Source organism: Microbacterium sp. A8/3-1 (assembly GCF_040267695.1).
Taxonomy (GTDB): domain Bacteria; phylum Actinomycetota; class Actinomycetes; order Actinomycetales; family Microbacteriaceae; genus Microbacterium; species Microbacterium luteolum.
In genome coordinates this window covers 4,224,130-4,336,229 of record NZ_CP158357.1, presented here as the reverse complement: position 1 = coordinate 4,336,229, position 112,100 = coordinate 4,224,130, and the positions used below count along the sequence as shown (strand labels likewise).

Below are 112,100 nucleotides of genomic sequence, written 5' to 3'. Positions count from 1 at the left end.
GTACCGATCACGACCGCGAGTTCACCTTCCCAGTCCACCTGATCCGAGACCGCCGGCACGACGACCGGAGCTCCGTCCGCGACTTGAGTCGCAGCGAATCGCGCAAACAGGATGGGGATCTCGGATATCGCAAGCCCCGCCTCGACGGCATGCTTTCCGAAGTTCCTCGCCACGCAGATGATCTTCGGCGGATTGGGGATGGGTACGAGCGTGGTGGTCTCGGACACGGACACGAGCAGACCTGCGCGCCTCGCCGCTTCGTCGTCCACAGCGTCGACGTACGCGACCGCCTCGGCAAGGGCATCGAGTGTCGTCTCGCCACCCCGGAAGAACGCGAGAGCATCCACCGGCAGGATCGCGTCGGCGAGTGCAGCCGAGTTCGGCTTTCCTGCAGCGGCGTAGGACGCCGCCAGTGCTCGATTCGCATCGATGTAGTCCTCTCCACGAAGAACTCCGAGTCGTTCGAGCCCGGCGTGGGAGTATCGCGCGATCTTGGTCATGTCGAAAATCCTGTTCGTCGAGGGTCAGAGCGCAGCGCGGCGACGCTGCTCGTCGATCGCCATCCGCTCGCGCTCAGCGGCGTACGCGGCGAAGTCGAAGTCAGCGAGTTCGATCTCCTGGATCGGCGCGTAAGGTCGCGGGATCCCGTCCCAACCGATTTGATCGATGTTCCAATAGAACTCCAGAAGGTTGCCGTCCGGATCGATCCCATAGAACCGCGGCTGATTGCCGGGCCCGCCGATGCGCGCGTTGACGATCGGAGCGCCCACTTCGACGAAGCGGTTGTAGAGCGCGACGAGATCGTCACTGGAATCCATCTCGAACGCGATGTGATGCAACCCCAGCGTGCGAGCGCCGGGAGCCTCTGCCGCATCGCGCAGCGTGAAGATCGACAGGCGGTGGTGAATGGTGTCCGCGTCGCCGCGCACGAATGCCCCGGCGAGCACAGCAGTGCCGTGACCGACCTCATCCGCGCCGTAGCGGAACATCTCTGTGAGTCGCATACCGAGGACCTCGGTGTAGAACGCGACAGACCGATCGATGTCCTCGACCGCGATTCCCACGTGCCCGAGGCGGGCTACCTTTCCACTCATCTGAACTCCGTTTGATCGAGGTAGTTGCCAATTATCGGACGCGCAACCACGTTATTTGATCAGCATAGATCGTTCACGTCTCATGGTCAAGAATCGGACTCCAGATGTCGATAATCGATCTAGACGAAAAAGCGGGGCCGCACCCGAAGGTACGGCCCCGCTGACATGGATACGGAGAGAAGATCAGACCATGAGGGATTCAATCCTCTTCGCCTGCCGCTTCAGGTCTGGGAGATAGCGAGTGAGGTCCCCTTCCCGGGGCGCAGGCACGAGGACCGCGATACTCGCCTCCACGCCCTCCGGCCCGAAGACGGGAACAGCGATGCCGCTCACGCCGTCCTGCAATTCGCTCGAGCTGATGGCGAACTTCACCCGCTCGATCTCCGACACCCGGTCGTGAATCCCCGGCCCTGCTCCATCCAGGATGCGCGCCTTCATCGATGCGGGCAGGAACGGGAGAATCGCCAGCCCACTCGCCGAGCGCAACATGGAGCTTCGGGAACCGACACCATGGCGCACCTGCAAGGCGATCTCGCTCGTCGGCACCGCCTCCACGAGCACGACGATGTCATCGCCGTCGACGATCTGAAGGACGACGGTCTCGGACACCTTGCGGCCCAGCGCGAGAAGAGACCGCTGAGATGCAGCCCTCAGTCGCGGCGCCACAGCATCGGCGAGTCGGCTCATCCGCGGCGCGAGGGCATACTCTCCACCCGTCTTGACGACGAAGCCCCGGGCCAGCAGCGTCATCAGGAGTCGCTGGACAACCGTGCGGTTGGCGGAGATCCGGCGCGAGAGCTGCTGCGGTGTCGCCGGCTCGCCGTCCCGCAGCTCCACGAGGATGTCGAGAGCTCTATCTGCAGTCTTCGAGATCTCCTTCATGCGCGACTCACCTGCGCCTCGGCACGCCGGGAGAAACTTCGCTCCGCCTCATAGTCTGCGCTGGTCGCCGTCGCGGCCTCTCGAAGCGCCACGACGTGATCATCGAGGTCGCTTGACCGAACAGTTGGTGCAACCACGGCGATCGACCCGACGACACCCTCGCGTTCGCTCATGATCGGTACCGCCAGACCCTCCATGTGCTCGCGCAGCTGACCGGATGTACGAGCGAAGCCCTGCGCGCGAATCGCCTCGACATCGATCTGACCGGCTGGGGATCCGAGTTTCCTCCGTCGGACCGTGTCCAGGTTCGCGAGGATGGACACTCCGCTCGCCCCCTGCCAGAGAGGGTGCCGGAACCCGACTTCATATTCGACCCGAACCGGACTGCTGTTTCCGCTCCGGCGCGCGATGACGACTGCCTCGTCGCCTTCCGGCACCGCGAGCACGATCATCTCTCCGGTCGATTGGGCGAGGTCCTTGAGATAAGGGCGAGCAGCGATCGCAAGCTGGTGCGGCAGCGACGCGGAGATCTCGATCAACGCGGGCCCCAGCGAGTATCTCGCGTCGCGCCCTCGAATCACGAACGCGCGATTGTGCAACGTCACGACGATCCTTTGAGCGACGCTGCGGCTCAGGTCGAGACTCACCGCGAGCTCTGAGATCGTCTGATCAGGTCTCTCTTCCAGCGCCAGCAATATCGACAACGCGTAGTCCGCTGTCTGGGCGGTTTCCATTGGTGCCCCTTCCGAACCGGGAATCTGCGGCTTACATCCATGGCTCGAACTGGCCGATTGAGGTTTACCTGAACCCGATTATCGGTCAGGATAGCAGGGGCCGCGAGGTACACGAGCGAGCCGCTCGGGTCGAAAATCCAAACCCTTCACTCATGTTCATTTAACGGTTTCTTGGGTACGATTATCGGACGATACGGGCTATGGCTCGAGGCAGGAGCAGCAATGTCATCCGAAGAAAATTCACCGGCAGGGGTCAGCAACAGCGTCGTCGACAACACCGATCGGGCCGACTGGTGGCGCACCGTGCTCGGGGAGTATCCCACCGGCGTCACCCTCGTCACCTCATTGGATGAAAGCGGCGCACCCGTCGCTATGGTGGTCGGAACGTTCTCGGCCGTCTCCCAGGACCCGCCCCTCGTGGGATTCATGCCCAATGGTGATTCGACGACCTTCCCGGCCATTCGAGCGCGCGGTCGGTTCGTCGCGAATGTCCTCGGCGCCAATCACGAGGCCGTGTGCCGAGCGTTCGCCAAGAAATCGCCCGATCGCTTCTCGAGCGCAGAGTGGGTCGAGACCGAGACAGGGATCCCGCGTCTCGAGAATGCTGTGGCGTGGTTCGACGCGTCGATCACGGACGTGCACGTCGCAGGAGACCACGACATCGTCGTTGCCTCCGTCAACGACTTCGGCGTCGGCGACGCTGACGCCGGTCTCCCACTGCTGTTCCTCCGGGGAGGCTACGGGTCGTTCACCGTCCCGTCGCTCACATTCGACGCCCACGGTTACGCACGCCAGCTGAAACTCGCCGACGCCGTTCGCGACGCCATCCGCGACGCTGCTGAGGAGCTCGACGCTGAACTGGTCGTCTGCGGTCTGTCGGGCGACAGTGTGGTCGTACTGCATGCGATGAACATCAAGTCCGGGGTCGCTGCACACGAACGGCCTGTCGGAGCATCCTTTCCGTTCGCCGCTCCGCTGGCACCTTCGTTCGCGGCGTGGGGCACGGAAGAGAGTGTCAAGACATGGATCGAGAACGCTCGGCACCTGACCGGCACTGTCGATCGGGCCGCACTCACCGAACTGCTCGAGCAGACGCGAGCCCGCGGGTTCGCCGTCACCCGTGGCGACGCGGTCATCGACGACTTCAACAGGGTGGTCTCTGATCCAGAGGCTCCTCGGTCCGAGCTCGCACGGGTATGGCAGCTCATCACGCAGCAGAACGACGGCGGTCCGGACGCGGGCATCCCCGCCGACGCCACCGCCATCCAGTTCCCGATCTTCGACGAATCGGGAACAGCCGCCCTCGTCGTTGCCGTCACGTCTTTCCGCTCTGCGATCGACGTACGCGGAGGCGAAGAATTCGCTGAACGTGTCCGCTCGCTCTCGCGCGACCTCACTGCGGCAGTCGGCGGGCGCAGCGCCCGGTGAAGAAGGGGTGGGAAGTGCGGTCGGCACTTCCCACCCCTCATACGAGGTGGATGCGAGAGCGGTCAGCGATGGACCGCGAGAGATTCCTCGACCCACCGCGAAGTCGCTTCGATGTCGCCGAACGTGTAAAAGTGAACGCGCAGGTCACCGTGGACCTCACGCGAGTACCCCTCGGTGATGTCGGCGAGGAAACGATCCGGTCCTGCGGTACCGAGCAGGTTGGTCAGGGAGAACCCGTACTTCTTGACGATCCCGGCACTGGAGGCGATCCCGAAACGAGATGCGAAGCGCACCAACCGTCTCACTCCCGCAGGCCCGGGGACACCGATGCGGATCGGTAGGTCGAAACCGCGTCGTCGCACCTCGGCGATCCAGTCCAGGACCCGATCCGCGTCGAAGCTGAACTGCGTGGTGATGCTGGTCGGTATTCCCTGTCGCTCGAGCGAGCGGATCTTATCTTCGAGGGCGTCCCACAGTTTCGCCGCCGAGATCGACGGGTGCCCCTCCGGGTAGCCGCTGATGCTGACATCCTCCACACCGTGGCCCGCGAACAAACCGGTATCGATGACCGCCAGCGCATCGGAGTACGGGCCGTGCGGTGCAGGAGGGTCTCCGGCGATCACGAAGACGCTGTGGGCTGCGTCGGCCTCCCCGAGGTCGCTCAGGAAATCTCGCAGCTCTGTCTCACTGTCGACGAGGCGCGCTGAGATGTGCGGAACGGGCGTGAAGCCGAGCCGGCGGGCGCTCGCGGCAGTCCCCACTCTCGAGGCTCGATCCTCGTTTCCCAGGTACGTGACGTTCACACGCGTTCCCTGCGGGATGTGATCGGCAGCGTCAGCCAGCTTCTCCTGCTCTTTGCCCGTTACTTCGAGGGAGAAGTCCTTGAGCAGCTCTGCCAACGTGAGCTGCGCCTCGGAGTGAGTGTCGGTCATGGTATGCGGTCCTCTCGTCCGACGATGTGCGAAGGTTCAGTGGTCCCAGGTCACGGGGAGCTCGCTGGCTCCTCGGAACACCCAGCCGACGAACGACGATGGTCGTCGCATATCGACCTTGAGCCCCGGCAGCTCCCGGAACAGAGTGGGCACCGCCGTTTCACCGATCGACAGCCGAGCCGCCCAGTGCCCCGCGCAGAGGTGCACTCCGCTACCGAAGGCGAGGTGCGGGGTTCTTCCGCGCGCGAGGTCGAAGAGCTCGGGGTTTTCCAGGTGCGCGGGGTCCCGGTTCGCCGCCCCGACGACGACGCCGATCGAGGCTCCGGCCGGCAGATCCACTCCCCCGAGATTCGTCGCACGTGTCGTCTCTCGTGGGTACATTCCGATCGGCGAGATCCAGCGGATGGCTTCATCGAAGACGGCCGGCCACAGCGTCGGATCATCGAGCACCGCTGAGCGCTGAGACGGGAAGATGCTCAGAGCGTGGACCGAAGTGGTGATCGCGTGCTGCGGCTCGTTCATTCCCCCTGAGATCGCCAGCTTCACGTTGGCGGCGATGTCTTCGCGGCTCAGGTCACTGTTCGCGAGGGCGCTGAGGATCGAGGCGTTCGGCTGCGCTCGGTAGCGCGGGATGAGATCCGCGAGCGCGATCTCGACCTCGGCCTGAGATGCCTCCGCCTCCTGCCAGAGACCCGGATCATCGAGCAAGTTCCCCGTAGCGGCGACGAAAGAACTCGACCAGCGGCGCATGTCCTCGACGGATGCACTCGGAATCCCGATCAGGTCGATCAGGTTCTGCGAGGCTACGGGAGCCGCGAAGTCCCGGTCGAGATTGGCCGCATCGGGTCCGATCTCCTTCAACACGTCGACGTACTTCAGAGCGGTCGCCGCGAACCGCGGCTGCCATGCCTGCTTCAGAGAGCGGGGCCTCAGTACGGGGTTCAGGGGTGCTCGATCTGCGGCATGCTCCGGATCGTCCTTCCGCAACATGGGTGTGCCTCCGAGAGCACGCACCATGGTGGCACCGGCGCCGGTCACCGATGCACTGAACAGCTCCTGATCCTCCTCGACGGCGCGGCAGAGATCGTAGCTTGTGACGAGGTAGCGGCTGAGGGCGGGAACCCATGCCACCGGGACCTCGGTGGTCAAACGCCGATAGATCGGATAGGGATCTCGCAGCAGCTCCTGAACATCCACCCAGTCTGCCACCGGTGCCTCGACGACGGTCATGAGAGATCTTTCCCCGGCTCGTCGCGCAGAACCAGAACGGCAATGAGGGACACCACGATCATCGCCACGAGATAGACGCCCACGGACGTGATCGTCCCCGTGCCCTGCAGGAGCGCGGTCGAGATGAGCGACGCGAACGCACCGCCGACAATCGCACCGAGCGCGTAGGAGATGGCAACGCCGGAGTACCGCACCTCGGTGGGGAACGATTCCGCGTACCACGCCGCCTGGGGTCCGTAGGCGACGCCCAATCCGACCGAGAAGAGCACCACGCCGAGAACCAGAGGCCCGAATTCCCCGGTCTCGGTGAGCCAGAACAGGGGGAAGACCGCGAGTCCGAGCAGGACGTAGCCCACCACGTAGACCGCCTTCCTGCCCACCAGGTCAGAGAGGAATCCCCCGAGAAGCGTGGTCACGAACATGGTCGCCCCGCCGATCGTGATCGCGATCAGCACGAGTGTCGGCGCGAGCGCGATGTCGCCGTCCGGATTCGTGGCGTACGCCGAGAGGAATCCGCCGCTCGTCATCTGCCCTGCGGCGTTGTTCCCGGCGAAGATGAGCGCGGCGAGCACGACCAGGCGCCAATGCCGTCGGAAGAGGATGGCGATGGGCATGCGCTCCCTCGACTTCGTGCTGCGAAGTTCGACGAACGCGGGACTCTCGTCGACCGAACGACGAATGATGAAGGCGATCGCCACGAGCACTGTGCTGAACAAGAACGGGACTCTCCATCCCCATTCGAGGAACGCGTCTCCGGGCGCGATGACGCCCGTCATGAGCGCGTTGATTCCCGTGGCGAGGAGCAACCCCAGGGGCACACCCAGCTGAGGCATCGATCCCGCCAGCCCACGACGCGTGGGCCGGGCATGCTCGACGGCCATGAGGGCGGCACCGCCCCACTCGCCTCCGGCAGCGAGTCCCTGGAGGATTCGCAACAACACCAGGAGAACGGGGGCCGCGAGGCCGATGCTCGCGTATGTCGGAAGGAGCCCGATCGCTGTTGTCGCCACACCCATGCAGAGGAGAGTGGCGACCATGACCCGCTTGCGACCGAGTCGGTCTCCGAAATGCCCGGCGAGCGCCGCTCCAAGAGGCCGGAAGAGGAAAGACAGGCCGATGGTCGCGAAGGAGAGGAGGAGCCCCGCGCTGGGCCCCGCGGGCTGGAAGAACTCCGGTGCGAAGATCAACGACGCGGCGAGCGCGTAGATGAAGAAGTCGTACCACTCGAAGGCGGTTCCGACCAGAGTCGCGACGAGCACTCTGCGCCGGGAGGACCCTTTATGCGAGCGAGTGGCCGAGTTCACACTGTTCGTGTTGAGGACATCGTTGTCCATGGTTACCCCTCTGCGAAAGCGAGAAAGAGATGGATGTCAGAGCACGGAAGCGGCTCTGATCATGTGGCTACGGGCGGCCGACCGAAGCGTGAGCCGCCCGAGACGATCACACGGAGACCGCGGCCGTCCGCCATCCGGTCTGGTACTCCTCGCGTGCCACGACCGAGTAGGGAACCGGGCTGACGATGGCACGAACGGCCAGCTGCTGGTGCCGCTCCACCGTCGCCTTGCGGCTGCCTCCGTCCGGCTCGCCCCAGATCACGCGCACCTCGCTGCCGATCGGAACATCGGGGTTGATCGTGCCGAGCGAAAGCGCTCTGCGCTCGTTCGCGCTGAATCCGGTCCACATCGAGAAGCCGACATTACGGTCGTCCCCGTCGAGCACGGAGTCGAAGTTGAAGTAGCCGTAGTTCGCTAGGGGCAGATCGAAGTACTTGTAACCCGTCCCCTCATCGCTCAGCATCGACGTGAAGATCTTGCCCAGGTCCTCTGTGTTCCACGCGAGCGTCACCTTCTTCCGCTGAGCCTCGACGTCCACTCGCTCGAGCGCGCTGCGGCCGATGAAGTCATGGTCGAACTTCACGAACGACCCGTATCCGAGTTCCCAGGGCGTGAGGTAGTAGTCCTCGATGTTCGAGGACACGAAACTGCCGGCGATCGCGTTTCGCGCCTCAGCGCTCGTCGCAGGCAGCCACTCGCGGTAGGCACGGAGATCCGGGTCGGTATAGATGCCAGGAAGCGGGTCCGGGATCCAGCCGGACTCGAGCGTGTTGGTCGGGTACGTGCGTCCCCCGGATGCGCGCAGGCCGAACTCCTCACCGGCAGCCATGATCGCCTCCCGCACCTTGACGTAATCCTTGTACGGACCCCACAGCTCGAGCCCGGGGACGCCGGACATGCCATGACGCAGCGTTCGCGCCTTCGCTCCGGCGATCGTCAGGCTGCTCATGTGGAAGAACTTGAGCTTCTCGACGGGGCCACCGTTGAGCTTCTCGATGATGTCCCAGGCGCGCGGTCCTTGGATCTGGAGGCGCCAGTGGACGCGATCCACGGGCTGTCCCATCGGATTGGTGGGCGACCGGCGATCCAGTTCGATGTCGACGTCGTAGCGGCCGACCTCGGCCTGGTACCGCAGCCAATTCTGCGCTGGCGGTCGGCCAATGTAGACGAACTCATCGTCCTCTTCTCGGAAGAGGATCCCATCGCCGATCACCCATCCCTGTTCGGTCACCGAGACGTACTGCTTCGCGCGGTTCACCTCGAAGTTCGCGACGCTGTTCACCGCGGTGTCGGAGATCAGCTTGAGCGCATCCTTCCCCCGGATGAGCAGGGTGTCCATGTGATGTGTCTGGTCGAACAGGATGGCGCTCTCGCGCCAGGCCTGCTGCTCCAGACGCCAGTTCGAGAACTCCGAGGAGACGACCGGCACGATGTAGGCGTCATTCTGTACGTTGCGGAGATGGTCGACGGGGTTGACGGCCGCATCGAGGATCTGCTGGAGGTTTGCGGGCATCGTTGCACCTGTTCCTGAATTCCGAGGACTGTATGAGGTCGCTTGCAGCGACTCCTGTCAGTCTTCGTCTCAATCAAGATAGATGTCCAATACCGGATGACTCTCATAGATATACATCTCTTGAATGGCTACTGCCCCAATCCACCGTCGCGAAGAAGGGACTGTACGCGAGCGACGGCGGGGCTCGGCACGAGGTCCCGCCGCCATATCGCCGCGATCTGGAGTGCCGGCAGAGGAGGGTCTATCGCGCGAACGGTGAGCCCGCGGGCACCGAACACATTCTCGCCGAGATCGGGAAGAACGGCCGCGCCCAGACCGGCGGCGATCAGAGGGATGGCGCTCGGGATGGAGTCGACCGCCCTTCTGCCGGCGGGTACCACCGCCCGCGCCGACATGACGTCCTCCACGATCTCAGACAGGCTGGGCACCGCGAATGCTCGTCGCGGCATGAACAGGGTTCGCCCGGACATCTCGTTCAGCGCGACGGGATCGGGCAGGCCTGAGTCCGACGTGGGGAAGACGGCGACGAGAGGGAAATCCCCGCAGGGCACCACTTCCAGCTGCCCTGGCTGATTCTCCGCGAGACGACGATTGTCGGCGGAGATCACGAGCGCGATGTCCACCGTTCGATGGAGGATCATATCCAACGCGGCGAGCGGCTCGGGATCCGTCAGGCGAAGATCGATCTCAGGGAACTGCTCCTCCAGCTCGCGGGCGAATGCAGGCACGCGACTCCACATGAGCGACGGTACTGCCGCGAGCGTGACGCGCCCGCGGGTTCCGGCTGCGTGGCGAGCGACGCTGTCGCTCATCTCTTCGACATCGCCGAGGATGCGTTGCGCGAACTCCAGGACGTTGCTACCCGCGCTGGTGACTCGTACGCCGCGCGCGGAACGGATGAGGAGTTCGACGCCGAGCTCCCTCTCCAGTTGCCCGACGGCGAGGCTAAGGGGCGGCTGGGTCATGTGCAGGACTCCTGCAGCGGCGGTGAAGGATCCCGACTCGACCACCGTCACGAAATACCTGAGCTGCCGTAGCTCCATGATCGACCTCCAACTACACATCTCGTGTATGCCAACGATACTGAATGGGTTCTTGTTGTATGACGTGATCCCGGTCATCCTTGACCTGACGGGGCTGTCGAGACGACGGCCCCCGCCGTCGAACGGAGGCAATGATGCTGCCAGTGTGGAACAGGAATCCGCCATTCACCATCACCCGAGCCAGTCATGTGGTGCTCACGGTGAGAGACCTCGACCAGAGCGTCGCGTTCTACACCGATGTCATCGGGCTCATCGTCAGTCGTCGAAGCGACGACACGGTGTGGCTTCGGGGGATCGAAGAGGCTTCGCACCACAGCCTCGTGCTTCGCGCGACGGATGGAGCGGCATTCTGCGAGCAGATCGGTTTCCGAGTGCTCGAGGACTCGGACATCGACAAGGCGGAGGCATACCTCGGCGGACTCGGATTGAGCGTCGAGCGGCCGACGGTCGCTCATCAAGGCCCAACCCTGCAGTTCATCGACCCCCTCGGCCACCACATCGAGTTGACATCGAGCATGGATGTGGTCGAACGCAAGTACCAGGACTTCCACGAGCACCGTTCGGGGCAGCCCCAGCGGCTCGATCATTTCCAGGTCGTCACGCATGATGTGCAGGGGGCAACGGACTTCTACGCCGACCTCGGATTCCGGCTCGCGGAGTACACCGCCAAGGACGGGACCGATGAGCTGTGGGGCAGCTGGACGGAAGTGAAGGGGAACACGCACGACTTCGTCTTCACGAACGGACGCGGCCCCCGTATGCACCACTTCGCTTACTGCGTGCCCGATGTCTCGACGCTCATGCATGCAGCCGACGTCGCGGGGAGCCTCGGCCACGGCGAGCAGATCGATCGCGGACCCGGGCGGCACGGAATCAGCAACGCTGTCTTCCTCTACCTGCGCGATCCCGACGGACATCGAATCGAACTGTTCACGAGTCACTACCAGGTCATCGACCTCGAGACGCCCCCTCTCCGATGGGATGTCTCGGATCCTCGACGGTCGCAGCTGTGGGGGATGCCCGCGTCCAACCGCTGGTTCTTCGAGGCGAGCGAGTATCCGGATCAGCCGGTCCTCGAGCCGCTCCTCAGCGCGACTCCTGCAACGCTCGAGAACTATCTCGCCATTCACTGACGTCGACCGTCGACAGGGAGACACCGCCGTGAACCCGAAGGACCTGCGACCGGGCAAGATCATCGCCGTGCACATGAACTACCGCAGCCGCGCGGCCGAGCGGGGCAGAAGTCCGGAGAACCCCTCGTACTTCCTGAAGTCGCCGACCACTCTCTCGATCTCGGGGATTCCTGTGGTCCGGCCGGAAGGATGCGAGTTGCTGGCGTTCGAGGGGGAGATCGCGCTCGTCCTGCGCGATGTGCCCCGCAATGTGCCTCGCGACCAAGCATGGGCATATGTCGATTACGTCACCGCGGCGAACGATCTCGGTCTGTACGATCTGCGCTACGCGGATCCCGGCTCGAACGTTCATTCAAAGGGCTTCGACGGGTACACACCGGTCGGACCGGACCTGCTTATCGGGGCCTCGATCGACCCGCGACTCCTTCGTGTGCGGACCTGGGTGGATGGGCGCCTCGTCCAGGACGCCGACGACAGTGATCTGCTCTTCGACGCATCGTTCGTGATCGCCGACCTCTCGCGCGTGACCTCGCTCATCGCAGGCGACATCATCCTGCTCGGAACTCCGACAGGCTCGAGCGTGATCGAACCCGGTTCGGTCGTCGAAGTCGAGGTCAGTGCGGGTGCCGCATCCACCGGTCGGCTGCGTTCCCCCATCACGCAGGGAAGTGGCCCGTTGCCCGTCGTGGGAGCTGCTCCGCGAGCTGATGACAGCGCGCGAGAAGCGGCCTTCGGCAATTCTCAGTTGTGAGCGGAGCGGGGACGGCGTCGTCCGCCCCCGCTCCGCTGGCCGTCATGAGTGTGACGAGACGACGTTCACCGTCTTCACGCGTGTGTTGGCCTTGAGCCCCTCGAGCCCGAGCTCTTCCCCGATCCCGCTCGACTTCACACCGAGCCACGGCACTGCAGGATGCGGCGGCCCCCACGCGTTGACCCAGACCACTCCGGCATGGATCTCGCGGGTGAAGCGACCGATTCGAGAAGCGTTGTTGGTCCACAGCACGGCAGTGAGACCGTAGGCGTTGTCGTTCGCGAGGGCCAGCACCTCGTCGTCGTCATCGAAGGGGATGACCGTGCCCACGGGGCCGAAGATCTCCTCCCGTGCCACTGTCAGTTCGTTGCCACCGACGAAGATCGTCGGCTCGACGAAGAGACCTGGTCCCTCGACGCACCCTCCGCCGGTGATGAGCTGTGCGCCTTCCTCTCGAGCGCTCGCGATATAGCCCAGGACGCGCTCGAGTTGCGCGGGATTGATCAGAGACCCCATGGTGGTCTCGGCGTCGAGCGGGTCGCCGAGCACGCGGCTCTCCGCCTCGATCTTCAGGAGGTTCACGAAATCATCGAGCACACTCCGATGCACGTAGATGCGTGATGCTGATGCGCAGGTCTGCCCCTGGTTGGCGAAGATCGACAGCGCCGCCACAGGCGCCGCCTTCTCGAGGTCAGCGTCCGGCCAGATGATCTGGGGAGACTTGCCCCCGAGTTCGAGTGTCACCTTCTTGAGCGATGCGGCCGCCGTCGCCGCGATCTGCCGCCCGACCGAGGTAGAGCCCGTGAAGGAGATCTTGTCCACTCCCGGATGCTGCGTGAGCGCAGCGCCGGCGTCGGTCCCTGAACCGGTGACGATGTTGACGACGCCCGCGGGGAAGCCGGCCTCGATGATGAGTTCACCCAGCCTCAGAGTGGTCAAGGATGCATCCGGGGCCGGCTTGATCACGATCGTGTTTCCCGCTGCGAGTGCGGGTGCGAGCTTCCAGGACGTGATCATCGTCGGCGCGTTCCAGGGGGTGATCGCTGCCACGACGCCGAGTGGTTGCCGCACTGTGTAGCTGAAGCGGTCCTCCCCGCCGAACGGTGGAAGCGTGAACGTGCTCCCCGTCAGTTTGTCGGCCCAGCCGGCGAAGTGACGCAGAACATCGACCACCAGGGGAATCTCCGCGTAGAACGCCTCACCGAACGGTCGACCGACGTCCACCGCCTCGAGCGTCGACAATCGCTCCAAATCTGCTTCGACCAGATCGGCGAGACGCCAGAGCAGCTTTCCCCTATCGGCACCCGAGGTCTTCGACCACTCGCCGTGGTCGAACTGGGCTCGTGCCGCTCGGACTGCGGCATCCACGTCTCCCACTGTGGCCGCCGCGATCCGACCGAGGGATTCTCCTGTCGCAGGAGCAACGACTTCGATCGTCGCGCCGTCGGACGAGCCGATCCATTCGCCATCGATCAGCAGCTGTGACGGCGGCATCGGCACTGACACCATGATCAGTCGGCTTCATTCTCGCGGAGGACCTCACCGGCGATACGGAATGCCTCGACACCGGCCGGGATTCCCGCATAGACCGAGAGGTGGATCAGCGCATCCTTGATCTCCTCTGCGGTGACGCCGTTCTTCAGCGCTCCGCGTACGTGCAGCCGGAACTCGGCCGTTCTGCCGAGGGTCCCGATGATCGCGAGGTTGAGAAGGCTTCGGTCACGGCGACTGAGCGTCTCGCGCCCCCAGGAGGCACCCCAGCAGAACTCGGTGACGAGTCTTTGGAAGTCCGCTCCGAACTCGCCGGCATTCTCGAACGAGCGCGTCACGTACTCCTCACCCACGACCTCGTTGCGGATTCTCAATCCCTTGTCGAAGGTCGTCTCTCCGGTGTTGTCAGACATGGTCTCCCTTTCAGTTGGTGCGGTGGCCGGTGGTTTCCAGGTCGCCCAGGTGGTGTGCGAAGAACGCCGCGATCGCGCCGATGATCCGCGGTGATTCGAACGCGTCGTCCTCGTGCCCTGCGCCCCCGAGGATCCAGAGCTGAGAGTCCGCCCCGGCGGCAGTCAGCGAGTTGTGCAGGCGCTCGCTCTGTGCGACGTCGACGATGCGGTCCCGGTCCCCGGTCATCACCAGAAGAGGTGATGCCGAGATCGACACCTGACTCAGCGGGTCCGCCTGCCGGTGGATCGGATCGTGAATATCGAACATCCCGCCGAGCAGGGCATCGAGCTCCCCGGAATCCAGGATCTCCCTCTCCAATGCGGTTCCCCTCGACATCGCGTCCAGGTCGACGGCAGCGAACCAAAGCACGGCGGCATCGACGGAGGGCCGCTCGTTCGACTCAGGGACCCCCAGAGCGAGCAGCGCGGCGAGATGCCCCCCTGCGGAAGCCCCCCACGCGCCGATCCTCGAAGCGTTGACACCGAGTTCTCCCGCGTTCTCGCGCAGCCATTCGATGGCTGCCCTCGCGTCGTCCCGCTGCGCAGGAAAGCTTGCAGCATCGCTGAATCGATACTCGACCGTTGCTACGGCGAACCCGTGGGCGGCGAGGGCAGCAGCGCGCTCTCGCTCTCGGTCCGTCCTCTCACCCGATTGGAACCCGCCTCCGTGAAGATAGACGAGCACCGGCGGGTGGCCCTCTGCAGGATCGGGAAGATGGATGTCGAGCCGCAACCGACGGTCATCGACCGTTCGATAGACCAGGTCACGAACGACCCTGGAGGCGGAGGCGCGCATCGTCTTCCCCGCTTCAGACCACGGGCTCGAGGCGACCAGGCAGGTAGGACTCCGTGACGTCTACTCGACGCCCGTCGACGATGGCCGTGGGACGCGGGGCATCAGTCGGGCGCCTCGCACCGTACTCGGCGGCAGAGCTGTATCCGATGCGATCCTCCTCGGTCACGACCGGCTTACCGTCGGCGGCACGGAACTTCGGCATCACCTCTTGAGCGAACAGGGCCATCGACTTCTGGACGAGCCATTTCGGCTTGACACCGGTCGTGAACGCGATGAGGGCGCGCCCGATACCGAGCTCGTCGATGGATTCCTGAAGCATGCGTGTCACGGTCTCAGGCGACCCCGCGATCAACCAGTGATTCTCGAGGAGCTCGTCGTACTGGAGCAGCTCTGTGGGCGTGGAGCGGTAGCCTCCGCCTCGCATGGCTCGGATCGAGGCGGCCGAGACGTATCCGGGCGGGAAGTTGTCATGTCCCACAGAGCGGAAGAAGTTCTGGAAGTTCCACAGCTCGAAGGCTTCGACTTCCTGACGCGCCTGCTCGTCCGTCTCAGCCACGTGCACGTTGAACAGGGCCGCGCTCTGACGCGGATCCGGCTCATATCCCTCCGCGCGACACAGATCACGGAAGCGCTCCATCGTCTTGATCATCGCCGGACGGGGAGAGAGGGCATTCTGGTAGCAATGCCGATACTTCGCGGCCCGCTGAAGTGTCTCGATCGAGCCACCACCCGGCAAGATGCACTCGATTCGGTGCATCGGTTTCGGCCAGAGGTTGACGTAGGGGACGTTGAAGAAATCGCCCTTCCACTCGAACGGCCCCGCCGTGTACAGAGCCTCGAAGAGCAGGTCATGCGCCTCGGCCATTCGCGCACGGGCGGTGGCGGGGTTGATGCCTACGGAATGGTGTTGCATGCCGTGGCCCATGGGCAGACCGAAGATGAGGCGCCCGCGAGACATCGTGTCAAGCATCGCCAGTTCCTCGGCAAGGCGAATCGGATTCTTGTAGGCGTTGATGATGGGACCGTTGACGACGATCTTCATTCGGCTCGTCCGCCCGGCGAGCCAGGCTCCGAAGAGCATCGGATTGCCGCCGAGGCCGATCGGACCGTTGTGCTGCTCGCTGAACACAGCACCGTCGAAGCCGGCGGACTCCAACGATTCGAGCAGCTCGAGCTGCGTCTCCATCACGTGTTGACCCTCGATGGGGTCGTAGTAGTCGTTGGGGAGGTCGATGTAGTTCGACTTCCGATCTCCTGCGTATGGGACGTTCTTGTACGCCCCGTCGATGAAGCCGAAGAGCTCGATTCCTTTGTACTCGGACATGTTTCTCCTCGGTTCAGTCGTGCTCGATGATGTGGCGGGCGATGACATCGGCCACGTCGGCCGGCTGTTCGAGCGCCACGCGGTGCGATGACGACTCACCGTCGGCGCCCTCGACCACCGTGAGTCGCGCGTCCGGGATGAGCTCGGCGTAGCGCTCAGCCATGCGGTTGCTCGCGAACCTGTCCTCCTCGACCCCGAGCACGAGCGTGGGGGCGATCACGCGCTGCAATCGGGTGTCCAGCTTGCGGTCGTATCGCGGGTTCCAGGTGAGCAGAGCCAGCGCAGTCGACTCCCCCAGCGCCTGGATCGCGTCCTCGAGTTCGTTCTCCTGACTCAGAAGGTCGGCGTACCGCTCTTGTCGGCCGTTGAAGTAGATGTGATCCTTCTCCGCATCGTCCAGACGGAAGGCATCGACGCTCTCGACTTCACGGAGCCTCAAGCCCAGTGGGGCGATGAGAGAGACGCTCCCGAATCTGTCGGGGTAATAGGCCGCGAGGTTCGCAGCGATCCACGCACCGACAGAATCGCCTATCAGATGCACGCGCCCCAAGCCGAGCGCCCGGAAGAAGCCCTCGTAATGCAGCACCCAGTCCGTCCACTCGTCGAAACCTGCACCGAGTGGGGTGTCACCGAATCCAGGATGCTCCGGAGCGATCAGATCGACGGATTTCGCCAGTTCCTGATGCAGCGGGAACCAGCCTCTCGTGCCCACCTCCGCGTGAAGGAACACCGTCGTCGGCCCATCGCCTTCACGGCGATACGCGGTCGGAACTCCGTCGACCTCGATGACCTCGGGTTCCGTCCAGGTCGACCACGATCGACCCACGAACGCTGATACCGGCTCTGTCACGATGGCCTTCCCTCTTTCTGTCTCCGAATAACGGAGTGTAGGACTCGATATTTGAAGTTTAGGCCAAGGTGTGGGCCCCGGTCAATGAGAGCCGCTCGCCGACTCAACTTGTCCTGCGGCGCGTCCACGCATCGACCGCGACCGCGACCAGGATGATGATCCCGCTGACCATCTGCTGGTAGTTCGGATCGACTCCGAGCAGGTTGAACCCGTTCGAGATGAGAGCGAGAGTCAGGACGCCCACGATGGTTCGCCAGATCGCTCCTCGTCCGCCGAGGATACTGTTCCCTCCGATGAGGATGGCCGCAAGCGCGTCGAAGATCAGCCCTGAACCGCTCGTCGCACTGACCGAGAGACTGGTGCCGGCGGTGAGAACCGCCGCGAGGGCGGCTGCACCACCGGAGAGGACATAGGCGACGATCAGGGTGCGATTCACCGAGACGCCGGACAATCGGGCTGCCGACGCATTGCCGCCTGTGGCGTACGCGTGGCGACCGAAGACGGTGAGGTTGAGGAGCACGGCGCAGACCACGGCGAAGATGATCAGCACCCAGCTGGCGGAACGGAGGCCGAGGATCGTCGTGTTCGCGGATGACGCGAAAGCGGGATCAGCGATGATGATCAGGCCCGACCCGCTCAGCGCCGTGGCCAGCCCGGCGTATGCGATCATCGTTCCCAACGTTCCGACGAACTGATTGACGCGCCCGACGCTGACCAGCACCCCGTTGATCAATCCGAGCCCGCAGCCGACGACGAGGCCGACCAGGATTCCCACCGGAGCAGACGTCTCATTGCTGACGAGGGCCGCCGACACGCCCGCGACCGCAAAGATGGCCGCCGCCGACAGGTCGAATCCGCCGGCGATGATCACCACGGTTCCGGCGCAGGCGATGAGACCGAGAGCAACGGCCCCGTTCAGCACGTTCCGGAGGTTGTCGGCAGTGAAAAAGCTGTCCGTCGTGAATGTGAGCACCAGGAAGAGGATCACGGGAAGGATCCCGATTCCGACATCCCTCAGCAGTGCGACCCGGCGCTGGCGCGTTGCCGCGGCCGACGGAGCACCGGACAGGACCGCTGCAGTGTCAGTTGTGATGGTCATGATGTCCCTCGGATCGATGACGTGAAATGGCAGGGCACTGATGACTGATCAAGCGTTCGACGTGGTGCCGAAGGCTGCGGCGAGCACTCGCTCCTCGCTGGCTTCCTCTGCAGCGAACTCGGCCACAAGGCGACCGCGCCGCATGACGATCACGCGATGCGCGAGGCCGAGCACTTCCTCGACCTCGCTGGAGATGACGATCACCGCCATCCCGTTCGCCGCCAAGGACACCAGAAGTTCATAGATCGCGCGTTTGGCACCGACATCGACACCGCGCGTGGGCTCGTCCACAATGAGGACCTCGGGCCCCGCCATGAGGCACTTGGCGAACACGACCTTCTGCTGATTGCCGCCCGACAGGCTGTCCACGACCGCCTGATCACTGCTTGTCTTGATCGCGAGGTCGGCGATCAGCGCGGCGACTGCGTCGCGCTGGCGGCGCCGGCGCATGAACCCGAGAGTGCTGAATCTCTGCAAACAGGCGAGCGCCGCGTTCTCGGCGACGGATCGCATCATGATCAGGCCGTCGTGCTGACGACTCTCGGGCAGCATGACGAGACCGTGGCGGATGGATGCTGCTGGTGATCCACGCAGCGCACGACCGCGCATCGTGACGCGACCGCTCTCGTAACGATCAGCTCCGAAGATCGCGCGGACCACCTCCGTGCGCCCGCTTCCGATGAGACCGGCGAGACCGACGATCTCGCCCGGCCGCACATCGAACGACACACCCTTGAAAGACCCTGTCAAGCTGAGGTCTCGTACCTCGAGGAGCGGCTCCGAGTCGGGCGCGCACTGCACGCGCTCCGGAAACGCCAGATCGAGCGAACGACCGAGCATGCCTTGAACGAGACTGTCCTGCGTCTCCTCAGACGATGGCCCCGTGCGGATATGGCGGCCGTCACGCATGACTGTGACGACATCAGAGATCTCGAGGACCTCTTCAAGGAAGTGCGAGATGTAGATGATGGTGGTCCCGCGGTCTCGCAGCGAACGGATGATGTCGAAGAGCTGCTCGGACTCCACCATGCTGAGCGGCGCGGTCGGTTCATCCATGATGATGAGTTCGGCGTTCCTGGCCAGGGCTCGGAGGATCTCGACCTTCTGCTGGTCGGCCAGACGAAGCGAGCTGACGAGCGCTCGCCCGTCGAGATCGAATCCGCTGCGCTCGAGGAGCTCGGCGAAGCGCCGTCGCTGCTCACCCCTCCGGACGAACCCGGCTTGTCGCGATTCGGAACCAAGGAATACGTTCTCCATCACCGAGCGGTGAGGAACCATCGCGAGTTCCTGATCCATCATCGCGATTCCGTCAGCGAGCGCCTGGCGAGGGGATCCGTAGGAGACTTCCCGCCCACTCACCATCAGTCGACCGCCGGTAGGACTGATCGCCCCCGCGATCAGCTTGCTGACCGTCGACTTCCCGGCGCCATTCTCGCCGACGATCGCGTGCACAGTGCCTCGGCGGACCGCGAGGCTCACCTCGCGCACAGCATGGATTCCGCCGTAGCTCTTCGAGACGACATCAAGTTCGACGTGCGCGTCTTCAACCGCTGCTGTCACCGTCTATCTCCTTCAGAGGTCGGGTACGAAGCAGGTACGAACGAGAGGCGGAGCCAGTGGAGAGGAGATTCTCGTGCACCATGTGATCGCTTTTCGGAACGATAGCATCGAATATCGGTCACGGCAACGGTGCTGCATCGAATGTGGGGAGCTCGTTACGAGCAGATCTTGACCGCCTGACCTTTCGGATGGGAGGCTGGCTAGATGGTAGCCGATAAGCGCGCGGACGTGGTGCAGAAAGCGCTGGACGTTCTGCGGCGCGGGGAGCCGATATCTCTCGATTCAGCAGCGCGAAGGGCAGGGATGACCAAGCCTGGCCTCATGCACTACTTCCCGTCCAAGGAGGCTCTGATGCTCGGCCTCCTTGATCATGTCGCTGAACGGTGGGCAGCCGGGCTCGCGTCTTTCGTACCGGCAGAGGAGGTGGACTCCCCGAGTGCGACGGCTCGCGCGCTGGCCTATATAGACTTCGCCTTCCTCGGAGAGTTCGACCAGGCTGACACCGTCGTGTTGAGCGACCCGAAGCTCAGGGAACGCCTCGTGGCGCGCTGGATCGAACTGATGAGCCCGTGGATCGAGCTTGCGGACGAGGTTCCCGAATCCGAGCGTGATCAGCTCACCGCTGCTCGTCTGATGGCGGACGGAATGTGGATGGAGAGCGCATCCAATGAGCTCGCACCGGGTAGCGATGCCCGCGAGCGCCTGCACGCTCTCGCTCGGTCACTGGTACTTTCCTCGACATGACCGCACGTGATCGTATCCTCGAGGCAGCGCGTTCACTCCTGATCGCCGGTGACACAGTCACCTTGGAATCCGCGGCGCGCGCGTGCTCGCTGACGAAGCAGGGAGTGATGTATCACTTCCGAAGCAAGCAGGCGCTGATGCTCGCGCTCGTCGATCACGTTTTCGAGAGATGGCAGGTCGGCCTGCTGGACACCCTGAGCGTGCCATTCGAGGAGTCCACGACCCGCGAGCGACTGAGCGCCTATGTCGACTACGTGTTCACATCCGAGTTGGACGAAAGCGATCTCGTGTTGATGAGCGATCCGCGACTCCGCGGATCGCTCGGAGACCGCTGGAACGAGCGGCTCGGACCGTGGTTGGCGATCGACGCAGACGTCTCAGAGGAGCAAGCCGCCCGATTCGGCGCGGCTCGGCTGATCGCTGGCGGGATGTGGTTCGCCGGGGCGTCCGGAATCTTCGCACCCGAGCCCGCAGAACGGGCCCGGGTGCATCGCATCGCGCGCGGCTATCTCGACCTGTCCTGATCGTTTCAATCTCTACGAGCGGCAGCGCGCAGAGCGGACGCCGTCGGATAGGCCCACCGCAGATATCCCTCGGGAAGTCCCGTCTGATCCGCCACCTTGCTGTGCGTGATGTCGTCGCCCCCTTCTTCCAGAAGCGCGCTGACCGCATCGGTGATGACGAGTTCGCGACGGGATCGACGACCCGAGAGCTCCGTCATCTTGTCGAGCACCGTCCTTCGAGACTTACGCCGCTCCGCCGTTGATCGGGCTCCGCTTGACCTTTCGCGCGACCTTGTCGCGCCGGCCGCGCCGATATGAACGAGCTCGCCGTGCGCCACGCCCCACGCTCGCGCGCTCTGCACGTCAGCCTCGAGTTGTTTCACGAGGTCCGACGGCCCCCTGAATCTTCGCTGCGGTCTCAGACGCTGATGGAGTTCGACCTCCAGCCGCATGCCGTAGAGCTCGGCGGCGAAATCCAAGAGAAATGCCTCAAGCAACCGAACACCCGTCGGCCCGTAGTACGTGGGCCTGCGACCGATGCTCACGGCCGCGAGATGCCGGCTTCCGTCGTCGAGCCGTACGATCGCGACCCAGACGCCGTCACTGACGGCCGTCGACGGGGGCAGCTCGATGTTCGCCGTCGGAAATCCCAGTGTCCGGCCGCGTTGATCGCCGTGCACGACCACCCCTGTGGCCACGAACACGCCACGGCCGCGCTCAGAGCGCGTTCGGACGACTCGAGTCGGGCTGTCACCTCGATGGTTCGAAGCAGTCATCAGCTTTCCCTTTCGTACGTCAATTTCGACGTGCGGGATAGCCTCTGCCCGAACTCGGAGACATCGCGCACCGCCGCGGGCGAGAGACTTTGACGTCCCACACAAGCCACCCGAGTTCTCCTCGAGGCGGGCCCGCAGCACCATGCGCTGCACTGTCATTATTGCGCCTGAACGTCGCCCACTGCAACGATCCTGTCGCGCGCAACCAGTGGCGGCGATGCTGGTGTTGCTCGCGACGCGTCCGCCCCAAACGGTTCCCCGTTCAGTTACCGCTTCGTTACCGCCACCGTCGTCCGGGACAAAACGAAGGCCCCGCATCCCAGTTTTTCCAAGGGATTCGGGGCCTTCGTGGTGGCGGTGACGGTGGGATTTGAACCCATCGTCGCCGCGCATGTGATGCGCAAACCTGGAGCACGGCTTCTGGACGTTATGCCGACGGCCCGACCCGCTGCGCTCTGGTGCGGCGGGCTCCCTGCTGCTCTGGCGGGTCAGCCTGGGCGAGGTTCTGTGCACGGTGGAGGGCGGCACCGGCGCGGGCGGCATCGATTTTCTGCGTCTCGGCCTCGGCCGGCGTCCCAAGAGGTGACGATTCGGTGATGCCGTAGCGGTCGCGGTAGGCGGCGATGGTGCGGGCACAGTAGCGCCATGCCCGGGCCGCTCGAAACTGCTTCGGTTGCATGCCGAGCTTCGTGATCCACTCGTGCTTGTCTGTGAGCGCGGTGTCGAGGAGGGCATCGGCGCGGTTTTCGATGAGGTCGCGCCGCTGGGTCAGCGCCTGCCGCATCTCGGACGGCATGAAGCCTGTGGCTTCCGGGATGAGACCGGCGATTAGGCGCGGTGCCTTGCGGGCATGGCCGGCGCCCGGTGGGCGGGAGGTCGCTTTCGTGACGCGGTCGTGCAGGACGGTGGCGATGTCGTCGGCGTCGCCGAACCCGCGCGCTCTGACTAGGCGTGGCAGCAGGGTTTCGATGTCGTGCTTGTATGCCTCGGCCCGCCGTAGCTCGGCGGTCAGCGCCCCGAATGCGGGTGACGTGATCGCGTTCTCGGCATCAATGTGCCTGAGTCCTGAGGATCGGATGAGTGCGGCCCAGCGGTCGTGCTGTGCGGCGGCGGCCAGGGTTTCGTATTCGGCGGCGAGCTGGCCGATCGAGGACCAGGTGTCCTGCTCGGCGGCGATGGTCTCGTGCGCGGAGAGCTCGGCGCCGACGTGCTGCACCACCCCGAACAGCACGGACCGGGCGGTGGCCTCGGTGTTGTCGCCGGGGTGCGGTCCGTCGTGGGCGGGGTCGGGCTTGTCGACGGCGACGTAGGCGATGTTCTCTTCGCGGCCGCGGGTCATGGCGACGTAGAACGTCTCCCTGGTCATGGACGCATCCGTCAGGACGTGAGAGGAGTCCACGGTGATGCCCTGCGCCCGGTAGGAGGTGATGGCGTATCCGAGGTCAAGGTGTTCTGCCACGTACTCCGCCGGGACTACCACCGTCCCGCCCCATCTGCGTCCGGCCCGTCGGAGGGTGAGGGCGCCGTCGTCACGCACCTCGGCGACTGTCCATCTGTCGCCGTTGCGGACCCAGAACCGTCCGGCACGGATGCGGCGGTCGTTGCGGCGGGTGATGACGGTATCCCCGACCGCGGCGCGGGTGCCGTCGTGCAGTTCGACCTCGCGGCGTGCGTTCACGGTGCCGTCGAGGATGTGATCCGTCCGCGCCCTGTTGTTGAGGGCCTGGACGGATTCGTTGGAGTCGGTGACGAGGACACTGGACCGACCGGCGAGGGAGTCTGCCCGCCAGGCGGTGTAGGCGGCGGCGATCATGTCCTCGGATTCCCCGCCGATTACGCGGCCGTGCTCGGCGTAAGTGTCGATGGCTTCGGTGCGGCCGTGTCGCAGGCCGAGTGAGGCGGTCTTCTCCCATGGGTTGACGAACCTGTGCACATCGACCAGCTCGGGGGCGTCGTCGCGGTCGTGGACAAGGAGGGAGAACGCACCACTGGCAGTGACGGACTGGAGTTGGGCGTGGTCCCCGACCAGCAGCACCTTCGCCCCCGCTTCCGCGGCGAGGTTCGTGATGCGGTCGAGGGAGAGCGTGCCCGCCAGCGATGCCTCGTCGACGATGACGAGCTGCCCCTTGCGGAAGGTCTCGCCGGTGCGGTCGCGGGTGTCGAGCCACTTCGCCGTGTTCTCGGTCTGGATGCAGAGGTCATCGGCCAGGACCTGCGCGGCGACCGCAGATGGCGCGAGTCCCACCACGCTGCCGCGCCCGTGTTCGTGCTCCCACGCCCGCCGCAACGCCGACATCGCGGTCGTCTTCCCAGCCCCTGCCGGGCCGACCAGCACATCGACCACCCGACCGGAGACCGCGATCTTCGTCAACGCGACCGCCTGGTCGCCACCGAGCAGGCGACCCTTATCGTCGGGGCGCTTCGCGATGCGTTCGACGGTCGTCGGCAGCACGGTGGGTGCCGTGGTGGCGCGGGCGCGCGCGAGAAGGCGGTCCTCGGCGACCAGCAACGCCTGGGAAGAGAACAGCGCCGAATGCTTCGGTCGGAACACGCTCGTGCCATCCGGCCGGCGGAACGACGCCGGGCTCGATGCGAGCTCCGGTGGAGTCAGTCGCAGCGACGCGGCCTCGGCGGCATCGACGACCAGGCCAACGACGGCTTCGCGATCCTCGGTCGATGCGAACCGGTAGCTCATCGTCCGCCGCGCGGTCTCGGCGGTGAGGTTCCAATGGTGCCAGGTGGAGCGCTTCTCACCGACGGCCGCCACCACGTCCTGCCCGAGCGAGGCGATCACATCCAACGGTAGGTCGTCGGCGCGCAGCAGGAGCGGCTTCTCGTTCGCCGTCACGGTGCGCGCCCACGCGCTCGCGTCGGACCCGAGCACTTGTCCGGCGCGTTCCCGCCAGGATGCGGTGAGGTCGGCCAGCGACCGCACCTCCTTCTTCGGCCGCGTCGAGAGCGTGGCCTGTGCGCGGAGCTTCATAATCGTCGTCGGTGACGGCCGCCGCCCGCGCGCCAGGGCGTACTGGCCGATGAGGAGATCGGTCTCGGCGTCGATGTGCCGGGCACGGGTGGAGAACTCCGTGACCAGGACCTCCGGCACCGCAGTGATCGCCCACGCGGGGTTCCGGTCGCGGCCCCTGTCGCGCGCCTCCCACAAGGCACCAAGCATCCGGGTCAGCTGGTCAGCGAAGACCGCCTCGTGCAGCTCGGAGAGCGCGACCACCGCGGCATGCATCGGCCGGCCGTCCACCGACCGCCACTTGTTGTCGAGGACGGTCTGCACCTTGTTACTGATAATGACGTGCGTGTGCAGGTGCGGATCACCCGCTCGGGAGTCGTAGTGATCGAACGCCGTGGCGATCAGACCGCGGACGTCGACCTGCGCAACCGCACTGTCGCGGCCGGTTGCACCCGTGCGGGTGGCTGCAACCTCCCGCTCCATGAAAGCAACCACCTCCGCAACCGCCGCATGATGCGCGTCCGCGATCAACGCCTGCGTCCCCGCATCCGCGACCGCCCACAACACGCTCGCCGACTTCGGGATCGAGAACGTGAAATCGAACCCCGCCACCGCCCGCCGCGTCCCCCTCTCGGACTCCTCCGCCTCTATGGCAGCGGCGGCCTCGGCGACTGATGCCGGCCCGAGAGTTGGATCGAGTGCCACGGTGCGCGCCTCGACCCGCTCGGCCATGCTCCGGTATTCGGGATACGCACGGCCGAGCGGTTCACTGGTAACGGGGTCGCGACCCATGCCGACCAGCAGTTGGAGCTGAGCTTCGGAGACCTGATCGCCTACGCCGATCCTCCCGCTACCGAGCGCTGTCACCCCGCCCCCTAGCCAGCGGCCCGGCGGGGTGCCCTCAGCGTTGTAATAGCGCGTCAACGGGGTAGAGAGCGACCTGTCGCCGTCGCCGGCCGCGACGGTGCGCAGCAGGTACTTGTATCCGTCGCCGGCGCTCATCACGCGCATCGACACCGTCATGCGACCGCCCTTCTCCTCCTGCTCACCAGGTGAGCAGCAGCCCGCTGAAAGCGGGCTCCCCCTCGATCTGCAAGAGGCGTGGCAGCTGGTCAGCGCGGGGGCGCTAGCTCGAAGCCTCCAAGATCCGCGCGGGAACACCTCGCATGTAGCGCGTTGAGCGTGTGGTGCCTCGAACTAGCAGGCACAGAGATCGCTGCGCTTCAGTCGACGACCACTGTCGATAGCCAGGCGCTGACACTCGAACGCCAGCGCTCAGGGTCAGAATTCCATGCCAGCGAATGGCCCGCCTCGAACACAACGAGTTCGACGACGCCAGGACGTAAATCGCGGAGGGCTTCGGACACCGCAGGGGGGACCGAATCGTCCCGACTGCCGTGCAGGATCAAAGTCGGCACGGTGAGTTCTCGGGCTCGCTCGATCCAGTCCATCTCCCGAAGCGAGATGGCCCCGGGCAGCCCGGCTGTGCGAGCGAGCGGATCAAGCGTCAACCAGGGCAACGAGAGGCGGCCCGCCACAGCAGGCAGTCCGCTTCGTACACAATTGGCCTCGATCACTCTGATCCAACTGAGCACTGGAGAGTCCAGTACCAGCGCGGTAATCACCCCCGCAGAGCGCATCCGATCGGCAACGCGTAACGCAATGGCAGCGCCCAACGACCAGCCAAAAAGAACGATCCGCTCAGCACCCTTCTTGACCGCGTACTCGACAGCAGCCTCGACATCTTCGGCCTCCGAGTAGCCCAGCGTTGAGCGACCCTTTTCGGCCCTCGGCCCCTCGCCGTCGTTGTGCAAGCTGACGACGAGCGACGTGTAACCAAGCTCCGCAGTCACCTGCACGCCACGCAGCGTTCCGCGTCGGTTACCCCCCATGCCATGGACGTGAATCGCCCATGTCGCCGCGCGGTGCTCGCCGCCGGCGAGCCATGCCGGGGCCGGACCCGCGGGCGTACTGATGAAGACCTCCCGCACGCTGAGGCCCGCTGCCGCGGGGCCATCGAAGTAGATCCCGCTCCACGAAAAGGATGCCCCCAGAGATGGGAGTCGACCGGATGCGGCATGCGTCACGACCCGAGCGATCTGGCCAGGCCCTCGATCGATCACCTCGTCGGAGACTCGCACCCACTCCCCCGTTTCGAACCACAGGCTGAATATGCCTGGCGCGGCCGTGGAGCGAGTGCGGTCGAGAATCAGCAAACGCCGATCCCCGTCAGCCTCGATATCTCGAAGTCTCAAGTCGAAGGTTCGAGACCCGACCGCCGACGTTAACTTCCGAGCGAGGACCCAGCCGAGGCTCATCGCACCCGCACCGAGGAGCACAACGCTCGCTGCGACGATGCGCCTCATGTTCGGTCTCGTTCGTCAGGAGAGCGCGGCGCAACGACCGCGTGTTCTCCGTTGGCACCTGCGCCGCTGCTTCCAAGGAGGTGACGTTCCGCCTGCTCGAGTATCGTCTCTTCCGCTTTTGTGACCTCGAACGCAGTACGCGGGTCGATCATCGCGTCTCTGATCTCGACGATCTCACGGTGGAGGCGGCTTTCTTGGTCTTCGATGATTTGCGATGTCGAAGACTGCGCCATGCTGAGACCTGGCCGCGCTCGCACAGCCTGATGCCACAGCGAGTCCAGTCGCTGCAACATCTCGCCCGTTCGCGCGCGACGAGCCCGCTCCTGCAAGTTGCGGACCATCGGCTGCACCGCGAAGCCCGCACACAGGAAAAGAAAGGCGAGGAGAGACAGCGGCCCGTACGAAGCACCGACGGAGCGCATGAATTGAAGATTGCCGGTGACGTGAGCCAGATCCATGGTGATCACGGCGACGCTGAGCGCGATACCTGAACTCGAGCCGATGAGGAGTAGCAAAGCGGGAACCAGGTCCGCCCCTTGGCCGATGCGGAACTGCCTAATCGCCAGTGTGAGCATCGCACCCAAGATGATCCCGCAGTAGGTGAACACAATGATCGAGTAGGCCGCGACCCATGGCTGCGCACCGAGGTCGCGCATGAAGGTCACCGTCGTCCCCCCGCGATCGATAAGGAAAAACGCCATTGTTGTGCCGACGAGTGCGGTGAACAATGCGGGGCGACCGACCGCTGCGCGCACCAGCCGCGGACGGTACTCACCAGCCTTCATCGCCGCTCGCCCGAGGAAGAAGAGCCCGATGATCAGAAGGCCATCCGAAAGCAGCATTGCGTAATTCGTCGATCCCAGCAAACCATCGACGGCGACGTAGACAGCGTCGACGTTGAGAGTCATGGCGACAGCGATTGTGAGGGCAGCGTGGGTAATACTGCGGTCCGTCCGTCGGCATCGAAAAATGAGCAGGCTCGCCACGAGCACCCACAAGAGCGTCGCGATGAGCGCCTGGATCATCCGAAGACTTCCGAATAACGAGACTCCGCGAAAACAGACCCCCGAATACCCGCCGCGAGCCGGTCTGCCAGTGACTCCGCGGCAATCTCGGTCTCGGTGTCGAAATCTTGGCGTCTGAGTAGACGCGCCCTGGTGTGCGATGGGATGTCCGGCAGGAGAGCGTCCGCGACGGGACATTCGTCGCCGTCGCAATGTCCGAGCAGTATGTGCGCGAACTCATGCAGCACGAACTGTTGTTGATGCAGGACCGAGTCGCTGTGCGCATGAAGGATCACGTCCTCTGCTCCGGTCGTCAGCCATATTGCGCAGACGCCATCATTGTCGCCCAACGCACTCAGCTCGACGACGCGGAGGCGTCGTCGACGACGCTGCCTCACGGCGCCCAGCAACTCCTCGAACGTGAAGACGCTACCCAAGGCGAGGTTCGTCACGGCCGTCGTGACGGCCTGATCAAGGTTCACGGTGTGCTCACTCTCTTCGAGGGCATCTACCGGCGTCTACTCCGCTTCGGGGGACGTCGTCACTGCTCGACTGTGTGTGCCATTTCCTCATCAAGGAACTTGCTGATGGCTTGGAGCGCTCTCGGCGAGATGTCTCCAAGAGTGCGGGCTGCGTAGGTCTTGACCTTCGCAGCGCGCATGGAGCGCACAAGGTCAAGCTGCGCGCTAACTCTTGCCGGGACCACGGACCCATCCGCACCCAAGAGGAACTCGGCGTCGACGTCGAAGAATGCCGCTAGCCCCTCGAACACCTCCGGGTCTTGCACGTACCGGTGGCCGTTCACCATGTAGGTCCAGCGCGATCTCGACAGATTGGTGCCGCGGTCCCCCAAGTAGGCGGCAATCTGCGAGTACGTCGGTTCAGCACCGGACTCGGCGATCGCGACGTCAAGCAGCAGCCGCAGGCGTTTCGCGAGATCCGCTGCCGCATGCTTGCTCTCGTCTTCGGTCATGCTCGCTGACCTCCTTTGTGCATGCTCAATCTACCCGTTGAGCATGACCAAATCAACTGTTGCGCATGCTCAACGTCGATGTTACAACTGAAACCCCAGACCATTTGAGCATGCTCAACACTCGTGACGTGGCGCGACTGCACTCCTGCTCGAAGGGAGGCGAACCATGCTCAGAATCACGACGATGACGATTGTATGCTCTGCCATGCTCACGCGAGATGAGCATGCGCGAGCCGGGCGGTCGCACGCCTCATTGTTCTCTCGCGGACGCCCGCGCCCACCTCTCTGGTGTGTCGCCGCGCGTCTCCCGGTCGTGGCGTCCCGGAAAGGAGGCCATCCGATGGTCGCTACCGAAGATCGCCGCGCAGGGCGCGAAGCCAAGCTTGACGAGGTCCATGAGAAGCTGGCGGATGCCGTCGATCGGCTTGTGTCTGGGGACGATTGGGCGAAAGCGCTCACCTTCGCGGCCCGTTTCCGCAGCCGCTCCTTCAACAACACCTTGCTGATCCGGATACAGCATTCCATGGCTTACGAGGCCGGGCTCGTATCGGAGCCGATGCCGTCATACGTCGCCGGGTACAAGCAGTGGCAGCAACTGGGCCACCAGGTGGAGAAGGGCCAGCCCGGCTATCAGATCCTCGCCCCGGTCACGGGGCGTTTCGCGTCACCCGATCCATCTGATCCGGCATCGTGGCGACGACTCAATCGCTTCGAGAAACCGCGTCCCGGTGAGATTATGCGCTCGAAGATGATCGGCGTTCGCCCCGCGTACGTGTGGGATGCCTCCCAGACTTCCGGCGACGCGCTTCCGACCCCACCAACGCCGACTCTACTGAAAGGCGAGGCTCCGTCTGGGCTCTGGAATGGCATCGCAGGGCAGATCGAAGCGGCCGGCTTCACTGTACTCGACGTCGCACACGAGGACATGATCTACGGCGCGAACGGCGTCACCGACTACACCGAGAAGTCCGTGACCGTCCGAGAGAACATGGATCCCGCGGCCCGCGTGAAGACTCTCGCTCACGAACTCGCTCATGTGCTCATGCACGGCCCTGATCAGGATGTGGCGAGACAGCATCGTGGTATCGGCGAGGTGGAGGCCGAGTCGGTCGCGCTCATGATCGGTGCAGCCCACGGCATGGACACAAGTGGCTACACGATTCCGTACGTGTCGACCTGGGCAGCGCAGGTGGACGGGCAGGAGCCAGCCGAGATCGTCCGCGCTACGGGCGAACGGGTCCGCGCCGCTGCCATGAAAATTCTGGATCAGCTCGACACCGAGATGCTCGGCGACGGTACCCCGCCAGGATTTGAACGATCGTCGACACGGACCGGTGCGCCTATCTCGAACCGCGCGAGCCATGCAACGGTGGCCTCGACGGACGTGCAGCGTGCGGCTCTGACCGAATCGCGGACGCTGCGATGAACGCCGCCGCGTTCGCTCAGACACTCGATGGCTCGAGCCGCGGGCTCTCGACAGCTGAGAGCGCGCTCGCTTACGCGGCTCACGGCATCCCCGTGTTCCCGTGCGCTGCGCGCGGGAAGCGCCCCGCGGTGGCTGGAGGATTTCACGCCGCCAGCACGAACCCTGTGCTGGTGCGGCGATGGTGGACGGCGGTACCCAGCGCGAACATCGGCATCCCGACCGGCGCCGCATCGGGCCTCGTCGTGGTTGACGTTGATGTGCACGGCTCCGTCGATGGCTACGAGGCGTTGGATCTCGCGCGAGCCGAAGGTCTCGTGGACGGCTGGACTGCTGCGGTGAGAACCCCGTCTGACGGTTTGCATCTGTACTTTCCCGCGGCGAGCGGGTCGGAGCAGCGGTCCTGGCAGTGCGCACGAGCGGGCATCGACTTCCGCGGCGACGGCGGTTACATCATCGTTCCGCCGTCAAGTCGAGTGATCAACGGACGTCCGCGGTCGTATGAGGTCCTTCGGCTCGCCAGTAAAAGCGTGCATGAGTTCAACGCGGAGCGACTTCGCGACTTCCTCGATCCTCCCCACAGGCTGAATCAGGCCCGTAGCGGCGAGTCGGCGATCCGATCGGGCGATGTGCAGCGTCTCGCCGAGTGGGTCGCTCGGAGGCAGGAAGGCGAACGTAACCACGGGGTCTTCTGGGCCGCTTGCCGGATGGCGGAGCAGAGTGTTCCTCCGTTCGAAGCGCTCGATGTGCTGACGGCGGCCGGTGCGCAGGCCGGGCTCACTGAGCGCGAGGTGACGACGACCATCCGCTCTGCCTACCGAAGTGTCCAGGGCGCACCGGCCAGGCAGTTAGCTCCTGCGTCGTCGGCAACACCACACAGGCCATCAAGTGGCGCAGAGTCACGGGCACTGGCATGAGGAATATCGGGGGGCGACGGGTGGCCGTCATGACAGCCGTCGCGGGCACGGTATTCATCGCCGCCGGAGCGTTCTGGCTGTCATTCACCTCGCTTGCGGACCTAGCCGCGCGATCAGGAATCGGCGACGGGCAGGCGTGGGCATGGCCGCTCATCGTCGACGGGGTCATCGTCGTCTCGACTGTCGCCGTCGTCGCCCTCCCCGATGCACGAGCCGCCTGGTATCCATGGACGCTCCTCGCGGGCGCTGCGGCAGTATCCGTGACCGCGAACTCGCTTCATGCCGTCGTCGCCGCCGATTCAGACGTGCCCGGCTTCCTCGCCGCGGCCGTCGCAGCCGTGCCACCGGTGGTCTTGCTTGCGATCACTCATCTGACGGTGCTCCTGATCCGCGCGCCAGAAACCGTAGGTCCGAGCGAGTCGGTGACGTCGGTCTCGCCGCAGGAGCGCGCAACGGCATTTCGGGCGGAGGGATGGTCGAACAAGCGGATCGCCCGTGAGCTTGACGTTCACCCTTCGACGGTGGGCCGGTGGTTCGCCAGCGCACCTATTGAGCAGGAATGGATGGACGCCGCATCCGCCACATCCGAGGGGGCACCGTCATGAGCGAGATCGAGAATGAAACGCCGCGCAACGTTGATCGAGACGACGACGGCGTCGCTTCCGCCCCGAAGGCCGTCGAAACGACAAGCGTGCGCAGTCGCCGTCGGTGGGCGGTGGTGGATCCGGCGTCGCACCTCGGCCGTGGCGTCGATTGGGTGCGCCCAACGGATCTGATGGTGCGCAGCGGTTCCCGCGTGGCCGGAGCAGGAATCAGCTTCCAAGCCGAGCTTCATCGACGCACTCGCGATGCCGCGACGACCAGCATCCGCGGCATCGCAGAGCGAGCCCGACGACTCCCTCCCGCCTCCGCCTTCGGACACGGCTCCTCTCGACGCGGGACAGAGCGCGGCGCGGTCGGCGCCGCCTGAACCACACACTTGAGACAACCTGATGGGAACCTCACCGGCATCCAGGACCCCCGCTGGGAGCGGGCGCGCACCTGCATGTCAGGAGGTGTCTTCGTCATGACCCATCACAGTTTCCCGTCGCAATCGCGCGAGGACTACAGAACGAGCGAAGGGCTTCGCGCCTTGCTCAATCGCCTGCATCACGCGGGTGCTCGTGCCTGGGCGCACGACCGCGTTGCCGCTGATCTCGCCGTATTCTCGGCAGAGAAGTACGGCGCCTTGGCACGTAAGCACGGCCTCGACCCCTGGGAGGCGGCGTCGGCAGCATTCGATGTCATGCGAACCCGCTCCGCAAGGGAAGCAGACGATCCGTGGGCCGTCGTCACTCGCGGCGTTCAAATCACCTGCATCGCCGAGGAGCGCGGGCAAGGGTTGTTATGCGCAACGCACCAGGCTCGCCGCCCGCACGTCTCCGCTTTCCATGATCCCGAACGGTTCGCCGACCGTGAGACCCCGCTCGCCGACTACCATCCGGCATTCCACGTCCAAGACGACTATCCGTGTGCCCAAGACGACGCCTCCGATGCACCTGATGACGTCGACACCGCCAAACGTGCGGTCGAACTGTCGATCGTCGTGTTCACGACGTTGGGATGGCCGGAGAGTACGTCCCGTGCCGCGATCGAGTACGTCTGCGCTGCGGTCGCGCGCGCCGGATCTCGGCAGAGCGCGTGCGAACTGCTACGCCGCGACAAGCATGCCCGAGCGCTGCTCGATCTGCCTGCTGACTCCTGGGCAGCGCTGCTGCACGCATTGCTCGGGCACCCACACCCCGCATACCGATCGACCAGCACCGGGCGCGGCATCCTGCTCCGTCTGCTCGTCGGCGACACGCTTCCCGTATTGCTCGCTGACGACGACCTGGTGATGACGATCGCGATGTCCACGCCCACGCACGGGGGCAGGCGATGAGCGCTGACAACGGGCACATCGAGCTGGAACGGGCGGTCGACTCCATTCACGTTGGGCGTCGCCACCGCACGGATCTCGGCGACCTCGCTTCGCTTGCCGCATCGATCGATCGGGATGGCCTGCTGCAACCGATAACCGTCACGCCAGAAGGGATCCTCGTCTGCGGTGCACGGCGACTGGCTGCGATCAAGCAACTCGGGTGGCTGCACGTCAAAGTGTGGGTGCGTTCGGGCATCTCGGGAGACCTTGGGTACCTGCTTGCCGAGCAAGACGACAATGTGCTCCACAAGCCGCTCACTCAACTGGAGAACGCCGCTCTCTACCGAGAGATCAAGACGCTGATGGCAGAAGATGCCGCTCGCCGCCAGGAAGCGTCGCGCTTCAGCAGGGAGAACCAGCCCGGAGATGACGGTGCCGCAAATTTTGCGGCACCGTCAGAGGCTGTGGGCGACGCACGCGAGCAGGCCGCTGCGATGATCTCAGACGGCCCCTCCCACACCACGCTCGAGAAGATCAACTACCTCCAGCACCTCGTCGACGATGAGACCCAGCCCGAGTCCGTGCGCGCGGGCGTCGCAGCCGAGCTGGAGCTCCTCGGATCCGGGTCAGCCGTGCACCCGAGCTACGAGCGGGCACGCCAACTCGTCGCTGCGGCGCAACCCGGCGCGAGTGAGGAGAACCTGACGAAACTCGCCGAGGAAGCCCTGGCTCGCATCAAGGGCAGGCGCATGCGCAAGCGACGCCCGTCGCCAAGCCCCGCTGTCCGTACGGGCGGCGATGACCCGTGGCCCGTGCGCGCGTTCGTCGTGACGTGGACGGAGCTCGACGGCTGGTGGCGGCACTTCACCGTCGACGACCTGGCTCATCAGCTCAGCGACGCCGAGGTCGACCTTTTCCTCCACGTCGTTGATGCCACGGTCGACGTCGCCGAGCATCTCCGAGCATTTCGAAACGACGCCAACTCAGACACCGAGACGACAGCGCGGAGCCTTCGCGCGGTCTGAGCAGGGGTCAGGGCTGCGCACCTGCCCGGCATGAAGCACCTGATAGCTCCCCGTTCACGCCGCATCCTGGTCGCCCTGATCGCCGTCGCGGTGATGGCCGTCCTCGTCGTCGCTGTCGGCACCTACGGACTCATCACCGGAGCAACGGAGCCGGATGATTCGCCGGATCAGACCTCGTCGAGCGCCGTGCAGACCACCGAGCAGTCTCGTCGACCTGCCACGACGGCACCGCGACTTTCGAAGATTCTGCCCACTCGAGATGCAGAGACGTTCGCAGGCAGCGTCGCGACAGCGTTGTTCATGTGGGACACCGCAATCGGTTTCGTTCCGCTCGACTACACCGACGTCATCCTCGACGTCGCCGATCCCACCGGTGCCGAGCAGCCGGGGCTCGCGGCCGACATGGCCACCTACCTGCCGACGCAGAACGCATGGGTGCAGCTGCGTCAGTACGCGACGACGCAACGTCTGGAGATCACGTCGATGTACGTGCCGGATGCCTGGTCAGAGGCACTCTCGCAGGTACGGCCCGGACAACTCCCCAAAGGCGCGACGGCGTACACGATCGAGGGCATCCGTCACCGCGCTGGCACGTGGAACGGCGATCCGATCGCTGCTCAGCAAGAGGTGGCGTTCACGGTGTTCATCGCTTGCCCGCCCGGTGACAGTTGCTACGTTCTGCGGCTGTCCGAGCTGAACAATCCGCTCCGATAGGACGGCCGACTCATGCGGAAGAAGCTCGCGATCGCACTCATCGGGCTCGTGTTCCTCGCGCCGACGCTCGGACTGGTCGCGGTCGGTCTGGTTGCCAACCCCGCCGTCATTGCGTGTCTCGCCTCGACTGGTCTCACCGTCGGCCCCATTCCGGATTCGCTTGTGGTGACGACGGCGAATGGAGAGACTTTCACACTCAATCGGCAGCAACTCACTCACGCGGCCACGATCATCTCTGTTGGGTCGCGGATCGATGGCGTCACCCGCGATGGCGTCCAGATCGCGCTCATGGCCGCGCTCACCGAATCAACGCTGCGGCAGCTCGCAAACACGAGCACCTACCCAGAGTCCGGCGACTATCCGCACGATGGAAACGGATCCGATCACGACTCGCTCGGTCTGTTCCAAATGCGCCCGCAATCCGGATGGGGATCGGTCGCCGAGTTGATGGATCCGGAGTATCAGGCTGCGGCGTTCTTCGGCGGACCGACGGGACCGAACTATCCCTCGCCGCGTGGCCTGCTCGATATCCCCGACTGGCAGAACTTGAGCAAGGGCGAAGCCGCGCAAGCGGTCGAAGTTTCCGGATTCCCCGACCGGTACAACAATTACGAGCCGGTCGCCGAAAAGATCCTCACCACTCTCACTAGGGGCACCTCGCAACTTGCCGGGAGCACTCCTGCGCCGACCGCGAGCGCTGCAGAGTCGGCCCATGTGGTGTTTCCATTGCCGGAGGGCACCTGGGTACACACAGGCAACTTCGGCCCGCGAGTCGACCCGTTTACCGGAGAGAGCGCCTTCCACTCCGGCACCGACCTCGCTGCGCCAGATGGAACGCCGATCCTCGCGGCCGCGGACGGAGTCGTCACAGTCGCCGAGTTCTCCGGCGGGTACGGCGGGCTCATCGTGATCGAGCACCGCATCGACGGCGCCACCGTCGCGACTGCTTACGCGCACATGTGGCAGAACGGCATCCACGCCATCGTCGGCGAGCAGGTCATTGCCGGTCAACACATCGGCGATGTCGGCTCCTCCGGGCGCTCGACTGGCGCCCACTTGCACTTCGAAGTCCGTCCAGGTGGCACGAACGCCGAAGCTGTCGACGCCGCAAAGTGGCTCAACGACCACGGCGCCGCAGATCTCCCAGAGCCCACCGCAGGTGCCGGGTGCTCGGCGATGGGAGGGGGTCAGTGATGAACGTATTCCCCGACTTTGGTGGTCTCGGCGGCATCGATGACCTCAACGTCGCCATCGGTGCTGCACTCACGATCATCCTGATCGTCGCCGTGCTCATGATCATCATCTCCGCGATCGCCTGGGCGATCGCTACTTCCACCGGCAACCCCGCGCTTGGGGCGAAAGCGCGCGCCGGGGTCTTCGTCGCGGTCGGTGCAGCGATACTCGCCGGCGCGGGCGTGTCCTGGGTGAACTGGCTCATCAGAGTCGGCGAACAGCTCTGACCACATCGCCCCGTGTGCGACTCGGCATGCGACTGGTGGTGAGGCGGTGCGCACCTGGCTCTCGCCCATCTTTCGCCTACCGCCCGTGGCGGTGTTCATGCCAAGGAGCCACCGTGTTCGAACTCATCGCTACCGTCGCCACCGCCCTGTCGATGGACATCGACATCACTCCCAACGACTCCGGTCTCCCCGGGATCGCGCAACTACGCATGATCGTCGGCGCGGTCATGACGGTCGGGCTCGTCCTGTCCGTGCTCGCGCTGATCGTGGCCGCGATCGTCTGGGGATTCGGGTCAAACTCGTCGAACCCGCACCTTACCTCACGAGGCAAGGCCGGCGTGCTCATCTCCTGTGGTGCTGCGGTCATCTGTGGCGCGTCCGTGACGTTGATCAACTTCTTCTGGAACGTCGGACAGCAGGTCTGAGGCCACTCGGTCGCAACCCGTTGGGAGCCCCGCGATGAGTGTCTGCGATATCCCCGTCATTTCCACCGTGTGCGATGCCGTCGGAGAAGGCGCGGCTTCGCTGGTGTCTGCCCCGTTCGATTGGCTCGCCGCCACAATGGGACAAGCCGCCGGATGGCTCATCGAAGCCATGTGGACCGTCTTCGACAGCACCACTCTCGTCGACGTCCAATCCTCCGGTTACCTCGACGTCTACAACCTGCTCTTCGGCATCAGCGTCTTCATCGTCTTGCTGTTCTTCTGCTTCCAGCTGGTCCTGGGACTCATCCGGCGCGAACCCGCTGCGCTTTCCCGCGCCGCGCTCGGAGCTGCCAAAGCAGTACTCGGTTCCTTCGTTGTCGTCACGCTCACCGCGACCGCGCTGGAGATCGTCGACCAACTTTGCGTCGGCATCGTCCACGCCGCAGGGGAAACGACCGCGACCATGGGCGACGAGATCGCGCTCCTGACCGCAGGCCTCACCACCATCAACATCGCGGCTCCCGGCGTCGGCGCGATCATCACGATCTTCCTCGCAGGACTCATGATCTGCGCGGTCGCCATCGTGTGGTTCTCACTCCTGATTCGCAAAGCCCTGCTGTTGGTGGCCATCGTGCTCGCGCCCATCGCGTTCGCGGGCGCCGCGTGGGATGTCACCCGCGGATGGCTTGGGAAGTGGACGGCGTTCGTCGTCGCGCTCATCATCTCGAAGCTCGTACTCGTCGTCGTATTCCTCATCGCGATCACGCAGATCTCGACCCCCATCGAGGCAGACCTCGCTTCCGTCACCGAGCCGATCTCAGGCATCGTTCTGCTGTTCATCGCTGCCTTCGCGCCATACATGGTCTACCGGTTCGTCTCGTTCCTTGGCTTTGACCTCTACCACGCGATGGGGAGCGAACAGGAAGCCAAGAACGCCATCAACCGGCCCGTCCCGGTGCCGTGGAAGCCGCAGGGCGATGGCGTAAAGAAGGTTCTCGACGGCGGGTCCGGCGGCGGTCCGAGCACCACTCCCCCGCGAACACTGCACCGAGCACGACGGCGTCGGCTGGCGCCACCCCCAGCGGCACTGCGGCCGGTGCGGGCGCTGGAGCCGGAGCTGGACCAGGTGCCGGAGCTGGTGCGGCTGCGGCGGCCGGGCCCGCTGCAGCTCTGGTCATTGGCGCAGAAGTCGTCAAGGGCGCTGCTACTGCTGGACCGAAGATCGGCCAGGGCATCGGTAGCACCGCCGAGACAGTTGCGGCGAGCGCGGGAGACCCGGGGACTCCGGCACCCGCAGCATCCGCGACCCCTGTGTCGCCTTCCACACCGCAGCCGTCGGCCCCGCGCGCAGATCCCGCTCCGCCCAGTCGGCCGCGACCGCAGCCTCCCGCGAAGGAATGACGAATCATGCCGAATGATCTCGACGACCGACGAGCCGGAGACCTCGTCCCGGTGAAGTTCTCTCGATTGACGCGACGGGGTGTCCTCTTGGGCCTGTCGCTTTCACAGCTGATCGCCCTCGGAATCGGCATCGGCACGCTCGTGTGGGCGTTCTACGCAGGAGGCGGCACCCTCATCGCCTTCTCCGCTCCGGTCTGGGCCGCCGCTGCCTCGGTGGCATGGATCCGTATCGCCGGGCGCGCGATCGTCGAGTGGATCCCCGTCGTCTTCTGGTGGTTGTGGAAGACCACGGGCGGGCAGCTGTTCTATCGTCGACGCGTCGTGAAGCCGCGCCCTGCCGGATCGCTCGCGCTCCCTGGCGACTTGTCGCGATTGCGTGAGTACGATGATCCCGCCACCGGTGCCGGAATGGTGCATGACCCGACCGCCGCAACGCTCACGGCGATCGTTTCGGTCTCGCATCCTGCTTTCGTGCTCCTCGACCCTGGTGAGCAGGAACGTCGAGTCAGTTCTTGGGGACGTGTGCTCGCGACCGTGTGCCGGTCCGGTCGAATCTCGATGCTCCAGGTGCTGGAGCGCACCCTGCCCGACTCCGGGACGGGCCTCGCCGAATGGTGGGCCTCGCATGGCACGGCGGATGTATCGTGGGCCTCGACCACGTATGCCGAACTGATCGAACGGGCAGGACCAGCCGGAGAACGCCACGCCACCACGCTCTCTCTTTCGCTCGACATACGCGCGGCGTCGCGGCAGATCCGCACGGCCGGTGGCGGCATCCGCGGTGCCGCTGCAGTGCTTCGCCAAGAGATGTCCACGCTGGTGGCCGCGCTGCGCTCCGCCGACCTCTCGCCGTCTTCATGGCTCTCGTGCGGAGACATCGCGGTGGTCCTGCGCTCTGCGTACGACCCTGCGGTCGCAGCGACACTCGAACGTCACGGTGAACTCGGACAGTCGCTCGCGACCGCGGGACCGGTGGCGGTGAACGAGTCGTGGTCGAGGCTTCGCACTGACTCGGCGTTCCACGCGGTGTTGTGGATCTCGGAATGGCCGCGGTCGATGGTCTACCCCGGCCTCCTCGCGCCGCTGCTGCTGTCGACGGGGATCCAACGGTCGTTTTCGCTGCTGTGCACGCCGATGCGCTCTGATCAGGCGGCACGCGACATCCGGAAGAAGAAGACCGAGTACATCTCGGACGCAGCCCAACGCCAGCGGATCGGCCAGATCGAGGATGCAACGCAGACGGCGGAGTTCCAGGACGTATTGCAACAGGAAGCCGATCTCACCGCCGGACACGGCGTGCTCCGCTACACGGGGCTCATCTCGGTCTCAGCGCGCACCGCGGACGACCTAGACGCCGCGGTTGCCGCGATCGAGCAGGCCGCGATTCAGGCTTCCTGCGAAACGCGGCTCCTCGTCGGACAGCAGGCTCAAGCCTTTACTGCCGCGGCGCTGCCGCTCTGCCGCGTTGTGTGACCTCACGCGATTGAGGGAACCAAGGCGCCCCACTCCTCAGCAAGTCGTCGGGTTGGGTATTCGCCTCGTCCGATATGGCGGGATCGCTGGCGCACCTCACCATGGAGTCGCTTACTACCCGGGAGGTCACGTGCCCACGTTCTATGACCCCGGCGCTGATGCCGGTGAAGCAGCCGAGGCGCTGCGCGGGCTCGCGCATGCGACGCGCGCGTGCGAGAACCCGAAAGAGGTCTACGGCGTACTCGGCGATGTCCTTTCCGGCGTGCGCTCACTGCGACAGATCCTCGATCAGCTCGCAGCCGCCCATTTCAACCTTCGCTCTCGCGCATTCGATGGCCGCGGCGACCACGCGGCCGGATCGAAGGACGCACTGGCCGCTGCCGATGAACTGCATCAAGCCGCGACTCTTGTCGACCAAGCCGAAGACCGACTCAACGCCGCAGTATCCGCGGCAGGTCGTATCGCCTGGCACGATGTCCCTGCGCCCGACAAGACGGCAGTGCAGCGGTGGGTCAGTGTCGTCTTCCTGCAAGGCGAAGAAGCTGACGAGGTGCTCGACATGATTGACGCCGGCGGTGCCGCCGCGGGATTGAATCATCTGAAGAGCTGGGATTTCGGCGACGAGACTACCAGCGCCGCGATGGAAAACGGTTACGTCTACGACGTGCCGCCGAGCGGTCCGCTCGAGCGCGAGGCGCGCGACGGTGACTACCACCTTGCGTACAGCCACAGCTTCGACCACGTCGCTCTTTATCGACTCCACCATGTCGAGTCGATTGACCTGCTGCCGGAAGACTCTCCCGGGCTCGACGCCCGCGCAGCCACGCCACGTCAGCAACGGTTCTCGTGGTTCGAACCTGTCAGCATCACGGCCCTCAAGCAGCAACGGGGTCTGGGACTGTGAACCGGGATGATGCCGAGCGACTCCACACCTCGGTACTGATCTCTCCGGCTTCTGAGAAACGTCGCCTGCGAAAGAAGCGTCGACAAGCCGCCGCGAAAATGCAGACTGATCAGCAGCACGCTGAACGCCAAGAAGCCCGGGAGAAGTACGTCGCCGAACTGACCGAACGGCGGGCCACCAAATATCTCCCTGCCGCCGGTGAGGCTGGTCCCGCGCAGCTCCGATCGCCGGGAAAGTTCCGCTTGCCCCGGCATCAAGACACGTCAGGGACCCTCGCCGGTGCCTATCCATTTCTTGCCGAACATGGGCTCGGACCCGACGGAGTCTTCGTCGGCCAGGATTTGTACTCCGGTGGATCCTTCGTCTACGACCCGTGGGTGCTGTACGCCCATGGCATCATTACTGCTCCGAACGTTGTGCTCGCGGGCATCGTCGGATCTGGCAAGTCCAGCCTGGCCAAAAGCCTCTACACAAGGTCACTTCCGTTCGGGCGCCGCGTCTACGTGCCGGGCGATCCGAAGGGCGAACACACGGCTGTCGCCGAGGCAGTGGGCGGAAGAGCCATCGTGCTCGGGCACGGGCTCGCCGCGCGACTCAATCCGCTCGACGAGGGATACCGGCCAGTCGGCATGAGCGACGTGAGCTGGGCGTCCACGGTTGCTTCCCGTCGCCGGGATTTGATAGGCGCGCTCGCGGAGACCGTGCTCACCCGCCCACTCACGCCGCTGGAACACACCGCGATCGATACCGCGCTGACCGAGGTCGTACGGAGCAACGACATCCCGATCCTTCCGATGGTCGTCGAACACATCCTCAGTCCGACCGCACTCGCTGACCCTGACAGACGGCTCGTCGAGGACGGGCGCCTCGTCGGTCACGCTCTCCGGCGCCTAGTGGCTGGAGACCTCGCAGGGCTGTTCGATGGCCCGTCGACCGTGGCCTTCGACCCGACCCTGCCGATGATCTCGCTCGATTTGTCGCGAGTGACGGAGAACTCGACGCTGATCTCCGTCCTCATGACCTGCTCCTCAGCGTGGATGGAGTCCGCGCTGCTCGATCCCAACGGTGGTCAGCGCTGGTGCATCTACGACGAAGCATGGCGCCTCATGTCCCACCCGGCACTACTGCGACGAATGGACGCGCACTGGCGACTTGCACGCCACTACGGGATCGCGAACATGCTGATCTTCCACAAACTGACAGACCTGGAGAGCGTCGGAGATCAAGGCTCCGCGATGCGCGCACTGGGGAATAGCTTGCTGGCCAACGCCGAGACGAGGATCATCTACCGTCAAGAATCCGACCAGCTCGGCGCCACCGCTCGAGCGCTTGGGCTCACCGGCACCGAACAGAAGCTCCTTCCGGGCCTCGGGGTCGGCCAGGGGCTGTGGCGCATAAAGAACCGATCCTTCGTGTGCCAGCACCAGCTCCATCCAGCCGAGCTTGAGCTCTTCGATACGACGGGGCGCATGACCGGCTGACCGACGCGAGGAGCCGCTCGCGCACCTGCGTGGCATGAGCAAACGCAGCGCAGGAGGATTCCCGTCCGAAGCGTTCGTCGAACTACCACTCGCCAGTATCCGCGTTGACGAGAGAGGCCTGATGCGCGTCACCCATGACGGACGTAACTTCCCGCCTCCGAACGCAGGCACCGTGTGGAGTCGGGCGCAGTTCGGTGAACTACTCGATGCGCTCTCTGACCACCGCACTCGCACGATCCGCGTCGAGGTAAGAGAGCACGACGGTTCCCTCTTCACCGACATCATCCACGCCGCAAGACGCGAGCACACAGACGTCGATTTCCCGGCGCCTGGTGTAACGCGGCGAGCGCGACATCGTCCGACCCACCAACTCTTCGAGGTCCGAGGATCCGGGTTCATCCCCGGTGAGGACATCACCGTTGCTATCTCAATCTCCGGCGCGGAAGCCTCGGCCGATGGGACCGCTCGTGCCGTCATCGATCTGAGCCAGCTGGTTGACCATCAGTCGGAGGTCCTCCTCATCGGCCGGGTCTCGGGCGTCATCATGTCGGAGTTCGTCTTGTCATGAGTACCCCGCATGCGCCAGGCGGGGGCCTCGGAGACGAACTCACCAACTCACTGATGATCGGGCTCGTCGCGTTGTTCGGCGTCGCCGCGGTCCTTCGTGGCGCGGGGTCCGTGGCTGCTGCGCTCGCTGGAATCGAGCAACCGCGAGTCGGGATCAGTGGCGGCGTCAGTGTTGTATTCGACCCTACCGATCCCGCCGCGGCGCTCGAAGCGCCGGGGCTCAATGCGGTCCACTACTGGGCCGTCGCAGCACTCATGCTCGTGCTAACCGCCGCTGCATTCGGGTCGGCCTGGGTGATGCTACGACGCCACTCGAACGACATCAACGCTGACCCGCGTCGGCTGCAGGGCACCGCCAGCGTGCACGAGGTCGCGTCCAGCGCATCCACTAAGGCACTCCTCCGCCGTGCTGGCGCGCTGCGCCCGTCCCTTGACCATCCCAGGACCGAGGATGTCGGCTATCTGCTCGGGCGAGCGCATGGTAAGCAGATCTGGGCGAGCGTTGAGGACTCTATCCTGCTGATCGGGCCACCTCGATCTGGCAAGGGTCTGCACATCGTGATCCCGGCGATCCTCGATGCGCCCGGAGCGGTCGTCACGACGTCAACCAGACCCGACAACCTCACCGTGACTCTCAAAGCGCGCCACCGGATCGGTCCTGTCGCGGTCTTCGACCCCCAGCACTTGGCCGCAGGCATCCCCGCAGGTCTGAGATGGTCACCTATCCGCGGGTGTGAGAATCCGCTCACCGCGATGATCCGTGCCACTGGCCTCGCTGCCGCCACCGAGCTCTCGTCTGGCGGCGTTGAGGGTGGAGGGTTTTGGGAGGGCAAGACCCGTATCGCGCTCCAGGCCCTCCTGCACGCCGCGGCCCTCGATCATCGAAGCCCGAGGGAGCTGTTCCGGTGGACACTCGACCCCGCCGCAGCGGCCGAAGCTGTCGCGATCCTGACCGGCTCACCGCTGGCTGCGACCGGGTGGGCCGAATCGCTGGAGGCCATGCTTGATGCCGACCCACGCACGCGTGACAGCATCTGGCAGGGTGTATCTCTCGCGCTTGCCGCACTCGCCGATCCCAGAGTGCTGGATGCCGTCAGCCCGTCCGACGACGAACGCTTCGAGCCTGAGCAGTTCATTCTCAGCCGCGGCACGCTCTACTTGCTCGCGACCGGAGCCGGCGCCGGAAACAGCGCTGCGCTCGTCGCTGCGTTCGTAGAAGACGTCGTCGAAACCGCACGTCGGATGGCTGCGCGATCACCTGGCGCACGGCTTGATCCACCGCTCTTGCTCGCACTCGACGAGATCGGGAACCTCGCTCCCCTGCCGTCACTACCCACACTCATGGCTGAAGGCGGCGGCACCGGCATCACTACGATGCCCGTGCTTCAGTCGCTCGCTCAAGCGAGAGACAAGTGGTCGGAGAACCAAGCTGCCGCGATCTGGGACGCCAGCATCTCGAAGATTATCCTCGGCGGCGCATCCAATTCACGCGACCTCCAGGACCTCTCCACCTTGATCGGCGAGCGGGACGAGTTCACCGACTCCGTGACCCTAGGCGACCACGGCTCACGCTCCAACCAGCGCTCCGTCCGCCGTGTCCCGATCCTGCCGCCGGACCGCGTCCGCACGCTACCGTTCGGCGCCGGTGTCATTTTGCTCCGATCGGCTCCACCGATCATCGCAGACCTGCGTCCATGGCCGAAGCGCGCTGACGGCGAGAAGCTCCGGCTCGATCGCACGGCCGTGGAAGCACTCATGGAGGCCCCCACGACGAATCAGACCGCTCCGGGGAGGGACGCGCACCTACCTGATGCAGTGGCCGAACAAACCCGGCCACCTGACCAGATAGGGAGTTGATCATGTCGATCCACACGCAAGAGTCCGTCTCGGGCTTCGTCGCCTCAGAGCCGCAGCTGACGAACTCCACCAGCGGGAACCCGCGCCTCTACTTCCGCTTCGGACAGGAGCACTTTCGTCGCGAAGAGGACGGTACCTTCACACAGTTGGAGACGAGCTACCACCACCTCGTCATGTTCGGACGCTCGGCCGAACGCACATCCGCAAAGTTCGCGAAGGGCGACAACTTTCTCGCCGAGGGATACCAGCGGCCTGTGAGCTACGAGCGCGAAGGCCAGACAGTCGAAAGCGAAGAGTTCGTCGCGAAACGCATTGGTCACGACACCGCACGCACCCGGTACGACGTCGACCGGTCTCCCCGAGGCGCCGACCGGAACCGCGCTGACAAGGAGCAGAGTCGTGCGTTTGACGCCCGAGCGCAGCCAACCGTGAGCAGTTCGCCGTCCCTCAGTCGCTAGTCCAACGGGAACGCAACCATGAACGACGACGACGCGCTCAACGAGGGGCCCGAGAGTATGTACGCTGAGCCGATTGGGCCCGATCTCGTTGCGGAGCCACCGCACCCAATCAACTGGAACTTGCTCACCTCGCACGATCTTGAGCAAGAACTCCTCGAACTCAACCGCTGGGTGAACTGGCTCCGGCTGGAGTACGGCATCTCGGCGGCAGTGATTCCGCCGCTTTGGCACCGCCATCCCGAGCTGGTCTGGGAGCTGTCAGCGCTGCACCTGCATTGGCTCTGCGCCTACGACGCCGAACAAGACGGATCGGCACCGCTGGGCTGGCATCGCGACTTCGCGGATGCTCGCCAGCGTTTGCGCGATTGGGCCACGGTCAGTGGCACCCGCCTCGATCGGGACCGTCCGACGCGGCAGACTGTCTGGCCGGGGGAAGACCGGACCGTCGACATCGTCGAGCATGTCATCACTGACCGAGACGCCGACTTCGTCGAGTTCGTCACCGAACAGGTCCAAGCGCGCCAGGCCGCAGAGGATGCGTTCTTCGACACCATCGACGAACGCACCGGCGAGATCCCCGACTGAGATCGGTCGGGTGTTCAGGCCGCGACAAGCTCGACAGCTGCGTTCGCCCGCTCGGACGCGCGCCTCGCGACAGCCTCGCGATGCCGAGCACGGAGCAGGAGCACCACGGCGACGGGTCCCGCCACGATGAACTTCATCGCGTTCCACAGGCACAGCAGAATGATGAGGTTCAGCCACCCTGAGGCGCCGTCGCCGACCGCTGCGGAACACAGGCTGGCCTCGATCAAGTACGGCACCGCGAGGAGCATCGCGGGTACGCCCCACTTGAGTCCGCGACGACGCCGGATGCGGCCAAGAACGATGTTCGTAGGTGCGCACCGCTGCAGGACAGCATGGATGAAGGTACTGACCGTCCAGATCGAACGAATCATGATGGGCCTCTCGTCACACGTCGTTCTCCGTCGAGGAAGCAGCGTGTGTGTCGAGTGCCCGTGGAGGGCCACCCCGAAGGGCCCGCAGAGTTGTGAACCTGCTTCGCCTTCCAGGGTACGCCTGCTCTTCAGGAACCAAAAGGGGCTGATCCTGCTCACCTTCCTATCGAGATCTCAACGCGCAGGAGGCTGTCATGCCCATGCTCTCGCACCTCGCCAAGGACGAGCGGACCGCCCGAATGGTGCTCGCGCTGATCGGCCCTCCCAACGACACCGTGACCGGAGGTCTCCTCATGAGAGTCGGTGCGGTCGAGCTGATCACCCTCCTTGAGCGTGACACGTCGATCCCGGGTCTGGATCGGGTGGAGGCCGCCGTCTGGCGAGATCGGCTGCGATCGGCGGCGCACCCGGACCACGTCGCCTCACGCGTGGTCGCAGGAGACGAATATCGGGTGTTGATTCCCGAGGACTTCGAATGGCCAACCGCTCTCAATGATCTTGGGGAGCGAACACCGTACGCGCTCTGGACGCGCGGACGTACTGAACTCCTCACGGGGTCGCTCCCCCTGCGCATTACAGTGACTGGCGCCCGGGCAGCAACCGGGTATGGCGTTCACGTCACCGACGAACTCTCCGGAGACCTCGTCGAGAGCGACAGAATCCTCGTCGCCGGTGGTGCGTACGGAATCGAGGGATCCGTACACCGCGCGGCACTCACGCACGGAGACAACACAATCGCTGTTCTCGCTTCTGGCCTCGACCGCGCATACCCCGTCGGTCACGCAGACCTGATCGAGAGCATCGCACACCGAGGGCTTGTGCTCACTGAGGCGCCACCTGCATCCGCTCCCACACGGCAGCGGTTTCGCGATCGTGCACGCATCCTCGCCGCACTGTCGGGAGCGACCATCGTCGTTGAAGCGGGATTCCGCTCGGGCACATTGCAGACGGCGAGAGAGGCTTCACTCCTCGGACGGTTCGTTGGCGCCGTTCCGGGACCGGTGACCAGCGCTGCCAGCGCCGGAACGAACCATCTCCTTCAAGACGGTCGTGCCCGCGTCGTCACCTGCGGACCCGATGTCGTGCGAATGCTTGGGGAGAACACGAGCACCCCCGAGCGAAATGTGATCCGCCAGGGGGCGCCTCATGTCGTCTTGCCGAACACTCGAGTGTTCTAGCGGTCACCCCGCCGTTGGGATCTCTACGACGAGACTCCGCCGCAGCTCGACCAAGTCGACGCGGATGAGGCGTCCGACCCGGTATCCCCGGACGGTGCCGTCGGAGATTCGACGTCGGATCGTCTTGACCGAGAGGCCCAAGCTCTCAGCCGCGATCGCCAGGGAGACCAACCCTGTGTCGTGCTCCTCGGAGCGAGTTCGAACAGTCATGGCGCTACCTTCCTGTGAGTGAACTGGTGTCACTTCACAGGTGTCCGCGGCTGTCCACCTAAGTCTCCTCATCCTCCTTTAGCGCGCGGGCGATGTTCTCGGCGACCCGGTCGCTCATTCGATTCGCCAGCTCGTGATCGCGGTCCATGGTGGCGTGCTGGTATCGGAGCACGATTCGGATATCCGCGTGCCCGCCCCGACGCATCAGCTCAGCGAGCGTCGCACCTTCCTGAGCAAAGAGCGTCAGGCCCGTGTGCCGCAGGTCGTGAAAGCGGAAGCGATGCGGCAAGCCGTCGACGCAGTCTCGCGCGTCGGCCCAGACGTAGCCCCAGCGAGTGTTCGAGAGCGGCAAACTCCCCCTGACGTTCGCCGGAACGACCGGCGCTTTGGCTTCGGCGGCGACGTTGTCATCCAGGTGTTGCTTGAGCCGAACGGTCATGAGCCTCGGGACGCTGAGCGACCGTTTGCCTGCATCGCTCTTGGTGTCGGTGTAGTCGCCGGTGTAGGCGTTCAGCTGACGACGCACGTGCAGGGTTGCGCTGCCGTCATCGTGCCACTCGATGTCGCGCCGTTGGAGTCCCAGGCACTCCCCGCGACGCAGCTGGCACCAGGCGGCGAGCAGCACCGTGATCGCCCACTGCTCGGGAACCGCCGCGTAGAGCGCCTCGACCTGCCAGGGCGTCACGACATCCTCACCTTCGTCGTGGTCAGAATCGTGACGCACCGACTCTTGACGCGGAATGGAGACGCTCGGTGCCGCAGGGATGACCCCGTCACGGGCCGCCTGGCGCAAGATCATCATGAGTACTATCAGCACCGGCCGTGTGATCCCGTTGAATTTTGACTTCGGATTCAGCGGTGCCGGGATCTTGTCGAGTCGGTCGGTCATGACGCGGATGCGATCTGCGTCGATCTCCCGCAGAGGAGTGTCACCGAACTCCGGAACCAGGTAGCCAGTGACCTTGCCCTGGTACGAGCGGACGGTGCCGATGGCCCGTTTCTTCCCGCTGCGGCTGGGCTCGGTCTTGATCAACTGCACCCACCGCTCCGAGTACTCCTCGAACCCCATCGACCGCGCTTTCTCAGCAGCGGCTTCGGCGCGATTCTGTGCCGCCACGGCCGCTGGCGGGTTCCACTGGCCGAGCGAAATCTTCGTGTGCACGGCGGCAAGCCATGTCCGCGCGTCCGTCTTCGTGAGGAACGTCAGCGCTTTGTCGCCCTCGGTCCGAGCCGTGTATGTCTCTCCGTCGGGTCCGGGATAGCGCGCTTGCCAGCGGCCAGATGGGAGCTTGCGCAGGCTACCCCAGGACTCTCGCTTCGATGCACTCATCGTGCCCTCCCGTGGACTCGAACGGACGCGCCTGGACAGTCGTGCCACTCCGTGCCACTCGATGCCCATGAGACCCAGGATCCGCATGTTTCCGGGGATCGTGAGGGATCGCGTAGGTCACCTGTGGCACGAAGTGGCACGCCCTCGGGCGCTCGGCAACCCGAAATTTCGGGTGCCGAACCCTCTCGCCTCCATGAGGCAGGTGTGCTCGTGCCACCCGCGTGCCCCACCGAACGGGTATTCCTGGTCATCTCTGTCCTCCTCTGTCGTTTCGAAGAGGGCACGAAAGAGGCCCGAACCCGCGAGATTTCGCGGATCCGGGCCTCTGACCAGCTGTTTCGCTGGGGCCTCAGAGAGTTACTCTCAGAAGTCCCAGTCGTCGTCTTCCGTAGCCTCGGCCTTGCCGATGACGTACGACGAGCCCGACCCGCTGAAGAAGTCGTGGTTCTCGTCGGCGTTGGGCGAGAGCGCCGACAGGATCGCCGGGTTCACGTTCGTGACCGAAGACGGGAACATCGCCTCGTAGCCGAGGTTCATCAGCGCCTTGTTGGCGTTGTAGTGCAGGAACTTCTTCACGTCTTCGGTGAGACCGACGCCGTCGTAGAGGTCCTGCGTGTACTGCACCTCGTTGTCGTACAGCTCGTACAGCAGCGAGAAGGTGTAGTCCTTCAGCTCGTCCTTCCGGGCCTGGTCGAGAGTCTCGAGGCCCTTCTGGAACTTGTAGCCGATGTAATACCCGTGCACAGCCTCGTCACGGATGATGAGGCGGATGAGGTCGGCGGTGTTCGTGAGCTTCGCCCGGCTCGACCAGTGCATCGGCAGGTAGAAGCCCGAGTAGAACAGGAAGCTCTCGAGCAGGGTCGAGGCGACCTTGCGCTTGAGCGGGTCGTCGCCGCGGTAGTAGTCGGTGACGATCTGCGCCTTGCGCTGAAGGTTCGGGTTCTCCACCGACCACCGGAACGCCTCGTCGATCTCCTTCGTCGACGCGAGCGTCGAGAAGATCGAGGAGTAGCTCTTGGCGTGCACCGATTCCATGAACGCGATGTTCGTGTAGACGGCCTCCTCGTGCGGGGTGATCGCATCGGGGATCAGCGAGACGGCGCCAACCGTGGCCTGCACCGTGTCGAGCAGCGTGAGCCCGGTGAAGACCCGCATCGTGAGGAGCTGCTCTTCGGAGGTCAGCGTGTTCCACGACTGGATGTCGTTCGACAGCGGGATCTTCTCGGGCAGCCAGAAGTTGTTGACGAGGCGGTTCCACACCTCGACGTCCTTATCGTCCTGGATGCGGTTCCAGTTGATCGCCTGCACGTGGTCGACCAGCTTGAGCGGTGAGGGAGTCATTTTCTTGTCGTCCTGATTCTGGGTCGCTGAGCGTGTCGAAGTGGTCAGAGCATGCAGGAGACGCACTCGGCCATGTCGGTGCCCTCGAGGGCCATCTGACGCAGACGGATGTAGTAGATCGTCTTGATGCCCTTGCGCCATGCGTAGATCTGCGCCTTGTTGATGTCGCGTGTCGTGGCGGTGTCCTTGAAGAACAGCGTCAGGGACAGGCCCTGGTCGACGTGCTGCGTCGCCGCGGCGTACGTGTCGATGACCTTCTCATAGCCGATCTCGTACGCGTCCTGGTAGTACTCCAGGTTGTCGTTCGTCATGAACGCCGCCGGGTAGTACACGCGACCGAGCTTGCCTTCCTTGCGGATCTCGATCTTCGACGCGATCGGGTGGATCGACGACGTCGAGTTGTTGATGTACGAGATCGAGCCGGTCGGCGGCACCGCCTGCAGGTTCTGGTTGTAGATGCCGTGCTCCTGGATGGAAGCCTTCAGCGCGGTCCAGTCCTCCTGCGTCGGGATGTGCTTGCCGGCGAAGAGCTCCTTGACCTTGTCGGTCTCGGGGACCCAGGCGCGGTCGATGTACTTGTCGAAGAACGCACCCGACGCGTAGGTCGAGTCCTCGAAGCCGTCGAACGTCGCCCCCCGCTCGATCGCGAGGTTGTTCGAGGCGCGCAGCGCGTGGAACAGCACCGTGTAGAAGTAGATGTTCGTGAAGTCGATGCCCTCTTCGGACCCGTAGTACACGTGCTCGCGGGCAAGGTATCCGTGCAGGTTCATCTGGCCGAGGCCGATGGCGTGCGAGCGGTCGTTGCCGTCCTCGATCGAGCGCACCGAGCCGATGTGGCTCTGGTCGCTGACCGCGGTGAGGGCGCGGATGGCCGTCTCGACCGTCTGGCCGAGGTCGTCGGCATCCATCGACAGCGCGATGTTCATCGAGCCGAGGTTGCACGAGATGTCCTTGCCGATGTTGTCGTACGACAGGTCGTCGTTGTACGTCGTCGGCGTGTTCACCTGCAGGATCTCGCTGCAGAGGTTGGACATGTTGATGCGGCCCTTGATCGGGTTCGCCTTGTTCACCGTGTCTTCGAACATGACGTACGGGTAGCCCGACTCGAACTGGATCTCTGCGACCGTCTGGAAGAACTCACGCGCGTTGATCTTCGTCTTCTTGATGCGCGGGTCGTCGACCATCTCGCGGTACTTCTCGGTGACGGAGATGTCACCGAACGGAACCCCGTAGACCTTCTCGACGTCGTACGGCGAGAACAGGTACATGTCCTCGTCGTTCTTCGCGAGCTCGAAGGTGATGTCGGGAACGACGACGCCGAGCGACAGCGTCTTGATGCGGATCTTCTCGTCGGCGTTCTCACGCTTGGTGTCGAGGAAGCGCATGATGTCGGGGTGGTGGGCGTTGAGGTACACCGCGCCCGCGCCCTGACGCGCACCCAGCTGGTTCGCGTAGCTGAAGCTGTCTTCGAGGAGCTTCATCACGGGGATGATGCCCGACGACTGGTTCTCGATCTGCTTGATCGGCGCACCCGACTCGCGGATGTTCGACAGGAGCAGGGCCACGCCGCCGCCGCGCTTCGAGAGCTGCAGCGCGGAGTTGATGCCGCGGGCGATCGACTCCATGTTGTCCTCGATGCGCAGCAGGAAGCAGCTGACGAGCTCGCCGCGCTGCGCCTTGCCGGCGTTGAGGAAGGTCGGGGTGGCCGGCTGGAACCGACCGGAGATGATCTCCTCGACGAGGTTCACCGCGAGCTTCTCATCGCCGTCGGCCAGGCCGAGGGCCGTCATCACGACGCGGTCCTCGAAGCGCTCGAGGTAGCGCTTGCCGTCGAACGTCTTCAGCGTGTAGCTCGTGTAGTACTTGAACGCGCCGAGGAACGTCTCGAAGCGGAACTTCTTCGAGTAGGCCAGGTCGTTGAGCTTCTGGATGAAGTCGAACGAGTACTTCTCGATGACCGCGCCCTCGTAGTACTCCTTCTCCACGAGGTAGTCCAGACGCTCCTTGAGCGAGTGGAAGAACACGGTGTTCTGGTTCACGTGCTGCAGGAAGTACTCCCGCGCGGCACGCTTGTCGGCGTCGAACTGGATCTTGCCGTTCGCGTCATAGAGATTCAGCATCGCGTTGAGCGCGTGATAGTCGAGCCCCTCATAGGAGGGGTTCGCCTTGAATGCCACCATCTCGGTCACTGCGTCACGCTCTGCGTGCTCTTCGACTGCAATTCCCACCGTCGTTCCAATCCGTCGCTCACGCGATCAACATCGTCTTGTGTGCCGAATATTTCGAGCCGGTACAAGTGGGGCACGTGACACTTGCGGCTGATGATGTCGCCGGCGAGACAGAAGGAATCGCCGAAGTTGGTGTTGCCTGCGGAGATGACCCCGCGGATGTGACGCCGGTTGGCCTCGTCGTTGAGGAACCGGATCACCTGCTTGGGCACGGCCCCGCGTTCGACGCCGCGCCCCTCGCCCCCGCCGTAGGTGGGGGTGACCAGCACGAACGGCTCGTCGATGACGAGGTCGCCCTCCTGCCGGTGGAGCGGGATGCGTCGAGCGGGGAGCCCGAGCTTCTCTACGAAGCGCGCGGTGTTACCCGAGACGCTGGAGAAGTAGACCAGGAGCGGCGCGGCGGTTGCGACGGCGGCGCTCATAGTTCTCTCCTTGGGTTCCTGAGCCTGTCGAAGGACTCAGGTGGTCGGGATCAGGCCAGGCGGGTCGCGAGCTCGGCGATCTTGTCGGGACGGAAGCCCGACCAGTGGTCCTCGTCGGTGACGACGACCGGCGCCTGCATGTAGCCGAGCGCCTTGACCTGCTCCAGGGCCGTCGGGTCCTCCGAGAGGTCATGGATCTCGTACTCGATGCCCTTGGCGTCCAGCGCCCGGTACGTCGCGTTGCACTGAACGCAGGAAGGCTTGGTGTAGACCGTGATCGACATCTTTTCTGACCCCTCAAATCTCTGGCCTGCTTCTCATCAGGCGACTTTTCCGGCAGACCCCCCGCCGGGAGTTCAATACTACATATGGGTGCCGACATTGAGGGCGACCACAAGGGGTAGTAGTTACATCCGTGTAGTTTTCCACCGCTCTCCACTGTTACAACACAGGTTCTCCACCGTTTCTTCCACAGGTCGACCTCCGTCGGAGAGCCCCTCGAAGCCCGAGAATCCGCGGCTGGGAGCCACCTGTGAGAGATCCATCCACAGGTGGCACGCTACGCCGGGCCTCGGACATCCGATCGCCTGTGGAATTCGCCCTTCGGCGTGTCGTCGGCGTGTCGCACCGACGACTGCTTCGACGCCGGCAGCCCATGCCCGGTACCGTTGTCTGGTGGCGGGATACCGGGATCTTCTTCGCACGCCGGGAGTGGCGCGCATGATCGCCGCACAGCTGACCGCGCGCTTCCCCAACGGCATGTCGTCGCTGGCCATCCTCCTGCACGTCGAACAGCAGACCGGCAGCTACGGCGCCGCCGGCCTCGTCCTCGCGGCGACCAGCGTGGGACAGGCCGTCGCCGGCCCCATCACGAGCCGCTGGATGGGCGTGTGGGGGATGCGACGCGTCATCACGCTGACGCTCAGCATCTGCGTCGTCGCCGTGCTCGGACTGGCGCTGCTCCCCCTGAACGTGCCCGGTTACATGGTCCTCGGCATGATCGCCGGGCTCTCGACGCCGCCGATCCAGGCCGCCGTGCGCACGATCTACCCCAAGCTCGTCAACTCGTCGCAGCTGACGCCGCTGTTCTCCCTCGACGCCTCTCTGCAGGAGATCATCTGGATCCTCGCACCGGTCGTGATCACGCTCGTCTCCACGCAGATCGGAACCGTGGAAGGGCTGCTGCTCGTCGCGATCATCCTGGTCGGCGGCGGCGCGTGGTTCATCCTCTCCCCCGAGGTCGGTCGGGTCCGGATCCCCCGCAGCCGCAACCCGCTGGGCAAGGTCGTGCTCAAGCCGCCCGTCCTGCTCGCCACCGTGATCGGCTTCCTGCTGATCGGCGCCTGCGCGGCCGTCGAGGTCGGGGTCGTCGCGACGTTCGAGCACGGCAGCCTGACGGCCGGCCTCGTCCTCGCCGTTTTCTCGGTCGGCAGCCTCGTCGGCGGCCTCGCGTTCGGACACATCCCGATCGGCCCGTGGGCCATGGCACGGAGGCTGCTGATCGTCACGGTCGGCCTCGCCCTGACGATGGTCATGCTCAACGTGTTCTGGCTCGGCGGCACCCTCGTCCTCGCCGGCATCGGCATCGCCCCGGCTCTCGCCGTCCTGTTCGCGATCACCTCGGCCAGCGTCAAGTTCTCCGAGACCGCCGAGGCCTTCGGCTGGGCCGGAACCGGCCAGCTCATCGGCGCCGCAGCGGGGTCCGCCGTCGCGGGTTTCCTCGTCGACCTCGGCGACTGGCGCGGCGCGTACTTCGCCGCGACGCTGTTCGCTGCCGTCGGCCTCATCGTCGCCGTCGTCTTCGTGCGCTCCTTCCCCGATCTGCGTCACCGCGACGCGAGTCCCCATCCTGATACCGAACCCCTGGCGGTCACCCCTTCATGAGCATCCCCCGCACCCCGTCGTCCCCCGCGCCCGAGATCGTCTGCGTGGGCGAGACCATGGCCCTGATCACGCCGGTCGGCGCCGCGCTGACCACGGCGGAGACCGCGACCATCTCACTCGCGGGAGCGGAGTCGAACGTGACGGCCGGCATCGCGTTCTCCGGCCATCGAGCGGCGTGGGCCTCCCGGCTCGGCGCCGATCCGCTCGGCGACCGGATCGCGGCAGAGCTGAGCAGACGGGGCGTCGAGCTCTGGGTGGAGCGCGACGCGGATGCACCGACCGGCGTGATGTTCAAGGACCCCGGCGCGGACGGCTCGTCCGTCTACTACTACCGTCGCGGCTCCGCGGCCGCCGCGATGGCGCCGGGATTCCTCTCGGCCGAACACCTCGCGGGCGTCCGCATCGTGCACACGACGGGGATCACCCCGGCTCTCTCCGACACGTGCCTGCGCATGGTCGACCAGCTCTTCGCCGACGCGCACACGGCGGGCGCGGCCGTGTCGTTCGACGTGAACGACCGGCGTCCCCTCTGGTCCCGCGAACACGCGTCCGCGACCCTCGCCCGTCTGGCCGACGCCGCCGACATCACTTTCGTCGGACGCGACGAGGCCGAACGAATCTGGGGCACGGTCACGCCGGACGAGATCCGCGCCTTCCTGCCGAACTGCCCGCTGCTCGTCGTGAAGGACGGGGATGTCGGAGCTACTGCCTTCGCTCACGACGCGGAGCCCGTCTTCGTGCCGGCACCGCGCGTCGATGTGGTCGAACCGGTCGGCGCGGGCGATGCCTTCGCCTCCGGGTTCCTCGCGGCGACGCTCGAGGAACGACCGATGGACGAACGTCTCGCGGCGGGGCACGCCGCGGCGGCCAGGGTCCTCGTCACGCACGCGGACATGCCTCCGATCGGCTGAGGCTTCCGCGCACGGTTCTAGGCTGAGAGCATGACCGCACCACTCCGCCTCCCCCGCATCTCCTGGGGCGACCCGTCGGCCGCCCGCCGCGCGCTCCTCGTGCACGGCCTCGGCTCCTCCGCCGCGCTCATGTGGCGCCTCGGAGACGCGCTCGCGGAGGCCGGCTGGTGCGCCGTCGCGGTCGATCTCCGCGGTCACGGCGACGCCCCACGCGCCCTCGACTACTCGGTGGCCGCATTCGGTGCCGACCTCGCGGCGACGAGGCCCGACGCGGGCGGCGCATGGGATGCGGTCGTCGGCCACTCGCTGGGCGGGGCTGCCAGCACGGTGGCCGCGGCATCCGATCCGGAGTGGACCCGGCGCCTCGTCCTCATCGACCCGGCGATCCATGTCGGCGGACGCGACGCGTCGATCGTGCGCAGGAGCCAGGAACGAGCCTTCGCTGACACCCGACTCGAGGTCGTGCAGCAGGAGCATCCGCACTGGCATCCGCAGGACCAGGAGCTGAAGGTCGATGCCGTGCTGCGCGCGAGCGCCTGGGCCGTCGAGCAGACCAGCGTCCAGAACCAGCCGTGGGATGTGCGGGCGCAGGCGGAGCGTCTGACCGTCCCCACGCATGTGATCGCCGCCGACCCTGCCGTCTACAGCATCTTCACCGGCGACCTGGCCGCCGAAGTGCTCGCCGCCAATCCCCGGTTCACGATGTCGGTCGTCGAGGGCGCCGGGCACTCCCTGCACCGCGACAAGCCCGAGGAATGCATCCGCCAGCTCCTGGAGGCCCTGAAGTGCGATGCACCGAGCGACCGGAGGGAGTCGAAGTGACCGCGTTCGACCCGACGACGTACCTCCCCGACGATCTGCTCGAGCGGATCCGCGAGCGCGCACCGATCCACGACCGCGAGAACACGTTCCCTCAGCAGGACCTCGACGAGTTGCGCGCCGCCGGATACCTCTCGATCCTGGTCCCGGCCGAGCGCGGCGGTGCCGGGCTCTCCCTCGCCCAGGCCGCGATCCTGCAGCAACGGCTCGCCGGCGCGGCCCCGGCCACAGCCCTCGCGATCAACATGCACCTGGTCTGGACCGGTGTGGCCAAGGTGTTCTCCGACCGCGGCGTGCCCGGACTGGAGTTCGTGCAGGACGGCGCCGTCGCCGGTGACGTCTTCGCGTTCGGGATCAGCGAGGGAGGGAACGACCTGGTTCTGTTCGGCAGCGACACCGCGGCCGTCCCCGACGGCAGCGGCGGCTATTCCTTCACGGGCACCAAGATCTTCACCTCGCTCGCTCCGGTCTGGACCCGGCTGGGGCTGCACGGCCTCGACACCACGAGCGCGGATGCCCCGAAGCTCGTGTTCGCCTTCGTGGAGCGGACGGATGCCGTCGCCACGAGCGACGACTGGGACACGCTCGGCATGCGCGCGACGCAGAGCCGGACCACCCGCCTCGACGGGGCGACCGCGGATGCCGCGCACGTGGTGCGCCGCATCGATCCGGGTCCCACTCCCGACCCGATCGTGTTCGGCATCTTCTCGGTGTTCGAGATCCTGCTCGCCTCGGTGTACACGGGCATCGCGCGGCGCGCGCTCGAGCTCTCCGTGCTCGCCGCCGGGAAGCGCCGCTCCAAGAAGACCGGCGCCGCGTACAGCCAGGACCCCGACATCCGCTGGCGGATCGCGGACATGGCGCTCGACTACGACGCCCTGCCGCCCCAGATCGCGGCCCTCGCGCGTGATGTCGACGACCGTGTCGACAACGGCGCCCGGTGGTTCTCGCTCCTCTCCGGCGTGAAGCACCGGGCGATCACCATGGCCAAGCGGGTCGTCGACCAGGCCATGCTCGTCGGCGGCGGCGGCTCCTACTTTTCCGCCAACGAGCTGTCCCGCCTCTACCGCGACGTCCTGGCCGGTGCCTTCCACCCCTCCGACCCGGAATCCGCCCACGCCACCGCCGCGTCCGCGTGGCTGGGTCCGCTGGAGGACTGAACCGCCATCCTGCCGATATCGCGCCCCGGCTCCGTCTGCGGCCGCGGAATCGGTTGCCGAGCGAGCCGCCGAGTGCGAAGATCGCACCATGAGTTCGGCGAAGAAGAACCCCTCGCTCGACGCGGTCGCCAAGACGATCATCGAGCTGCTCCAGGAGGACGGACGCCGCTCCTACTCCGACATCGGCCGCGTGGTCGGTCTGAGCGAGGCCGCCGTGCGGCAGCGCGTGCAGCGGCTCACCGAATCCGGCGTGATGCAGATCGTCGCCGTGACCGATCCGATGCAGCTCGGCTTCCATCGCCAGGCGATGATCGGCATCCGCGTCTCCGGAGACACGCGGATCGTGGCCGAGGCGATCGCCCGGGTCGAGGCGATCGACTACGTCGTGATCACGGTCGGCGCGTTCGACGTGCTCGCCGAGGTCGTCTGCGAGGACGACGACCAGCTGCTGGCCCTGATCAACGACGTCATCCGGCCGATCGAGGGTGTGGTGTCGACGGAGACCTTCATCTACGCCAAGCTGCAGAAGCAGCTCTACAACTGGGGGACCAGATGATCACGACACGCACGACGCCGTCGGAATCCGCGCTGCAGGCGATGGCGAAGGACCATCTCTGGATGCACTTCACCCGTCAGTCCACGATGGCGGAATCGGGCGTGCCGATCATCGTCAAGGGCGATGGGCACCGGATCTGGGACTCCTCCGGCAAGGAGTACTTCGACGGTCTCTCCGGCCTCTTCGTGGTGAATGCAGGTCACGGCCGCCGCCGGCTCGCCGAGGCCGCCGCCGCGCAGGCCGCCGAGCTGTCGTTCTTCCCCCTCTGGTCGTACGCGCACCCCGCCGCGATCGAACTGGCCGACCGACTCGCGGACGAGGCACCGGGCGATCTCAACAGGGTCTTCTTCTCGACCGGCGGCGGCGAGGCCGTGGAGACCGCACTGAAGCTGGCCAAGCACTATTGGAAGCTCCAGGGCAAGCCCACCAAGCACAAGGTGATCTCGCGTGCCGTCGCCTATCACGGCACGCCGCACGGAGCGCTCGCGATCACCGGCATCCCGGCGATGAAGGCCATGTTCGAGCCCGTCGCGCCCGGGGGTTTCCGGGTGCCGAACACCAACTTCTACCGCGCAGCCGAGATGGGTGCGCCCGCCGACGACCTCGAGGCGTTCGGACGCTGGGCGGCCGACCGCATCGAGGAGATGATCCTCTTCGAGGGTGCGGACACTGTCGCCGCGGTGTTCCTCGAGCCGGTGCAGAACTCGGGCGGATGCTTCCCGCCCCCTCCCGGATACTTCGCCCGCGTGCGCGAGATCTGTGATCGCCACCACGTGCTGCTGGTCTCGGACGAGGTCATCTGCGCCTTCGGGCGACTCGGTCACACCTTCGCCTGCACGGGCCTCGGCTACGTGCCCGACATGATCACCTGCGCGAAGGGGATGACCAGCGGCTACTCCCCGATCGGCGCCACGATCGTCAGCGACCGCATCTACGAGCCCTTCTCGCACGGCGACGTGTCGTTCCCGCACGGCTACACGTTCGGCGGACACCCCGTGTCGGCGGCGGTGGCATTGGAGAATCTCGCGATCTTCGACGAGGAAGGACTCAACGAGCGCGTGCAGGAGAACTCTCCGCTGTTCCGCGCCGAGCTCGAGAAGCTGCTCGACCTTCCCCTCGTGGGCGATGTGCGCGGCGACGGCTACTTCTTCGGCATCGAGCTGGTGAAGGACAAGAGCACCAAGGAGACGTTCGACGACGCTGAGTCGGAGCGGCTGCTGCGCGGCTTCCTCTCCCCCGCTCTCTTCTCGGCCGGCCTGTACTGCCGCGCCGATGACCGCGGTGATCCCGTCATCCAGCTCGCTCCCCCGCTCACCACGGGCCCGGCGGAATTCCGGGAGATCGAGCAGATCCTCCGCGACGTCCTGACGCGCGCGCAGGCGGTGCTCTGATCGTCTTCGGGCGGTGACGCAGCATATCGGGTCGCGCGGACGCGGCCGCACTCCCCGGCGCTACGGTGGCGCCGGGGAGACATCATGCTCGACACGGGGGACGAACATCAGACGGCGTTCGCGCGCGCCTTCTCCGCGGTGATCACCGCGCGAGGGGTCTCGCTCACGTGGCTGCACCGACGGCTCGAGGACCGCGCGAACCCGGTCTCGATCGCGACCCTCAGCTACTGGCGCTCCGGGCTTCGGCACCCCGACGGGCTCCGGTCGCTGACCGCCCTGGAGGACATCGAGCGTCTGCTCGACCTCGAATCGGGCGCACTGCTCGACCTCGTCAGCAGGCGCGCGCGTCTGGGTTCGCTCGCGCCCGCGCAGAACCCCTTCACCGAATCCGAGGTCGTCGCGGCTGCGGCCGAGACCCTGAGGCTGCTCGCCGCACCGCCGATCGAGGCGACCAGATCGCTCTCCGCTCATGTGGTCTCGACGGTCGACGAGAACGGACTGCTCCGCCGCCGCACCGCTCGGGTTCTCGTGCAGGCGGTCGCGCCGTTCGTCGATGAGATGACCTACGCCCTGATGTCCGCCGAGAGCATCGTCCGCCGACCGCAGTGCGAGATCCGCGGAGCGGCGCTGGTCCGGGAGCACCTCCACGAGAGCGAGCACGTCTACGCCTGCGTGCTCCGTCTGGATCGACCGCTCGTGATGGGTGCGACGGCGATGCTCGAGATCGAGATGACGGTCCCTCCGCCGACGGCGGGACTCCAGCCGTCCGAGGACGAGACCACGGCCTTCGTGATGAGGTCCATCCGCGACGTCGTCCTGTGGACGTGCTTCCACCGGGATGCCGTCCCGGACTGGATCTCCGAGTTCGAGCGCACTCCCGTGAGCGACGGCGTGGTGTCGCGGCCCCTGACGCCGAGCGAATCGATCCACCTGGCACGAAGGGACTTCGGGCCGGGCATCCTCGGCATCCGATGGGGGTTCGACCGCTGACGGGACTATCGTCGGGGAGAGGAGGCTGGAATGGCAGCGGAGGTTCCCGACGGACGAGACTCGTTCAGCAGTGCGTTCGGAGCGGCGCTCACCGCGAGCGGCATCTCGCTCTCGTCGTTGCAGCGCCGACTGGTCGCCCGCGCCAACCCCGTCTCGATCGCGACCCTCAGCTACTGGCGTTCCGGGGAGCGCACGCCCGAGGGAGCGGCCTCGCTCGCTGCCGTCGAGGACATCGAACGACTGCTCAGCATGCCGCCGGGAGCTCTCGGCGGCCTGGTGCCGGAGCGGGTGCGGCTGGGAGCACTGCACGAACCCCGCAACCCCTTCACGGAGGAGCAGGTCACCCGGGCGCTGTCCGAGACGCTCGAGATCCTCGATGCGCCGCCGCTCGACATCACCCGGGAGCTCTCGACGCATGTGATCGCGGATGTGTCCGCCGACGGCTACCTGCGCCGGCGCGCCGCCCAGACCCTGATCCAGTCCGTGATCCCCACGACCGTCGACCACGTGACGTACACGCTGCTGTCGACGGAGGACACCATCGACCGCCCGGAGATGACGGTACGAGGGGCGCGGATGGTCCGCGATCACCTCCACGTCAGCGAGCACGTGTACGCGTACGTGCTGAAGCTCGACCAGCCGCTCACGCTCGGCGCGGCGACGATGATCGAGGTCACGATGGAAGGGCACGGGGAGTACACCTCGCAGCCCGAGACGGGCGCCTTCGTCGTGCGCCCCATCCGCGACCTCGTCCTGTGGACGCGATTCCATGAGGACGCGGTCCCGGACTGGCTCGACGAGCTCGAGCGGAACGAGTCGACGGACGGGACGATGTACAGCCCGCTCCGACCGCAGGCCTCGGTGCATCAGACGCGTCGGGACTTCGGTCCGGGCGCGCTCGGCATCCGCTGGGGATACGACGACCGCTGATCCGGTGACGTGAGCCGCCGGGCGACGCTCACATCAGGAAGCCGCGCAGCAGCGCCTCGGAGCCGGCGAGATGATCGCGCATCGCCGCCTCGGCCGCATCCGGACGTCCGGCGAGGATCGCGGAGACGATGCTCTCGTGCTGCTCCCCCGAGTGCTGGATGTTCCGTGGCATCAGCGGGAACGTGTCGAGCCAGGCATTGACGTCGGCGCGATTCTCCGCCACGAGCGCGACGAGCGAAGGGATGCCTGCGGCCTCGGCGATCGCGAGATGCAGCAGGGTATCGAGGCGTCGATACTCGTCAGGCCCCGCGGGGAGCGCCGCCTCGTGCCGCGCCCACAGGTCGGCACGGGTCGCGGCATCCAGGGATCGGCTCGCCGCTGCGCGCACGGCACCGCTCTCGAGAACCCGACGCAGGCCGAGGACATCGTCGATCCGCTCCTCCGTCACGGCTCCCGTGCCCGACGGCTGCGGCAGCGGATCCGCCACGAAAGTCCCCCCGTACCGGCCCCGCCGGGTGAGGAGGTAGCCGGTGTCGGCCAGCTCGCGGATGGCGTCGCGCACGGTGTCTCGGCTCACGCCGAAGGACGCCGCGAGCTCGCGCTCCGGAGGCAGGGACTCGCCCGGCGCCACGACGCCGAGACGGATCGTCTGCACGAGACGGGCGACCGCATCCTCGAGGGCGTTGCCGCGTCGCAGCGGCCGGTAGACCGCCTTCCGCACCTCGACGAGGTCGCCGTCGGGGTCGTTCACAGCGGGGTGACGTAGGCGTTGGTGATCCCGCCGTCGACGACGAACGCGCTCGCGGTGATGAACGACGAGTCGTCCGAGGCGAGGAAGGCCACGGCCGCCGCGAGCTCCGCCGGCTCTGCGAAGCGCCCCATCGGCACGTGCACGAGTCGCCGCTGCGCGCGCTCCGGATCCTTGGCGAACAGCTCCTGCAGCAGCGGCGTGTTCACCGGCCCGGGGCACAGCGCGTTCACGCGCACCCCCTGCCGTGCGAACTGCACGCCCAGCTCGCGCGACATCGCCAGCACGCCGCCCTTCGACGCCGTGTAGCTGATCTGCGATGTCGCCGAACCCAGCAGCGCGACGAACGACGCCGTGTTGATGATGGAGCCGCGCCCGGCAGGAACCATGTGACGCAGCGCCGCGCGACTGCACAGGTACACGCTCTTGAGGTTCACATCCTGCACCCGATCCCACGCCGGCAGCTCGGTCGTCTCGATCGAGTCGTCGTCGGCCGGCGAGATGCCGGCGTTGTTGAAGGCGATGTCGACGCGGCCGAACTCCGCCGCCACGCCGTCGAACAGCGCGTTCACCTTGGCCTCGTCGGCGACGTCGACCGGGCGGAACACCCCGCCCACCTTCGCCGCAGCCGCCTCCCCCGTCGCCGGATCGACGTCGGCGATCACGACGAACGCGCCCTCGGCGGCGAAACGTTCGGCGGTGGCGAACCCGATGCCGCTCGCGCCGCCGGTGATGATGGCGACGCGGTCCTTCAGTCGCTGGGTCAGATCGATGCTCATGTGGGTTCTCCGCTCCGTTGGGTGTGAAGTGCGACGCGATCAGAGTTCATCGGTCGCGAAGAAGACGTTCTTGGTCTCGGTGAAGTGCTCGGCGGCGTCCGGGCCGAGCTCGCGTCCGAGGCCCGAGGCCTTCATGCCGCCGAACGGCGTCGCGTAGCGCACCGAGGAGTGCGAGTTCACCGACAGCACCCCGCTGCGTACGCCTCGCGTCACGCGCACGGCGCGTCCGAGACTCTCGGTCCACACGGAGCCTGCGAGCCCGTACACCGTGTCGTTCGCCATCCGGATCGCATCCGCCTCGTCCTCGAACGGCATCACCGCGACGACGGGCCCGAAGACCTCCTGCTGGGCGATGCGATCGGAGGGGCCTGCGAGCACGACGGCCGGAGCGAACCAGAAGCCGTCCCCCTCGGGAGCGGTGCCCCGGAACGCGATGTCGGCACCATCGAGGAAGGAGGCCACGGTGTCGCGATGTCCGGCCGAGATGAGCGGGCCCATGTCGGTGTCTGCGCTCCCCGGGTCCCCCACGCGCCAGGCGGCCACCGCTGGCTCGAGCAGTTCGAGGAAGCGGTCGTAGACCGAGCGCTGCACGAGCAGCCTGCTGCGCGCACAGCAGTCCTGGCCGGCGTTGTCGAACACCGAGCCGGGCACCGCGGCCGCCGCCCGCTCGAGGTCGGCGTCGGCGAAGACGATGTTCGCGCTCTTGCCGCCGAGTTCGAGGGTCACGGGCTTGAGCGCGCGGGCGCACCCGGCCGCGACCTCGATGCCCACCTCGGTCGAGCCGGTGAAGACGACCTTGCGCACATCCGGGTGCTCGACCAGACGCTGACCGACGACCGAACCCGAGCCGGTGACGACCTCGAAGAGCCCCTCGGGGAGGCCGGCCTCGAGCGCGAGCTCGCCCAGACGGATCGCCGTGAGCGGGGTCAGCTCGGCAGGCTTCAGCACGACGGCGTTGCCGGCGGCGAGCGCCGGCGCGAACGCCCACGAGGCGATCGTCATCGGGAAGTTCCAGGGCACGATGACACCGACCACGCCGTAGGGGTCGTGGAAGGTCACGTCGAGCCCGCCGGCCACCGGGATCTGCCGGCCGGACAGGCGTTCCGGATCGGCGGAGTAGTAGTTGAGCACCTGAGCGACGTGCCCGGCCTCCCAGCGCGCGGAGCCGATCGGATGCCCGGAGTTGAGCACCTCCAATTGGGCCAGCTCCTCGGCGGCCCTTTCGACCGCGCGGGCGAACGCCCGGAGCGCGTCCGCGCGCGCGACCGGCGCCAGTGCCGCCCATCGGCGCTGCGCGACGACGGCGCGGGCGATCGCGGCATCCGTCTCTCCGATGTCGGCGCGGGCGACGTCGCGGATCGCCGCACCGGTCGACGGATTGATGACGGTGAACGCACTCATCGGGATTCTTCCTTCCGTCGCGCGGCGAACGCACGAGCCTGTGAGACGAGATCTGCGAAGAGGCGCCGGTCGTCGGCGTTCTCCTCCGGATGCCACTGGATGCCGACGACGTGCCCGCCGGAGGTGTCGACGAACGCCTGGACGAGTCCGTCATCGGAGCGCGCGGCCGCGGTCAGCCCCTCCCCGAGCCGGTCGATGCCCTGGTGGTGATAGCTGTGCACTCGTGCGTCGCCCGCACCGAGCACGTCGGCGAGCGCGGTACCCTCCGACACCTCGATGTCGTTCTCGGCGAAGACCCCGCCGCCGAGGCGGTAGCGCTCGGTGCCGAGCGATTCGGGGAGATGCTGCTGCAGGGTGCCGCCGCGGGAGACGTTGACGAGCTGAAGTCCGCGGCAGATCGCGAGCACCGGGATGCGCCGCCGCTCCGCCGCCCGGAACAGCGCGAGCTCCCACGCGTCGCGGTCGACACGAGCGGGATCGGTGAGCGGATGCCGTTCCTCGCCGTACAGCTCGGGGGCGACATCGGCGCCGCCCGAGAGGATCAATCCGTCCATCCCGGCGATGGCCGCATCCGCCGTCTCGGGGTCCTGCGGCGGCAGCAGCAGCGCGATGCCGCCGGAGGCGGTCACTCCGGTCAGATACTGCTCGGGCAGGAACGCCGCCCGCACATCCCACACCCCCTGCTGCGCCCGCTCCAGGTACGTCGTGACACCGATCAGCGGTGCCGGGTCAGAGCCGCTCGAAACCACGGATGCGCTCCCAGTCGGTGACGGCGGCGTCGTAGGCCTCGAGCTCGATGCGCGCCTGGTTCAGGTAATGGTCCACGACGTCGTCGCCGAACGCGGCTCTCGCGATGGTGGACTCGCTGAAGAGCTGCGCGGCTTCCCGGAGGGTCGTCGGCAGGTGGTCGACGCCGGCCTCGTAGGCATTGCCGGTGAAGCGCTCGGGAAGCGGCAGCTCGTTCTCGACGCCGTACAGGCCGCCCGCGATGATCGCCGAGATGCCCATGTACGGGTTCACGTCTCCGCCGGGAACCCGGTTCTCGACGCGCAGACCGGAGCCACTGCCGATCACCCGCAGGGCGCAGGTGCGGTTGTCGATGCCCCAGGCGACGCCGGTGGGCGCGAAGCTGCCCTTCGCGAAGCGCTTGTACGAGTTGATGTTGGGCGCGTAGAGCAGCGTGAACTCGCGGAGCGTCGCCAGGATGCCGGCGATCCAGTGCTCCATCACCGGGCTGAACCCGTGCTCGCCGTCGCCGGCCATCACCGGGGTGCCGTCATCCGCGCGCAGCGAGAGGTGGATGTGGCAGCTGTTCCCCTCCCGCTCGTTGAACTTCGCCATGAAGGTGAGCGCCTGACCGTGCTGCTCGGCGATCTCCTTCGCACCGTTCTTGTAGATCACGTGCTGGTCGGCGGTCTCCCGCACCTCGGCGTAGCGGAACGCGATCTCCTGCTGGCCGAGGTTGCACTCGCCCTTCACGCCCTCGCAGTACATGCCGGCGCCGTCCATCCCGTTGCGGATGTCGCGCAGCAAAGGCTCCATCCGTGTCGAGGCCTGCAGGTTGTAGTCGACGTTGTAGTCGGTCGCGGGAGTGAGCCCCTCGTACTTGCGTGCCCAGGCGTCGCGATAGGTGTTGTCGAAGACGATGAACTCGAGCTCGGTGCCCGAGAACGCGGTCCAGCCCCGCTCGGCGAGGCGATCGCGCTGGCGGTCGAGGATCGCGCGGGGCGAGGGCCCGACGGGCTCGCCGTTCTGCCAGACCAGGTCGGCCATGATCAGGACCGTGCCCTCGAGCCACGGCATCCGGCGGAGCGTGACGATATCGGGACGCAGGACCATGTCGCCGTAGCCGCGGTCCCATCCCGACATCGCGTAGCCGTCGACCGTGTTCATGTCGACATCGACCGACAGGAGATAGTCGCAGGCCTCGGCGCCGTGATGCAGGATGTCCTCCTGGAACAGGCGCGCGGAGACCCGTTTGCCGACCAGTCGTCCCTGCGCGTCGGCGAAGGCCACGATCACCGTGTCGATCTCGCCGGCGGCGATGCCGGCATCCAGCTGCTCGATGCTCAGGTTTCCCGACATCTTCTCGCTCCCGTCGTCGTGGTGAAGCGATCGACCGACCGGCTTCGCCCTCAGAGTAGATCACCTTCGCGTCTAAAGGTAGACGAAACCACCATTGACTGTCACAATCATCCGCAAGGTGCATGCGGCGCCTGTGTGCATGCGAACGGAGAGCGGATGTCTGAGCAGAGCAATGAGTCCCGCAAGGTCGCTGGGGCGACCTATACACGTGCCGGGAGCGAGTACTTCGAGAAACGGACCCTGAAGAGGTCGGCCGGCGTCTGGGGTCTGTGGGGCCTCGCGGTCGCCGCCGTGATCTCGGGCGACTTCTCCGGCTGGAACTTCGGCATCGACTTCGCGGGCTTCGGCGGGATGCTGATCGCCTTCGCGATCCTCGTCCTGATGTACTACGGCATGATCTTCGCGATCGGCGAGATGGCCGCGATGATGCCGCACACCGGAGGGGCCTACTCCTTCGCCCGATCCGCGATGGGCCCGTGGGGCGGCCTGGTGACCGGCGCCGCGGAGACGATCGAGTACGTCGCGACCACGGCGGTGATCGTCTACTTCTCGGCGTCGTATGCGAACGGCATCACGAGCGAACTGCTGGGGCTCGAGCTGCCGGGGTGGCTCTGGTACCTGATCCTTTACGTGGTCTTCATCGCTCTGAACTCCGCGGGAGCAGCGATCTCCTTCCGCTTCGCGATCGTCGTCTCGATCATCTCGATCGGCATCATCCTGGTGTTCTCCGTGATGGCTCTGTTCTCCGGCGCGTTCAGCTGGGACGCGCTGTGGAACATCGTCCCCGACGAGGGGCAGACGACCTTCCTCCCGCACGGCGTCCTGCCGATCCTGTTCGCGCTCCCCTTCGCGATGTGGTTCTTCCTCGGCATCGAGGAGCTGCCGCTGGCCGCGGAAGAGTCGCACAACCCGACCCGCGACATCCCGAAGGCCGGATTCTGGGCTCGCGGCACGCTCATCGTGACGGGACTCCTGGTGCTGTTCCTCAACACGGGTGTGATCGGTGCCGAGGCGACCGGCACGGCCGGCGAACCGCTGCTCGACGGATTCCGCGCGATCGTGGGCGACCAGCTCGCCGCAGTGCTCGCGCTGTTCGCTCTGATCGGCCTGCTCGCCTCACTGCAGGGCATCATGTTCGCCTACGGCCGCAACATGTACTCCCTGTCCCGCGCCGGCTACTACCCGCGGTTCCTCTCCCTCACGGGGAAGCGGCAGACGCCCTGGGTGGCGCTCGTCGTCGGAGCGGCCATCGGCTTCATCGCCCTCATCATCCTCGACGTGCTCGCCGCGGTCGACGCCGAGGGCGCGGGATCCGTCGCCGGTGCGATCGTGCTGAACATCGCGGTCTGGGGCGCGGTGCTCGCCTACGGACTCCAGCTCGTGTCCTTCATGATCCTGCGCAGGAAGTACCCGAACGTCGACCGCCCGTACCGCAGCCCGTGGGGCATTCCCGGTGCGGCCGTCGCGCTCGTCATCGCCGCGCTCATCTTCGTCGGGTTCCTGCTCAATCCGACCTTCGGTCCGGCGATCATCGCGATCGCGATCGTCTACGTCGTGATCCTGCTCGGGTTCGGACTGTTCTTCCGGCACCGCCTCGTGCTCTCGCCGGAGGAGGAGTATGCGCTCTCCGGCGGCTCGCACGGCGACCCGCAGGCCGAGGGGTACGACGCCATGGAGGACGAGGTCTTCGACGGCGGCAGGTGAGCCGCACCGCAGCGCCCCGACGACTCCGTCTGGGCGCTGCGTCGTGTCTACTTGCGGTCGAAGTCGAAGGCCTTGAGGAGCTCGGCGACCGCCTTGTCGCGCTCCTCGCCGCCCTCGTCGAACATGTGCGTGACGTGCGTGCGCAGGTGATTCTCGAGCAGGAGGCGGTTCAGCGATTCGAGCGAGCGCTGGATCGCGCGGGACTGAGTGATGATGTCCATGCAGTACTCCTCGTTCTCGATCATCCGCGCGACTCCGCGCATCTGCCCCTCGAGGATGCTGGTGCGGTGCAGAGCACGCTTCTTGATGTCTTCGATCACGTCTCGAGGGTACTCTCCGCGTGAAAGGATGACGTCATGCCGCGAACACCGATGGCGATGCTGTCTCCCTCCGACCAGGTCCGACTGCGCGCGCTGCGCCGGATGAAGGCGGTGGCGCTCGGTGCCCTGGTCTTCATGGCCATCGCGTTCGTCATCGCGTTCATGTTCCAGGAGCGGCAGCCGTGGCTCGCGTACGTCCGCGCCGCCGCCGAGGGCGGGATGGTCGGAGCGCTGGCGGACTGGTTCGCGGTCACCGCCCTGTTCCGGCGTCCGCTCGGACTGCCGATCCCGCACACCGCGATCATCCCGAGCCGCAAGGACGAGATCGGCCGCACGCTCGGCGAGTTCGTCGAGACCAACTTCCTCGAAGCCAGCGTCGTGCGGACCAAGCTGTCGAGCACGGCGATCGCGCTGCGCGCCGGAGAGTGGCTGCGGGAAGAGCCGCATGCCGAGCGCGTCGGCGCCGAGGGCGCGACGATCGCCACGGCCGTCCTCAACGCGCTCAGCGACGACGACGTCCGCGACCTCATCACGGATCTCGCCCGCGAGCACCTCGTCGAGCCGGAGTGGGGCCCTCCGGCGGGCGTCTGGCTGGAGAAGATCGTCGCGGCCGATGCGCATCACGGTGCCGTCGACCTCGCGGTGGACAACATCGGACGGTGGCTCGAGGCCAACGCCGAGTCGTTCTCGGGGCTCGTCTCCCGCCGCCTGCCCGGCTGGGTGCCCAAGCTCGCGCACCGATTCGTCGACGACACGGTCTACAACGAGGCCATCAAGTTCGTGCACGCCGTGCAGGCCGACCCGCAGCATCCGGCGCGAATCGCGATCGACGGATACCTCTCCCGACTCGCCGACAACCTGCAGAACGATCCCGACACCCGCGCGAAGCTCGAGAACGCGAAGGCGTCGCTGTTCGACAGTCCTCGGGTCGGCGCCCTTGCCGCAGAAGCCTGGAACACCGCGAAGAACGGATTGCTCACGGCTCTCGCCGATCCGGAGAGCGGGCTGCGCCGACGTGCGGTGCGCGCGCTGCAGGAGGTCGGGGATCGACTGACGACGGATGCCGCGCTGCAGCACCGCGTCGACACGTGGGTGTCGGATGCCGCCGTCTTCCTCGTCGACCGCTACCGGCACGACATCGCCTCGATCATCACCGACACGGTCGAGCGCTGGGACCCCGCCGAGACCACCGAGAAGATCGAGCTCATGGTGGGCCGCGACCTGCAGTACATCCGCCTGAACGGCACGTTCGTCGGTGCCCTCGCCGGCCTCGCGATCTTCACGATCGCCCACGCCCTGATCCCCGGAGTCTGAGGTCCCGGTCTCCGAGCGCTCACGTGCGGGCTCGCGCGAGAACTACGATCGCCTGATGACCTCATCACACCAGACCTGGATGATCACCGGCGCCGGCCGTGGGCTCGGACGCGCACTGGCCGAGGCCGCACTCGATGCCGGGCACACCGTCGTGGCGACGGTCCGCGGCGAGACGGAGCTGCCCGAGCACGAGCGCCTGACCGTCATGAATCTCGACGTCCGCGACCGCGCCGCCGCTCACGACACGGTCCGTCGCGCCAGCGAACGGTTCGGGCGTATCGACGTGCTCGTGAACAACGCCGGCTACGGACTGATCGGCGCCGTCGAGGAGGCATCAGAGGATGACATCCGCGCGATCATGGACACGAACCTGCTCGGTCCGCTCTGGCTGAGTCAGGCCGTCATCCCGATCATGCGCGACCAAGGAGGCGGGCATATCGTGCAGATCTCGACGGTCGGAGCGGTGGGCACGATGCCGATGCTCGGGCTCTACAACTCCACGAAGTGGGGATTGGAAGGCTTCAGCGAGGCCATGGCTGCCGAGGTTGAACGGTTCGGGATCCGCGTGTCCCTGATCGAGCCGGGCGCCCTCGACACCGCGTGGGCGGGGCCGAGTATGCGGTTCACCTCGCCGTCCGACGTCTACGACGAGCAGCGGATCGAATTGTTCGGCACAGCTGAGATTCCGTGGCCTCAGGGCGACTCAGGTGGCGGCACGACGCCGGCGGATGCCGCAGCCGCCATCCTCGAGCACGTCGCCTCTGATGATCGACGCCTCCGCGTGCTCATCGGCGACGACGCTCCCGAACAGGTCGCTGCAGCGCTCGACCTCCGGAGACGGGACTACTCCCGCGATCCGCGGTTCCCGGGCGAGTAGTACACCAGACCCGCCTCAGGTGCAGTTGCTAGGGTCCTCACCTATGGCAGCCGACGACGCATCCACCAGCTCCCATCGCAGGCAGGCGGATGGGGGCTTCGGGCTCCGAGCCCTGGCAGCACTGTCCGTGCTGGTCAGCGGCGTCATCGCCTTCGTCCTCGCGAGCTCGGCCCTGGAGCTCGTGCGGGAGGAACTGCACCACAACTGCGGGATGCGGCCCCCCGGTTCTGAGGGAGCGGGCACCTGGATATGCAGCGACGAGATCGGGTACCTCAGCATCGCAGGCATCCTCGCCATCGGGTTGCTCGCCGTCGTGCTCGTCGGCTCCGTCATCGCTCTGCTCGTCCGCCACGATCGACCGGCACGACTGGCGCTCGTGATTCTCGCAGCCCTGTCCACCGCGTGGATTCTCGGGCTGACCTGGTACGGGTCGTCGACGCAGGTGCAGGATCAGTACGCACCACTGACGGGCACCGAGTACTGGGTGGGCGCGGTCGGCCCTGCGGCCGTCGTCAGCGCGATCGGTCTCGCGGTCGGGATGGTGAGTCTCCAGCCGACCCGGCCGCGTTCGTGGATCCTGGGGATCGGCGCGACAGTCCTGCTGATCGTCGCGGTCGTTCTGCAACCGGGCCTGAGCCTCAACCTCCTCCCCGCCGCGGGGCTGCTCGCCGCGGCAGTCGTCCGTGGCGTCAGCGCTGGAACCACGTCCGGGCGTGTGACGCTCGCAGCAGCACGCCGCGATAGGTAGATATTCGTACTAGTCCGTGTCATGATCTAGTCATGGATTCGATGCACTGGCCCAGCGAGTGGGCACGGGCCGCGCTTCCCGGCGCCGTGCTCGCTCTCGTGAGTGACGAGGACGCTTACGGCTATCTGATCGCGCAGCGTCTCGCCGCGGCGGGATTCGGCACCATCAAGGGGAGCACGCTCTACCCGCTGCTCGCGCGGCTCGAACAGGACGGCTCGCTCGCCTCGACGTGGCAGGACGGTGCCGGAGGCCCGGGGCGCAAGTACTACTCGATGACAGATGCGGGCCGACACGCGCTCGATGAGCACCGGGCTGCCTGGGCGGATTTCACCACCCGGACGTCGGCAGTCCTCGGCGACAAGAAGGAGTCATGATGAGCGGCACACGAGACGACGACTACGGCACTGCTCTCGAGGACGAGCTCGGACTGCGCGACGTGCCGAGGGATGAGGTGGATCTCATCGTCCGGGAAGTGAGGAGCCATCTCGCGGAATCCGGAGAGGACCCGCTCGAGACCTTCGGCTCGCCCGAACACTACGCAGACCAGTTCGCCCCGCGATCATGGACGCGCCGGATGCTGTGGCTGCTCGTGGCTCTCGCCGGTCTGCTCGGCGCGGGAGCCGGATGGCTGATATTGAGTGGCGTCTTCGGGCTCATGGATCCGTCGATGCAGCTGTGGGGGTGGGCACCGAGCATCCGACTCACGCTGGGCACCTTCTGCCTCGTGGGTCTGGTCGCGCTCCTGACCTTCATGGTGACGGAGTCGCGACGCCGCCAGGCGTCGTGGAAGCTGCGTGGATAGCAGCCGCGGTCAGCGTGTGGCGAGGGCCGCGAGCATCTCGAGCACGCAGAGGGCCGCGAGTCTGACCGTGCGCATGTCGTCGGTGTCGCCGGTCGCGTCGACCTCGGCGATGTCGGCGCTGACGACGCGCGGATCCGCGACGATCGAGCGGACGAGAGCGCGCAGCTCCCAGGCCGCGAAGCCGCCGGGGACGCTCGCCGGGCATCCGGGCGCGGCAGCGCGATCGGCGGCGTCGACGTCGACATCGAGGTGGATTCGTGCGGCAGCGCCCGCCCCCGCGATGCGTGTGGCCTCGGCGACGACGTCGTCGATACCTCGGCGTCGAACCTCATCGAGCGTGATCACGCGGATGCCCCACTCAGCCGCGCGCGCGGCATAGGCCGCGGAGTTCGCGAAGTCGGCGATGCCGATCTGGACGATCCGCGTCGGGTCGATGCGCTCGCCCGCGGGCGCATCCTCCACGAGCCGCCGCACAGGCGACCCGTTCGAGATCCCGTCGCGCAGATCGAAGTGGGCGTCGATCGTGATGAGGCCGGTGGCGCCGGCGCCCCGTGCGACCGGATAGGTCAGCGCGTTGTCGCCGCCCAGCGCGATCACGAGGCGGGCGGCGTCGGCGACCTCGCGCACCCGAGAGACGGTCGCGGCGATGCCGGAGTCTCCGTCGGGCTCGGCCACGTCGCCGGCATCGAGAACGCGCAGCACCTCGCCGAGATCGATCACGGGCGGCCCCATGAGCGTCGCGCTGTAGCGGGTGAGCGCCTCGCGGATCGCGGCGGGCGTCGCGTGCGCGCCGGTCGGCGACAGCGACGTGCGCCAGGTGGGAACGCCGAGCAGCACGGCATCCGCGTCGTCTCCTGCGGTGAAGGCGGGCCAGGAGCCCGCCCGCGGCCACAGATCATCGTGTGAGAGAGTCATGATCCTCCGTTCCTCTTCCGTCATGCGCAGCCCCGAACACCGCGACACCGTCCTTCCAGACGCGCTCGACGAGCGGCACTCCCGGCCGGTACGCCAGGTGGATGCGGGTGGGAGCGTCGAGCAGCACGAGATCGGCGCGAGCACCCGGTGCGATCACGCCGACGTCGTCTCGACGCAGCGCGCGTGCTCCACCGGCTGTCGACGCCCAGACGGCCTCCGCCGGCGTCATCCCCATGTCGCGCACGGCGATCGCGATGCAGAACGGCATCGACGAGGTGAAGCTCGACCCCGGGTTCGTATCGCAGGCCAGCGCCACGGTCACACCCGCGTCGATCAGGCGACGCGCATCCGGATAGGGCTGGCGGGTCGAGAACTCGACGCCGGGCAGCAAAGTGAGCACGGTGTCGGATGCGGCGAGCGCCGAGACGTCGTCGTCGGTCAGGTAGGTGCCGTGGTCGACGGATGCCGCTCCGAGCTCGACCGCCAGGCGCACGCCCTCCCCCGGGCTCAGCTGGCTCGCGTGCACGCGGGGTGCGAGCCCCCGGGCGATGCCGGCTTCGAGCACGCGTCGCGACTGCGGCACCGTGAAGGCACCCGTCTCGCAGAACACATCGATCCACTTCGCATGCAGAGCGCAGGCGTCGAGCATCGGGCCGACCACGAGATCGACGTAGTCGTCGGCGTGGTCGGCGTATTCGGCGGGAACGACGTGTGCGCCGAGGAACGTCACCTCGGGCGTCACCTCGGCGGCCAGGCGCACGAGCCGCTCCTCGTCCGCGACGCTCAGGCCGTACCCGCTCTTGATCTCGACGGTCGTGGTGCCCTGTGCGAGCATCTCGTCGATGAAGCCGTGCAGCCGGGCGCGCAGCTCTTCGTCGCTCGCGGCGCGGGTGGCGGCGACCGTGGAGCGGATGCCGCCCGCGGCATACTTCTGCCCGGCCATCCGCGCCTCGAACTCCGCGGCGCGGTCACCGCCGAAAACGAGGTGGCTGTGGCTGTCGACGAAGCCCGGGATCACCGCACGTCCACCCGCGTCGACGACCTCGTCGGCGTCCGGGGCTTCACTCGCTGCACCGACCCAGGCGATGCGTCCGCCCTCGATCAGCACGGCCGCGTCGTGCACGGTCCCGCAACGATCGCCGTCGATCTCGACGTTCGTGGTCAGTTCGCCGATGTTCGTGATCAGCGTGGCGCTCACAGCATCGGCACCTTCAGGCCACGCTCGCGGGCCACATCGCGGGCGTGCTCGTATCCGGCATCCACATGACGCATCACGCCGGTGCCGGGGTCGTTGGTCAGCACCCGTTCGAGCTTCTCCGCGGCGAGCGCCGATCCGTCGGCGACCGAGACCTGACCGGCGTGGATCGATCGGCCGATGCCCACGCCGCCGCCGTGGTGCAGCGACACCCACGAGGCACCGGATGCCGTGTTGAGCAGCGCGTTCAGCAGCGGCCAGTCGGCGATCGCGTCGGACCCGTCCTTCATCGCCTCGGTCTCGCGGTACGGCGAGGCGACGGAACCGGAGTCGAGGTGGTCGCGGCCGATCACGATCGGCGCCGAGAGCTCGCCGGACGCCACCATCTCGTTGAACTTGAGGCCGGCGAGGTGGCGCTCCTTGTAGCCGAGCCAGCAGATGCGCGCGGGCAGGCCCTCGAAGTGCACCTTCTCCCCCGCCTTCTCGAGCCAGCGGTGCAGCGCAGCATCCTCGGGGAAGAGCTCGGCGATCGCCCGGTCGGTCTTGTAGATGTCCTCCGGGTCTCCGGAGAGCGCCGCCCAGCGGAAGGGCCCGCGCCCCTCCTCGAACTGCGGACGGATGTACGCCGGCACGAAGCCGGGGAACTCGAATGCGCGGTCGAAGCCGCCCAGCTGCGCTTCGGCTCGGATCGAGTTGCCGTAGTCGAACACCGCGGCCCCGGCATCCTGGAACGCGACCATCGCGGCGACGTGCTGCGCCATCGACTCGCGCGAGCGGTGGGTGAACGCCTCCGCGTCGCGCTCGGCCTCGGCCTTCCACTCCGCGACCGAGATGCCCACCGGCAGGTAGGCGAGCGGGTCGTGCGCGCTGGTCTGATCGGTCACGATGTCGATCGGAACCTCGCGGCGCAGCAGCTCGGGGAAGACCTCCGCCGCGTTGCCGACCACGCCGACCGAGAGCGGCTCCCCCGCTTCCTTGGCCGCGACGACCCGCGACACGGCGGCATCGAGGTCGGTCGTGTACTCGTCGAGGTAACCGTGCTCCACCCGGCGGGCCAGGCGCGACTCGTCGACGTCGACGATCAGGACGACGCCGTCGTTCAACGTCACGGCGAGGGGCTGCGCGCCGCCCATGCCGCCGGCACCGCCGGTGAGGGTGAGCGTGCCGCGCAGCGAGTCGCGTCCGAGCGACCGGGCGACCGCGGCGAAGGTCTCGTAGGTGCCCTGCAGGATGCCCTGGGTTCCGATATAGATCCAGGAGCCGGCGGTCATCTGGCCGTACATGATGAGCCCGAGCTCTTCGAGCTTGCGGAACTCCGGCCAGGTCGCCCAGTCGCCGACCAGGTTGGAGTTCGCGATGAGCACGCGCGGCGCCCATTCGTGAGTGCGGAAGACCCCGACGGGCTTGCCCGACTGCACGAGCAGCGTCTCGTCGGGCTCCAGCTCGTCGAGCGTGCGCACGATCGCGTCGTACGCTTCCCAGCTGCGCGCGGCCTTGCCCGTGCCGCCGTAGACGACCAGGTCCTCGGGGTGCTCGGCGACCTCGGGATCCAGGTTGTTCATCAGCATGCGCTTGGCGGCTTCGGCGCCCCAGCTCTTGGCGGTGCGCTGGTTGCCCCGTGCAGCGCGGACGACGCGCGTGCCTGATGCGGTGTTGTCAGCCATGGGAGTGCTCCTTTGCGATGCGGGCGACGGCGCCCGACTGGACGAGTTCGGTGACGGCTTCCATCTCGGGTGAGAGGAAGCGATCGGGTCCGGGGCCCGCGGCCACGGTGCGGACGAGGTCGCGGACGGCGCCGGTCGCTGGTCCTGCCTGCAGCGGGGCCCGCAGATCGAGAGCGCGAGCGCCGGTGAGGATCTCGATCGCCAGCACGCGCCCGAGTCCGTCGATCGCCCGGCGGAGCTTGCGGGCGGCCGCCCACCCCATCGAGACGTGGTCCTCCTGCATCGCGGACGACGGGATCGAGTCGACGGATGCCGGCACCGCGAGGCGCTTGAGCTCGGACACGATGCCCGCCGCGGCGTACTGCGCGATCATGAGGCCGGAGTCCACCCCGACCTCGTCCGCGAGGAAGGGCGGCAGCCCGTGGCTGCGCGCGGGGTCGAGCGCCCGATCCGTTCGCCGCTCGGAGACCGACGCGACGTCGGCGACCGAGATGGCGAGGAAGTCCAACACGGCGGCGACCGGCGCGCCGTGGAAGTTGCCGTTGGACTCGATGCGGCCGTCGACGGTGATGACGGGGTTGTCGATCACGCTGGCGAGTTCACGATCCGCGATGGTCGACGCGTAGCCCATCGTGTCGCGCGCCGCGCCGTGCACCTGCGGCGAGCAGCGCAGCGAGTAGGCGTCCTGCACGCGTCCGTCCTCCGGACCCTTGTGGCTGTGCACGATGGGCGAGTCGCTGAGGAACGACCGCAGGTGGGCGGCCGACAGGGCCTGCCCCGTCTGCGGGCGCAGGGCCATCAGGTCGGCCGCGAACACCGCGTCGGTTCCCAGCTGCGACTCCACCGACATCGCCGCGGCCATGTCGGCGGTGAGCAGCAGCGTGTCCAGGTCATGCAGGGCCAGCACCAGCATCCCCAGCATCCCGTCGGTGCCGTTGATCAGCGCCAGCCCCTCCTTCTCCACGAGCGTGAGGGGTTCGATGCCGGCGGCGGCCAGCGCCTCGGATGCCGGGACGAGCGCTCCATCCGCGTCGCGGACGTCTCCCTCTCCCATCGCTGCGAGAGCGATGTGGGCAAGCGGCGCGAGGTCACCGGAGCATCCGAGCGAGCCGTACTCGCGCACGACCGGCGTGATCCCCGCGTTGAGCAGACCCGCGTACGTCTCGACGACGATGGGTCGCACCCCCGTGCGCCCGGAAGCGAGCGTCTGCAGGCGCAGCAGCTGGAGGCCCCTGGTGACCTCGCGCTCGACCTCGGCGCCTGTGCCGGCCGCGTGCGACCGGATGAGACTGGCCTGCAGCTGCAGGCGCCGATCGGGTGCGATGAACGTGGTGGCCAGGGCGCCGAAACCGGTCGAGACGCCGTAGTGCGGGTCGGGATCGGCGGCGAGTCCGTCGATGACCCGCCGTGTCTCGGCGACGCGCTCGAGCGCCGCCGTGTCGAGGGTGACGGGGGCGCCGTGACGGGCGACGGCGACCACGTCGGCGGGGGCCAGCGGCCGGGCGCCGACGAGAACTGGGGCGAGATCACTCATGTTCTGATTCCACACCCGCAGCATCGACGGCGACAGCGGTTCGTGACATGCTTTGTCTGTGATCCCAGACAGTGCCGAGCCCGCCGGTCGCAGCGATCCCCAGGTGCCGGCAGCGGAGAACACCCTGCGGATCCTGAGCTATCTGGCGGGGCGCCCGGCACCGGTCGCCGCGTCCGCGATCGCCCGTGAGCTGTCCCTCCCCCGATCGACCGTCTATCACCTGCTCACGACGCTCTCGACGCACGGGTTCGTGCTGCACTTCCGCGAGGAGCACCGCTGGGGTCTCGGCACCTCCGCCTTCGAGCTGGCCGGCGGCTACACCCGGCAGCAGCCGCTCGCCCGCCTCGGTCGCCCCCTGATCGCCGCGCTCTCCGATCGACTCGGCGAGAGCACCCACCTCGCGGTGATGAGCGGAGGCGATGTGCTGTACATCGTCGAAGAGCGCGCGCCACGTCGGCCGGCTCTGGTCACCGACGTCGGCGTCCGCCTTCCGGCGCATCTCACGGCCAGCGGTCGGGCGATGCTGGCCGTACTGCCGCGAGAGCAGGTGCGCGCTCTCTATCCGAGCGCGTCGGCGTTCCCTGATCGCACCGGCCTCGGACCTCGTCGTCCCGCGGAGCTGCGCGAGCTGCTTCGCGAGGTGCGCTCGCGCGGGTACGCCACGGAAGACAGCGAAGTCGCCGCGGGACTGCGGTCGGTGGGCGTGGCCGTGCGCGACCAAGCCGGATGGCCGGTGGCCGCCGTCGCGGTCACCTGGGCGGACGAAGAGCGGGACGAGCGCGCGCTGGCGGACGCCGTCACTGCCACCGCGTCCGTCCTGGAATCGCGGCTGAAGCGATGAGCAGAGATGTCGCAGAGCTGCGACATCCCTGCGACAACGCCGCGACAACAGCTGGATACGCTCGAGTCATGACCTCACCACGCACCGCTTCGCTCACCGGCCGCCGCCGCGGAATCGCGCTCGGACTCGTGGCATCCGTCCTGTTCACCGGCTGTGCGGCGGCACCCGCGGTCGAGACGGAGAAGACCGCGAAGCCGACCGCCTCGGCGCCGGCCCCGACGGCGTCCGCCGCGGTCGCCACCGTGCCCGGATACGACGTGGGGCAGTTCCCGCCCATCCCGCTCTTCGTCCTCCCGGACCTCTCGCTTCTCGACTCCTCGGCCTCGGCCTTCGCGATCGAGGTGAACGAGGCGCTGGCGGACATTCCCGGGGTGACGGCCACGCCGGCGCACTGCGATGCGGCAGGGACCGTCGTCTCCGGCAACGGCACCGCCCTGCTCTACGGCGACGGATCCGGCTCCTTCACCGGTCCGGACGGCACCGTGCAGAACTTCGGCGACGGCTCAGGCAACTCCACGATCAACGGGGTGACGATCCAGAACTTCGGCGACGGCTCGGGCAACTACAGCGACGGGACCGTGACGATCCAGAACTTCGGCGATGGGTCGGGAAACTACACGGACGCGACGAAGACCGTGCAGATCTTCGGCGACGGCTCGGGCAACTTCTCGGACCGCGAGCTGACGATCCAGAACTTCGGAGACGGGTCAGGGAACTACGAAGACGGCGAGGTCAGCATCCAGAACTTCGGAGACGGATCCGGCAATTACCGCAGCCCGGAGATCACGATCCAGAACTACGGCGACGGCACAGCGCAGGTCGACGGCGAGTGGGTGGATGCCGAGCCGCTGCCCGTCGTCCCGACCCTGGGGGTGTTCCCGCCGCTCGGCACGCTGGCACCGCTGGAATCCTGCGGAACGACCCTCACCTTCCAGGACGGTGTGCTGTTCGACTTCGACCGCAGCGACATCCGCGGCGATGCCGGCGTGACGCTGGATGCCGTGGCGGAGGTGCTTATCTCGCTCAACGTCGCTCAGGCCGCAGTGTCGGGGCACACGGATGCCGTCGGCTCGGACTCGTACAACCTCGATCTGTCGGAGGATCGGGCAGACGCCGTCGTGAAGGGTCTGCAGGACCGCGGAGTCCGCAGCAGCTTCAGCGCCGAAGGATACGGAGAGACTCGCCCGGTGGCGGCGAACGAGATCGACGGCGCCGACAACCCCGCAGGACGCCAGCTCAACCGCCGTGTCGAGATCTTCATCCCGGCGACGGTCTGACACGAGAGGATGAGAGACATGCGCGCTTCCCGGTCCTCGGCCGCTGCGGCGGCGACGATCGTCGTCGCCGTGCTCCTCAGCGGCTGCACAATGCGGATCGTCGACCCCACCGCAGAGGATGCCGGCCCGACGACGGGCGCCGAGACGCCCGCGAAGACGCCTGTCCCGAAGACACCCGATGCCGCGGAGGACGACGACAGGTCGGATCCCGATCCCGCTCCGATCGACGGGCTGGATGCCGAGCACGCCGCGCACAGACAGCGGCTGCTCGACTCCGCGACGACGACCATGCCCTGTCCCACGGCCCCGCTCCAGCAGGACGGCACGATCATCCGCATCGAGGGAGACTGCGACGAGATCCGCATCGACCTCGACGCGGGAGCCGTCATCGTCGACGATGTGTCGTCCCTCCAGCTCAGCGGCTCCGGGACCGTGGTGTACGCGAACACCATCGGCGACGTGCGGGTGAGCGGGACCGCGAACGAGATCTACTGGACCGGCGAGACGCCCCAGGTGACCGACACCGGCACGGCGAACGTGCTGCGGCGGGGCTGACCCGGATGGAGCCCTCGACGCGACCGCGCATCCTCATCGTCGACGACGACGAGGCGATCACCGTCGCGCTGGCGGCGTTCCTCGACCGCAGCGGCTTCGACGTCCGCGTCGCCGAGGACGGGCGCGCCGGCCTCGCCGAGGTGGAACGCGACGTCCCCGACCTCGTCGTGTGCGACGTGCTGATGCCGCACGTCGACGGACGCGAGTTCGTGCGCAGGATCCGGGACCGTCAGCTCTGGCTCCCGATCATCCTGCTCACTCAGGTCGGCGAGTCGTGGGAGCGCAGCGCCGCGCTCGACGAAGGCGCCGACGACTACCTCAACAAGCCGTTCGATCCGCACGAGCTCATCTCGCGCATCCGCGCCGTTCTGCGCCGCACGGTGCAGGGCGCCCCTCCCCTGCGAGCCGCCGAGCGACTCCGTGCGCATGACCTGACGATCGACCGCACCGCCCGGCGCGTCTGGCGCGCCGATCAGGAGCTCACGCTCACGCCGAAGGCCCTCACCCTCTTGGAGTACCTGATGCTGCATCCCCAGGAGGTCCATTCGCGGGACCGTCTGCTGTCGGCGCTCTGGGGTTTCGACTTCGCCACCTCCAGTCGCGCCGTCGACCACCGCATCGCCGAGCTGCGGCGCGTGCTCGGCGACAACGCGTCGGAGGCGCAGTTCATCGAGACCGTGCAGAGTCTGGGTTACCGGTTCTCGGCACCGGTGGTGGCCGGATGAGCGATCGGCGCAGCATCGTCCTCGGTGTGCTGGCCTGTGTGCCGGTCGCCCTGAGCGCCCTCGCCGCGGGCGGCATGGCCATCGCGGGAGAGCAGCGCGTGCTCGCGATCGAGGTGGCGCTCCCGGGTGCGGTGCTGATCATCGGCGCGCTGGTCTCGCTCGTCACCGGTGCCCTGCTGTTCGGACGCGCTGCCAGCGCTCGATCCCGCAGACGCGCGGCGGCCGCTGCGGATGCCGCCGGGCGGGAGGCCGCTCTTCACGAACGCGAGCGCCACCAGCGATTCCTGGCCCGGCTCGACCACGAGCTCAAGAACCCGCTCACCGCGATCCGCGCGACGGCGGTGGCTGCACCGGACGGCGCCGAGAGTCCGGCGTGGCGCACGGTCGACGCTCAGGCCGCCAAGCTCAGCACCCTCGTGCGGGATCTCCGGAAGCTCGCCGATCTGGAGGCGCGCCCCCTCGATCTCGAACTCGTCGATCTCGAGCAGGTGATCGCCGAAGCCGTCGCGGATCTCCGTCAGCGAGACCCCGGCGCCGGAGCGCGGATCGACTTCACCGTCACTCGCGTGCCCTGGGCCGTGCCGCCCCTCGCGGCCGACGTCGATCTCCTGTCCCTGGCGATCGACAACGTGCTCGGCAATGCCGCGAAGTACTCGACGGCGGGGCCGATCGAGGTCCGGCTACGGGAACAGGATGGGTGGGCGGTCATGGATGTCGCGGATGCCGGCCGCGGCATTCCCGCCGGCGAGGTGTCGCAGGTGTTCGACGAGCTCGCCCGCGCGCACAATGCGCGCGACGTGACAGGATCGGGGATCGGTCTCACGCTCGTCGCCACCGTCATCCGTCAGCACGGCGGCGACGTCTCCCTCCGTTCGGTCGAGGGGTCCGGCACACTCGTGACGCTCCGCCTCCCGATCCGCCGCTGAAGACGATCCGCGCACGGCGCGCAGGTCCGACGCGCTCAGGCAGGATGTTGCCCGGCAGCGCGGTGGGCGATGCCCGAGCGGGACGTCACCTCCCACCGTCGCATCACGGCACTCACGTGCTTCTCCACCGTCGACTCGCTCACGTCGAGCGCCTCGGCGATCGAGTGATTCGTGGCGCCGGTCGCGATCAGGGCGACGATCTGCTGCTGACGAGCGGTCAGCGGACCGAGTCCGGAGTCGACCGAGAGCGCCCCGAGCGCCGACGCCACGCCCACGCGCGTGGGGACACCGAACGCATGGAGCACGCGGGAGACGTGGATGCGCACGGTGTGCTCGGACAGATACTCGGACGCCGCGATCTGCGCGTTGCTGCGCCCGTCGGCGATGAGCACGGCGATTCCGCGTTCACGGGCGGAGAGTCCCTCCCATCCGCGACGCGCATCGGGAGGGAGACGTCGGCCCACGGCCCGGAGCTCGCGGGCGGCCGATCGGCGCACCGCCCCGAAGCCATGCGCATCGGCGTCGGTCACCACGTCCGCCAGCCGTCGCGCTGCCTGCCCTCGCTCGCGCAAGGACATCCTCGCTCGAGCCGCGAGGATCTCCCCTTCGGCCGCCTCCAACGCGCGTCCCGCTCTCACGGCGAGGCTGATCGAACGCTCAGCCTCCTCCAGTGCCCTCTCGCTGTCACCGGCGAGGAGGGAGACGCGGCTCGCGATCCGCTCGACGGTCGAGCCCGCGCTCTGGTGAGCTGCGAGCGGTGCCGCGCGCAGCTGCCACGCACGAGCGGCATCCAGATCTCCCGCATCGACCGCGGCTCTGGTCAGGATCTCGAAGCAGATTGCTCTGTCGACGATCCGCACCTCGGGGAAGGACGGGTCCGTGCTCGCCCGCAGCGCCGCGACCGCCGACGTCCGCACATCGTCGCCGACGATGGCCGCGTAGCTCGCGAGAAGGAACGCTCCGCTCGTCAGCGCGTTCGTGGGAGCGAGATCGAGCGCGAGGATGCGGTGCACCCCGGCCCGCGCTTCCTGCCGTCGACCGGCGCTCCCATCGACGACGGCGGCCGTCGCGGTCGCGAAGACCCGCTCCGCCGCCGTTCCTGCTCCGGCGCATGCCTGCGCCGCTTCTTCGCTCGCGCCGCTCACATCCCCGCTGAACAGCCGTACCCGCGCGACGAAGCAGCGGATGATCGTCAGGAAGGGGTGATCCTGTCGTCCGAGCAGCACCGTCCGGGGCGGCACGACGGTGAGCAGGTCGGCGGCGATGTCGAGACGTGCTTCGGCGAGAGCCGCCTCCGCGAGTAGGGCACAGAGAGGGAGTCGGAGCTCACTCGAGACACGCGCGGAGGCACCGGCTGCGGACGCGAACTCCTGGAGTGGGCCGGAAACCGTGGCCCCTGCCCTGACGAGGCCGCAGACGCTTTCGGCGAACACCACCGTGTCCGGGTCATCCGCCGCGCGACGGGCCGCCGCGGCCAACGGGGCGGCGAGGTCGAACTGCCCGGCCCATACCGCTGCGAGTCCCGCGAGGGCACTGTCGAAAGCGACATCCGATGAGCCCACCGGGTCGAGGTAGAGATGGGACGGGACGGCCTCGACGACGACGAGCTCCCGAAGCAGTGCGTCCAGCCGGTCGGCGCGAGACATGGCGTCATGGTATCGCCCGGCTTGCGTGAATAGCTCGATTCCCCCATGGTCCCGAGGAGCGTTCGACGAGCACGATGAACTCGGGAGAGCCCGGGATTCGGGCTGAGGAGGGAATCGTCATGCGCGCGACACAAGTGAGGCCCATCGGCGCCGGCATCATCGTCCTGACCGCACTCGCACTCTCGGCGTGCGGAACAGGCACACCACCGCCGACATCGCCGGACGAGGCGGAGGAGCCGTCATCGGCGGCACAGACGCCCGCCGACGGAGAAGAGGATGCCGACGCCGCCTCGGAGGTGACCGTCTCGGGCACGGGTGTCTACAAGATCGGGGACGACATCCCTTACGGCGGGTTCCAGATGCACGGCGAACCCGCGCCCGTCCCGGATGGCTGCACGTGGAGCATCCAGGATGAGAGCGGCGTGGTCGTGGTCGAGAACCAGGGCGCCTACGCGTTCCTGACCGACGTGCCCGAGTACGTCACGTTCCATACGGACGGCTGCCCGGAATGGGAGCAGTTCGAATGATCACGGCGGAGCATCGTCGCGCTCCGGCGCGTTAACGCAAGAAAGCCACCCAGCATTGGGTGGCTTTCTTGTCTAAAAGAAGTCCGGCGGTGTCCTACTCTCCCACAGGGTCCCCCCTGCAGTACCATCGGCGCTGTGAGGCTTAGCTTCCGGGTTCGGAATGTAACCGGGCGTTTCCCTCACGCTATGGCCGCCGAAACACTATTGATGTTTCAATCAAACACATAACAAAGTCATTGTTGTTATGCGGTTCTCGACCGTACATCGAGAACCACTCAGTGGACGCGTAGCACCAACAAACGGTGTGTTATCAAGTCATCGGCTTATTAGTACCAGTCAGCTGCATGCATTACTGCACTTCCACATCTGGCCTATCAACCCAGTAGTCTGGCTGGGAGCCTCTCACCCGAAGGTATGGAAATCTCATCTTGAGGCCGGCTTCCCGCTTAGATGCTTTCAGCGGTTATCCATCCCGAACGTAGCTAATCAGCGGTGCTCCTGGCGGAACAACTGACACACCAGAGGTTCGTCCAACCCGGTCCTCTCGTACTAGGGTCAGATCCTCTCAAATTTCCTACGCGCGCAGCGGATAGGGACCGAACTGTCTCACGACGTTCTAAACCCAGCTCGCGTACCGCTTTAATGGGCGAACAGCCCAACCCTTGGGACCTACTCCAGCCCCAGGATGCGACGAGCCGACATCGAGGTGCCAAACCATGCCGTCGATATGGACTCTTGGGCAAGATCAGCCTGTTATCCCCGAGGTACCTTTTATCCGTTGAGCGACAGCGCTTCCACAAGCCACTGCCGGATCACTAGTCCCGACTTTCGTCCCTGCTCGACCTGTCAGTCTCACAGTCAAGCTCCCTTGTGCACTTACACTCGACACCTGATTGCCAACCAGGTTGAGGGAACCTTTGGGCGCCTCCGTTACTTTTTGGGAGGCAACCGCCCCAGTTAAACTACCCACCAGGCACTGTCCCTGAACCGGATTACGGTTCGAAGTTAGATATCCAGAGTGACCAGAGTGGTATTTCAACAATGACTCCACACGAACTGGCGTCCATGCTTCAAAGTCTCCCACCTATCCTACACAAGCCACACCGAACACCAATACCAAGCTGTAGTAAAGGTCACGGGGTCTTTCCGTCCTGCTGCGCGTAACGAGCATCTTTACTCGTAATGCAATTTCGCCGAGTTCGCGGTTGAGACAGTTGGGAAGTCGTTACGCCATTCGTGCAGGTCGGAACTTACCCGACAAGGAATTTCGCTACCTTAGGATGGTTATAGTTACCACCGCCGTTTACTGGGGCTTAAATTCTCAGCTTCGCCTTGCGGCTAACCGGTCCTCTTAACCTTCCAGCACCGGGCAGGCGTCAGTCCGTATACATCGTCTTGCGACTTGGCACGGACCTGTGTTTTTAGTAAACAGTCGCTACCCACTAGTCTCTGCGGCCACCACACCCTTTTCGGAGCAAGTCCGTATAAGTGGATGGCCCCCCTTCTCCCGAAGTTACGGGGGCATTTTGCCGAGTTCCTTAACCACGATTCTCTCGATCTCCTTGGTATTCTCTACCTGACCACCTGAGTCGGTTTGGGGTACGGGCGGCTAGAACCTCGCGTCGATGCTTTTCTTGGCAGCATAGGATCACCCACTTATTATCCGCATCGTGTCTCAGCCTATGTGAACGGCGGATTTGCCTACCGTTCGGCCTACGCACTTGCACCCGGACAACCATCGCCGGGCTGGGCTACCTTCCTGCGTCACACCTGTTAATACGCTAACCGCACCAGAATGGGGTCGTGCGCTAGGCCCAGAGCGTCACCCCGAAGGGATCAGTCACTGGGATTCAGACACTTAGCACTACTGGATTAGCTTGGGCGGTTCTTCGCCGGTACGGGAATATCAACCCGTTGTCCATCGACTACGCCTGTCGGCCTCGCCTTAGGTCCCGACTTACCCAGGGAAGATTAGCTTGACCCTGGAACCCTTGGTCTTTCGGAGGACGTGTTTCTCACACGTCATTCGCTACTCATGCCTGCATTCTCACTCGTGTAGCCTCCACGGCTGGTTTACACCGCCGCTTCGCTGGCCACACGACGCTCTCCTACCCATCAACACGGCTGGACCACGAAGGCCTACCAATAATGTCAATGCCACAACTTCGGTGGCGTGCTTGAGCCCCGTTACATTGTCGGCGCGGAATCACTTGACCAGTGAGCTATTACGCACTCTTTCAAGGGTGGCTGCTTCTAAGCCAACCTCCTGGTTGTCAAGGCAACTCCACATCCTTTCCCACTTAGCACGCGCTTTGGGACCTTAGTTGGTGGTCTGGGTTGTTTCCCTCTCGACTATGAAGCTTATCCCCCACAGTCTCACTGCTGCGCTCTCACTTACCGGCATTCGGAGTTTGGCTGACGTCAGTAACCTTGTAGGGCCCATCGGCCATCCAGTAGCTCTACCTCCGGCAAGAAACACGCAACGCTGCACCTAAATGCATTTCGGAGAGAACCAGCTATCACGAAGTTTGATTGGCCTTTCACCCCTATCCACAGCTCATCCCCTCAGTTTTCAACCTAAGTGGGTTCGGTCCTCCACGACGTCTTACCGTCGCTTCAACCTGGCCATGGATAGATCACTTCGCTTCGGGTCTAGGACATGCGACTGAATCGCCCTATTCAGACTCGCTTTCGCTACGGCTACCCCACACGGGTTAACCTCGCCACATATCGCTAACTCGCAGGCTCATTCTTCAAAAGGCACGCTGTCACCCCTACTAAGGAGGCTCCAACGGTTTGTAAGCAAACGGTTTCAGGTACTATTTCACTCCCCTCCCGGGGTACTTTTCACCTTTCCCTCACGGTACTTGTCCGCTATCGGTCATCTGGGAGTATTTAGGCTTATCAGGTGGTCCTGACAGATTCACACGGGATTTCACGGGCCCCGTGCTACTTGGGATACTCTTCGCGCCAAGCAAGGCATTTCGACTACGGGGTTGGCACCCTCTATGACCGGCCTTTCAAGACCGTTCGTCTATACCTTCTTGTAACGCCGCCACCTCGGCAGAGATGACTGAAAAGTCCCACAACCCCCAACGTGCAACACCTGCCGGCTATCACACACGCTAGGTTTAGCCTGTTCCGGTTTCGCTCGCCACTACTAACGGAATCGCGGTTGCTTTCTCTTCCTGTGGGTACTGAGATGTTTCACTTCCCCACGTTCCCTCTACCCGCCCTATATATTCAGGCGGGAGTCACTAGGTCGGCACGCCGCCCAGCGGGGTTTCCCCATTCGGACACCCTCGGATCAAAACTTGCTTATCAGTTCCCCGAGGCTTATCGCAGATTGCTACGTCCTTCTTCGGCTCCAGATGCCAAGGCATCCACCGTTTGCTCTTAAAGACTTGAAATCACATGAGTTTGAATCAGAATCGACACCAAACCCCAAAAAGAGGTTTGGATTGAAATTGACTAATGATCTTTAAGATCATCTTGTGCAACAACCCGAAGGCTGCTGCAAGATGCTCGCGTCCACTGTGTAGTTCTCAAAGTACGGGCGGTACCCCTTGACGCCACCCCAAACCGGGGAAACGACAAAAGGTCCAGAGTAACCGACTGTGCACCCAACCCGAAGGCCAGTGCGCATCCGGTCCCTCAGGACCCAACAGCGTGCAGACACCCGCCCCCTCACCCAGAACCTTCCAACCGCTCCGAAGAACGACGTACTAGCTCCAAGATCAGATCTTGATGTCATGTCAAATGTTCCACCCATGAGCTCCCAGCGAAGAACGTATGCCTTCGATCTGGGTTCTGGAAGTCCGAAGACTCCAAGTGCTCCTTAGAAAGGAGGTGATCCAGCCGCACCTTCCGGTACGGCTACCTTGTTACGACTTAGTCCTAATTACCGATCCCACCTTCGACGGCTCCCTCCACAAGGGTTAGGCCACCGGCTTCAGGTGTTACCGACTTTCATGACTTGACGGGCGGTGTGTACAAGACCCGGGAACGTATTCACCGCAGCGTTGCTGATCTGCGATTACTAGCGACTCCGACTTCATGAGGTCGAGTTGCAGACCTCAATCCGAACTGGGACCGGCTTTTTGGGATTCGCTCCACCTCGCGGTATTGCAGCCCTTTGTACCGGCCATTGTAGCATGCGTGAAGCCCAAGACATAAGGGGCATGATGATTTGACGTCATCCCCACCTTCCTCCGAGTTGACCCCGGCAGTATCCCATGAGTTCCCACCATTACGTGCTGGCAACATAGAACGAGGGTTGCGCTCGTTGCGGGACTTAACCCAACATCTCACGACACGAGCTGACGACAACCATGCACCACCTGTTTACGAGTGTCCAAAGAGTTGACCATTTCTGGCCCGTTCTCGTATATGTCAAGCCTTGGTAAGGTTCTTCGCGTTGCATCGAATTAATCCGCATGCTCCGCCGCTTGTGCGGGTCCCCGTCAATTCCTTTGAGTTTTAGCCTTGCGGCCGTACTCCCCAGGCGGGGAACTTAATGCGTTAGCTGCGTCACGGAATCCGTGGAATGGACCCCACAACTAGTTCCCAACGTTTACGGGGTGGACTACCAGGGTATCTAAGCCTGTTTGCTCCCCACCCTTTCGCTCCTCAGCGTCAGTTACGGCCCAGAGATCTGCCTTCGCCATCGGTGTTCCTCCTGATATCTGCGCATTCCACCGCTACACCAGGAATTCCAATCTCCCCTACCGCACTCTAGTCTGCCCGTACCCACTGCAGGCCGGAGGTTGAGCCTCCGGATTTCACAGCAGACGCGACAAACCGCCTACGAGCTCTTTACGCCCAATAATTCCGGATAACGCTTGCGCCCTACGTATTACCGCGGCTGCTGGCACGTAGTTAGCCGGCGCTTTTTCTGCAGGTACCGTCACTTTCGCTTCTTCCCTGCTAAAAGAGGTTTACAACCCGAAGGCCGTCATCCCTCACGCGGCGTTGCTGCATCAGGCTTGCGCCCATTGTGCAATATTCCCCACTGCTGCCTCCCGTAGGAGTCTGGGCCGTGTCTCAGTCCCAGTGTGGCCGGTCACCCTCTCAGGCCGGCTACCCGTCGACGCCTTGGTGAGCCATTACCTCACCAACAAGCTGATAGGCCGCGAGCCCATCCCCAACCGAAAAATCTTTCCAGACGCAGACCATGCGGTCACGTCACATATCCAGTATTAGACGCCGTTTCCAGCGCTTATCCCAGAGTCAGGGGCAGGTTGCTCACGTGTTACTCACCCGTTCGCCACTGATCCCACAGAGCAAGCTCCGTGTTCACCGTTCGACTTGCATGTGTTAAGCACGCCGCCAGCGTTCATCCTGAGCCAGGATCAAACTCTCCGTAAAAAAGAAATGCATACCCCACCGGGAAAACGGTGACGCAGCGAGTTTGATGCTGACCAAAGAGACAAATTCATTGCTGACTTCATCCGAATGCCAACCCCACAAGGAGGTTGGTCTTTGATCCAAAGGAATTCTCACCCAGCCGAAAAACGACTGAACGAGGATAATTTGGCATTTGACAAGTGCACGCTGTTGAGTTCTCAAGGATCGGATGCTCCCACGACCCAGCCATCACAGCCAGGCCCGAAGGGCAACTTCTCTATCTTACTGATCTCGCTCCCGGTGTCAAATCGCCTTCCGGCGACCTGCTCGTGGGCACGAGGCAGTTCCTTCATCCTGAGCACTCGTGAAGAGGTTCGGGATTCGGGAGGTGTTCGATGCTTGACGGGAGCCGGTCCGAGGACCTCCGCTCAACCGTTTGGGGCGAACAAGTAATAAGTTACGCGGATCCCGGGGATCGGGCAAATCCGGCCTGACCGCCGGGCGTGTCGCGCTGATTCCCGCGTCAGGGTGCTCCCCCGGGGCGTCTGCCTCAGGGCGCCAGGGTCTGGTCGTCGACAGCGGCGTCGTAGCGATCCTGTGCGTCGATCACGTCCTCGACGTGAGACTCCGCCCAGACCTGAAGAGCTCTGAGCGGCTCATGCAGAGTGTGGCCGAGCGCCGTGAGCCGATAGCGGGCATAACCGTCGGCATGCGCGACGCGCTCGACCATCCCGTCGCGCTCCAGTGCGCGGAGGGTGTCGGCCAGGACCTTCTTGGTGATCCCCTCCACGTCCCGGTGAAGCTCCCCGAAGCGTCGGGGGCGTTCATGGAGCAGAACGACGATCATCGCCGTCCACTTGTTCGCGATACGAGCCAGCGAACGACGCGATGGGCACTGGGCGGAGAACACCGTCCACTCGGTTGTCATCCGGCGCTCCTCCTGGTGACGTTGAAGTAACCATGCCCGCCTCGACACGGTGGAATCTCAGGGTACCGAGCAGAAGCGGAGGACGAACATGTCGGCGATCGACGTGGTGGGACAGTACGGAGCCGCAATCGCGGCGGGAGACATGGATGCGCTGGTCGCGACACTCGCGGATGACGTGGTGTGGCATCAGCCGGGCGCCAACCAGCGCTCGGGCGACCACGTGGGGCCGGACGCGGTCCTTGCGCATCTCGGTGCGTTCATGGAGCTGAGCGGCGGAACCTTCGCGCTCGAGACCGAATCCGCGACGGAGAGCGGTCAGCTCGTCGCCACGACCGTGCGGTTCACGGCCCGGCGCGAAGGCGCTGCGGATCTCGACCAGCACGGCGTCGACGTGTTCCGCGTCGAGGGCGATCGAATTGCAGAGATCTGGCTGATCAGCGAGGACCAGGGCGCAGAGGACCTCTTCTGGGGCTGAGCTCAGGAGGAAGAAGAAAGCCCCCGGCGTGTGCCGGGGGCTTTCTGTTCGGTGGACCTAAGGGGATTCGAACCCCTGACCTCCTCGATGCGAACGAGGCGCGCTACCAACTGCGCCATAGGCCCGTGAACGGGTTCTACGTTATCACGCCGTCGGAGCCCATCGCGTCGCGCGATGCTCAGCCGGCAGCGCGTCGCGAGAGGAGCTCTCGGACGTGCGCCTCGATCTCGGCATCATCGACGAAGCCCATCTTCGCGTACGGCGACGATGCTGCCGGAAGCTGCACGGGAGCGTCCGGGGACATCTGCTCTGCTCGCTCGCGGAGAGCGGCGACCCGCGCCGCCTTGCGACGCGCTTCCTGCGCCTCGATCTCTGCGCGCGCTGCCTGAGCTCGCGACCCGGCCACGGCCACCAGCGGTTCCGGCAGCGGGCGCGGGGTCCAGGTGGCGCGTCCCTGGTCGTGCAGCTCTGGTGCAGTGCGCTCACGAGCGGGTTCGGCGACGACCTGCGGACGACGAGCGGCGCGCTGCGCCACGGATGCCATCCGCTGCAGCATCACGCCGGTGATCGCGATCAGCGCCCCGCCGATCCACGCCAGGGTCTGCGCACCGGTGGCCAGGATCTGCCAGACGCCGAGACCGGCGACGGCCAGGCCGAGCAGGAGCGCGCTCGTGGCCACGACTCGCACCCGACGACGGGCCCGCGCGCGGCGGATCACCGGGTCGGCACGGGTCGCCGCGAGTTCCTGGCGCAGCGACTCGAGCTCGGCCGACTCGCGCTCGGACTGCACGCGCTTCGCCAGCTTCTGCTGCGCCAGCGCGGTCCGCGCGTTGAGCTCGAAGCGGACCTCGCCGGGCGTCTCACTCGTCTCGGCGAGTACGCGCAGCGCCTGATTCAGACGGACGGCGTTCCGCTCGGAGGCGTTGTACTGGTAGCGGCCTCGCCAGGACGGCAGCAGATAGAGCATCCACAGGAGCACGGAGACGAGGACGATCACTCCCCCACTCAGCACCGGCCCGTCCATAGGGACAACGGTAAGCGCTGAGGGGCGCTGCGCGGCGCAGGCGGCGCGTGTCGCGGCGAGTCCGTTCCGGAACCCGTGCGAACCGAGGGCTCAGAGGGCAATCCGATCGGACGGCGGCACCGTCGCGGCATCCGGCGGCACCTGCCCGTTCAGCCAGCGGGCCAGCACTCCCTGGGGCACATCCTCGCGCGTCAGCGAGAACGCGTAGTGGTCGCGCCAGTCCCCGTCGATGTGGATGTAGCGACGGCGCAGCCCCTCATAGCGGAAGCCGAGCTTCTGCACCACGCGCAGGCTCGCCGCGTTCTCCGGGCGGATGCAGATCTCCATCCGGTGCAGGCCGTACTCGGTGAAGCAGGCATCGGTCGCGAGAGCCACGGCCGTCGGAGTGATCCCCCGACCGGCGAACCGCTCGCTCACCCAGTAGCCGATGGTCGCCGAGCACAGCGAGCCGCGGGCCACGCCCCAGACGTTGAGCTGTCCGGCGACCTCGCCCTCGTACTCCATGACGAAGGGGTAGCCCGAACCGTCCTTGTACTGCTGCAGCAGTCGACGGATGCTGAGGCGCATGTCGAACGACACCGAGCCGTAGGGGACGGTCGCCTCCCACGGCTGCAACCACGATCGGTTCGCGAGCAGCTCGTGCTGCAGCGGACGGGCGTCCTTCGTGCGCACGAGCCGAAGCTCGATCGGTCCGTGCCGCATTCCCGTCGCCAGATCCATGACTCGTCCCGACGCCCGCAGAGTCGCCTAGAGGCGTTCCGCGAACTCCTTGAGCCAGGGCCGCAGTTCCGGGCCGAGGTCGTCGCGGTCGGACGCCAGCTGCACGATAGCCTTGATGTAGTCCACGCGGTCGCCGGTGTCGTAACGACGTCCGCGGAAGATGACGCCGACCACGCCGGGGCCATCCGGGTCTGCTGCCATCTCCTGCAGAGCGTCGGTCAGCTGGATCTCGCCGCCCTTGCCCGGCTCGGTGCGCTCGAGGATCTCGAAGACGGATGCCGGCAGCACGTAGCGGCCGATGATGGCGAGGTTCGAAGGGGCGTCCTCCTGCGCGGGCTTCTCGACGAGGCCGGTCACGCGAACGTTCTCCGACCCGTCGATCGACTCGACGGCGGCGGCACCGTACATGTGGATGCTGGCGGGGTCGACCTCCATCAGCGCGATCACCGCTGCACCGCTGCGCTCGTGCTCGGCGATCATGTCGATCAGCAGCGGGTCGCGCTCGTCGATCAGGTCGTCCCCGAGGAGCACGGCGAACGAGCTGTCGCCGACGTGGGTGCGTGCACGCAGCACGGCGTGTCCGAGACCCTTGGGCTCCCCCTGGCGGACGAAGTGGATGTCGGCGAGGTCGCTCGACTTCACGACGCTCGCGAGGCGACCGTCGTCCCCCTTCTCCAACAGCTTGACCTCGAGCTCGGGGACCGAGTCGAAGTGGTTCGAGATCGCATTCTTGTTGCGACCGATGATGACGAGAATGTCATCGATCCCTGCGTCTGCAGCCTCTTCCACCACGTACTGGATGGCCGGCTTGTCGACGACAGGGAGCATCTCCTTCGGCATCGCCTTCGTCGCAGGCAGGAAACGCGTCCCCAGTCCTGCCGCGGGAATGACGGCCTTGATCTTGTGCTCACCCATCCTGACAGCCTAGCGGTCAGCCCCGCCGTAGACTCAGAGCCATGTCGAACGACGTCGAACACGCCAAACGCGCCCTCCGCGCCGAACTGCGTGAGCGTCGCCAGCTCCTCTCCGAATCGCAGCGCGACGCCGCGGCATCCGAGATCGGCGCGCGCCTCGATGCGCTGGTCGACGCGCTCGGCGCACGATCGATCTCCTGCTTCCTCTCCACCACCACCGAACCCGGCACCCGCGAGTTCGTGAACAGGGCAGTGCGCCGCGGCATCCGGGTGCTGCTCCCGATCACGCGTGCCGACGGCCTGCTCGACTGGGCTGTCGCCACCGACGACGATCAGGTGACCGAGGGACTGTTCGGCCTGCCCGAGCCGACGGGCGAGGTGCTCGGCCCCATCGCCGTCAACGACGTCGACCTCATGATCGTCCCCGCTGCCGCCGTCGATCGCTCGGGAATGCGGATGGGCTGGGGCCGCGGATACTTCGACAAGACGATCGGCTCCATGGAGAAGTGCCCGCCCGTCTACGCCGTCATCTATGATTCCGAGATACTCGACTCCCTGCCGCGGGAGGTGCACGACCAGCCGGTGAACGGCGTCGTGACCCCGACGCAGACCCTGAACCTGTCGCCCACGCGACGCTGACCTGCAAGGATCCCCATGCCCACCTATGCCTATGCCTGCACGTCGTGCGGACACCAGTTCGACGCCGTCCAGAGCTTCTCCGACAACGCGCTCACCGAATGCCCCGAGTGCGGCGGCACGCTGCGCAAGCAGTACGGGTCCATCGGAGTCACCTTCAACGGATCCGGGTTCTACCGCACGGACTCGCGCGCCAAATCGGGCGGATCGAGTGAAGGTTCGGCATCATCGAAGTCGGAGTCGAAGACGAGCGCCGCACCGGCCGCTGCGTCGACTCCAGCCTCTTCCTGAGGCCCCGACCCGTTGGGAGTTCCCATGCTCAAAGGCTTCAAGGATTTCATCCTCCGCGGCAATGTGATCGACCTGGCCGTCGCCGTGGTCATCGGCGGTGCGTTCACCGCGATCGTCAACTCCGTGGTGTCCACCATCATCACGCCGCTCGTCTCGCTCTTCTTCAAGGCGGACGCGACGGGCCAGTTCGGACCGAAGCTCACGAACATCTACGGCAACCCGGTCACCTTCCCGCTCGGTGACCTGATCTCGGCCATCATCAGCTTCCTCGCGGTCGCCGTGGTCGTCTACTTCGTGTTCGTCCTGCCGATGAACACCTTCAAGGCGCATGTCGAAGCCCGCAAGGGCACGGGGGCCGAGGAGCCGGAGGACGAGCCGGCCGCCGCGACCGAGGCCGAGCTCCTCGTCGAGATCCGGGACCTGCTCAAGAGCCAGCGCGCGTAGTCCCCCGCTTCGCGAGAGCCGCCGTCGTCCCCTCGGGGCGGCGGCGGTTTCGCGTCAGGCGCTCAGTAGTGCGGCGGCACGTCCTGCATCAGGCGGTCGTCGTTCGGCCCTTTCGGGCCACGAGGTCCCGCGGTCGCGTCGTCATCGTCGGTCTCGGGACCCGACTCCGGCGCGGGGTCGCTGCCCGGCACCGGCGTGAGTCTCGCCCTACGCGATCCGGCGACGCGCACGACGCGCTGACCGTCCGGACCGGGTTCGGGCTGCTCAGTCATTCTCGCGGTCGACGACATCGATCGGCTGCGTGTCGTTCTCGGCACGCGGCGCCGATTCGGAGATGCCGAGCACACCCGCGATACGAGTCGCGGCGGTGACCGGGTCGCTGTACAGATCGAACGCGTGCACGCGCACGTAGTGCCAGCCCAGGCGCCGCAGCACGTGCGGTCGCAGCCGCAGCGTCTCCCGAAGGGAGTCGCCCCGGGACTCCGGATCGGATTCGATCACGACGGCCTTGCCGTCATGCTGCGCGACCAGCGGAAGGAGTCCGCGGTAGTCGACGTCGACGGATGCCCCGAGCCGCCGCAATTCCCGCGCCAGGGCGAGGGTGAGCGGGTCGGCGAGGTCTTCCAGCCGGGCGTCCCTGCTCCGCGCGGCGAGCCCGCCGAGGATCGACATCAGCGTGGCAGCGCCGTGCTCCAGTCGGCCGTCATCGAATGCGGAGGGGCGAATGGACGAGACGATCACCATCGATCGACGCGCGCGCGTCATGCCGACCGTGAGCAGTCGCTCGCCGTCGGGGGTCGAGAGGTCGCCGAAGTCGCTCAGCACACGACCGTGCTTGGTGAGACCGAAGCCGAGCGAGAAGATCACCCGATCCCGGCTCTCGGCGACGGACTCCTCCAGCGTCAGCACCGCGAAGGGCTCGACGGTGTCGCGGCCGACGAAGTCCGCGACATCGGATCGGCCGGCGAACGCGGACGTGACGGCGGCGCGGACGCGCTCCGCGTGACGTGTGCTGGCCGTGACCACCATCAGGGACTCGGACGGTCGGTGGATCGCATGCTCGACGACCAGGGTCACGACCCTGGCCACCTCGGCATCCGGACTCTCGACCGCGCCGGACACCGGGTCCGGCGCACCGGTCCCGCCCTCGACGTAGTCGACCGTCAGGCTGCCGCGACCGAGGTACGACCCGGCCCACGGCAGGGAGACGATCTCGCCGCCGTAGAAGGCGTCGTTGATGAGCTCGGCGAGGTCCTCGCCTCCCGCACGGTAGCTGCGCGTGAGCGTCATCACGGGAAGGAGCTCGGACAAGCGCTCGAAGACGGACACCTCGTCGAACGGGAGCTCCGCCTCCCAGGATTCCACGGGGTCCACGGCGATGTGGAAGGGCGTGGGCCGCTGCGTCACGGGATCGCCGAACGCGACGATCTGGCGCGCGCGACGGATCGCCGGTGCGGCCTCCGTGAGGTTGATCGCCGCGGCGTCGACCAGCAGCACCGTGTCGAACTCGACCGAGTCCGGGATCTCGGGAACGAGGTACGGCGAGGAGATCCACACCGGGGCGAGCACGTCGATGAGCGCGGGCGCGGAGCTGACGACCTCGGCCGTCGTCGTGGCGGGCTGCGTCAGCGCGCGACGGAGATGCTGCGACTGCTGCGGCTCGTCGACGATGGCGATCCGCCACTGGTTCGCGAGCTGCCAGGCGAGCAGCGGGCCGGCCATGGCGGCGTGGGCTTCGTCCACGAGACGGAAGTCGCGTTCGAGCCGGTCCACGACCGCGGTGTTCGCGCCGAGGAGCGCCCGGTTGTCCTGCAGCGCCCGCTCCAGGAGCGACTGCCACCAGGCGAACTCGAGCTCGTCACCCACCCGGGACTCGGCGACATGGCGGACGGAGAGCTCGGCGAGCAGCGGCTCGAGCCCGAGCAACGCGAGACGATCGCGCAGCTGCGCGCGCTCCACGAGGTTGTCGAAGACGTCGGACTTCTCGGCGAGCCCGGCCAGCGTGCGGACCAGCCGCGCGACCGGGAGCGTCGCCAGCGGCTCGCGGCGACCGAGCGCCGCGTCCAGCTCTGCCAGCTCCGACTCGACACGCTGCCAGGAGGCGGAGACGTCACCGAGCCCCAGCGGCACCTCCGGTGCGACGCCCGCCTCGACGAACCGCTGCCACTGCGTGCGCTGCGACTGGATGCGCAGCAGAGCCTCGTGCATCTCCGTGACGTGCACGCCCGGGCGGACGTATTCCTTCGCGAGGCGACGCAGCCGCCGGCGATTGGCCGCGGAGAGACCGGGCGCGTCGCGACGCGAGCCGTGCGCCTGGATGAGCTCGCCGAGAGGACGCTCGAACACGGTCGGGCTGAACCGATCGAGGGAATCCCGGATCCCCTGGAGCAGACGCAGATACTCGCCGAGCTCGTCGATCGTCGAGAACGGCCGCATGTGCGTCTGGGCGATCAGTTCGTAGCCCCGCTCGAGGAGCGCCGGCACGCTGCTCGAATGCAGACGTCCGGCGAGCTCGTGGGCCGAGCGCGCAGCCTCGGTGGTGGCGAAGGTGACGCCGTACCAGGGCGAGTCGTCCGGGCCGAAGCGGAACTCGCCGAGTCGCGCGGCCTGGGCCAGCGACGCGGCCGCCTCGGTCCGGTCGGCGGCCAGGCGGCGCAGGGCGTCCGGTCCCAGGCGCGCGGTCGTCGACGGCGGGACGGGAAGCGATGCGAGGCGCGTGAGGTGGCGAGTCGCGTCGAGTACCGACGCGTCGGTGCCGGGGATCGGCGAGGTGAGCGCCTGCCGGTAGTCGCGCAGCACGGTGCGCAGGCGCACCAGCGCGTCGTCCACCTCGCTCACCTTGGGCGCTGCGGCCTTCTCGTTGCGGCCGATCGCGCGGACGAGGTCGCGGCGCACGCTCGCGGGCGAGATCGCGAGGCTGTCGAGCCCGATGCCGGCGAGCCGATGCCGCACGCCGTCGAGGGTCGAACGACGTGCCGACACGACCAGCACGCGCTTGCCCCCGCGCACGAGTTCGCCGAGCGCGTTGATGACGGTCTGCGTCCCTCCGGTGCCCGGAAGCGTCGCCACCGTGAGCGAGTGCCCGGCGGCGATGCGCGCGAGCACCGCCTCCTGCTCGGCATCCGCATCGAGGAGGAGGTTGTCGGATGCCGGGGCGCGGTCGTCCGGAGAGGTCTGGTGCGGTGCGGCGCGCGGTGCCGAGACCTGCTCCCGGTCGCCGACATGACCGTTGAGTGCGTTCAGCACCAGGTGGTCGAGGCTGCCGCCGTCGCGCGACATCGCCGCTGAGACGTCGGCGAACGTGGACACGACGAGCCTCGGCTCCACGGAGAACGTGTCGATGGAGCGCGTGGTCGCCCGGAGGCTGTCGATCACGGGCTGGGGCTTGAAGATGCCGCCGTCGTAGGCGAGGGCCGCGAGGGCGGCGGGGTCGATGGTGATGCCGAAGTGGTCGCGCGCGATGCGGACCAGTTCGGGGTTCACCTCGAACGCACCCTGGAGCTTGAGCTCGAAGTCGGAGTGGTGGCGCCGGATCGCCAGCGGCCGCAGCAGGACGGGCGCCGCGAAGCCCGCGCCTCCGATGCGCCAGCGGGCGACGCCGACCGCCAGATGCACGGCCTCGATCCCCCGCACCGTGCGCAGCTCGGTGTTCTTGGCCGTGATCCGTTCCGCCGCGAGTCGAGCGGTGCGCAGCCCGACCTCGTCGCGGAACAGATTCGACAGGAGCGTGGACTTGCCGGTGATGAATTGGGGAAGGCTGCCGGGGTGCGCCTTCGAGATGTCGATGCCGGACTCGGGTCCGTCGCGGAAGCTGACGAGCGGCGACGGGCCGCCGAGATCGGCGGCCTCGGCGCGCAGACGGGTGCGCTCGGCCTCGGCGGCGTGCGCGATATCGACTCCGGTGCTCGACTCGTGCAGATCGCCGAGGGTCACGGAGGCCTCCGCCACCGCGTCATCCGCAGACCTGCCCTCTCGTCGCCACACACTGACACCCTAGGCGCGCAAGAGCGCGAGCCCGGGTAACCGGGGCGGGTTTCACCGTAATTCTGGCCTCTGACGGGCATCCGCGACTGCTCCTGCAATGCTCGGGGGCTGAACCCTGTTGTCCACGACGAGCGCGCTGAGGGATCCGCGAGGTCGTCGCACCCGGTCAGTATGGGGGCATGACCTTCCGCTACGACTTCGCCCCCACCCCGTTCGGGGATGCTCTCGCGGTGTTCTCCGACGAGGGCATCGTGCGCTTCGACCTCTCCGAATCCGAGGACCCCTCCGTGCCCTGGCTCCTCGAAGGCACCGCCCGCCAGCTGCACGCGATGCCGGAGCCCGATCCGGGCGCGGCCGACGAGCTGGCCCATCTGCTCGCCTCCTATTTCGACGGAGAGCCCATCCGCTTCGAGGATCACCTCCGCCTCGACTGGCGGCTCGCCGAGGGGTTCCCCTTGCTCGCCCTGCAGACGATCTGCGACATCGAGTGGGGCGAGACCCTCAGCTACGGCGAGGTCGCCGTGCTCGCCGGCCATCCCGGAGCAGCCCGCGCTGTCGGCACCGCCTGTCGCCTCACGCCCTTCTCGATCATCGTCCCCGTGCACCGCGTCGTGCGCTCCGACGGATCCGCGGGTCACTACGGCGCGCACCCGGAGCGAAAGAGGTTCCTGCTGGACCTCGAATCCCGCTGAGCGACCCCCGAGACGACGTGGACTCGGCGAGTAGGCCGCCGGGTCCACGTGCTCGAGGTTCCGCGGATCAGTGCTCGGTCGCCTTCTCCGCTCCGAAGCCCGTGAGCGAGCGCACCTCCATCTCGGCGGCGAGCTCCGGGGACTCCTTCCTGCTGCTGGTGATGGTGCCGAGCCAGCCCAGCAGGAAGCCGAGCGGGATCGACACGATCCCCGGATTGTTCAACGGCCACACGGCGATGTCGATCCCGGGGATCATCGACGTCGGCGTTCCGGAGAACACCGGCGACAGGACGATCAGGAGGATAGCGGAGCCGAGCCCGCCGTACATGCTCCACACCGCGCCCCGTGTCGAGAAGCGCCGCCAGAAGAGCGAGTACAGGATCGTCGGGAGGTTGGCGGATGCCGCGACGGCGAAGGCCAGCGCCACCAGGAACGCGATGTTCTGCCCCTGCGCTCCGATGCCGCCGATGATCGCCAGGATGCCGATGACGATCACGGTCCGGCGCGCGACGCGCACCTCGGCGTCCGGGTCGGCCTCCACGGGCTCGCCCGCGGCATCCTTCTTCCCCTTCTGGATCACGTTCGCGTAGATGTCATGGGCAAACGACGCCGCCGCCGTGATCGTGAGACCGGCGACGACCGCGAGGATGGTCGCGAAGGCCACCGCCGAGATGAAGCCGAGGAGCACCGGCCCGCCGAGCTGCAGAGCGAGCAGCGGCGCGGCGGAGTTGACGCCGCCGGGAGCCGCCGCGATGACGTCCGCTCCGACGAGCGCACCGGCGCCGTACCCGAGCACGAGCGTCAGCAGGTAGAACCCCCCGATCAGCCAGATCGCCCAGACGACCGAACGGCGAGCCTCTTTCGCCGTCGGCACCGTGTAAAACCGCATCAGCACGTGCGGCAGGCCGGCCGTGCCGAGGACGAGCGCCATGCCGAGCGACAGGAAGTCCCAGGGATTCGCGCCGTACTGCAGCCCCGGGGCCAGGATCGCGTCACCCTTGTCGGAGTTCGCGACCGCGGCCTCGAGCAGCGTGTTGAGGTTGAACCCGTTGATCGCGAGCACCCAGATGGTCATCGCGAGTGCGCCGCCGATCAGGAGGAATGCCTTCACGATCTGCACCCACGTCGTGCCCTTCATCCCGCCGATCAGCACGTAGACGATCATCAGGACGCCGACCACCGCGATGACGACCGACTGCCCAAGGCGGCCGTCGATGCCGAGCAGCAGCGACACGAGACCGCCGGCACCCGCCATCTGGGCAAGCAGGTAGAAGAAGCACACCGCGAGCGTGGTGATGGCCGCAGCCATCCGGATGGGGCGCTGCTTCAAGCGGAACGACAGCACATCCGCCATGGTGAACTTGCCGGTGTTGCGCATCATCTCCGCCACCAGGAGCAGCGCGACGAGCCACGCCACCAGGAATCCGATGGAGTAGAGGAAGCCGTCGTAGCCGTTGATCGCGATCGCACCGCAGATGCCGAGGAAGGATGCTGCGGACAGGTAGTCGCCGGCGATCGCGAAGCCGTTCTGCGGACCGGTGAACGAGCGGCCGGCGGCGTAGTAGTCGGCCGCTGTCTTGTTGTTGCGGCTGGCCCGGATGACGATGAAGAGCGTCACCGCCACGAAGGCCAGGAAGATCGAGATGTTGAGAACGGGGTTGCTCTCGATGGCGACAGGTTCGGTCGCGAAGGGGACGATGTTCATGCCTGGCCCTGCGCCTTCTCGAGTTCTTCACGGATCTCGGTCGCCAGCGGATCGATCTTCCTGTTCGCGAATGACACGTAGATCATCGTGATGGCGAAGGTCGTCACGAACTGTCCGAGCCCGAGGAGCAGGCCGACGGTGATATCGCCCCACACCCGCTGACCCATGAACTCCGTCGCAAATGCAGCGAGAAGCACATACGCGAAATACCAGATGAGGAAGAACGCGGCGAGAGGGAAGATGAAGGATCTCTGGGTGCGTTTCAGAGTGCGGAATCTCGGTGATTCCTCGATGGCGATGTAATCGATCGCCGTGCTCGAACCCGCGGGGGTCTGGTCGCTCATGGGGCCTCCTTGCCTCATGTCCGGTGCTCGCACGACGGAGTCGCGCGAGTGATAGGGTCGACGCTACGAAACGGGGAACGGTGCCGTCACCCCCGAAAGTAGGTAGTCGTGAGCTCACCGGTCGCCATCGAATCCGAGGGCGAACTCGTCGCCAATGCGGTGCGCGAGCTCGCCCGGCGTACACGCTTCCCCGTCGCCTTCGGCGGCCTGATCGAAGAGGGCGTCGTCAGCGTGACGAGCATCGTCGGCAACCGGACCCGAGCGCTGGACGGTCTGCGCGTCCGCCCGGAGCGCGGCCTCGGCGGCCGAGCCATGATGGAGCTCCGTCCGCGCATGACGAGCGACTACGGCTCCTCGCAGCAGATCACGCACGACTACGACGTGTTCGTGCTGGGCGAGGGACTGCGGACGCTGCTCGCCCTCCCGATCGTGGTTCAGGGCCGACCTCGCGGCGTGCTCTATGCCGGCGCCTGGGACGAGGAGCAGGTCGGCGGGGTGACGACCGCGCCGGCGATGCAGGTCGCGCAGTCGGTCGCCGATGAGCTGCGGATCCGCGACGAGGTCGAGCGGCGGCTCCGGACCTCCGCTCCGGGATCCGAGGCCGTACCCGCCCCGCAGCGCGAGGAGCTGCGGGAGAGCTTCGCCGCGCTCCGAAGCATCGCCGCCGACGTCGACGACCCCGAGCTCCGTGCGCGAATCGCCCAGGTCGAGCGGCGCCTGGTCACTCTGGCAGGCGATGCGGTTCCCGTCGTCACCGGCCCCGTGCCGACCGTGCATCTCTCCCCCGCGAGACCGACGTGCTCGCCTGCGCCGCGCTCGGCTCGACCAACGCCGAGATCGCCGCCCAGCTGGGACTCCGCGAAGGCACGGTCAAGGCTTACCTCGGCACCGCGATGTCGAAGCTCGACGCCTCGACCCGCCATTCCGCCGTCACACGCGCTCGGCGCGCAGGTCTCCTCCCCTGACCTGACGCGCACGCCGGATCCCTCGTCGAACTGCCCAGGCCCTGCCCAGCCCCCTCCGCTATCATCAGCAGTGGTCGGAGAACTCCGGCCCCGGACGAGGCAGACCAGTACCCGGTGAGCGAAAAGACTGGTCCGAAAGGACCGATCATGTCGTGGATCATTCTCATCGTCTCCGGAGTCCTCGAGGCCGTCTGGGCCACCGCACTCGGAAAGTCCGAAGGACTCACGAAGCTCTGGCCGAGCGTCGTCTTCTTCGTCGGCCTGGCACTCTCGATGGTCGGACTCGCCTACGCGATGAAGGACATACCGACCGGTACTGCTTATGCCGTATGGGTCGGCATCGGCGCTTCTCTCACGGTCATCTGGGCGATGATCACCGGTGACACGGAGGTCTCCTGGCTGCGCATTCTGCTGCTGATGGGACTCGTCGGATGCATTGTCGGCCTCAAGCTGATCGACACCGGTCACGAATAGCCGTCGCATTCCGCGGTTCTTCTTGTCTTCCTCTTTATGCGCGCTGTAGGGTCAATTCCATGGCGAGACGAATTGTGCACCAGCTGGTAGACGATATCGACGGCAGCGTGCTGGAGGTCGGCGAGGGCGAGACCGTGCATTTCTCGCTGAACGGCACCTCGTACGAGATCGACCTCAATTCCACGCATGTCGAGGAATTGCGTCAGGCATTCGAACCATACATCTCGGCAGGTCGCCGCGCCGGTGCATCGAGTTCCACACGTGCCGCCTCCCCGCGCAAGCGTCAGGCACGCAATCCTGAGGTTGCGGCGATCCGCGCCTGGGCCAACGCGAACGGCTACACGCTGTCCGAGCGTGGCCGCATCCCGGCCCCGGTCGTCGAGGCGTACAACGCCGCCCACTGACCTTCACCATTCCGCCGGACGTCGCTCCGGCGGAATGGTCTAGTCCGCCGTCTGGGTCAGCCAGGGCTCGTCTCGGAGCGTGATCTCATCGGTCATGTCGGCGAGGAAGCGGATGACGAGGTCGCGCTCCTCTCTGCTCAGCCGCGCTGCCGCATAGAACCGCTTGGCCTGCTGACGCCCCACCGTCTCCATCGCCGCATGCCGGGTCTCGGGTGTGATCGTGATCGCGAGTGCTCGGCGATCGGTCGGGTGCGGCGCGCGATGGATGTGTCCGCCGTTCTCGAGGCGATCGAGCAGCTTGGTGGTCGCCGCTGTCGAGATCCCGAGGTGATGCGCGATCCCGCTGGGCGTCGACACGAGGTTCCGATTCGCGCACACGATCAGGTAGTGCAACGCGCGCATGTCGGTCTCGTTGAGTCGCATGTACCGCCGAGACGCCTGCGACAGGCGCTGCTCGGCGTCGCGGAGTCCGGCCAGAGCCTCCATCACCGCGGCGATCTGGCGCAGATCCTCGGGGGGCACGCCGGTGCGGTCGATCAGGCTGCTGCGCGGATCGCTGGCCTCGACGTCGTAGATCGCGGCGTGACTGAGGCCGTCGGGCGTTCCGGCGGAGTTCGCCGCAACCGCGCGCGGGGTGGTGCCGGCCTCCGAGTCCATGCGATCATGTTACACACGAAGAGTTTCATGCTAAGTTTATTACTCACTAAGTTAGCTAAAACGATGAGGGAGGCTCCGTGGATCACGTGACGCTCCTCGCGGAGGACGGGACAGCGATCGGCACCCGGCCGAAAAGCGAAGTCCACACCCGGGACACCCCGCTGCACCTCGCCTTCTCCTGCTACGTCTTCGACTCCCGCGGACGTGTGCTCGTGACCAGGCGCGCGCTCGGCAAGCGGACATGGCCGGGCGTGTGGACGAACAGCTTCTGCGGTCACCCGCGCCCCGACGAGGAGATGACCGCCGCCGTCCGCCGGCACGGACTCGGCGAGCTCGGCCTGCGCATCACCGATCTCCGCGTCGTCCTGCCCGACTATCGCTATCGCGCGGTCGATGCGAGCGGCATCGTCGAGAACGAGATCTGCCCTGTCCACGTCGCCGTCGTCGACGGCGATCCGCTCGCCGACCCCGACGAGGTGGCGGAGTGGACGTGGGTCGAGGTCGACGACCTCATCGACGCCGCTGCCGGCACACCCTTCGCATTCAGCCCCTGGATGGTCGAGCAGCTTCCCCTCCTCCGTGCCATCGGGGAGATCTGACCGATGACGTCCACAGCGACGGCAGAGGACCTCGGCACCCGCATCGAGGAGGCGCTGCGGCGCCGCTTCTCGGAGCGCTCCGCCGCCGCCGAGCACTACGGCACCGAGTTCGTCGCCCTGTGGCAGGCCGCTGCCGAGCACGCGCTCGGCGGAAAGCTGATCCGGCCGCGGCTGCTGATCGACCTCCTGCGGAGCCTCACCCCCGCAGGCCTCACGATCGCCGAGGTCGAGCGCGCGATCGACGTCGCGGTGCATGTCGAGCTGCTGCACTTCGCCTTCCTGCTCCACGACGACGTCATCGACGGCGACCTGATCCGCCGTCGCCGCCCGAACCTGATCGGATCCCTCGTCGAGCGACGATCGACCGAACCCGCGGAGCCGGCGCTGCACTGGGCTCGCTCGAGCGCCATCCTCATGGGTGACCTGCTGCTCGCCTCCGCCGTCCTGGGCTTCGCGCGCGCCGATGTCTCGAGCGACGCACGCACCCGTCTCCTCGCCCTGCTCGAGCAGACGATCTTCGAGACCGTCGCGGGCGAGCACACCGACATCGGCCTGAGCGACGGCATCATCGCCCCGGACCTGCGGACCATCCTCTCGACGAGCGCCTACAAGACGGCGACCTACTCCTTCGTGCTCCCCCTCCGCGCTGCGGCCGTGCTCGCCGGCTCGTCGCCCGCGGCCGAGGAGCAGCTCACCGCGATCGGCCGGCACCTCGGGCTCGCCTATCAGCTCCAGGACGACCTGCTCTCGGTGTTCGGCGACGCCGAGGCCCACGGCAAGGACGCCTTCTCGGATCTGCGCGAGGGCAAGGAGACCGCGATCATCGCCTACGCCCGTATGACCGGCCACTGGCCCAGCATCGAACTGCGCTTCGGCTCGATGGACCTCAGCGTGGCGGACGCCTCCGACATCCGCGACCGCCTTCGCGAGTGCGGCGCCGAGCGCTTCGTCCGCAGCCTTGTGCAGGAGCAGCTCGGGGCGGTGTCGACCATCCTCGGCGAGGCCGAGTCGGCCGGAACCATCTCGCCGGCGGCAGGGCGCACGATCCTCGGTCTCACGTCCCGCATCGAAGGCCGCACGGTATGACGGACAAGCCCCCGGTTCCTGCCGGAGACGGCGCTCTCCGACGTTTCAATCGCACGGCCGAGATCGCGACGACCGACGTGATCCGCGCCTACTCCACCTCCTTCGGGCTGGCCACCAGGCTCCTCGGCAAGCGGCACCGGCAGCACGTGCGGAACATCTACGCGATGGTGCGCATCGCCGACGAGATCGTCGACGGCGTCGCGGCCGAGGCAGGGCTCGACGTGTCGGCCCAGTCGGCGGCACTCGCCTCGTACATCGCCGAGACCCATCGCTCGATGCGCAGCGGTTACAGCAGCGATCTCATCCTCCACGCCTTCGCCCGCACCGCGCGGGAGTGCTCGATCGGCGAGGATCTGACACAGCCCTTCTTCGATTCGATGACGGCCGACATCGCCGCCGACGCGGGCTTCGCGGCATACGATGCCGATGCCCATGCGAACTACGTGTACGGCTCGGCCGAGGTCGTCGGCCTGATGTGTCTGCAAGTCTTCCTGCGCGAAGAGGATCGGACGCCCCAGGAGCACGAGACCCTCGTCCGCGGCGCACGGCAGCTGGGCGCGGCCTTCCAGAACGTGAACTTCCTCCGCGATCTGGCCGACGACACCGATCGGCTCCACCGCGGATACCTGGGTGGCTCGACCCGTCTCACCGACGCCGATCGCGATGCCTGGGTCGAGACGGTGCATCGACAGCTCGACGACGCCCGCACCGCGATCCCCCTCCTCCCCAAGGACGCCCGCGCGGCCGTTCGAAGCGCACTCGCCCTGTTCGCGGCGCTCACCCACCGCGTGGCACGCACACCCGCCGAGGAGCTGTATCGCACGCGCGTCCGCGTCCCCGACCCGATCAAGGCGGGTCTCGCGGCGCGCGCCCTCGTCGTCACCGCCCTGGAGCGCGGTCGATGAGCCGCGTGGTGGTGATCGGCGCCGGAGTGGCCGGCCTCGCGGTCGCTGGACTGCTCGCACGCGACGGGCACGAGGTCGTCGTGCTCGAGAAGAACGCCAGGGTCGGCGGACGCGCGGGGACCATGGAGCGCGATGGCTTCCGATTCGACACCGGTCCGTCCTGGTACCTCATGCCGGAGGTGTTCGATCACTTCTTCGCGATGATGGGCACGACGACCGAGGCGCAGCTGGATCTCACCCTCCTCGATCCGGGGTATCGCGTGTTCCGCGCACCCGACGTCGCGGCAGAACCCGTCACCGTCCCCTCAGGGCGCGCGGCCGTCTCCCGGCTCTTCGAATCCCTGGAGCCGGGTTCCGCGCCCGCTCTCGACGCCTACCTCGACTCCGCGCACGACGCGAGCACGATGGCCGAGAAGTACTTCCTGTACAACCCGTTCACGCGGCTCCGCACCCTGACGGCCCCCGAGGTGCTGCGCGCACTCCCCCGCCTGTTCTCGCTGCTGGGCACGCGGTTGCAGGCGTTCGCCGCCCGCCGCTTCCGCCACCCGGTCATCCGTCAGATCCTCGGGTATCCGGCGGTGTTCCTCGGCACCGACCCGCGCAGCGCCCCCGCGATGTATCACCTGATGAGCGCCCTCGATCTCGATCAGGGCGTGAGCTACCCACAGGGCGGATTCTGGCGCGTGGTCGAGCGCATCGGCGAGCTCGCCCGCGACGCCGGCGTCCGCGTCATCACGGGCGCCGAGGTCACCGGCATCCGCACGCAGGAGGGGCCGGACGGCCCGGCCGTGTCCGGCGTGACATGGACTGACGAGGGCGGCGCTGCCCACATCGAGAGCGCGGACATCGTCGTCTCGGCGGCGGACCTGCACCACACCGAGACGACACTCCTCCCGCAGGCGCTGCAGTCCTACCCTGAGTCCTGGTGGAAGCGCCGCACCAGCGGGCCGGGCGGCGTGCTCGTGATGCTCGGCATCCGGGGCGCTCTGCCCGAGCTGCCGCACCACTCCCTCTTCTTCACCGACGACTGGGACGCGAACTTCGACGCGATCTTCGGCGATGCCCCTTCGGTCCCGTCACCTGCGTCGACCTACGTCTGCCGTCCGAGTGCGACCGACCCCGACGTCGCCCCGCCCGGCCACGAGAACCTCTTCGTGCTGGTCCCCGTCCCCGCAGACGTCGACCTCGGTCACGGGGGCTCCGACGGCGCCGGGTCGCCGCGGGTCGAGAGCGCGGCGGATGCCGCGATCGATCTCATCTCGACGTGGGCGGACGTGCCCGATCTCCGCGATCGCATCGTCGTCCGCGAGACCGTCGGGCCCGCCGACTTCCGGGACGACTACAACTCCTGGCGGGGAGGGATGCTGGGACCGGCGCACATCCTCAGCCAGAGCGCGATGTTCCGTGCGCAGAACGCCTCGCGCCGCGTGCGGGGCCTCTACTACGCCGGCGGAACCACCGCACCCGGCGTGGGCGTTCCCATGTGCCTCATCAGCGCCGAGATCGTGTTGAAGCGCGTACGCGGCGATCACACCGCCGGCCCGCTCCGCGAACCCGTGCGGGAGCCCGTGCGCGGGGAGTCCGGCTGATGGGTGCGCTCTACCTGGGCGCGCTGATCCTGTTCTCGGGATGCCTTCTGCTGCTGGACCGGCGGTTCCGGCTCTTCTTCTGGCGCGACGCGCTGTCGGCCGCGATCGTGACCGTCGTCGGCTTCGTGTTCTTCCTGGCCTGGGACGTCGCCGGCATCGCCGGAGGGATCTTCTTCCGCGGCGAGGCAGCCATCGCGACCGGGATCGTGCTGGCACCGGAGCTCCCGATCGAGGAGCCCGTCTTCCTCCTCTTCCTCGTCCTGTGCACGATGATCCTGTACACCGGGGCCGTCCGCGTGCTCACGCATCGTCGTCCGCGACGCCAGGCGCAGGAGAGGCGACCATGACCTATCTCCAGCTCGCCGCGTGCTTCCTCGCCGCCGCCGCCGTCTGCGGCATCGCCCTGACGGTCGCGTCCCGGCGGTACGGCCCTCGCCCCGCCGCCGTCGGGTTGACGATCCTCGCGCTCTTCCTCCTGACGGCCGTGTTCGACACCGTGATGATCGCGACAGGCCTGTTCCACTACTCGCCCGCACATCTGCTCGGCCTGCACATCGGCCTCGCACCCATCGAGGACTTCGCCTACCCCCTCGCCGGCGCCCTGCTCCTCCCGCCGCTGTGGACTGCGCTTCGCGCCCGCCGGCGTGCACGCGCCCACCCCGGCGAGGGCGACGGAGAGGAACGGGCATGAGCGCCGCCGCATCGCCTACCCGTGGCATCGGACACGACATCGCGCAGATCGTCCTCTCGTCGCGCCCGATCAGCTGGATCAACACCGCGTTCCCCTTCGCGGCGGCGTATCTGCTCAGCACCCGTGAGGTCGACCTCACGCTGGTGATCGGCACGCTGTACTTCCTCATCCCCTACAACCTCGCGATGTACGGGATCAACGACGTCTTCGACTACGCCTCCGACCTGGCCAACCCGCGCAAGGGCGGCATCGAGGGCGCGCTGCTCGCGCCTCGCATGCATCGTGCGACGCTGTGGGCCGCCGCCCTGACCAACCTTCCCTTCCTCGCCTACCTCGTGGCGGTCGGCGGTCCGACCTCGTGGATCTGGCTGGCCGTCAGCGTCTTCGCCGTGATCGCGTACTCCGCACCCGTGCTGCGGTTCAAGGAACGGCCGTTCCTCGATTCCGTGACCTCGAGCACGCACTTCGTCAGCCCGGCGATCGTCGGGCTCGCTCTCGCCGGCGCGGGGGTCACGCCCGGCGCCGTCCTCACCCTCACCGCGTTCTTCCTGTGGGGAATGGCCGCGCACGCGTTCGGCGCCGTGCAGGACATCGGGCCCGACCGCGAGGCGGGGATCTCCTCGATCGCGACCGTCATCGGAGCGCGGGCGACGGTGCGGCTGTCGCTGATGCTGTGGATCGTCGCCGGCGCCGCGATGCTCCTGACCCCGTGGCCGGGGCCACTGGCCGCTCTCCTCGCGCTGCCCTACGTCGTGAACGCGGCGCCCTGGTGGAACGTCACGGATGACACGTCCGCGACCACGAACCGCGCGTGGCGGCGCTTCATCGCCCTGAACTACTTCTCCGGCTTCCTCGCGACGATGATCCTCATCCTCGCGTGGGTCTCCTGATCCCCGAACCGCAGCCCTCCGAAAGGCCCCCGATGTCCCGCCCCGATCACGCCCCCGCTTCGCCGACCCGAGAGCGCTCACGACACCACTCCTGGGTGCGCGTCTTCATCCCGGTGGCGCTGATCCTCGTGTGGCTCGTCGGCGCGTCTCTCGGCGGGCCGCTGTTCGGCAAGGTCGACGAGGTGTCGTCGAACGACCAGACGACCTACCTCCCCGAGTCCGCGGACGCGACCCAGGTGCAGAAGCTGCTCGGCGAGTTCAACGACAGCGATTCCATCCCCGCCATCGCCGTGTTCACCTCCGAGGAGGAGCTCACCCCGACGGAGCTCGACGCCATCTCGGATGCCGTCGTCGACGCGCCCTCCGTCGAGGGGATCGGTGACGAGGTCTCGCCCGCCCTCCCTTCCGACGACGGGCTCGCCGTGCAGGCGTTCATCCCGATCGAGAGCGACGCGGAACTCGCGGACGCCACCGCCGCGCTGGGCGAGGAGCTCCGCGCCGCCGTGCCCGACGGCATCACTGTCTACATCACCGGACCCGCCGGCTTCAGCGCCGACCTCGTGGCGGGCTTCTCCGGGATCGACGGACTCCTCCTGGGCGTCGCGCTCCTCGCCGTGCTGGTGATCCTCGTGCTCGTGTACCGGTCACTCCTGCTGCCACTGGTCGTGCTGTCGACGAGCCTCTTCGCGCTCTGCGTCGCGCTGCTCGTGGTGTGGTGGCTCGCGAAGTTCGAGATCCTGCTGCTCAGCGGTCAGACCCAGGGCATCCTCTTCATCCTGGTGATCGGCGCGGCGACCGACTACGCCCTGCTCTTCGTCGCGCGATTCCGCGAGGAGCTCCGTGTGGTCCAGGACAAGGGCGCCGCCGTCACCGCTGCCTGGAAGGGCTCCTTCGAGCCGATCGTGGCCTCGGGCGGCACGGTGATCGCCGGCCTGCTGTGTCTGCTGCTCAGCGATCTGAAGTCGAACAGCACGCTCGGCCCCGTCGCCGCCATCGGCATCGTCTTCGCGATGCTCGCCGCCCTCACCCTGCTGCCGGCGTTGCTGCTGCTCTGCGGACGCGCGGTCTTCTGGCCGCGTCGCCCGAAGTTCGAGCCCGAGGTCGTCGAGGCGGAGCACGGCATGCGCACGACGGGGCTGTGGGCGCGCCTGGCGGGCCTGATCAAACGGCGCCCCCGCGTGATCTGGATCGTCACGACCGCCGTGCTCCTCGTCGGGGCGGCCGGCGTCACCCAGCTCGACGCCACCGGCATCCCCCAGTCCGACCTGGTGCTCGGGGCCTCCGAAGCCCGCGACGGTCAGGCCGCCCTGGGCGAGCACTTCCCCGGCGGCTCCGGCAGCCCGGCCTACGTCGTCGTCGCCGAGGACAGGCTGCAGGACGCCGCCGACGTGCTGCTCGCGAGCGACGGCATCGACGGAGTGGCGGTCACCGCGTCGGACTCCCCCAGCGGCACGGCGACCGTGACCGAGGACGGGCTGACCGCCGTCGGCCCTCCGGGCACTCCGGCGCCCGAACCGACGACCGTCGACGGGGACGTCCTGCTGCAGGCGACGTTGACGGATGCCGCGGACTCCGACGCCGCGGCAGCCACGGTGCGCGAGCTGCGGTCCGAGCTGAACGATCTCGATGCGCTCGTGGGCGGTGTGACGGCGACCTCGATCGACACGAACGACGCGTCGATCCACGACCGGAACCTCATCATCCCCGTCATCCTCGTGGTGATCATGTTCATCCTGATGCTGCTGCTGCGGTCGATCCTCGCACCGGTGCTGCTGATCCTCACGACCGTGCTCTCGTTCGGCACGGCGATGGGCGTCTCCGCGCTCGTGTTCAACGGGATCTTCCAGTTCCCCGGAGCCGACCCGGCCGTCCCGCTCTTTGGCTTCGTGTTCCTGGTCGCCCTGGGCATCGACTACAACATCTTCCTGATGACCCGCGTGCGGGAGGAGTCGCAGGCGCACGGTACCCGCGAGGGCGTCCTGCGCGGGCTCTCGATCACCGGCGGAGTGATCACCTCGGCCGGCCTCGTGCTCGCCGCGACGTTCGCCGCTCTCTCGGTGATCCCGATCCTGTTCCTCGTGCAGCTCGCGTTCATCGTCGCGTTCGGCGTGCTGCTCGACACCTTCGTGGTCCGCTCGCTGCTGGTGCCCGCCCTCGCGTACGACATCGGGAAGGCCATCTGGTGGCCCTCGAAGCTGTGGCGGCGCGGGCAGGACTAGCGCGGACGGGGCGTGATCGGTCGCCTAGACTTGGACCGCGCCCTCGTAGCTCAGGGGATAGAGCAGCCCTCTCCTAAAGGGCAGGTCGCAGGTTCGAATCCTGTCGCGGGCACGGAAGCGAGAAGGGCCGCCCTCCCGGGCGGCCCTTCCTCTGTCTCCAGGTCTGTCTGCCCGCTCAGGCCGCGAGGGCGAGGTACGGCTCCCACCGCGGGTCGCTGCGTTCGGTCCCGCGAACGGTCCAGGCCGTGCC

At 66.4% G+C, this 112,100-nt stretch carries 108 protein-coding genes, 2 tRNA genes, 3 rRNA genes, 3 pseudogenes and 1 riboswitch (2 of these 117 only partly in view); of the genes and pseudogenes, 62 read left to right on the top strand and 54 right to left on the bottom strand.

What is annotated here, in order from left to right:
• From ABS642_RS21295 to ABS642_RS21280, 4 genes are all read right to left on the bottom strand, one after another.
• Positions 1-500, bottom strand: partial view of a fumarylacetoacetate hydrolase family protein gene (locus ABS642_RS21295; protein ID WP_350351664.1) — the 5' portion only. Its footprint begins 448 nt before the window's first position; only the first 500 of its 948 coding nucleotides appear in the window; the start codon lies at positions 498-500; the stop codon falls past the left edge of the window.
• Positions 501-524: 24 nt separating this feature from the next.
• Positions 525-1,094 (bottom strand): VOC family protein, encoded by a 570-nt coding sequence (locus ABS642_RS21290; protein WP_350351663.1) that lies wholly within the window; start codon positions 1,092-1,094, stop codon positions 525-527.
• Between the two features lie 183 nt (positions 1,095-1,277).
• Complete coding sequence (locus ABS642_RS21285) at positions 1,278-1,976, bottom strand: helix-turn-helix domain-containing protein (RefSeq protein WP_350351662.1); 699 nt, start codon at positions 1,974-1,976, stop codon at positions 1,278-1,280.
• Entirely contained in the window at positions 1,973-2,710 is a 738-nt protein-coding gene (locus ABS642_RS21280; protein WP_350351661.1) for a helix-turn-helix domain-containing protein, read from the bottom strand. Before ABS642_RS21280 ends, ABS642_RS21285 begins: the two co-directional genes overlap by 4 nt.
• 222 nt (positions 2,711-2,932) lie before the next feature.
• Between ABS642_RS21280 and ABS642_RS21275 the strand changes: the two genes are divergently transcribed.
• The gene (locus ABS642_RS21275; protein ID WP_350351660.1) at positions 2,933-4,138 is read left to right on the top strand and encodes a flavin reductase; all 1,206 of its coding nucleotides are present in this window, start codon (positions 2,933-2,935) and stop codon (positions 4,136-4,138) included.
• A 62-nt stretch (positions 4,139-4,200) separates the two neighbouring features.
• Here the strand turns inward: ABS642_RS21275 and ABS642_RS21270 are convergent, their stop codons facing one another.
• The 5 genes from ABS642_RS21270 to ABS642_RS21250 all read right to left on the bottom strand — a co-directional run bounded on the left by ABS642_RS21270 (position 4,201) and on the right by ABS642_RS21250 (position 10,268).
• Entirely contained in the window at positions 4,201-5,070 is an 870-nt protein-coding gene (locus tag ABS642_RS21270) for a methylenetetrahydrofolate reductase (protein ID WP_350351659.1), read from the bottom strand.
• A 36-nt stretch (positions 5,071-5,106) separates the two neighbouring features.
• Positions 5,107-6,300, bottom strand: coding sequence for a cytochrome P450 (locus ABS642_RS21265; RefSeq protein ID WP_350351658.1), 1,194 nt, complete (start codon positions 6,298-6,300; stop codon positions 5,107-5,109).
• Entirely contained in the window at positions 6,297-7,634 is a 1,338-nt protein-coding gene (locus ABS642_RS21260; protein ID WP_350351657.1) for an MFS transporter, read from the bottom strand. The genes ABS642_RS21265 and ABS642_RS21260 overlap by 4 nt, the downstream gene beginning before the upstream one ends.
• A 106-nt stretch (positions 7,635-7,740) precedes the next feature.
• Entirely contained in the window at positions 7,741-9,147 is a 1,407-nt protein-coding gene (locus ABS642_RS21255) for an aminomethyl transferase family protein (protein ID WP_350351656.1), read from the bottom strand.
• 128 nt (positions 9,148-9,275) lie between these two features.
• Entirely contained in the window at positions 9,276-10,268 is a 993-nt protein-coding gene (locus ABS642_RS21250) for a LysR family transcriptional regulator (protein WP_350351655.1), read from the bottom strand.
• Positions 10,269-10,381: 113 nt separating this feature from the next.
• Here ABS642_RS21250 and hpaD point away from each other — a divergent pair, with 113 nt between their 5' ends.
• Together hpaD and ABS642_RS21240 are read left to right on the top strand one after the other, a co-directional pair.
• A complete protein-coding gene (gene hpaD, locus ABS642_RS21245; protein ID WP_350351654.1) occupies positions 10,382-11,323 on the top strand; it encodes a 3,4-dihydroxyphenylacetate 2,3-dioxygenase in 942 nt (313 codons plus the stop codon).
• A 28-nt stretch (positions 11,324-11,351) separates the two neighbouring features.
• On the top strand, positions 11,352-12,074 hold the full coding sequence (locus tag ABS642_RS21240; protein ID WP_350351653.1) for a fumarylacetoacetate hydrolase family protein: 723 nt from the start codon (positions 11,352-11,354) through the stop codon (positions 12,072-12,074).
• A gap of 42 nt (positions 12,075-12,116) precedes the next feature.
• Here the strand turns inward: ABS642_RS21240 and ABS642_RS21235 are convergent, their stop codons facing one another.
• The 7 genes from ABS642_RS21235 to ABS642_RS21205 form a co-directional block, all read right to left on the bottom strand.
• A complete protein-coding gene (locus tag ABS642_RS21235; protein ID WP_350351652.1) occupies positions 12,117-13,583 on the bottom strand; it encodes an aldehyde dehydrogenase family protein in 1,467 nt (488 codons plus the stop codon).
• 2 nt (positions 13,584-13,585) lie between these two features.
• Positions 13,586-13,978, bottom strand: a complete 393-nt coding sequence (locus tag ABS642_RS21230; RefSeq protein WP_350351651.1) for a carboxymuconolactone decarboxylase family protein — start codon at positions 13,976-13,978, stop codon at positions 13,586-13,588.
• A gap of 10 nt (positions 13,979-13,988) precedes the next feature.
• Complete coding sequence (locus tag ABS642_RS21225) at positions 13,989-14,813, bottom strand: alpha/beta hydrolase (protein WP_350351650.1); 825 nt, start codon at positions 14,811-14,813, stop codon at positions 13,989-13,991.
• A 13-nt stretch (positions 14,814-14,826) separates the two neighbouring features.
• Positions 14,827-16,137 (bottom strand): LLM class flavin-dependent oxidoreductase, encoded by a 1,311-nt coding sequence (locus ABS642_RS21220; RefSeq protein WP_350351649.1) that lies wholly within the window; start codon positions 16,135-16,137, stop codon positions 14,827-14,829.
• Positions 16,138-16,150: 13 nt separating this feature from the next.
• Complete coding sequence (locus ABS642_RS21215; RefSeq protein ID WP_350351648.1) at positions 16,151-16,987, bottom strand: alpha/beta hydrolase; 837 nt, start codon at positions 16,985-16,987, stop codon at positions 16,151-16,153.
• 103 nt (positions 16,988-17,090) lie between these two features.
• Entirely contained in the window at positions 17,091-18,086 is a 996-nt protein-coding gene (locus ABS642_RS21210; protein WP_350351647.1) for an ABC transporter permease, read from the bottom strand.
• Between the two features lie 48 nt (positions 18,087-18,134).
• The gene (locus tag ABS642_RS21205; RefSeq protein ID WP_350351646.1) at positions 18,135-19,646 is read right to left on the bottom strand and encodes a sugar ABC transporter ATP-binding protein; all 1,512 of its coding nucleotides are present in this window, start codon (positions 19,644-19,646) and stop codon (positions 18,135-18,137) included.
• 204 nt (positions 19,647-19,850) lie between these two features.
• Between ABS642_RS21205 and ABS642_RS21200 the strand changes: the two genes are divergently transcribed.
• Together ABS642_RS21200 and ABS642_RS21195 are read left to right on the top strand one after the other, a co-directional pair.
• Entirely contained in the window at positions 19,851-20,390 is a 540-nt protein-coding gene (locus ABS642_RS21200; protein WP_350351645.1) for a TetR family transcriptional regulator, read from the top strand.
• Positions 20,387-20,914 (top strand): TetR/AcrR family transcriptional regulator, encoded by a 528-nt coding sequence (locus ABS642_RS21195; protein ID WP_350351644.1) that lies wholly within the window; start codon positions 20,387-20,389, stop codon positions 20,912-20,914. The genes ABS642_RS21200 and ABS642_RS21195 overlap by 4 nt, the downstream gene beginning before the upstream one ends.
• A gap of 5 nt (positions 20,915-20,919) precedes the next feature.
• On the opposite strand, the gene ABS642_RS21190 is transcribed toward ABS642_RS21195, so the two are convergent.
• From ABS642_RS21190 to ABS642_RS21165, 6 genes are all read right to left on the bottom strand, one after another.
• Positions 20,920-21,669 carry a riboflavin kinase gene (locus tag ABS642_RS21190; RefSeq protein WP_350351643.1) on the bottom strand — a complete coding sequence of 250 codons (750 nt, stop codon included), beginning with the start codon at positions 21,667-21,669 and terminating at the stop codon, positions 20,920-20,922.
• A gap of 427 nt (positions 21,670-22,096) precedes the next feature.
• Positions 22,097-25,654 (bottom strand): MobF family relaxase, encoded by a 3,558-nt coding sequence (mobF, locus tag ABS642_RS21185; protein ID WP_350351642.1) that lies wholly within the window; start codon positions 25,652-25,654, stop codon positions 22,097-22,099.
• Positions 25,655-25,854: 200 nt separating this feature from the next.
• Entirely contained in the window at positions 25,855-26,997 is a 1,143-nt protein-coding gene (locus tag ABS642_RS21180) for an alpha/beta fold hydrolase (protein WP_350351641.1), read from the bottom strand.
• Positions 26,994-28,022: a DUF6545 domain-containing protein gene (locus ABS642_RS21175; RefSeq protein ID WP_350351640.1), complete on the bottom strand. Its 1,029-nt coding sequence runs from the start codon at positions 28,020-28,022 to the stop codon at positions 26,994-26,996. The genes ABS642_RS21180 and ABS642_RS21175 overlap by 4 nt, the downstream gene beginning before the upstream one ends.
• A complete protein-coding gene (locus ABS642_RS21170) occupies positions 28,019-28,483 on the bottom strand; it encodes a hypothetical protein (protein ID WP_350351639.1) in 465 nt (154 codons plus the stop codon). The genes ABS642_RS21175 and ABS642_RS21170 overlap by 4 nt, the downstream gene beginning before the upstream one ends.
• A 59-nt stretch (positions 28,484-28,542) precedes the next feature.
• Positions 28,543-28,974, bottom strand: coding sequence for a hypothetical protein (locus ABS642_RS21165; RefSeq protein WP_350351638.1), 432 nt, complete (start codon positions 28,972-28,974; stop codon positions 28,543-28,545).
• Positions 28,975-29,314: 340 nt separating this feature from the next.
• On the opposite strand from ABS642_RS21165, the gene ABS642_RS21160 reads away from it, so the two are divergent.
• From ABS642_RS21160 to ABS642_RS21075, 18 genes and pseudogenes are all read left to right on the top strand, one after another.
• Complete coding sequence (locus tag ABS642_RS21160; RefSeq protein ID WP_350351637.1) at positions 29,315-30,400, top strand: ImmA/IrrE family metallo-endopeptidase; 1,086 nt, start codon at positions 29,315-29,317, stop codon at positions 30,398-30,400.
• Positions 30,397-31,314: a bifunctional DNA primase/polymerase gene (locus ABS642_RS21155; protein ID WP_350351636.1), complete on the top strand. Its 918-nt coding sequence runs from the start codon at positions 30,397-30,399 to the stop codon at positions 31,312-31,314. Before ABS642_RS21160 ends, ABS642_RS21155 begins: the two co-directional genes overlap by 4 nt.
• Positions 31,315-31,343: 29 nt before the next feature.
• The gene (locus ABS642_RS21150) at positions 31,344-31,919 is read left to right on the top strand and encodes a helix-turn-helix domain-containing protein (RefSeq protein ID WP_350351635.1); all 576 of its coding nucleotides are present in this window, start codon (positions 31,344-31,346) and stop codon (positions 31,917-31,919) included.
• A complete protein-coding gene (locus ABS642_RS21145) occupies positions 31,916-32,284 on the top strand; it encodes a hypothetical protein (RefSeq protein WP_350351634.1) in 369 nt (122 codons plus the stop codon). The genes ABS642_RS21150 and ABS642_RS21145 overlap by 4 nt, the downstream gene beginning before the upstream one ends.
• 96 nt (positions 32,285-32,380) lie before the next feature.
• Positions 32,381-33,235 carry a hypothetical protein gene (locus tag ABS642_RS21140; RefSeq protein WP_350351633.1) on the top strand — a complete coding sequence of 285 codons (855 nt, stop codon included), beginning with the start codon at positions 32,381-32,383 and terminating at the stop codon, positions 33,233-33,235.
• A complete protein-coding gene (locus tag ABS642_RS21135) occupies positions 33,232-34,239 on the top strand; it encodes a ParB N-terminal domain-containing protein (RefSeq protein ID WP_350351632.1) in 1,008 nt (335 codons plus the stop codon). The genes ABS642_RS21140 and ABS642_RS21135 overlap by 4 nt, the downstream gene beginning before the upstream one ends.
• A gap of 93 nt (positions 34,240-34,332) precedes the next feature.
• The gene (locus ABS642_RS21130; protein ID WP_350351631.1) at positions 34,333-34,953 is read left to right on the top strand and encodes a hypothetical protein; all 621 of its coding nucleotides are present in this window, start codon (positions 34,333-34,335) and stop codon (positions 34,951-34,953) included.
• 12 nt (positions 34,954-34,965) lie between these two features.
• A pseudogene (locus tag ABS642_RS21125) lies at positions 34,966-36,117 on the top strand (M23 family metallopeptidase); the annotation flags it as partial.
• Positions 36,118-36,146: 29 nt separating this feature from the next.
• Positions 36,147-36,413, top strand: coding sequence for a DUF6112 family protein (locus tag ABS642_RS21120; protein WP_350351630.1), 267 nt, complete (start codon positions 36,147-36,149; stop codon positions 36,411-36,413).
• 113 nt (positions 36,414-36,526) lie between these two features.
• Positions 36,527-36,838 carry a DUF6112 family protein gene (locus ABS642_RS21115; protein ID WP_350351629.1) on the top strand — a complete coding sequence of 104 codons (312 nt, stop codon included), beginning with the start codon at positions 36,527-36,529 and terminating at the stop codon, positions 36,836-36,838.
• A 34-nt stretch (positions 36,839-36,872) separates the two neighbouring features.
• Positions 36,873-38,239, top strand: a pseudogene (locus ABS642_RS21110) (conjugal transfer protein TrbL).
• 6 nt (positions 38,240-38,245) lie between these two features.
• Positions 38,246-39,712: an SCO6880 family protein gene (locus ABS642_RS21105; protein WP_350351628.1), complete on the top strand. Its 1,467-nt coding sequence runs from the start codon at positions 38,246-38,248 to the stop codon at positions 39,710-39,712.
• Between the two features lie 130 nt (positions 39,713-39,842).
• On the top strand, positions 39,843-40,616 hold the full coding sequence (locus ABS642_RS21100) for a hypothetical protein (protein ID WP_350351627.1): 774 nt from the start codon (positions 39,843-39,845) through the stop codon (positions 40,614-40,616).
• Positions 40,613-42,097: an ATP-binding protein gene (locus tag ABS642_RS21095; RefSeq protein ID WP_350351626.1), complete on the top strand. Its 1,485-nt coding sequence runs from the start codon at positions 40,613-40,615 to the stop codon at positions 42,095-42,097. The genes ABS642_RS21100 and ABS642_RS21095 overlap by 4 nt, the downstream gene beginning before the upstream one ends.
• A 34-nt stretch (positions 42,098-42,131) precedes the next feature.
• The gene (locus ABS642_RS21090) at positions 42,132-42,665 is read left to right on the top strand and encodes a hypothetical protein (protein WP_350351625.1); all 534 of its coding nucleotides are present in this window, start codon (positions 42,132-42,134) and stop codon (positions 42,663-42,665) included.
• On the top strand, positions 42,662-44,521 hold the full coding sequence (locus ABS642_RS21085; RefSeq protein ID WP_350351624.1) for a TraM recognition domain-containing protein: 1,860 nt from the start codon (positions 42,662-42,664) through the stop codon (positions 44,519-44,521). Before ABS642_RS21090 ends, ABS642_RS21085 begins: the two co-directional genes overlap by 4 nt.
• A gap of 2 nt (positions 44,522-44,523) precedes the next feature.
• Positions 44,524-44,979 (top strand): single-stranded DNA-binding protein, encoded by a 456-nt coding sequence (locus ABS642_RS21080; RefSeq protein ID WP_350351623.1) that lies wholly within the window; start codon positions 44,524-44,526, stop codon positions 44,977-44,979.
• 57 nt (positions 44,980-45,036) lie between these two features.
• Positions 45,037-45,564: a hypothetical protein gene (locus ABS642_RS21075; RefSeq protein ID WP_350353477.1), complete on the top strand. Its 528-nt coding sequence runs from the start codon at positions 45,037-45,039 to the stop codon at positions 45,562-45,564.
• A 14-nt stretch (positions 45,565-45,578) separates the two neighbouring features.
• Here ABS642_RS21075 and ABS642_RS21070 read toward each other — a convergent pair whose 3' ends face one another.
• Entirely contained in the window at positions 45,579-45,935 is a 357-nt protein-coding gene (locus ABS642_RS21070) for a sulfate permease (protein WP_350351622.1), read from the bottom strand.
• Positions 45,936-46,129: 194 nt separating this feature from the next.
• On the opposite strand from ABS642_RS21070, the gene ABS642_RS21065 reads away from it, so the two are divergent.
• On the top strand, positions 46,130-47,113 hold the full coding sequence (locus tag ABS642_RS21065) for a DNA-processing protein DprA (protein ID WP_350351621.1): 984 nt from the start codon (positions 46,130-46,132) through the stop codon (positions 47,111-47,113).
• A 3-nt stretch (positions 47,114-47,116) separates the two neighbouring features.
• On the opposite strand, the gene ABS642_RS21060 is transcribed toward ABS642_RS21065, so the two are convergent.
• The 6 genes from ABS642_RS21060 to nrdH all read right to left on the bottom strand — a co-directional run bounded on the left by ABS642_RS21060 (position 47,117) and on the right by nrdH (position 52,928).
• Entirely contained in the window at positions 47,117-47,323 is a 207-nt protein-coding gene (locus tag ABS642_RS21060) for a helix-turn-helix domain-containing protein (protein WP_350351620.1), read from the bottom strand.
• 58 nt (positions 47,324-47,381) lie between these two features.
• Complete coding sequence (locus ABS642_RS21055) at positions 47,382-48,653, bottom strand: tyrosine-type recombinase/integrase (protein ID WP_350351619.1); 1,272 nt, start codon at positions 48,651-48,653, stop codon at positions 47,382-47,384.
• A 363-nt stretch (positions 48,654-49,016) separates the two neighbouring features.
• Positions 49,017-49,994: a class 1b ribonucleoside-diphosphate reductase subunit beta gene (gene nrdF / locus ABS642_RS21050; protein ID WP_282216490.1), complete on the bottom strand. Its 978-nt coding sequence runs from the start codon at positions 49,992-49,994 to the stop codon at positions 49,017-49,019.
• Positions 49,995-50,038: 44 nt separating this feature from the next.
• Positions 50,039-52,174 (bottom strand): class 1b ribonucleoside-diphosphate reductase subunit alpha, encoded by a 2,136-nt coding sequence (gene nrdE, locus ABS642_RS21045; protein ID WP_350353476.1) that lies wholly within the window; start codon positions 52,172-52,174, stop codon positions 50,039-50,041.
• A 5-nt stretch (positions 52,175-52,179) separates the two neighbouring features.
• Positions 52,180-52,644 carry a class Ib ribonucleoside-diphosphate reductase assembly flavoprotein NrdI gene (gene nrdI / locus ABS642_RS21040; protein ID WP_282216489.1) on the bottom strand — a complete coding sequence of 155 codons (465 nt, stop codon included), beginning with the start codon at positions 52,642-52,644 and terminating at the stop codon, positions 52,180-52,182.
• 50 nt (positions 52,645-52,694) lie between these two features.
• Positions 52,695-52,928: a glutaredoxin-like protein NrdH gene (gene nrdH, locus ABS642_RS21035; RefSeq protein ID WP_046012882.1), complete on the bottom strand. Its 234-nt coding sequence runs from the start codon at positions 52,926-52,928 to the stop codon at positions 52,695-52,697.
• Between the two features lie 391 nt (positions 52,929-53,319).
• Here nrdH and ABS642_RS21030 point away from each other — a divergent pair, with 391 nt between their 5' ends.
• From ABS642_RS21030 to ABS642_RS20995, 8 genes are all read left to right on the top strand, one after another.
• Entirely contained in the window at positions 53,320-54,528 is a 1,209-nt protein-coding gene (locus ABS642_RS21030; RefSeq protein WP_282216488.1) for an MFS transporter, read from the top strand.
• Entirely contained in the window at positions 54,525-55,439 is a 915-nt protein-coding gene (locus tag ABS642_RS21025) for a sugar kinase (protein ID WP_350351618.1), read from the top strand. Before ABS642_RS21030 ends, ABS642_RS21025 begins: the two co-directional genes overlap by 4 nt.
• 30 nt (positions 55,440-55,469) lie before the next feature.
• On the top strand, positions 55,470-56,261 hold the full coding sequence (locus ABS642_RS21020) for an alpha/beta hydrolase (RefSeq protein ID WP_350351617.1): 792 nt from the start codon (positions 55,470-55,472) through the stop codon (positions 56,259-56,261).
• Positions 56,258-57,418, top strand: coding sequence for an acyl-CoA dehydrogenase family protein (locus ABS642_RS21015; RefSeq protein WP_350351616.1), 1,161 nt, complete (start codon positions 56,258-56,260; stop codon positions 57,416-57,418). Before ABS642_RS21020 ends, ABS642_RS21015 begins: the two co-directional genes overlap by 4 nt.
• Before the next feature lie 88 nt (positions 57,419-57,506).
• Positions 57,507-57,974, top strand: coding sequence for an Lrp/AsnC family transcriptional regulator (locus ABS642_RS21010; protein ID WP_350351615.1), 468 nt, complete (start codon positions 57,507-57,509; stop codon positions 57,972-57,974).
• Entirely contained in the window at positions 57,971-59,365 is a 1,395-nt protein-coding gene (locus ABS642_RS21005) for an aspartate aminotransferase family protein (protein WP_350351614.1), read from the top strand. The genes ABS642_RS21010 and ABS642_RS21005 overlap by 4 nt, the downstream gene beginning before the upstream one ends.
• 84 nt (positions 59,366-59,449) lie before the next feature.
• On the top strand, positions 59,450-60,355 hold the full coding sequence (locus ABS642_RS21000; protein WP_350351613.1) for a hypothetical protein: 906 nt from the start codon (positions 59,450-59,452) through the stop codon (positions 60,353-60,355).
• 30 nt (positions 60,356-60,385) lie between these two features.
• Positions 60,386-61,285, top strand: coding sequence for a hypothetical protein (locus ABS642_RS20995; protein WP_350351612.1), 900 nt, complete (start codon positions 60,386-60,388; stop codon positions 61,283-61,285).
• 28 nt (positions 61,286-61,313) lie between these two features.
• Here ABS642_RS20995 and ABS642_RS20990 read toward each other — a convergent pair whose 3' ends face one another.
• The 5 genes from ABS642_RS20990 to ABS642_RS20970 are packed head-to-tail and all read right to left on the bottom strand — an operon-like array spanning position 61,314 to position 66,298.
• Complete coding sequence (locus ABS642_RS20990; RefSeq protein WP_350351611.1) at positions 61,314-62,036, bottom strand: GntR family transcriptional regulator; 723 nt, start codon at positions 62,034-62,036, stop codon at positions 61,314-61,316.
• Positions 62,033-62,812: a 3-oxoacyl-ACP reductase gene (locus tag ABS642_RS20985; RefSeq protein WP_350351610.1), complete on the bottom strand. Its 780-nt coding sequence runs from the start codon at positions 62,810-62,812 to the stop codon at positions 62,033-62,035. The genes ABS642_RS20990 and ABS642_RS20985 overlap by 4 nt, the downstream gene beginning before the upstream one ends.
• 39 nt (positions 62,813-62,851) lie before the next feature.
• Complete coding sequence (locus ABS642_RS20980) at positions 62,852-64,213, bottom strand: aldehyde dehydrogenase family protein (RefSeq protein ID WP_350351609.1); 1,362 nt, start codon at positions 64,211-64,213, stop codon at positions 62,852-62,854.
• Entirely contained in the window at positions 64,210-64,962 is a 753-nt protein-coding gene (locus ABS642_RS20975) for a gamma-glutamyl-gamma-aminobutyrate hydrolase family protein (RefSeq protein ID WP_350351608.1), read from the bottom strand. The genes ABS642_RS20980 and ABS642_RS20975 overlap by 4 nt, the downstream gene beginning before the upstream one ends.
• Complete coding sequence (locus tag ABS642_RS20970; RefSeq protein ID WP_350351607.1) at positions 64,943-66,298, bottom strand: glutamine synthetase family protein; 1,356 nt, start codon at positions 66,296-66,298, stop codon at positions 64,943-64,945. Before ABS642_RS20970 ends, ABS642_RS20975 begins: the two co-directional genes overlap by 20 nt.
• A 156-nt stretch (positions 66,299-66,454) precedes the next feature.
• Here ABS642_RS20970 and ABS642_RS20965 point away from each other — a divergent pair, with 156 nt between their 5' ends.
• On the top strand, positions 66,455-68,002 hold the full coding sequence (locus tag ABS642_RS20965) for an amino acid permease (RefSeq protein WP_350351606.1): 1,548 nt from the start codon (positions 66,455-66,457) through the stop codon (positions 68,000-68,002).
• Positions 68,003-68,049: 47 nt separating this feature from the next.
• Here the strand turns inward: ABS642_RS20965 and ABS642_RS20960 are convergent, their stop codons facing one another.
• A complete protein-coding gene (locus ABS642_RS20960) occupies positions 68,050-68,322 on the bottom strand; it encodes a metal-sensitive transcriptional regulator (RefSeq protein ID WP_056517673.1) in 273 nt (90 codons plus the stop codon).
• Positions 68,323-68,358: 36 nt separating this feature from the next.
• Between ABS642_RS20960 and ABS642_RS20955 the strand changes: the two genes are divergently transcribed.
• The 5 genes from ABS642_RS20955 to ABS642_RS20935 are packed head-to-tail and all read left to right on the top strand — an operon-like array spanning position 68,359 to position 72,063.
• Positions 68,359-69,636, top strand: coding sequence for a DUF445 family protein (locus ABS642_RS20955; RefSeq protein ID WP_350351605.1), 1,278 nt, complete (start codon positions 68,359-68,361; stop codon positions 69,634-69,636).
• 55 nt (positions 69,637-69,691) lie between these two features.
• The gene (locus ABS642_RS20950) at positions 69,692-70,513 is read left to right on the top strand and encodes an SDR family NAD(P)-dependent oxidoreductase (protein ID WP_350351604.1); all 822 of its coding nucleotides are present in this window, start codon (positions 69,692-69,694) and stop codon (positions 70,511-70,513) included.
• A gap of 43 nt (positions 70,514-70,556) precedes the next feature.
• Positions 70,557-71,261, top strand: a complete 705-nt coding sequence (locus ABS642_RS20945) for a hypothetical protein (RefSeq protein ID WP_350351603.1) — start codon at positions 70,557-70,559, stop codon at positions 71,259-71,261.
• Positions 71,262-71,293: 32 nt separating this feature from the next.
• Positions 71,294-71,635, top strand: a complete 342-nt coding sequence (locus ABS642_RS20940) for a PadR family transcriptional regulator (RefSeq protein ID WP_350351602.1) — start codon at positions 71,294-71,296, stop codon at positions 71,633-71,635.
• Complete coding sequence (locus ABS642_RS20935; RefSeq protein WP_350351601.1) at positions 71,635-72,063, top strand: hypothetical protein; 429 nt, start codon at positions 71,635-71,637, stop codon at positions 72,061-72,063. The genes ABS642_RS20940 and ABS642_RS20935 overlap by 1 nt, the downstream gene beginning before the upstream one ends.
• 9 nt (positions 72,064-72,072) lie before the next feature.
• Here ABS642_RS20935 and ABS642_RS20930 read toward each other — a convergent pair whose 3' ends face one another.
• The 4 genes from ABS642_RS20930 to hutH are packed head-to-tail and all read right to left on the bottom strand — an operon-like array spanning position 72,073 to position 77,371.
• Positions 72,073-72,978, bottom strand: a complete 906-nt coding sequence (locus ABS642_RS20930; protein WP_350351600.1) for an arginase family protein — start codon at positions 72,976-72,978, stop codon at positions 72,073-72,075.
• The gene (gene hutI, locus ABS642_RS20925) at positions 72,959-74,176 is read right to left on the bottom strand and encodes an imidazolonepropionase (protein ID WP_350351599.1); all 1,218 of its coding nucleotides are present in this window, start codon (positions 74,174-74,176) and stop codon (positions 72,959-72,961) included. Before hutI ends, ABS642_RS20930 begins: the two co-directional genes overlap by 20 nt.
• Positions 74,173-75,837, bottom strand: a complete 1,665-nt coding sequence (gene hutU / locus ABS642_RS20920; protein WP_350351598.1) for a urocanate hydratase — start codon at positions 75,835-75,837, stop codon at positions 74,173-74,175. The genes hutI and hutU overlap by 4 nt, the downstream gene beginning before the upstream one ends.
• Positions 75,830-77,371 (bottom strand): histidine ammonia-lyase, encoded by a 1,542-nt coding sequence (gene hutH / locus ABS642_RS20915; RefSeq protein WP_282216467.1) that lies wholly within the window; start codon positions 77,369-77,371, stop codon positions 75,830-75,832. Before hutH ends, hutU begins: the two co-directional genes overlap by 8 nt.
• Positions 77,372-77,429: 58 nt before the next feature.
• Here hutH and ABS642_RS20910 point away from each other — a divergent pair, with 58 nt between their 5' ends.
• From ABS642_RS20910 to ABS642_RS20890, 5 genes are all read left to right on the top strand, one after another.
• Positions 77,430-78,212, top strand: coding sequence for an IclR family transcriptional regulator (locus ABS642_RS20910; protein ID WP_350351597.1), 783 nt, complete (start codon positions 77,430-77,432; stop codon positions 78,210-78,212).
• Between the two features lie 68 nt (positions 78,213-78,280).
• On the top strand, positions 78,281-79,489 hold the full coding sequence (locus ABS642_RS20905) for an OmpA family protein (protein WP_350351596.1): 1,209 nt from the start codon (positions 78,281-78,283) through the stop codon (positions 79,487-79,489).
• Positions 79,490-79,507: 18 nt separating this feature from the next.
• A complete protein-coding gene (locus ABS642_RS20900; RefSeq protein ID WP_350351595.1) occupies positions 79,508-80,044 on the top strand; it encodes a hypothetical protein in 537 nt (178 codons plus the stop codon).
• A 5-nt stretch (positions 80,045-80,049) separates the two neighbouring features.
• Positions 80,050-80,769: a response regulator transcription factor gene (locus ABS642_RS20895; protein ID WP_350351594.1), complete on the top strand. Its 720-nt coding sequence runs from the start codon at positions 80,050-80,052 to the stop codon at positions 80,767-80,769.
• Positions 80,766-81,695, top strand: coding sequence for a HAMP domain-containing sensor histidine kinase (locus ABS642_RS20890; RefSeq protein ID WP_350351593.1), 930 nt, complete (start codon positions 80,766-80,768; stop codon positions 81,693-81,695). Before ABS642_RS20895 ends, ABS642_RS20890 begins: the two co-directional genes overlap by 4 nt.
• Before the next feature lie 35 nt (positions 81,696-81,730).
• Here ABS642_RS20890 and ABS642_RS20885 read toward each other — a convergent pair whose 3' ends face one another.
• Positions 81,731-83,341, bottom strand: a complete 1,611-nt coding sequence (locus ABS642_RS20885; protein ID WP_350351592.1) for a LuxR C-terminal-related transcriptional regulator — start codon at positions 83,339-83,341, stop codon at positions 81,731-81,733.
• A 119-nt stretch (positions 83,342-83,460) separates the two neighbouring features.
• Here ABS642_RS20885 and ABS642_RS20880 point away from each other — a divergent pair, with 119 nt between their 5' ends.
• On the top strand, positions 83,461-83,868 hold the full coding sequence (locus ABS642_RS20880) for a hypothetical protein (protein WP_350351591.1): 408 nt from the start codon (positions 83,461-83,463) through the stop codon (positions 83,866-83,868).
• An 81-nt stretch (positions 83,869-83,949) separates the two neighbouring features.
• Here the strand turns inward: ABS642_RS20880 and rrf are convergent.
• The 4 genes from rrf to ABS642_RS20860 form a co-directional block, all read right to left on the bottom strand.
• Positions 83,950-84,066, bottom strand: a 5S ribosomal RNA gene (gene rrf, locus ABS642_RS20875).
• A gap of 108 nt (positions 84,067-84,174) precedes the next feature.
• Positions 84,175-87,278: ribosomal RNA gene (locus ABS642_RS20870) — 23S ribosomal RNA — on the bottom strand.
• Positions 87,279-87,710: 432 nt separating this feature from the next.
• Positions 87,711-89,235, bottom strand: a 16S ribosomal RNA gene (locus ABS642_RS20865).
• Together the 16S, 23S and 5S rRNA genes form the textbook arrangement of a ribosomal RNA operon.
• 529 nt (positions 89,236-89,764) lie before the next feature.
• Entirely contained in the window at positions 89,765-90,142 is a 378-nt protein-coding gene (locus tag ABS642_RS20860; protein ID WP_350351590.1) for a helix-turn-helix domain-containing protein, read from the bottom strand.
• 88 nt (positions 90,143-90,230) lie between these two features.
• On the opposite strand from ABS642_RS20860, the gene ABS642_RS20855 reads away from it, so the two are divergent.
• Positions 90,231-90,617 (top strand): nuclear transport factor 2 family protein, encoded by a 387-nt coding sequence (locus tag ABS642_RS20855; protein WP_350351589.1) that lies wholly within the window; start codon positions 90,231-90,233, stop codon positions 90,615-90,617.
• A 52-nt stretch (positions 90,618-90,669) separates the two neighbouring features.
• Here ABS642_RS20855 and ABS642_RS20850 read toward each other — a convergent pair.
• The 4 genes from ABS642_RS20850 to galU all read right to left on the bottom strand — a co-directional run bounded on the left by ABS642_RS20850 (position 90,670) and on the right by galU (position 93,276).
• Positions 90,670-90,742 (bottom strand) — tRNA-Ala (locus ABS642_RS20850).
• 53 nt (positions 90,743-90,795) lie between these two features.
• Entirely contained in the window at positions 90,796-91,641 is an 846-nt protein-coding gene (locus tag ABS642_RS20845; RefSeq protein ID WP_350351588.1) for a hypothetical protein, read from the bottom strand.
• A gap of 90 nt (positions 91,642-91,731) precedes the next feature.
• Positions 91,732-92,343: a GNAT family protein gene (locus ABS642_RS20840; RefSeq protein ID WP_282217452.1), complete on the bottom strand. Its 612-nt coding sequence runs from the start codon at positions 92,341-92,343 to the stop codon at positions 91,732-91,734.
• Between the two features lie 45 nt (positions 92,344-92,388).
• Positions 92,389-93,276, bottom strand: coding sequence for a UTP--glucose-1-phosphate uridylyltransferase GalU (gene galU, locus ABS642_RS20835; RefSeq protein ID WP_350351587.1), 888 nt, complete (start codon positions 93,274-93,276; stop codon positions 92,389-92,391).
• A 41-nt stretch (positions 93,277-93,317) separates the two neighbouring features.
• Between galU and ABS642_RS20830 the strand changes: the two genes are divergently transcribed.
• Genes ABS642_RS20830 through mscL form a run of 3 tightly spaced genes read left to right on the top strand, consistent with a single transcriptional unit; the run spans position 93,318 to position 94,646 of the window.
• A complete protein-coding gene (locus ABS642_RS20830; RefSeq protein ID WP_282216444.1) occupies positions 93,318-93,914 on the top strand; it encodes a 5-formyltetrahydrofolate cyclo-ligase in 597 nt (198 codons plus the stop codon).
• Between the two features lie 15 nt (positions 93,915-93,929).
• Positions 93,930-94,202, top strand: a complete 273-nt coding sequence (locus ABS642_RS20825) for an FmdB family zinc ribbon protein (RefSeq protein ID WP_282216443.1) — start codon at positions 93,930-93,932, stop codon at positions 94,200-94,202.
• 24 nt (positions 94,203-94,226) lie between these two features.
• Complete coding sequence (mscL, locus tag ABS642_RS20820; protein ID WP_350351586.1) at positions 94,227-94,646, top strand: large conductance mechanosensitive channel protein MscL; 420 nt, start codon at positions 94,227-94,229, stop codon at positions 94,644-94,646.
• Between the two features lie 62 nt (positions 94,647-94,708).
• On the opposite strand, the gene ABS642_RS20815 is transcribed toward mscL, so the two are convergent.
• Positions 94,709-94,918: a hypothetical protein gene (locus ABS642_RS20815; protein ID WP_282216441.1), complete on the bottom strand. Its 210-nt coding sequence runs from the start codon at positions 94,916-94,918 to the stop codon at positions 94,709-94,711.
• Positions 94,911-98,594, bottom strand: a complete 3,684-nt coding sequence (locus ABS642_RS20810) for an AAA family ATPase (protein ID WP_350351585.1) — start codon at positions 98,592-98,594, stop codon at positions 94,911-94,913. The genes ABS642_RS20815 and ABS642_RS20810 overlap by 8 nt, the downstream gene beginning before the upstream one ends.
• 215 nt (positions 98,595-98,809) lie before the next feature.
• Here ABS642_RS20810 and ABS642_RS20805 point away from each other — a divergent pair, with 215 nt between their 5' ends.
• Positions 98,810-99,322: a methylated-DNA--[protein]-cysteine S-methyltransferase gene (locus ABS642_RS20805; protein ID WP_350351584.1), complete on the top strand. Its 513-nt coding sequence runs from the start codon at positions 98,810-98,812 to the stop codon at positions 99,320-99,322.
• 67 nt (positions 99,323-99,389) lie between these two features.
• Here ABS642_RS20805 and ABS642_RS20800 read toward each other — a convergent pair whose 3' ends face one another.
• Positions 99,390-101,027: a cation acetate symporter gene (locus ABS642_RS20800; protein WP_350351583.1), complete on the bottom strand. Its 1,638-nt coding sequence runs from the start codon at positions 101,025-101,027 to the stop codon at positions 99,390-99,392.
• The gene (locus ABS642_RS20795) at positions 101,024-101,371 is read right to left on the bottom strand and encodes a DUF485 domain-containing protein (RefSeq protein ID WP_282216437.1); all 348 of its coding nucleotides are present in this window, start codon (positions 101,369-101,371) and stop codon (positions 101,024-101,026) included. Before ABS642_RS20795 ends, ABS642_RS20800 begins: the two co-directional genes overlap by 4 nt.
• 108 nt (positions 101,372-101,479) lie before the next feature.
• Here ABS642_RS20795 and ABS642_RS20790 point away from each other — a divergent pair.
• The 4 genes and pseudogenes from ABS642_RS20790 to ABS642_RS20775 form a co-directional block, all read left to right on the top strand.
• Positions 101,480-101,839, top strand: a pseudogene (locus ABS642_RS20790) (GAF domain-containing protein); the annotation flags it as partial.
• 329 nt (positions 101,840-102,168) lie between these two features.
• The gene (locus tag ABS642_RS20785; RefSeq protein WP_350351582.1) at positions 102,169-102,336 is read left to right on the top strand and encodes a LuxR C-terminal-related transcriptional regulator; all 168 of its coding nucleotides are present in this window, start codon (positions 102,169-102,171) and stop codon (positions 102,334-102,336) included.
• 69 nt (positions 102,337-102,405) lie between these two features.
• A riboswitch (guanidine-III (ykkC-III) riboswitch) is annotated at positions 102,406-102,472 on the top strand.
• A gap of 11 nt (positions 102,473-102,483) precedes the next feature.
• Complete coding sequence (locus ABS642_RS20780; protein ID WP_350351581.1) at positions 102,484-102,810, top strand: multidrug efflux SMR transporter; 327 nt, start codon at positions 102,484-102,486, stop codon at positions 102,808-102,810.
• 59 nt (positions 102,811-102,869) lie between these two features.
• Entirely contained in the window at positions 102,870-103,214 is a 345-nt protein-coding gene (locus ABS642_RS20775) for an Lsr2 family protein (RefSeq protein WP_282216434.1), read from the top strand.
• Positions 103,215-103,253: 39 nt separating this feature from the next.
• On the opposite strand, the gene ABS642_RS20770 is transcribed toward ABS642_RS20775, so the two are convergent.
• Positions 103,254-103,871 (bottom strand): MarR family transcriptional regulator, encoded by a 618-nt coding sequence (locus ABS642_RS20770; protein WP_282216433.1) that lies wholly within the window; start codon positions 103,869-103,871, stop codon positions 103,254-103,256.
• Positions 103,872-103,948: 77 nt separating this feature from the next.
• On the opposite strand from ABS642_RS20770, the gene idi reads away from it, so the two are divergent.
• From idi to ABS642_RS20725, 9 genes are all read left to right on the top strand, one after another.
• Positions 103,949-104,470, top strand: coding sequence for an isopentenyl-diphosphate Delta-isomerase (gene idi, locus ABS642_RS20765; RefSeq protein ID WP_350351580.1), 522 nt, complete (start codon positions 103,949-103,951; stop codon positions 104,468-104,470).
• Between the two features lie 3 nt (positions 104,471-104,473).
• Positions 104,474-105,556, top strand: coding sequence for a polyprenyl synthetase family protein (locus ABS642_RS20760; RefSeq protein ID WP_350351579.1), 1,083 nt, complete (start codon positions 104,474-104,476; stop codon positions 105,554-105,556).
• The gene (locus ABS642_RS20755; protein WP_350351578.1) at positions 105,553-106,461 is read left to right on the top strand and encodes a squalene/phytoene synthase family protein; all 909 of its coding nucleotides are present in this window, start codon (positions 105,553-105,555) and stop codon (positions 106,459-106,461) included. Before ABS642_RS20760 ends, ABS642_RS20755 begins: the two co-directional genes overlap by 4 nt.
• Positions 106,458-108,050, top strand: coding sequence for a phytoene desaturase family protein (gene crtI / locus ABS642_RS20750; protein ID WP_350351577.1), 1,593 nt, complete (start codon positions 106,458-106,460; stop codon positions 108,048-108,050). Before ABS642_RS20755 ends, crtI begins: the two co-directional genes overlap by 4 nt.
• Positions 108,050-108,397 (top strand): lycopene cyclase domain-containing protein, encoded by a 348-nt coding sequence (locus ABS642_RS20745; RefSeq protein WP_282216428.1) that lies wholly within the window; start codon positions 108,050-108,052, stop codon positions 108,395-108,397. The genes crtI and ABS642_RS20745 overlap by 1 nt, the downstream gene beginning before the upstream one ends.
• Positions 108,394-108,741, top strand: a complete 348-nt coding sequence (locus ABS642_RS20740) for a lycopene cyclase domain-containing protein (RefSeq protein WP_350351576.1) — start codon at positions 108,394-108,396, stop codon at positions 108,739-108,741. The genes ABS642_RS20745 and ABS642_RS20740 overlap by 4 nt, the downstream gene beginning before the upstream one ends.
• Positions 108,738-109,631 (top strand): prenyltransferase, encoded by an 894-nt coding sequence (locus ABS642_RS20735; RefSeq protein ID WP_350351575.1) that lies wholly within the window; start codon positions 108,738-108,740, stop codon positions 109,629-109,631. Before ABS642_RS20740 ends, ABS642_RS20735 begins: the two co-directional genes overlap by 4 nt.
• 32 nt (positions 109,632-109,663) lie before the next feature.
• Positions 109,664-111,850, top strand: coding sequence for an MMPL family transporter (locus ABS642_RS20730; protein ID WP_350351574.1), 2,187 nt, complete (start codon positions 109,664-109,666; stop codon positions 111,848-111,850).
• A 39-nt stretch (positions 111,851-111,889) separates the two neighbouring features.
• Positions 111,890-111,962: transfer RNA gene (locus ABS642_RS20725), tRNA-Arg, on the top strand.
• Positions 111,963-112,025: 63 nt separating this feature from the next.
• On the opposite strand, the gene ABS642_RS20720 is transcribed toward ABS642_RS20725, so the two are convergent.
• Positions 112,026-112,100 carry the end of an HNH endonuclease gene (locus ABS642_RS20720; RefSeq protein WP_282216424.1) on the bottom strand. 423 nt of this gene lie beyond the right edge of the window, so the window shows 75 of its 498 coding nt (coding positions 424-498); the start codon falls outside the window, past its right edge; it ends in the stop codon at positions 112,026-112,028.

What these genes read in the sequence shown, in the direction of transcription:
- ABS642_RS21290 (WP_350351663.1), bottom strand. Translation starts at nt 1,094, where the DNA reads ATGAGTGGAAAGGTAGCCCGCCTCGGGCACGTGGGAATCGCGGTCGAG.
- ABS642_RS21285 (WP_350351662.1), bottom strand. Translation starts at nt 1,976, where the DNA reads ATGAAGGAGATCTCGAAGACTGCAGATAGAGCTCTCGACATCCTCGTG.
- ABS642_RS21280 (WP_350351661.1), bottom strand. Translation starts at nt 2,710, where the DNA reads ATGGAAACCGCCCAGACAGCGGACTACGCGTTGTCGATATTGCTGGCG.
- ABS642_RS21275 (WP_350351660.1), top strand. Translation starts at nt 2,933, where the DNA reads ATGTCATCCGAAGAAAATTCACCGGCAGGGGTCAGCAACAGCGTCGTC.
- ABS642_RS21270 (WP_350351659.1), bottom strand. Translation starts at nt 5,070, where the DNA reads ATGACCGACACTCACTCCGAGGCGCAGCTCACGTTGGCAGAGCTGCTC.
- ABS642_RS21265 (WP_350351658.1), bottom strand. Translation starts at nt 6,300, where the DNA reads ATGACCGTCGTCGAGGCACCGGTGGCAGACTGGGTGGATGTTCAGGAG.
- ABS642_RS21260 (WP_350351657.1), bottom strand. Translation starts at nt 7,634, where the DNA reads ATGGACAACGATGTCCTCAACACGAACAGTGTGAACTCGGCCACTCGC.
- ABS642_RS21255 (WP_350351656.1), bottom strand. Translation starts at nt 9,147, where the DNA reads ATGCCCGCAAACCTCCAGCAGATCCTCGATGCGGCCGTCAACCCCGTC.
- ABS642_RS21250 (WP_350351655.1), bottom strand. Translation starts at nt 10,268, where the DNA reads ATGACCGGGATCACGTCATACAACAAGAACCCATTCAGTATCGTTGGC.
- ABS642_RS21235 (WP_350351652.1), bottom strand. Translation starts at nt 13,583, where the DNA reads ATGGTGTCAGTGCCGATGCCGCCGTCACAGCTGCTGATCGATGGCGAA.
- ABS642_RS21230 (WP_350351651.1), bottom strand. Translation starts at nt 13,978, where the DNA reads ATGTCTGACAACACCGGAGAGACGACCTTCGACAAGGGATTGAGAATC.
- ABS642_RS21225 (WP_350351650.1), bottom strand. Translation starts at nt 14,813, where the DNA reads ATGCGCGCCTCCGCCTCCAGGGTCGTTCGTGACCTGGTCTATCGAACG.
- ABS642_RS21220 (WP_350351649.1), bottom strand. Translation starts at nt 16,137, where the DNA reads ATGTCCGAGTACAAAGGAATCGAGCTCTTCGGCTTCATCGACGGGGCG.
- ABS642_RS21210 (WP_350351647.1), bottom strand. Translation starts at nt 18,086, where the DNA reads ATGACCATCACAACTGACACTGCAGCGGTCCTGTCCGGTGCTCCGTCG.
- ABS642_RS21200 (WP_350351645.1), top strand. Translation starts at nt 19,851, where the DNA reads ATGGTAGCCGATAAGCGCGCGGACGTGGTGCAGAAAGCGCTGGACGTT.
- ABS642_RS21195 (WP_350351644.1), top strand. Translation starts at nt 20,387, where the DNA reads ATGACCGCACGTGATCGTATCCTCGAGGCAGCGCGTTCACTCCTGATC.
- ABS642_RS21190 (WP_350351643.1), bottom strand. Translation starts at nt 21,669, where the DNA reads ATGACTGCTTCGAACCATCGAGGTGACAGCCCGACTCGAGTCGTCCGA.
- mobF (WP_350351642.1), bottom strand. Translation starts at nt 25,654, where the DNA reads ATGACGGTGTCGATGCGCGTGATGAGCGCCGGCGACGGATACAAGTAC.
- ABS642_RS21180 (WP_350351641.1), bottom strand. Translation starts at nt 26,997, where the DNA reads ATGAGGCGCATCGTCGCAGCGAGCGTTGTGCTCCTCGGTGCGGGTGCG.
- ABS642_RS21175 (WP_350351640.1), bottom strand. Translation starts at nt 28,022, where the DNA reads ATGATCCAGGCGCTCATCGCGACGCTCTTGTGGGTGCTCGTGGCGAGC.
- ABS642_RS21165 (WP_350351638.1), bottom strand. Translation starts at nt 28,974, where the DNA reads ATGACCGAAGACGAGAGCAAGCATGCGGCAGCGGATCTCGCGAAACGC.
- ABS642_RS21160 (WP_350351637.1), top strand. Translation starts at nt 29,315, where the DNA reads ATGGTCGCTACCGAAGATCGCCGCGCAGGGCGCGAAGCCAAGCTTGAC.
- ABS642_RS21155 (WP_350351636.1), top strand. Translation starts at nt 30,397, where the DNA reads ATGAACGCCGCCGCGTTCGCTCAGACACTCGATGGCTCGAGCCGCGGG.
- ABS642_RS21150 (WP_350351635.1), top strand. Translation starts at nt 31,344, where the DNA reads ATGACAGCCGTCGCGGGCACGGTATTCATCGCCGCCGGAGCGTTCTGG.
- ABS642_RS21145 (WP_350351634.1), top strand. Translation starts at nt 31,916, where the DNA reads ATGAGCGAGATCGAGAATGAAACGCCGCGCAACGTTGATCGAGACGAC.
- ABS642_RS21140 (WP_350351633.1), top strand. Translation starts at nt 32,381, where the DNA reads ATGACCCATCACAGTTTCCCGTCGCAATCGCGCGAGGACTACAGAACG.
- ABS642_RS21135 (WP_350351632.1), top strand. Translation starts at nt 33,232, where the DNA reads ATGAGCGCTGACAACGGGCACATCGAGCTGGAACGGGCGGTCGACTCC.
- ABS642_RS21130 (WP_350351631.1), top strand. Translation starts at nt 34,333, where the DNA reads ATGGCCGTCCTCGTCGTCGCTGTCGGCACCTACGGACTCATCACCGGA.
- ABS642_RS21120 (WP_350351630.1), top strand. Translation starts at nt 36,147, where the DNA reads ATGAACGTATTCCCCGACTTTGGTGGTCTCGGCGGCATCGATGACCTC.
- ABS642_RS21105 (WP_350351628.1), top strand. Translation starts at nt 38,246, where the DNA reads ATGCCGAATGATCTCGACGACCGACGAGCCGGAGACCTCGTCCCGGTG.
- ABS642_RS21090 (WP_350351625.1), top strand. Translation starts at nt 42,132, where the DNA reads ATGAGCAAACGCAGCGCAGGAGGATTCCCGTCCGAAGCGTTCGTCGAA.
- ABS642_RS21085 (WP_350351624.1), top strand. Translation starts at nt 42,662, where the DNA reads ATGAGTACCCCGCATGCGCCAGGCGGGGGCCTCGGAGACGAACTCACC.
- ABS642_RS21080 (WP_350351623.1), top strand. Translation starts at nt 44,524, where the DNA reads ATGTCGATCCACACGCAAGAGTCCGTCTCGGGCTTCGTCGCCTCAGAG.
- ABS642_RS21075 (WP_350353477.1), top strand. Translation starts at nt 45,037, where the DNA reads ATGTACGCTGAGCCGATTGGGCCCGATCTCGTTGCGGAGCCACCGCAC.
- ABS642_RS21070 (WP_350351622.1), bottom strand. Translation starts at nt 45,935, where the DNA reads ATGATTCGTTCGATCTGGACGGTCAGTACCTTCATCCATGCTGTCCTG.
- ABS642_RS21065 (WP_350351621.1), top strand. Translation starts at nt 46,130, where the DNA reads ATGCCCATGCTCTCGCACCTCGCCAAGGACGAGCGGACCGCCCGAATG.
- ABS642_RS21060 (WP_350351620.1), bottom strand. Translation starts at nt 47,323, where the DNA reads ATGACTGTTCGAACTCGCTCCGAGGAGCACGACACAGGGTTGGTCTCC.
- ABS642_RS21055 (WP_350351619.1), bottom strand. Translation starts at nt 48,653, where the DNA reads ATGAGTGCATCGAAGCGAGAGTCCTGGGGTAGCCTGCGCAAGCTCCCA.
- nrdF (WP_282216490.1), bottom strand. Translation starts at nt 49,994, where the DNA reads ATGACTCCCTCACCGCTCAAGCTGGTCGACCACGTGCAGGCGATCAAC.
- nrdE (WP_350353476.1), bottom strand. Translation starts at nt 52,174, where the DNA reads ATGGTGGCATTCAAGGCGAACCCCTCCTATGAGGGGCTCGACTATCAC.
- nrdI (WP_282216489.1), bottom strand. Translation starts at nt 52,644, where the DNA reads ATGAGCGCCGCCGTCGCAACCGCCGCGCCGCTCCTGGTCTACTTCTCC.
- nrdH (WP_046012882.1), bottom strand. Translation starts at nt 52,928, where the DNA reads ATGTCGATCACGGTCTACACCAAGCCTTCCTGCGTTCAGTGCAACGCG.
- ABS642_RS21025 (WP_350351618.1), top strand. Translation starts at nt 54,525, where the DNA reads ATGAGCATCCCCCGCACCCCGTCGTCCCCCGCGCCCGAGATCGTCTGC.
- ABS642_RS21020 (WP_350351617.1), top strand. Translation starts at nt 55,470, where the DNA reads ATGACCGCACCACTCCGCCTCCCCCGCATCTCCTGGGGCGACCCGTCG.
- ABS642_RS21010 (WP_350351615.1), top strand. Translation starts at nt 57,507, where the DNA reads ATGAGTTCGGCGAAGAAGAACCCCTCGCTCGACGCGGTCGCCAAGACG.
- ABS642_RS21005 (WP_350351614.1), top strand. Translation starts at nt 57,971, where the DNA reads ATGATCACGACACGCACGACGCCGTCGGAATCCGCGCTGCAGGCGATG.
- ABS642_RS21000 (WP_350351613.1), top strand. Translation starts at nt 59,450, where the DNA reads ATGCTCGACACGGGGGACGAACATCAGACGGCGTTCGCGCGCGCCTTC.
- ABS642_RS20995 (WP_350351612.1), top strand. Translation starts at nt 60,386, where the DNA reads ATGGCAGCGGAGGTTCCCGACGGACGAGACTCGTTCAGCAGTGCGTTC.
- ABS642_RS20985 (WP_350351610.1), bottom strand. Translation starts at nt 62,812, where the DNA reads ATGAGCATCGATCTGACCCAGCGACTGAAGGACCGCGTCGCCATCATC.
- ABS642_RS20980 (WP_350351609.1), bottom strand. Translation starts at nt 64,213, where the DNA reads ATGAGTGCGTTCACCGTCATCAATCCGTCGACCGGTGCGGCGATCCGC.
- ABS642_RS20970 (WP_350351607.1), bottom strand. Translation starts at nt 66,298, where the DNA reads ATGTCGGGAAACCTGAGCATCGAGCAGCTGGATGCCGGCATCGCCGCC.
- ABS642_RS20965 (WP_350351606.1), top strand. Translation starts at nt 66,455, where the DNA reads ATGTCTGAGCAGAGCAATGAGTCCCGCAAGGTCGCTGGGGCGACCTAT.
- ABS642_RS20955 (WP_350351605.1), top strand. Translation starts at nt 68,359, where the DNA reads ATGCCGCGAACACCGATGGCGATGCTGTCTCCCTCCGACCAGGTCCGA.
- ABS642_RS20950 (WP_350351604.1), top strand. Translation starts at nt 69,692, where the DNA reads ATGACCTCATCACACCAGACCTGGATGATCACCGGCGCCGGCCGTGGG.
- ABS642_RS20945 (WP_350351603.1), top strand. Translation starts at nt 70,557, where the DNA reads ATGGCAGCCGACGACGCATCCACCAGCTCCCATCGCAGGCAGGCGGAT.
- ABS642_RS20940 (WP_350351602.1), top strand. Translation starts at nt 71,294, where the DNA reads ATGGATTCGATGCACTGGCCCAGCGAGTGGGCACGGGCCGCGCTTCCC.
- ABS642_RS20935 (WP_350351601.1), top strand. Translation starts at nt 71,635, where the DNA reads ATGAGCGGCACACGAGACGACGACTACGGCACTGCTCTCGAGGACGAG.
- ABS642_RS20930 (WP_350351600.1), bottom strand. Translation starts at nt 72,978, where the DNA reads ATGACTCTCTCACACGATGATCTGTGGCCGCGGGCGGGCTCCTGGCCC.
- hutU (WP_350351598.1), bottom strand. Translation starts at nt 75,837, where the DNA reads ATGGCTGACAACACCGCATCAGGCACGCGCGTCGTCCGCGCTGCACGG.
- hutH (WP_282216467.1), bottom strand. Translation starts at nt 77,371, where the DNA reads ATGAGTGATCTCGCCCCAGTTCTCGTCGGCGCCCGGCCGCTGGCCCCC.
- ABS642_RS20905 (WP_350351596.1), top strand. Translation starts at nt 78,281, where the DNA reads ATGACCTCACCACGCACCGCTTCGCTCACCGGCCGCCGCCGCGGAATC.
- ABS642_RS20900 (WP_350351595.1), top strand. Translation starts at nt 79,508, where the DNA reads ATGCGCGCTTCCCGGTCCTCGGCCGCTGCGGCGGCGACGATCGTCGTC.
- ABS642_RS20895 (WP_350351594.1), top strand. Translation starts at nt 80,050, where the DNA reads ATGGAGCCCTCGACGCGACCGCGCATCCTCATCGTCGACGACGACGAG.
- ABS642_RS20890 (WP_350351593.1), top strand. Translation starts at nt 80,766, where the DNA reads ATGAGCGATCGGCGCAGCATCGTCCTCGGTGTGCTGGCCTGTGTGCCG.
- ABS642_RS20885 (WP_350351592.1), bottom strand. Translation starts at nt 83,341, where the DNA reads ATGTCTCGCGCCGACCGGCTGGACGCACTGCTTCGGGAGCTCGTCGTC.
- ABS642_RS20880 (WP_350351591.1), top strand. Translation starts at nt 83,461, where the DNA reads ATGCGCGCGACACAAGTGAGGCCCATCGGCGCCGGCATCATCGTCCTG.
- ABS642_RS20860 (WP_350351590.1), bottom strand. Translation starts at nt 90,142, where the DNA reads ATGACAACCGAGTGGACGGTGTTCTCCGCCCAGTGCCCATCGCGTCGT.
- ABS642_RS20855 (WP_350351589.1), top strand. Translation starts at nt 90,231, where the DNA reads ATGTCGGCGATCGACGTGGTGGGACAGTACGGAGCCGCAATCGCGGCG.
- ABS642_RS20845 (WP_350351588.1), bottom strand. Translation starts at nt 91,641, where the DNA reads ATGGACGGGCCGGTGCTGAGTGGGGGAGTGATCGTCCTCGTCTCCGTG.
- ABS642_RS20840 (WP_282217452.1), bottom strand. Translation starts at nt 92,343, where the DNA reads ATGCGGCACGGACCGATCGAGCTTCGGCTCGTGCGCACGAAGGACGCC.
- galU (WP_350351587.1), bottom strand. Translation starts at nt 93,276, where the DNA reads ATGGGTGAGCACAAGATCAAGGCCGTCATTCCCGCGGCAGGACTGGGG.
- ABS642_RS20830 (WP_282216444.1), top strand. Translation starts at nt 93,318, where the DNA reads ATGTCGAACGACGTCGAACACGCCAAACGCGCCCTCCGCGCCGAACTG.
- ABS642_RS20825 (WP_282216443.1), top strand. Translation starts at nt 93,930, where the DNA reads ATGCCCACCTATGCCTATGCCTGCACGTCGTGCGGACACCAGTTCGAC.
- mscL (WP_350351586.1), top strand. Translation starts at nt 94,227, where the DNA reads ATGCTCAAAGGCTTCAAGGATTTCATCCTCCGCGGCAATGTGATCGAC.
- ABS642_RS20815 (WP_282216441.1), bottom strand. Translation starts at nt 94,918, where the DNA reads ATGACTGAGCAGCCCGAACCCGGTCCGGACGGTCAGCGCGTCGTGCGC.
- ABS642_RS20805 (WP_350351584.1), top strand. Translation starts at nt 98,810, where the DNA reads ATGACCTTCCGCTACGACTTCGCCCCCACCCCGTTCGGGGATGCTCTC.
- ABS642_RS20800 (WP_350351583.1), bottom strand. Translation starts at nt 101,027, where the DNA reads ATGAACATCGTCCCCTTCGCGACCGAACCTGTCGCCATCGAGAGCAAC.
- ABS642_RS20795 (WP_282216437.1), bottom strand. Translation starts at nt 101,371, where the DNA reads ATGAGCGACCAGACCCCCGCGGGTTCGAGCACGGCGATCGATTACATC.
- ABS642_RS20780 (WP_350351581.1), top strand. Translation starts at nt 102,484, where the DNA reads ATGTCGTGGATCATTCTCATCGTCTCCGGAGTCCTCGAGGCCGTCTGG.
- ABS642_RS20775 (WP_282216434.1), top strand. Translation starts at nt 102,870, where the DNA reads ATGGCGAGACGAATTGTGCACCAGCTGGTAGACGATATCGACGGCAGC.
- ABS642_RS20770 (WP_282216433.1), bottom strand. Translation starts at nt 103,871, where the DNA reads ATGGACTCGGAGGCCGGCACCACCCCGCGCGCGGTTGCGGCGAACTCC.
- ABS642_RS20760 (WP_350351579.1), top strand. Translation starts at nt 104,474, where the DNA reads ATGACGTCCACAGCGACGGCAGAGGACCTCGGCACCCGCATCGAGGAG.
- ABS642_RS20755 (WP_350351578.1), top strand. Translation starts at nt 105,553, where the DNA reads ATGACGGACAAGCCCCCGGTTCCTGCCGGAGACGGCGCTCTCCGACGT.
- crtI (WP_350351577.1), top strand. Translation starts at nt 106,458, where the DNA reads ATGAGCCGCGTGGTGGTGATCGGCGCCGGAGTGGCCGGCCTCGCGGTC.
- ABS642_RS20745 (WP_282216428.1), top strand. Translation starts at nt 108,050, where the DNA reads ATGGGTGCGCTCTACCTGGGCGCGCTGATCCTGTTCTCGGGATGCCTT.
- ABS642_RS20740 (WP_350351576.1), top strand. Translation starts at nt 108,394, where the DNA reads ATGACCTATCTCCAGCTCGCCGCGTGCTTCCTCGCCGCCGCCGCCGTC.
- ABS642_RS20735 (WP_350351575.1), top strand. Translation starts at nt 108,738, where the DNA reads ATGAGCGCCGCCGCATCGCCTACCCGTGGCATCGGACACGACATCGCG.
- ABS642_RS20730 (WP_350351574.1), top strand. Translation starts at nt 109,664, where the DNA reads ATGTCCCGCCCCGATCACGCCCCCGCTTCGCCGACCCGAGAGCGCTCA.